The organism is Bradyrhizobium sp. DOA9, assembly GCF_000617845.2.
GTDB lineage: Bacteria > Pseudomonadota > Alphaproteobacteria > Rhizobiales > Xanthobacteraceae > Bradyrhizobium.
This window is the reverse complement of sequence record NZ_DF820425.1, coordinates 7,003,177-7,114,464: the sequence shown is the minus strand read 5'-3', so window position 1 is coordinate 7,114,464 and position 111,288 is coordinate 7,003,177. Positions and strand designations below refer to the sequence as shown.

Annotated in this window: 98 protein-coding genes (1 of these 98 only partly in view); 59 read left to right on the top strand and 39 right to left on the bottom strand. The window is 64.1% G+C overall.

Annotated elements, in window-relative coordinates; all coding sequences use genetic code 11:
- The coding region (locus tag BDOA9_RS37025) for an IS630 family transposase (protein ID WP_152033576.1) at positions 1-623 on the top strand (623 nt) is incomplete at its 5' end.
- Positions 624-649: 26 nt separating this feature from the next.
- Here the strand turns inward: BDOA9_RS37025 and BDOA9_RS39600 are convergent.
- Positions 650-1,837 (bottom strand): hypothetical protein, encoded by a 1,188-nt coding sequence (locus tag BDOA9_RS39600; RefSeq protein ID WP_025038288.1) that lies wholly within the window; start codon positions 1,835-1,837, stop codon positions 650-652.
- 369 nt (positions 1,838-2,206) lie between these two features.
- Between BDOA9_RS39600 and BDOA9_RS33330 the strand changes: the two genes are divergently transcribed.
- Positions 2,207-2,707: a hypothetical protein gene (locus BDOA9_RS33330; protein WP_025038287.1), complete on the top strand. Its 501-nt coding sequence runs from the start codon at positions 2,207-2,209 to the stop codon at positions 2,705-2,707.
- Positions 2,708-2,778: 71 nt separating this feature from the next.
- Positions 2,779-3,180, top strand: coding sequence for a hypothetical protein (locus BDOA9_RS33325; protein WP_025038286.1), 402 nt, complete (start codon positions 2,779-2,781; stop codon positions 3,178-3,180).
- A 56-nt stretch (positions 3,181-3,236) separates the two neighbouring features.
- Here BDOA9_RS33325 and BDOA9_RS33320 read toward each other — a convergent pair whose 3' ends face one another.
- Positions 3,237-3,650, bottom strand: coding sequence for a hypothetical protein (locus tag BDOA9_RS33320; RefSeq protein WP_340162403.1), 414 nt, complete (start codon positions 3,648-3,650; stop codon positions 3,237-3,239).
- 249 nt (positions 3,651-3,899) lie between these two features.
- Between BDOA9_RS33320 and BDOA9_RS33315 the strand changes: the two genes are divergently transcribed.
- A complete protein-coding gene (locus BDOA9_RS33315) occupies positions 3,900-7,724 on the top strand; it encodes a DUF5801 repeats-in-toxin domain-containing protein (protein ID WP_025038284.1) in 3,825 nt (1,274 codons plus the stop codon).
- Between the two features lie 60 nt (positions 7,725-7,784).
- On the opposite strand, the gene BDOA9_RS33310 is transcribed toward BDOA9_RS33315, so the two are convergent.
- The 5 genes from BDOA9_RS33310 to BDOA9_RS38355 all read right to left on the bottom strand — a co-directional run bounded on the left by BDOA9_RS33310 (position 7,785) and on the right by BDOA9_RS38355 (position 14,817).
- On the bottom strand, positions 7,785-8,816 hold the full coding sequence (locus BDOA9_RS33310) for a transglutaminase-like cysteine peptidase (RefSeq protein WP_042336848.1): 1,032 nt from the start codon (positions 8,814-8,816) through the stop codon (positions 7,785-7,787).
- 220 nt (positions 8,817-9,036) lie between these two features.
- A complete protein-coding gene (locus tag BDOA9_RS33305) occupies positions 9,037-10,284 on the bottom strand; it encodes an HlyD family type I secretion periplasmic adaptor subunit (RefSeq protein WP_025038282.1) in 1,248 nt (415 codons plus the stop codon).
- Positions 10,274-12,424, bottom strand: coding sequence for a type I secretion system permease/ATPase (locus tag BDOA9_RS33300; protein ID WP_152033710.1), 2,151 nt, complete (start codon positions 12,422-12,424; stop codon positions 10,274-10,276). The genes BDOA9_RS33305 and BDOA9_RS33300 overlap by 11 nt, the downstream gene beginning before the upstream one ends.
- A gap of 351 nt (positions 12,425-12,775) precedes the next feature.
- Entirely contained in the window at positions 12,776-14,473 is a 1,698-nt protein-coding gene (locus tag BDOA9_RS33295) for a TolC family outer membrane protein (protein WP_025038280.1), read from the bottom strand.
- Between the two features lie 80 nt (positions 14,474-14,553).
- Positions 14,554-14,817 carry a hypothetical protein gene (locus BDOA9_RS38355; protein WP_152033575.1) on the bottom strand — a complete coding sequence of 88 codons (264 nt, stop codon included), beginning with the start codon at positions 14,815-14,817 and terminating at the stop codon, positions 14,554-14,556.
- A 46-nt stretch (positions 14,818-14,863) separates the two neighbouring features.
- Between BDOA9_RS38355 and gmd the strand changes: the two genes are divergently transcribed.
- Positions 14,864-15,934 carry a GDP-mannose 4,6-dehydratase gene (gene gmd, locus BDOA9_RS33290; protein ID WP_025038279.1) on the top strand — a complete coding sequence of 357 codons (1,071 nt, stop codon included), beginning with the start codon at positions 14,864-14,866 and terminating at the stop codon, positions 15,932-15,934.
- The gene (gene fcl, locus BDOA9_RS33285) at positions 15,915-16,898 is read left to right on the top strand and encodes a GDP-L-fucose synthase (protein ID WP_025038278.1); all 984 of its coding nucleotides are present in this window, start codon (positions 15,915-15,917) and stop codon (positions 16,896-16,898) included. The genes gmd and fcl overlap by 20 nt, the downstream gene beginning before the upstream one ends.
- Here fcl and BDOA9_RS33280 read toward each other — a convergent pair.
- A complete protein-coding gene (locus tag BDOA9_RS33280) occupies positions 16,888-17,181 on the bottom strand; it encodes a hypothetical protein (protein WP_152033574.1) in 294 nt (97 codons plus the stop codon). The two genes, fcl and BDOA9_RS33280, sit on opposite strands and share 11 nt — an antisense overlap.
- Positions 17,182-17,996: 815 nt before the next feature.
- On the opposite strand from BDOA9_RS33280, the gene BDOA9_RS33275 reads away from it, so the two are divergent.
- The gene (locus BDOA9_RS33275; protein WP_025038276.1) at positions 17,997-18,275 is read left to right on the top strand and encodes a hypothetical protein; all 279 of its coding nucleotides are present in this window, start codon (positions 17,997-17,999) and stop codon (positions 18,273-18,275) included.
- Positions 18,276-18,342: 67 nt separating this feature from the next.
- Here BDOA9_RS33275 and BDOA9_RS33270 read toward each other — a convergent pair whose 3' ends face one another.
- Positions 18,343-19,080, bottom strand: coding sequence for a metallophosphoesterase family protein (locus BDOA9_RS33270; protein WP_025038275.1), 738 nt, complete (start codon positions 19,078-19,080; stop codon positions 18,343-18,345).
- Between the two features lie 617 nt (positions 19,081-19,697).
- On the opposite strand from BDOA9_RS33270, the gene BDOA9_RS33265 reads away from it, so the two are divergent.
- Entirely contained in the window at positions 19,698-21,128 is a 1,431-nt protein-coding gene (locus BDOA9_RS33265) for an undecaprenyl-phosphate glucose phosphotransferase (protein WP_025038274.1), read from the top strand.
- A 43-nt stretch (positions 21,129-21,171) separates the two neighbouring features.
- Here the strand turns inward: BDOA9_RS33265 and BDOA9_RS33260 are convergent, their stop codons facing one another.
- The 3 genes from BDOA9_RS33260 to BDOA9_RS33250 all read right to left on the bottom strand — a co-directional run bounded on the left by BDOA9_RS33260 (position 21,172) and on the right by BDOA9_RS33250 (position 24,948).
- Positions 21,172-21,459 (bottom strand): hypothetical protein, encoded by a 288-nt coding sequence (locus tag BDOA9_RS33260; RefSeq protein ID WP_025038273.1) that lies wholly within the window; start codon positions 21,457-21,459, stop codon positions 21,172-21,174.
- 509 nt (positions 21,460-21,968) lie between these two features.
- Positions 21,969-24,170: an AAA family ATPase gene (locus BDOA9_RS33255; RefSeq protein ID WP_025038272.1), complete on the bottom strand. Its 2,202-nt coding sequence runs from the start codon at positions 24,168-24,170 to the stop codon at positions 21,969-21,971.
- A 31-nt stretch (positions 24,171-24,201) separates the two neighbouring features.
- Positions 24,202-24,948 carry a hypothetical protein gene (locus tag BDOA9_RS33250; protein WP_244521571.1) on the bottom strand — a complete coding sequence of 249 codons (747 nt, stop codon included), beginning with the start codon at positions 24,946-24,948 and terminating at the stop codon, positions 24,202-24,204.
- A gap of 12 nt (positions 24,949-24,960) precedes the next feature.
- Here BDOA9_RS33250 and BDOA9_RS38350 point away from each other — a divergent pair, with 12 nt between their 5' ends.
- The 5 genes from BDOA9_RS38350 (at position 24,961) to BDOA9_RS33230 (ending at position 30,120) form a co-directional block, all read left to right on the top strand.
- Positions 24,961-25,239 carry a hypothetical protein gene (locus BDOA9_RS38350; RefSeq protein ID WP_152033573.1) on the top strand — a complete coding sequence of 93 codons (279 nt, stop codon included), beginning with the start codon at positions 24,961-24,963 and terminating at the stop codon, positions 25,237-25,239.
- A 123-nt stretch (positions 25,240-25,362) separates the two neighbouring features.
- On the top strand, positions 25,363-26,574 hold the full coding sequence (locus tag BDOA9_RS33245; protein ID WP_244521570.1) for an acyltransferase family protein: 1,212 nt from the start codon (positions 25,363-25,365) through the stop codon (positions 26,572-26,574).
- 7 nt (positions 26,575-26,581) lie between these two features.
- A complete protein-coding gene (locus BDOA9_RS39170) occupies positions 26,582-27,919 on the top strand; it encodes a hypothetical protein (RefSeq protein WP_025038269.1) in 1,338 nt (445 codons plus the stop codon).
- 6 nt (positions 27,920-27,925) lie between these two features.
- On the top strand, positions 27,926-29,035 hold the full coding sequence (locus BDOA9_RS33235) for an acyltransferase family protein (protein WP_244521569.1): 1,110 nt from the start codon (positions 27,926-27,928) through the stop codon (positions 29,033-29,035).
- The gene (locus BDOA9_RS33230; protein ID WP_025038267.1) at positions 29,032-30,120 is read left to right on the top strand and encodes an acyltransferase family protein; all 1,089 of its coding nucleotides are present in this window, start codon (positions 29,032-29,034) and stop codon (positions 30,118-30,120) included. Before BDOA9_RS33235 ends, BDOA9_RS33230 begins: the two co-directional genes overlap by 4 nt.
- A gap of 16 nt (positions 30,121-30,136) precedes the next feature.
- Here BDOA9_RS33230 and BDOA9_RS33225 read toward each other — a convergent pair whose 3' ends face one another.
- Positions 30,137-31,234, bottom strand: a complete 1,098-nt coding sequence (locus tag BDOA9_RS33225; protein WP_244521568.1) for a glycosyltransferase family 4 protein — start codon at positions 31,232-31,234, stop codon at positions 30,137-30,139.
- A 287-nt stretch (positions 31,235-31,521) separates the two neighbouring features.
- Between BDOA9_RS33225 and BDOA9_RS33220 the strand changes: the two genes are divergently transcribed.
- Positions 31,522-32,976 (top strand): lipopolysaccharide biosynthesis protein, encoded by a 1,455-nt coding sequence (locus tag BDOA9_RS33220; protein WP_025038265.1) that lies wholly within the window; start codon positions 31,522-31,524, stop codon positions 32,974-32,976.
- A gap of 19 nt (positions 32,977-32,995) precedes the next feature.
- Complete coding sequence (locus BDOA9_RS33215; RefSeq protein ID WP_244521567.1) at positions 32,996-34,357, top strand: polysaccharide pyruvyl transferase family protein; 1,362 nt, start codon at positions 32,996-32,998, stop codon at positions 34,355-34,357.
- Between the two features lie 55 nt (positions 34,358-34,412).
- On the opposite strand, the gene BDOA9_RS33210 is transcribed toward BDOA9_RS33215, so the two are convergent.
- From BDOA9_RS33210 to BDOA9_RS33180, 7 genes are all read right to left on the bottom strand, one after another.
- Positions 34,413-35,540, bottom strand: coding sequence for an acyltransferase family protein (locus tag BDOA9_RS33210; RefSeq protein WP_025038263.1), 1,128 nt, complete (start codon positions 35,538-35,540; stop codon positions 34,413-34,415).
- Positions 35,541-35,774: 234 nt separating this feature from the next.
- The gene (locus BDOA9_RS33205) at positions 35,775-39,683 is read right to left on the bottom strand and encodes a hypothetical protein (protein ID WP_025038262.1); all 3,909 of its coding nucleotides are present in this window, start codon (positions 39,681-39,683) and stop codon (positions 35,775-35,777) included.
- 458 nt (positions 39,684-40,141) lie between these two features.
- Positions 40,142-41,533 (bottom strand): hypothetical protein, encoded by a 1,392-nt coding sequence (locus tag BDOA9_RS33200; RefSeq protein WP_025038261.1) that lies wholly within the window; start codon positions 41,531-41,533, stop codon positions 40,142-40,144.
- A complete protein-coding gene (locus BDOA9_RS33195) occupies positions 41,530-42,798 on the bottom strand; it encodes a glycosyltransferase family 4 protein (RefSeq protein WP_025038260.1) in 1,269 nt (422 codons plus the stop codon). The genes BDOA9_RS33200 and BDOA9_RS33195 overlap by 4 nt, the downstream gene beginning before the upstream one ends.
- A gap of 31 nt (positions 42,799-42,829) precedes the next feature.
- Positions 42,830-44,167, bottom strand: coding sequence for a hypothetical protein (locus tag BDOA9_RS33190; protein ID WP_025038259.1), 1,338 nt, complete (start codon positions 44,165-44,167; stop codon positions 42,830-42,832).
- Positions 44,167-45,306, bottom strand: a complete 1,140-nt coding sequence (locus BDOA9_RS33185; RefSeq protein ID WP_025038258.1) for a glycosyltransferase — start codon at positions 45,304-45,306, stop codon at positions 44,167-44,169. The genes BDOA9_RS33190 and BDOA9_RS33185 overlap by 1 nt, the downstream gene beginning before the upstream one ends.
- A gap of 254 nt (positions 45,307-45,560) precedes the next feature.
- Positions 45,561-46,664, bottom strand: coding sequence for a glycosyltransferase family 4 protein (locus tag BDOA9_RS33180; protein ID WP_025038257.1), 1,104 nt, complete (start codon positions 46,662-46,664; stop codon positions 45,561-45,563).
- A gap of 180 nt (positions 46,665-46,844) precedes the next feature.
- Between BDOA9_RS33180 and BDOA9_RS33175 the strand changes: the two genes are divergently transcribed.
- A complete protein-coding gene (locus BDOA9_RS33175) occupies positions 46,845-47,732 on the top strand; it encodes an aldose 1-epimerase family protein (RefSeq protein WP_025038256.1) in 888 nt (295 codons plus the stop codon).
- 19 nt (positions 47,733-47,751) lie between these two features.
- On the opposite strand, the gene BDOA9_RS33170 is transcribed toward BDOA9_RS33175, so the two are convergent.
- Positions 47,752-48,600 carry an MBL fold metallo-hydrolase gene (locus BDOA9_RS33170; protein WP_025038255.1) on the bottom strand — a complete coding sequence of 283 codons (849 nt, stop codon included), beginning with the start codon at positions 48,598-48,600 and terminating at the stop codon, positions 47,752-47,754.
- Between the two features lie 5 nt (positions 48,601-48,605).
- Positions 48,606-49,607, bottom strand: a complete 1,002-nt coding sequence (locus BDOA9_RS33165; RefSeq protein ID WP_025038254.1) for a Bug family tripartite tricarboxylate transporter substrate binding protein — start codon at positions 49,605-49,607, stop codon at positions 48,606-48,608.
- 187 nt (positions 49,608-49,794) lie between these two features.
- On the opposite strand from BDOA9_RS33165, the gene BDOA9_RS33160 reads away from it, so the two are divergent.
- Positions 49,795-50,586: a response regulator transcription factor gene (locus tag BDOA9_RS33160; protein WP_025038253.1), complete on the top strand. Its 792-nt coding sequence runs from the start codon at positions 49,795-49,797 to the stop codon at positions 50,584-50,586.
- Positions 50,587-50,618: 32 nt separating this feature from the next.
- Here BDOA9_RS33160 and BDOA9_RS33155 read toward each other — a convergent pair whose 3' ends face one another.
- Positions 50,619-51,002 carry a c-type cytochrome gene (locus tag BDOA9_RS33155; protein WP_042336844.1) on the bottom strand — a complete coding sequence of 128 codons (384 nt, stop codon included), beginning with the start codon at positions 51,000-51,002 and terminating at the stop codon, positions 50,619-50,621.
- 268 nt (positions 51,003-51,270) lie between these two features.
- Here BDOA9_RS33155 and pgm point away from each other — a divergent pair, with 268 nt between their 5' ends.
- From pgm to BDOA9_RS33130, 5 genes are all read left to right on the top strand, one after another.
- Positions 51,271-52,917 carry a phosphoglucomutase (alpha-D-glucose-1,6-bisphosphate-dependent) gene (pgm, locus tag BDOA9_RS33150; RefSeq protein ID WP_025038251.1) on the top strand — a complete coding sequence of 549 codons (1,647 nt, stop codon included), beginning with the start codon at positions 51,271-51,273 and terminating at the stop codon, positions 52,915-52,917.
- A 185-nt stretch (positions 52,918-53,102) separates the two neighbouring features.
- On the top strand, positions 53,103-54,152 hold the full coding sequence (locus BDOA9_RS33145; protein ID WP_025038250.1) for an aromatic ring-hydroxylating dioxygenase subunit alpha: 1,050 nt from the start codon (positions 53,103-53,105) through the stop codon (positions 54,150-54,152).
- A 3-nt stretch (positions 54,153-54,155) separates the two neighbouring features.
- Positions 54,156-54,908 carry a GntR family transcriptional regulator gene (locus BDOA9_RS33140; RefSeq protein ID WP_025038249.1) on the top strand — a complete coding sequence of 251 codons (753 nt, stop codon included), beginning with the start codon at positions 54,156-54,158 and terminating at the stop codon, positions 54,906-54,908.
- Positions 54,909-54,919: 11 nt separating this feature from the next.
- Positions 54,920-55,900 carry a PDR/VanB family oxidoreductase gene (locus BDOA9_RS33135; protein WP_025038248.1) on the top strand — a complete coding sequence of 327 codons (981 nt, stop codon included), beginning with the start codon at positions 54,920-54,922 and terminating at the stop codon, positions 55,898-55,900.
- Between the two features lie 130 nt (positions 55,901-56,030).
- Positions 56,031-57,044: an IS5 family transposase gene (locus BDOA9_RS33130; RefSeq protein ID WP_025033211.1), complete on the top strand. Its 1,014-nt coding sequence runs from the start codon at positions 56,031-56,033 to the stop codon at positions 57,042-57,044.
- Positions 57,045-57,317: 273 nt separating this feature from the next.
- Here BDOA9_RS33130 and BDOA9_RS33125 read toward each other — a convergent pair whose 3' ends face one another.
- Entirely contained in the window at positions 57,318-59,279 is a 1,962-nt protein-coding gene (locus BDOA9_RS33125) for a putative bifunctional diguanylate cyclase/phosphodiesterase (RefSeq protein WP_025038247.1), read from the bottom strand.
- Positions 59,280-59,706: 427 nt separating this feature from the next.
- On the opposite strand from BDOA9_RS33125, the gene BDOA9_RS33120 reads away from it, so the two are divergent.
- Complete coding sequence (locus BDOA9_RS33120) at positions 59,707-60,717, top strand: hypothetical protein (protein WP_244521566.1); 1,011 nt, start codon at positions 59,707-59,709, stop codon at positions 60,715-60,717.
- A gap of 11 nt (positions 60,718-60,728) precedes the next feature.
- Here BDOA9_RS33120 and BDOA9_RS33115 read toward each other — a convergent pair whose 3' ends face one another.
- Positions 60,729-61,094 carry a nuclear transport factor 2 family protein gene (locus tag BDOA9_RS33115; protein WP_025038245.1) on the bottom strand — a complete coding sequence of 122 codons (366 nt, stop codon included), beginning with the start codon at positions 61,092-61,094 and terminating at the stop codon, positions 60,729-60,731.
- A gap of 300 nt (positions 61,095-61,394) precedes the next feature.
- Between BDOA9_RS33115 and BDOA9_RS33110 the strand changes: the two genes are divergently transcribed.
- The 3 genes from BDOA9_RS33110 (at position 61,395) to hemC (ending at position 64,848) form a co-directional block, all read left to right on the top strand.
- Complete coding sequence (locus BDOA9_RS33110) at positions 61,395-61,985, top strand: TetR/AcrR family transcriptional regulator (protein WP_025038244.1); 591 nt, start codon at positions 61,395-61,397, stop codon at positions 61,983-61,985.
- A gap of 231 nt (positions 61,986-62,216) precedes the next feature.
- Positions 62,217-63,842, top strand: a complete 1,626-nt coding sequence (locus BDOA9_RS33105; protein WP_025038243.1) for a GMC family oxidoreductase — start codon at positions 62,217-62,219, stop codon at positions 63,840-63,842.
- 25 nt (positions 63,843-63,867) lie between these two features.
- Positions 63,868-64,848 carry a hydroxymethylbilane synthase gene (gene hemC / locus BDOA9_RS33100; protein WP_025038242.1) on the top strand — a complete coding sequence of 327 codons (981 nt, stop codon included), beginning with the start codon at positions 63,868-63,870 and terminating at the stop codon, positions 64,846-64,848.
- Between the two features lie 169 nt (positions 64,849-65,017).
- Here hemC and hemE read toward each other — a convergent pair whose 3' ends face one another.
- Positions 65,018-66,052, bottom strand: coding sequence for a uroporphyrinogen decarboxylase (hemE, locus tag BDOA9_RS33095; protein WP_025038241.1), 1,035 nt, complete (start codon positions 66,050-66,052; stop codon positions 65,018-65,020).
- Between the two features lie 106 nt (positions 66,053-66,158).
- Between hemE and BDOA9_RS33090 the strand changes: the two genes are divergently transcribed.
- Together BDOA9_RS33090 and BDOA9_RS33085 are read left to right on the top strand one after the other, a co-directional pair.
- Positions 66,159-66,374 (top strand): hypothetical protein, encoded by a 216-nt coding sequence (locus BDOA9_RS33090; RefSeq protein ID WP_025038240.1) that lies wholly within the window; start codon positions 66,159-66,161, stop codon positions 66,372-66,374.
- A 176-nt stretch (positions 66,375-66,550) separates the two neighbouring features.
- Entirely contained in the window at positions 66,551-68,452 is a 1,902-nt protein-coding gene (locus tag BDOA9_RS33085; RefSeq protein ID WP_025038239.1) for a diguanylate cyclase, read from the top strand.
- Positions 68,453-68,458: 6 nt separating this feature from the next.
- Here BDOA9_RS33085 and BDOA9_RS33080 read toward each other — a convergent pair whose 3' ends face one another.
- On the bottom strand, positions 68,459-68,677 hold the full coding sequence (locus BDOA9_RS33080) for a SlyX family protein (protein WP_025038238.1): 219 nt from the start codon (positions 68,675-68,677) through the stop codon (positions 68,459-68,461).
- Complete coding sequence (trhO, locus tag BDOA9_RS33075; RefSeq protein ID WP_025038237.1) at positions 68,667-69,425, bottom strand: oxygen-dependent tRNA uridine(34) hydroxylase TrhO; 759 nt, start codon at positions 69,423-69,425, stop codon at positions 68,667-68,669. The genes BDOA9_RS33080 and trhO overlap by 11 nt, the downstream gene beginning before the upstream one ends.
- 198 nt (positions 69,426-69,623) lie before the next feature.
- Between trhO and ggt the strand changes: the two genes are divergently transcribed.
- The 5 genes from ggt (at position 69,624) to BDOA9_RS33050 (ending at position 75,834) form a co-directional block, all read left to right on the top strand.
- On the top strand, positions 69,624-71,210 hold the full coding sequence (gene ggt / locus BDOA9_RS33070) for a gamma-glutamyltransferase (protein WP_025038236.1): 1,587 nt from the start codon (positions 69,624-69,626) through the stop codon (positions 71,208-71,210).
- Positions 71,211-71,376: 166 nt separating this feature from the next.
- Complete coding sequence (locus BDOA9_RS33065) at positions 71,377-71,991, top strand: (2Fe-2S)-binding protein (RefSeq protein ID WP_025038235.1); 615 nt, start codon at positions 71,377-71,379, stop codon at positions 71,989-71,991.
- 4 nt (positions 71,992-71,995) lie between these two features.
- On the top strand, positions 71,996-73,012 hold the full coding sequence (locus tag BDOA9_RS33060) for an FAD binding domain-containing protein (protein WP_025038234.1): 1,017 nt from the start codon (positions 71,996-71,998) through the stop codon (positions 73,010-73,012).
- Positions 73,013-73,014: 2 nt separating this feature from the next.
- Positions 73,015-75,306 (top strand): xanthine dehydrogenase family protein molybdopterin-binding subunit, encoded by a 2,292-nt coding sequence (locus BDOA9_RS33055; protein WP_025038233.1) that lies wholly within the window; start codon positions 73,015-73,017, stop codon positions 75,304-75,306.
- Between the two features lie 63 nt (positions 75,307-75,369).
- The gene (locus BDOA9_RS33050) at positions 75,370-75,834 is read left to right on the top strand and encodes an FKBP-type peptidyl-prolyl cis-trans isomerase (RefSeq protein ID WP_025038232.1); all 465 of its coding nucleotides are present in this window, start codon (positions 75,370-75,372) and stop codon (positions 75,832-75,834) included.
- 56 nt (positions 75,835-75,890) lie between these two features.
- Here BDOA9_RS33050 and BDOA9_RS33045 read toward each other — a convergent pair whose 3' ends face one another.
- Complete coding sequence (locus BDOA9_RS33045; RefSeq protein WP_025038231.1) at positions 75,891-76,109, bottom strand: CsbD family protein; 219 nt, start codon at positions 76,107-76,109, stop codon at positions 75,891-75,893.
- 128 nt (positions 76,110-76,237) lie between these two features.
- Here BDOA9_RS33045 and BDOA9_RS33040 point away from each other — a divergent pair, with 128 nt between their 5' ends.
- The 3 genes from BDOA9_RS33040 to BDOA9_RS33030 all read left to right on the top strand — a co-directional run bounded on the left by BDOA9_RS33040 (position 76,238) and on the right by BDOA9_RS33030 (position 77,817).
- Positions 76,238-76,753 carry a cupin domain-containing protein gene (locus BDOA9_RS33040; RefSeq protein WP_025038230.1) on the top strand — a complete coding sequence of 172 codons (516 nt, stop codon included), beginning with the start codon at positions 76,238-76,240 and terminating at the stop codon, positions 76,751-76,753.
- Between the two features lie 111 nt (positions 76,754-76,864).
- The gene (locus BDOA9_RS33035) at positions 76,865-77,293 is read left to right on the top strand and encodes a VOC family protein (RefSeq protein WP_025038229.1); all 429 of its coding nucleotides are present in this window, start codon (positions 76,865-76,867) and stop codon (positions 77,291-77,293) included.
- A 35-nt stretch (positions 77,294-77,328) separates the two neighbouring features.
- Entirely contained in the window at positions 77,329-77,817 is a 489-nt protein-coding gene (locus BDOA9_RS33030; RefSeq protein ID WP_025038228.1) for a VOC family protein, read from the top strand.
- Between the two features lie 121 nt (positions 77,818-77,938).
- Here BDOA9_RS33030 and BDOA9_RS33025 read toward each other — a convergent pair whose 3' ends face one another.
- Together BDOA9_RS33025 and BDOA9_RS33020 are read right to left on the bottom strand one after the other, a co-directional pair.
- Entirely contained in the window at positions 77,939-78,985 is a 1,047-nt protein-coding gene (locus BDOA9_RS33025; RefSeq protein WP_025038227.1) for a hypothetical protein, read from the bottom strand.
- A 29-nt stretch (positions 78,986-79,014) separates the two neighbouring features.
- On the bottom strand, positions 79,015-79,716 hold the full coding sequence (locus BDOA9_RS33020) for a FecR family protein (RefSeq protein WP_025038226.1): 702 nt from the start codon (positions 79,714-79,716) through the stop codon (positions 79,015-79,017).
- A 200-nt stretch (positions 79,717-79,916) separates the two neighbouring features.
- Here BDOA9_RS33020 and BDOA9_RS33015 point away from each other — a divergent pair, with 200 nt between their 5' ends.
- A complete protein-coding gene (locus BDOA9_RS33015; protein WP_042336929.1) occupies positions 79,917-81,197 on the top strand; it encodes a phospholipid carrier-dependent glycosyltransferase in 1,281 nt (426 codons plus the stop codon).
- Positions 81,198-81,252: 55 nt separating this feature from the next.
- On the opposite strand, the gene BDOA9_RS33010 is transcribed toward BDOA9_RS33015, so the two are convergent.
- On the bottom strand, positions 81,253-81,894 hold the full coding sequence (locus tag BDOA9_RS33010; protein WP_025038225.1) for an OmpA family protein: 642 nt from the start codon (positions 81,892-81,894) through the stop codon (positions 81,253-81,255).
- A gap of 283 nt (positions 81,895-82,177) precedes the next feature.
- On the opposite strand from BDOA9_RS33010, the gene BDOA9_RS33005 reads away from it, so the two are divergent.
- Positions 82,178-82,426, top strand: a complete 249-nt coding sequence (locus BDOA9_RS33005) for a hypothetical protein (protein WP_025038224.1) — start codon at positions 82,178-82,180, stop codon at positions 82,424-82,426.
- Positions 82,427-82,538: 112 nt separating this feature from the next.
- Positions 82,539-83,699 (top strand): winged helix-turn-helix domain-containing protein, encoded by a 1,161-nt coding sequence (locus BDOA9_RS33000; protein WP_025038223.1) that lies wholly within the window; start codon positions 82,539-82,541, stop codon positions 83,697-83,699.
- An 18-nt stretch (positions 83,700-83,717) separates the two neighbouring features.
- Here the strand turns inward: BDOA9_RS33000 and BDOA9_RS32995 are convergent, their stop codons facing one another.
- Positions 83,718-84,722: a DUF1932 domain-containing protein gene (locus BDOA9_RS32995; RefSeq protein ID WP_244521565.1), complete on the bottom strand. Its 1,005-nt coding sequence runs from the start codon at positions 84,720-84,722 to the stop codon at positions 83,718-83,720.
- A 102-nt stretch (positions 84,723-84,824) separates the two neighbouring features.
- Between BDOA9_RS32995 and BDOA9_RS32990 the strand changes: the two genes are divergently transcribed.
- Positions 84,825-85,859, top strand: coding sequence for a LacI family DNA-binding transcriptional regulator (locus BDOA9_RS32990; protein ID WP_025038221.1), 1,035 nt, complete (start codon positions 84,825-84,827; stop codon positions 85,857-85,859).
- Here the strand turns inward: BDOA9_RS32990 and BDOA9_RS32985 are convergent.
- Positions 85,825-86,283, bottom strand: coding sequence for a ribosomal maturation YjgA family protein (locus BDOA9_RS32985; RefSeq protein ID WP_025038220.1), 459 nt, complete (start codon positions 86,281-86,283; stop codon positions 85,825-85,827). The two genes, BDOA9_RS32990 and BDOA9_RS32985, sit on opposite strands and share 35 nt — an antisense overlap.
- A 78-nt stretch (positions 86,284-86,361) precedes the next feature.
- Here BDOA9_RS32985 and BDOA9_RS32980 point away from each other — a divergent pair, with 78 nt between their 5' ends.
- Complete coding sequence (locus BDOA9_RS32980) at positions 86,362-87,702, top strand: MFS transporter (protein WP_025038219.1); 1,341 nt, start codon at positions 86,362-86,364, stop codon at positions 87,700-87,702.
- A gap of 50 nt (positions 87,703-87,752) precedes the next feature.
- Here the strand turns inward: BDOA9_RS32980 and BDOA9_RS32975 are convergent, their stop codons facing one another.
- Both BDOA9_RS32975 and BDOA9_RS32970 read right to left on the bottom strand, forming a co-directional pair.
- Positions 87,753-88,100, bottom strand: coding sequence for a type II toxin-antitoxin system PemK/MazF family toxin (locus tag BDOA9_RS32975; RefSeq protein WP_025038218.1), 348 nt, complete (start codon positions 88,098-88,100; stop codon positions 87,753-87,755).
- Positions 88,097-88,318: an antitoxin MazE family protein gene (locus BDOA9_RS32970; RefSeq protein WP_244521564.1), complete on the bottom strand. Its 222-nt coding sequence runs from the start codon at positions 88,316-88,318 to the stop codon at positions 88,097-88,099. Before BDOA9_RS32970 ends, BDOA9_RS32975 begins: the two co-directional genes overlap by 4 nt.
- 178 nt (positions 88,319-88,496) lie before the next feature.
- On the opposite strand from BDOA9_RS32970, the gene BDOA9_RS32965 reads away from it, so the two are divergent.
- From BDOA9_RS32965 to BDOA9_RS32925, 9 genes are all read left to right on the top strand, one after another.
- Positions 88,497-89,603: an efflux RND transporter periplasmic adaptor subunit gene (locus BDOA9_RS32965; RefSeq protein WP_025038217.1), complete on the top strand. Its 1,107-nt coding sequence runs from the start codon at positions 88,497-88,499 to the stop codon at positions 89,601-89,603.
- A gap of 180 nt (positions 89,604-89,783) precedes the next feature.
- Positions 89,784-92,921: an efflux RND transporter permease subunit gene (locus BDOA9_RS32960; protein WP_025038216.1), complete on the top strand. Its 3,138-nt coding sequence runs from the start codon at positions 89,784-89,786 to the stop codon at positions 92,919-92,921.
- Between the two features lie 33 nt (positions 92,922-92,954).
- Entirely contained in the window at positions 92,955-93,554 is a 600-nt protein-coding gene (locus BDOA9_RS32955; protein ID WP_025038215.1) for a TetR/AcrR family transcriptional regulator, read from the top strand.
- Between the two features lie 178 nt (positions 93,555-93,732).
- Positions 93,733-94,356: a flavin reductase family protein gene (locus BDOA9_RS32950; RefSeq protein ID WP_025038214.1), complete on the top strand. Its 624-nt coding sequence runs from the start codon at positions 93,733-93,735 to the stop codon at positions 94,354-94,356.
- Positions 94,357-94,572: 216 nt separating this feature from the next.
- The gene (locus BDOA9_RS32945) at positions 94,573-96,840 is read left to right on the top strand and encodes an acyl-CoA dehydrogenase (RefSeq protein WP_025038213.1); all 2,268 of its coding nucleotides are present in this window, start codon (positions 94,573-94,575) and stop codon (positions 96,838-96,840) included.
- Complete coding sequence (locus BDOA9_RS32940; protein WP_025038212.1) at positions 96,840-98,123, top strand: acetyl-CoA C-acetyltransferase; 1,284 nt, start codon at positions 96,840-96,842, stop codon at positions 98,121-98,123. Before BDOA9_RS32945 ends, BDOA9_RS32940 begins: the two co-directional genes overlap by 1 nt.
- A 2-nt stretch (positions 98,124-98,125) precedes the next feature.
- Positions 98,126-100,222: a 3-hydroxyacyl-CoA dehydrogenase NAD-binding domain-containing protein gene (locus BDOA9_RS32935; RefSeq protein ID WP_025038211.1), complete on the top strand. Its 2,097-nt coding sequence runs from the start codon at positions 98,126-98,128 to the stop codon at positions 100,220-100,222.
- A 7-nt stretch (positions 100,223-100,229) separates the two neighbouring features.
- A complete protein-coding gene (locus BDOA9_RS32930; RefSeq protein ID WP_025038210.1) occupies positions 100,230-100,637 on the top strand; it encodes an acyl-CoA thioesterase in 408 nt (135 codons plus the stop codon).
- A gap of 232 nt (positions 100,638-100,869) precedes the next feature.
- Complete coding sequence (locus tag BDOA9_RS32925) at positions 100,870-101,061, top strand: hypothetical protein (RefSeq protein WP_008568616.1); 192 nt, start codon at positions 100,870-100,872, stop codon at positions 101,059-101,061.
- Between the two features lie 221 nt (positions 101,062-101,282).
- On the opposite strand, the gene BDOA9_RS32920 is transcribed toward BDOA9_RS32925, so the two are convergent.
- Positions 101,283-101,735 carry a nuclear transport factor 2 family protein gene (locus BDOA9_RS32920; protein WP_025038209.1) on the bottom strand — a complete coding sequence of 151 codons (453 nt, stop codon included), beginning with the start codon at positions 101,733-101,735 and terminating at the stop codon, positions 101,283-101,285.
- 153 nt (positions 101,736-101,888) lie between these two features.
- Between BDOA9_RS32920 and BDOA9_RS32915 the strand changes: the two genes are divergently transcribed.
- Positions 101,889-102,575 (top strand): HAD family hydrolase, encoded by a 687-nt coding sequence (locus BDOA9_RS32915; RefSeq protein ID WP_025038208.1) that lies wholly within the window; start codon positions 101,889-101,891, stop codon positions 102,573-102,575.
- A 106-nt stretch (positions 102,576-102,681) separates the two neighbouring features.
- Complete coding sequence (locus BDOA9_RS32910) at positions 102,682-103,527, top strand: DeoR/GlpR family DNA-binding transcription regulator (RefSeq protein ID WP_025038207.1); 846 nt, start codon at positions 102,682-102,684, stop codon at positions 103,525-103,527.
- Between the two features lie 3 nt (positions 103,528-103,530).
- Here BDOA9_RS32910 and BDOA9_RS32905 read toward each other — a convergent pair whose 3' ends face one another.
- Together BDOA9_RS32905 and BDOA9_RS32900 are read right to left on the bottom strand one after the other, a co-directional pair.
- The gene (locus tag BDOA9_RS32905; RefSeq protein WP_025038206.1) at positions 103,531-103,947 is read right to left on the bottom strand and encodes a type II toxin-antitoxin system VapC family toxin; all 417 of its coding nucleotides are present in this window, start codon (positions 103,945-103,947) and stop codon (positions 103,531-103,533) included.
- The gene (locus BDOA9_RS32900) at positions 103,947-104,198 is read right to left on the bottom strand and encodes a type II toxin-antitoxin system Phd/YefM family antitoxin (RefSeq protein ID WP_025038205.1); all 252 of its coding nucleotides are present in this window, start codon (positions 104,196-104,198) and stop codon (positions 103,947-103,949) included. The genes BDOA9_RS32905 and BDOA9_RS32900 overlap by 1 nt, the downstream gene beginning before the upstream one ends.
- 285 nt (positions 104,199-104,483) lie before the next feature.
- Between BDOA9_RS32900 and glpD the strand changes: the two genes are divergently transcribed.
- The 7 genes from glpD to BDOA9_RS32865 form a co-directional block, all read left to right on the top strand.
- Positions 104,484-106,034 (top strand): glycerol-3-phosphate dehydrogenase, encoded by a 1,551-nt coding sequence (glpD, locus tag BDOA9_RS32895; protein ID WP_025038204.1) that lies wholly within the window; start codon positions 104,484-104,486, stop codon positions 106,032-106,034.
- Positions 106,031-107,170, top strand: coding sequence for an ABC transporter ATP-binding protein (locus BDOA9_RS32890; RefSeq protein ID WP_025038203.1), 1,140 nt, complete (start codon positions 106,031-106,033; stop codon positions 107,168-107,170). Before glpD ends, BDOA9_RS32890 begins: the two co-directional genes overlap by 4 nt.
- Positions 107,171-107,182: 12 nt before the next feature.
- Positions 107,183-108,268 (top strand): ABC transporter ATP-binding protein, encoded by a 1,086-nt coding sequence (locus tag BDOA9_RS32885; protein WP_025038202.1) that lies wholly within the window; start codon positions 107,183-107,185, stop codon positions 108,266-108,268.
- Entirely contained in the window at positions 108,268-109,257 is a 990-nt protein-coding gene (locus BDOA9_RS32880) for a carbohydrate ABC transporter permease (protein WP_025038201.1), read from the top strand. Before BDOA9_RS32885 ends, BDOA9_RS32880 begins: the two co-directional genes overlap by 1 nt.
- Complete coding sequence (locus tag BDOA9_RS32875; protein ID WP_025038200.1) at positions 109,257-110,063, top strand: carbohydrate ABC transporter permease; 807 nt, start codon at positions 109,257-109,259, stop codon at positions 110,061-110,063. Before BDOA9_RS32880 ends, BDOA9_RS32875 begins: the two co-directional genes overlap by 1 nt.
- A 10-nt stretch (positions 110,064-110,073) precedes the next feature.
- Positions 110,074-110,403: a DUF2160 domain-containing protein gene (locus tag BDOA9_RS32870; protein WP_025038199.1), complete on the top strand. Its 330-nt coding sequence runs from the start codon at positions 110,074-110,076 to the stop codon at positions 110,401-110,403.
- Between the two features lie 130 nt (positions 110,404-110,533).
- Positions 110,534-111,288 carry the start of an ABC transporter substrate-binding protein gene (locus BDOA9_RS32865; protein WP_025038198.1) on the top strand. 988 nt of this gene lie beyond the right edge of the window, so the window shows 755 of its 1,743 coding nt (coding positions 1-755); the start codon lies at positions 110,534-110,536; the stop codon falls past the right edge of the window.

Genomic DNA, 111,288 nt, shown 5'->3' with positions numbered 1-111,288 from the left:
TGCCGAGAAGCTCAGCTTCAAAAAAAAGCGTGGCGGCTGGCGAACGCGATCGACCCGACGTGGCGCGGCGGCGAGCTCAGTGGGCAAAGTATCAAGGTCAGGTCGAAGCTGAGCGGCTGGTCTTCATCGACGAGACCTGGACCAGGACCGATATGGCTCCGCTGCGCGGATGGGCACCGCGCGGGCACAGACTTCACGCCAGGGTTCCCCACGGCCGCTGGAAAACCATGACCTTCCTGGCGGCCCTGCGCCATGACCGGATCGATGCGCCATGGTTCATCGAGGGGCCGATCGATGGCGCGAGCTTTCGCGCCTATGTCGAGAAGGTTCTTTTGCCCGTCCTTCGACCCGGCGATATCGTCGTCTTGGATAACCTCGGCAGCCACAGGAGCAAGGCAGTTCGTCAGCTTATCCGTTCGGTCGGCGCCAAGCTCTTTTTCCTGCCAAAATACTCGCCCGACCTGAACCCGATCGAACAGGTCTTTGCAAAGCTCAAGCACCTGCTCCGCAAAGCTGCCGCGCGAACCGTCGAGGCCGTCTGCACCGCAATCGGCCACGCACTCGATGCCTTCACCTCAGAGGAATGCGCCAACTACCTCAAAAACTCAGGCTATCGAACTTAATGCCATCACGCTTTAGGGGGCGGCTTTCAGTTCGGTCCCAGGATGGCGTCGACCTGACGACTGTCACGCCTCACGACGAGGATGGCGCCGTTGCGAATCGTGAATCGCGCGCCCAGCAGTTTGGGCACCTTCTCCGTGACGGGGGATGGGAACGGGATGGTCGGCCATGCGACGGGATCCCCCACGCTCGGCAACGCCGTGGCAGGACCGCCGGCCGGGGCCGGCTTGATGTATTCGCGAATGAGCTGAACCTCCTCGCGGGACAGGCTGAGCGGCGCCTGCTGAGGAACGGCTGCCGTCCGTCGGTCGGCGTCCTCGCGCGCCTTTGCATCCTTTGCGTCCTTGGCCTCTCTGGCCTTCTCGGCCTGATCCATGCGGGCGAGCCGCTCCTTCAGCGGTGACAGCTCGCGCTGCAGCGAGGACACTTCCGTCTTCAGCGATCTGATCTGCGCCAGCGCGATGACCGCTCCGGCGCAGATGATGAGCGCCAGCAAGCTGACCAGCGCAACGAGTCCGCCGTTGAGGCCCGCATTCCGGCCGGTCGGTCGTGCTTGCGGCAGATCCTGCTCCAGGTGCCGGCGCCACAACAGGCCCAGGCGACGAAGCGTGCCGCGTACCGTGGGGCCGGCAGGATCTCGCGATGTGCGCTCTCGCGGAGCCGTTCGACCCTGGGGCGGCAGCTCGATCGGCGCGGGAGTGGATGACCTCGCCTGGCCATCCGGAGATCGAGCGGCGTCTGGCAAGGATCGTTGCGCCGTGACGGGCGACGGAGTCGGGAGCGGCCGCTCCTTGCCTTCTTCGCCGGATCGTTCGGCTGAACTTTCGTCCGCACCCCGCATCTCGAGATCGAAAATCCTCGATCTCACGTCCGGCCCGACAAGCCGGTCGATGAGCCCCAATGCCTCGGTGCGAGGCGGCTCGGAGGTGAGGGCAGGGTGAGCGCGATACTGCCTGATGACCTCAGCGACCTCACGACCCGCATCGGTGATCTGCAGCTCTTCGCCGTCGGATACGACGAGGCCCGCTTCGATCAGATCGATGCCCTCGAGGAGCTTGTCCACGACCGGGTCTTCACGTCCGTAAGCCGCAGCGCTGGCCCGGAGCTGGTCGTCGAGGCCGGTCAAGGCGATCCGCCCATCCGAACGGATCGCGAGGAGCGCAAGGATGGCCGATTTGCTGGCCTGCATGTCGATCACGCTGTCAGCCGGAATCATGGACGATATTCACCCGACAGTATGCCGTCAGCAATATGCTCAATCCGCCGGCGCTGTTACTGAAAAGCCTCAGCTTGCAAAATAGTGGGCCATCTTCCTGTTTTTCCCGGTTTGGCCCGCCCCTCCCGTACTCTTCCGTATCCGCGTGCGGTTGACCGGCCGCGAGTCGCCGTGACAACTTGCCGCTTGGGGTTTGCGGGGTGGCACAAGGCGATTCGACGACGGCTGATCGGGCGTGCGGTTGACGTTCGGGTTCGGAAGGCGGGCGCCGCCTTAACCCTTACTTAGCAACAATTCCCGAAACTTGGTTGGTCGATTTCGACGATAGGCAGCCATGGCGCCGCGTGGGCAGACAAGCGGGTATGAAGAATGACGACTGGCCGGTGCTCAATCCTGACGACCTATTTGCTTCGCGGTTTCTTTCTGGCGCTCCTCGTTCTCCCGTTCGGCGATCAAGCCAAGGCTGAGGGATTTGAAGGACCGACCTTCCGGAAGGGCCTTTGGCACTTCGTGCGAACGTTGGACATGGTCGCTCATCGCAAGACCAGGCAGAGGCTCCTCGAGCGGGAAATGACCGCTTGCGTCGATCCGACATTGTCGATGAAGGCGACGTTCTCTTCTCCCTCGGTTGGGAGGTGTGTATCCGCCAGACCCGAACGGCGGGACAACCAGTACACCTTTGCAAATCGGTGCGACTACATGGGGCCCGTCAGTACCGTAATCACGGTGCACAGCGACGAGGCCTACACCGAGAAGAACGAGGTGAATGAAGGCCAGATGCCGAGGGTCGAGTTGGTCGTGGCGCACCGGATCGGCGATTGCGACGGGGGCGCGGAACAGGGACCGGCAGCCAAGACGCTTGCGCACTGAATATCGCAAGCCCGAAGCGCAGAGCCAGCCCTGCCTGTCGGGCCTTGCGCCTTCCAGAAAGACGCGGAAAGATGATGCGTCTGGTGTACGAGGCGGCTTTGCGGTTCCTGATTGGCATTGCATGCTCGGCGAGTCTGTATGCGCTGACCGGCATGGCCGCAGCGCAAGGTCCGCCGCTGACAGGCCAGCAATCCAGCCAGCCGGATCAGGTCAAAGTCGAGGCATTGCAGGCGATCAGGCGTTCCGACGGTTACGGGATCGCCAGCTTCGTCCTGTTCAACGGCACCGATAGCAACATCGATTCGGTCGAGCTGACATGCTGGATAGAGAACGACAGGGAGCGCCGGACGACCGTTCTGGTGTGGGCGAACGAGCCGATTTCCGCGCAGACGAGCCAGCAATTCAGGAACGTCAACATCGGCATGGTCGGGCTGAACTCCCGAAGCGAGTGTGAAGTGACGCGGGTGAACTGAGGTCGGCCGAAGCGCCGGAGTTCGGTCCCGATCGGATCAGTCCGAAGAGCGACGGGTCAGATCTTCTGCTGGCTGCCTGGCCCAGCCACGTTCACCGTGATCTTCTGAATTTCGGTCCGGCCTTCCGAGTATTTGATCTCGATGGTCAGAGCATCGCTGCCCACGAAATCCGGCGGCGATTTGTAGAATGCGACGTAGGCGGGCACCTCGAGCGCCAGGCACGCCTTGTAGTTGGTCGCCTTGACCTTGCCTGTCTTGACGACGACCTTCCCGGAGGCCGGAGGGGTCGCCAGGCGGATTGTCGGCAAGGGGCCGGAGGTGCAATCGGGTTTGACGTTGATGTACAGCCCGATCTGCGTGTCCTTGTTCGGCACCGCCTTGAATGTCCGTTCGACGGTCTGGGGCGGTGCGTCCCGGTCTTGAGCCGCAGCGGCCTGCGTGCCGATCGGGCCCGCGAGCAGGGCGGCCACCAACAAACGTCTCATCCTGTGCTCCATCCGCCGTCTGCCGGATTGGGGCGACGTGCCAAATCGGGAAAAATCCGACCATTTCGCAGCACGTCACGGCCGTGTTGCCCTCTTTACCACATCCTGATCGAAAGTATTGATTAACCAAAGAGTTTTCTTGACCCTCCCCAAGGTTAACAATAGCCTAAAGTTAGACTTTGCGGCAAATTTGCCTGCTTTTTTACTTTCACGTTCTTTGGCGGAGTAATTTCCATGAACGAGCAGTTTCGGGTTGCCCAGGCTGGCGGCGCGGGGGCTTCAAGCAAGGCTTCGCCACCCCGCATCTTCAAGCTCACCAAGCCGTTCGCAGACCAGGCGGTGGTGCTGAACCTTGGCTACGACCAGAAGGTGCAGGTCGATTTCTCGGCCATTGCCAACGAGAAGATCACGCTCGTTCACATCGGCGAAAAGCTGATCATTCTTTTCGACAACCGTTCGACCGTCACCGTCGAGCCGTTCTTCGATTCCCGGCATGATCAGCTTGGCAATCTGACGATCGAGGTTGCGCCCGGCCGCGTGCTCACCGTCGCCGAGTTCGCCAGCGCGTTTCCGATCATCAACGATCCCACTGCCGCTTCGTCCGTTTTGCCGGCCGCAGGTGATACGCTCGGCCAGAACAATGCGCAGGGCAGCGGTGCGAATTTCAGCCCCTTCTCGATCGATCCCCTTCCTCCCATTCCCAGCAACAACCTGGCGCCTCAGGAAGAGCTGCCCGGATTCCAGATCCAGGTGCCGACCGGTTTCGTGCCGCAGACGCCGGTGCCTCCAGCGCCCACGATTGCGCTTGGCACGCTGCCTGGCCTGATTGTCGACGAGAGCTTCCTGACCGCCGCGACCAATGGCGTCGATGGCACCACGCCGAGCCTTGCAAGCACCACGGTGAGCGGACTGTTGCCCGTGACGCTCAACGTACCGGGTGGCGTTCAGTCGTTGACCTTCGCGCTGTCGGTGAGCTCACCGGGCGTGGATTCCGGTCTCATCGACTCGGCAACGGGTCAGCACGTTCTGCTGTCGGTCGGCGCCGGCGGTGTCGTGGAAGGTCGCACTGCCGGTGGCGGCGCCCTGGTGTTCACGGTCTCCGTGGATGCAGCGGGCAATGTGACACTGACGGAATTGCGCGCTGTGCACGAGCTGACGCCGGGCGATTCCAACGAAGGGATTTCGCTGCCGGCCGGGTTGGTGACCCTCACGGTAACGGTGACTGACAACAGCAACCAGAGCTCGAGCGCGAGCGTAGATGTCGGTCCGCATCTGACAATTTTGGACGACGGCCCGGTTGCGGCGATCGCGGCGACGGAAGTGACCGTGACGGTGGACGAGTCTGCGGGCGTGCAGGGCAACGAGGTTGCCGGCCCGCTGGTGTTTGCGGGCGTCGCGAACCCCGGGACGGACCTGCCGGCGGCGCAGTATGCGCAGAGCGTCGGTGCGGTGGTGAGCTCGGCCGGCTCTGCGGTTGGTGCGGACCAGGAGGGCGCGACGACGCTGTTCTCGCTGGCGATCGCCAATGCGAACTCCGGGCTGACGACGACGGACGGTCATGCGATCCAGCTGTTCCTGGAGAACGGGATCGTGGTCGGCCGCTACGACTCGAACGGGTCCGGGACGATCACGGCTGCGGACAATGCGGCGTTTGCGGTTGCGATCGATGCGAGCACGGGCGTGCTGAGCGTCGTGCAATATGTGTCGCTGCACCACAACTCGCCGGATACGCCGGCCGACATCAGCGAGGCGCTGAACCTCGGCAGCACGATCAATGCGGTCGTGACGGTGACGGACGGCGACGGCGACGTGGCGACGTCATCGACCGCGATCGGAAGCGCGGTGCGTCTCCTCGACGACGGCCCGTTTGCGGCGATCGCGGTGACGGAAGTGACCGTGACGGTGGACGAGTCTGCGGGCGTGCAGGGCAACGAGGTTGCCGGCCCGCTGGTGTTCGCGGGCGTCGCGAACCCCGGGACGGACCTGCCGGCGGCGCAGTATGCGCAGAGCGTCGGTGCGGTGGTGAGCTCGGCCGGCTCTGCGGTTGGTGCGGACCAGGAGGGCGCGACGACGCTGTTCTCGCTGGCGATCGCCAATGCGAACTCCGGGCTGACGACGACGGACGGTCATGCGATCCAGCTGTTCCTGGAGAACGGGATCGTGGTCGGCCGCTACGACTCGAACGGGTCCGGGACGATCACGGCTGCGGACAATGCGGCGTTTGCGGTTGCGATCGATGCGAGCACGGGCGTGCTGAGCGTCGTGCAATATGTGTCGCTGCACCACAACTCGCCGGATACGCCGGCCGACATCAGCGAGGCGCTGAACCTCGGCAGCACGATCAATGCGGTCGTGACGGTGACGGACGGCGACGGCGACGTGGCGACGTCATCGACCGCGATCGGAAGCGCGGTGCGTCTCCTCGATGACGGCCCGAAATTCATTTCATCGACGAATCTTATTTTCGCCAACTCGACAGGTGTCGGAACTGGAATCTATCAGTACAACATTGGTGCCGACAACTATACAGCCTACGATTTGACCCACTCGGACTTTGGACCGATCACACTCTCCGGCAGTGTCGCTGCGAATGCGATTACCAACAGTACTGTGACGTGGTCGTCTGAAACCGCATCAAGTGCCGTTTTCACGGTTGCTTTTGACTACCTGTCGGGTGGGGCGACCATACACGAAACGGGAACGTTGACCTTCGATAAGGTAGCTGGGACCTACACGGTCGTGCTGGATTCGCCGATCGAGAGCATTACGATCGTGACCACCAGTCAGCAGGGCGTGACGTTCCAGGGTTACAACGCCAATAGCAATACGCAGGACAACAGTGGTCCTGCGGCCTTCTCGGTCGCCCAACTCGATACAAATTTCTTCGTTCAGTTCTCGGGCTACCACGAAACAAATGGAGGCGGTGCCGTCAGCTTGTCGGCCGGCACGACTAACCCCGGCGACACGACTTACGCCAATGGAGAGCTTTTCTTTGCGGCGAGCACGGACGTAACGGTCTCGAGTACTGCGCTCGGTGTGTCGAGCAACACGTTGCAGTCCGGCGAGGTTCTGAACATCAACTTCTCGACGACGGATACTAAAGGTTTCATACCCACCAATGCGCAGGCAGCTGGCGCGGATGGAATTTTCCTGATTTTCGACAACGTTGGCAACTCGGAAGATTTGGTCATCAACCTGAAGCTTCGAGCCGCTGGCGTCGACGGAGTGTTTGGTACCGCGGACGATACGTTCACGACGAGAGCCATCGTCGTGGACAATACGGACATCTACAAGACCGGGAACGCGGCCCTTACAGCGTACGGTATCTCATTGGGCAACAAGCAAGGCGCAGTCATTATCGAGAGCAACGACTACAATGCTGCGAACGAGCACTATCAGATCATCGGTGCTCAGGTTCTGACTTCCACCGAGGGTATCAGTGGCACCGGGATCGACCTAAATCCCGCAACCGGCGCCGGAGGTGGAAGTACGACGACCGAATCGTTCGGAGCCGTCACGACCGACACGGACGTGTTCAAGATCACCACGGCTGGATTCATCACCACAACCACTACCACCCAGGACGCCAATCTCCAGTTCAACGTCACGAACGTGGATGGAGATGGAGATACGACGTCGACGCAGACGCTCAACGTTACTGTCGAAGGAAGCACCACATTTGTTGGAACCGCGTCGGCCGATGTCATCCAAGGTACGACTGGTAATGACACCATGAGCGGCAATGGCGGCAACGATATCTTCGTTCTGCAGGCCTCGGGTGGAGGCCATGACACGATCCTGGACTTCAACGCCGGCGACAGCATCGTGGTCGACGTCGCCAACCTCAACCTCAGCATCGCCAATGCGCAGGGTGTCACGTTCACCCAGGTGACGGATGCAACGCAGGCGGCGGCCTGGAATGGGAGCACGAACCAGTTCCTGTTCAACACCCAGCATAACGAGCTCTGGTACTCCGCGAACGGAACGGCGGCGGCTGCCGTCGATCTTGCGCAGATGAGCACGGGTGTGCCCGCACCGACTGCGATCCACGTCGCCTAGCGCGACCTGTACGAACCACAAACCGCCGGCGAGTGTCTCGCCGGCGGTTTTGTTATGGGCTCAAAGCAACAATGGCAGGGGCCCGAACGCTCCCGCGCCACCCACCTTCATGGACTCGCCGCCCAGCCATTGCGATTCCGTCGTTGTCGTCGCAGGCGTGGGCACTACTTCCGCCCCGCTCGGCTGCGCCTTCGCATAGGGCCTCGCGAACAGCTGCACCCCGTCATGATTGATGGCGAACAATGGCGTAAAATTCAGCTCGCCATTGTCTTCCCGCAGGTTCGACCAGCGATTGTCCAGGATCAGCCAGCGGCCGTCGAGACGCGCTGCCAGCACCGCATGGTCCTGCCGGACCGTGCGGTCGCGGACGAGGAGCAGGCGCATGTCGGCTTCGGGGAAACCGGCTTCACGCAGTGCGGCATATTTGGCGATCGCATAATCCTCGCAATCGCCTTTCGCGCTCGCCAAGGACGAAAGCGGCGTGCTCCAGCGGTCGAGCTCCCTGAACTGAACGACGTCGTTCACGTAGCGGATCGCGGTGTTGACGCCGAGATTGACCTCCTCCAGCTGCGCGCGTCCGGATTTGGCCTTGGTGGCGGCGATGAGCCGAAGAAACTGCGCTGCATGGGGTGGGCAGGAGACGGCGTCCGAGCGGCAGCGCTCGAGCACGATCTTCTCCTGGGCAAGGTCCGCTTCCACGCCGCGCCATTTGCGCCACAGCAGGCTTTCCGGTGCGCGGAACGTGGAGAGCCCGAACGGCTCGTTGCCGACGGACGGTCCGTCGGCGGGAGGTGTGCCGTCCGTCGCTGCGTCGGTGAGCGTCGTCGCGGGGGGCGTCAGGGTCGCCAGGCGAAGTGCATTGGGTCCCCGGCCGCGCTCGCGATCGAGCTTCGCAAGGACTGTGTTGATGGTGAAGAATGTCGCCGGAGCCTGCATGGCCTCGGGGGCGGGCAGGCTGACTTCGGCCGCGGATTCGTGCCGGGTCCCGACCTCTGCGGCGGACGCGGTCTGGGCCGCGACGCCATTGAGGGAAATCAGCATGCTTGCCGCAAACGCGACCGCGCGCTGCCGCCGTCCATGACGCGACTTCATTGACCATCCCCGTGTTCCGGGACGTCAGCCAGCGTCTTTGCGCGCTTGGTCCTTCATCCCGACCTGTTGTGGGACGGAGCATGCGCGGTCGGGCGCTTAAGGGGGGTTAAGCTGGAGGCAGAGGCGCGGACAATGAGCTGGCGCGCTAAACAGCGCCTATCGGGGGAAGCTAAATCCCGAAGCTGCGAATTAACGATTGATTAAGCACGGGCGTCGCCAGTCAGTGCTCGCGCAGGGCCTCGTCCCGCAGGGTACGGGCCGGCTTCAGGATGTAGTCCAGCACGCTCTTCTTGCCCGTCAGAATTTCCACCGTCGTGATCATGCCGGGAATGATGGGGAGCGGATTCTGCTCCGTGCCGAGGTGATTGGTGGCCGTGCGCACCATGACGCGATAGTAGGTCTCGGGGCGCTGAGCCGCCTCGCCCTTGTCGTCGAGGATGGTGTCCGCGCTGATCCGCTCGACCTTGCCATCCAGATGGCCGTAGACCGAGGAATCGTAGGCGGAGATCTTGACGACGGCATCCTGGCCCGGCCGGATGAAGGCGATATCCTGCGGTCTTATCTTGCCTTCGACGAGCAAGGTGTCGTCGAGCGGAACGATGTCCATGAGGTTCGCGCCGGGTTGAACCACCGCGCCGATCGTCGTGACGTTCAGCTTGTTGACGATGCCGCGAACCGGGGAGCGCAGATCGGTTCTGCGCACTCGGTCCTGAGCAGATTTGATGTTTTCGTCGAGGACGGCGAGATCGGTCCTCGATTTGGCGAGGTCCTCGTCCGCCTGAGCCCGAAAGGTCGATCCGATGTTCGCGATCTTCGACCTCGCTTCGGCGATCTGGCCCTTGGCCTCAGCCGATTGACGCTCCAGCCGAAGCATTTCGATCTCGGGGACGACCTTCTGGTCATAGAGCCTGCGCGTCAACGTCAACTCGCGATCAAGCAGCGCCGTCGTCTGGGTCAACCGGCCAATTTGCTGGTTGAGAACGTCAATGTCTTGGGCGACCTTTTGCGCGCGTGTCTTGAACACGCTCCTCTCGGTGGCGGCCGACGCCGGTGCGACTTCCTCGATCTGATCGGGAAAAACAAGCTCCGTGCGTCCCCTGGCTTCGGCATCCAGACGCGCCACGCGGGCAGCCACGGCGGCCCGACGCTCCCGTATCTCGCCGAACTCCGACGCAAACTTGGTGTCGTCGATTCGCATCAGGGATTGGCCCTGCTGCACCACTGCGCCTTCCTGGACGAGAAGTTCGCCGACGATCCCGCCTTCGAGCGACTGCACCACCTGGATTTGTCGCGACGGAACCACTTTGCCGTTGCCCCGCTTGACCTCTTCAAGCACCGCAAAATGCGCCCACACGATGAACGTGAGGAATAGACCGAGAAAAGCCCACAGCAGCATCCGCGACGTCTTGGGCGTCTTCAACCGGACCGCCGCGCGGATATCATTGGCGTAGGCAAAATCAGTTGACATTGGTTCTCTGCACAACTGGGGTGGTTTGCACGGGTTTCGGCGCTGCGGCCACCGGCTCGGCCGCGGGCGGCCTGCCCTGCAGCAGGCTCAACACTTTGTCGCGCGGTCCGTCTGCGACCAAGCGGCCGTTGTCGAACAACAACAGGCGATCAACCATTCCGAGCAGCGACAGACGGTGCGTCGAAATGATGATGGTCATCCCCTCTTCGAGCGCCTTCAGTCGCTCGAGAAACTCGCTTTCGCTTCGTACGTCGAAATGCGCGGTGGGCTCGTCCAGAAAAAGGATCCTGGGCTTGCGGATCAGCACGCGTGCCAGTCCAATGGCTTGCTTCTGCCCGCCTGACAGGCTGCGACCACCTTCGGAGATCGGCATGTCGTAACCCATCGGGTGTCCGGCGATGAAGCTTTCCACCCCGGCAAGGCGTGCTGCGGCCAGCACTTCCTCATCTGTCGCGGCCGGAAATCCCAGAGTGATGTTGTCGCGCAGCTTGCCAAAGAACAGGTCGGTATCTTGCATGGCAAAACCGATCCCGGAGCGCAGATCGGCCGGGTCGTATTGGCGGGAATCGACACCGTCGACCAGAATGCGGCCTTCCTGGGCCTCGTAGAAGTTGAGCAGCAGGCGCCCGACGGTGGTCTTGCCTGAGCCAACCCGGCCGATGATCCCAACCCGTTCGCCGCGACCGATTCTAAAGGTGACCTTGTCGAGCGCCTTGCCGGGAGCATTGGGATAAGTGAACGAGACATTCTCGAAGTCGACGGTGCCGTTTTCTATCCTTCGGGTGACATAGGCCCGTTCCGGAGAGCGCTCTCGTTCGAGTGTCATGATTCGGTCGATCGATTTGAGCGCCGCGAACGTCTGCGTGCCACGCGTAATCACCGATGCGATGCCCGCAATCGGCGAAAGGACCCGGCCAGCGAGCATGTTTGCCGCGACCAGCGCGCCAACCGTCAGGCTGCCGTTCATGATCAGAAAGACGCCAATCACGATCAGCAGCAGGCTGGTCAGCATCTGGATTGAATTGGCGGCGGTCAGCGCCAGCGACGACCAGAAGTGCACAGCTTCACCGGACCGGGCCGTCGCGGCCACCGAACGCTCCCAGGCGGTTTGCATGCGGGCCTCGCCGCCTGTTGCGCGGACGGTCTCCAGGCCCGCAAGGGACTCGACGAGCACACCGTGTCGTGCCGCCGATTCCGCCTGCAACCGCTTCATCGCGCGGTTGAGCGGGCGCTGCAGTCCAATGCCGATTCCGATCATCACGGGCAACATGAGCAGCGGCACCCAGGCCAGCGGGCCGGCGACCACGAACAGCACGCCGATGAAGAGCACCGCAAACAGCAAGTCGGTGGCTGAAACCACGCTTCCCGACGTGAAGAATTCGCGAACCGAGTCGAAATCGCGAAGCTGATTGGCAATGATGCCGACCGAAGATGGGCGCTGCGACATCTTCACGGCCATGACATGCTCGAAGATGTTGGCGGCAAGGACGACGTCGATGGTCTTGCCGGTCACATCGATCATCTTGCTCCTGACCATTCGCAGGATCAGGTCGAAGAGGATTGCCAAGCCCATGCCGATGGAAAGTGCGACGAGCGAGGGGATTGCCCCGTTCGGAATGACCCGGTCATAGACGCTCATCGTGAAGAGCGGCATGGCCAGCGCCAAGATGTTGATCAGCAGCGCCGACAGAGCGATGTGGCCATAATTGCGCCAATGAGCCCTTACGACCGACCAGAACCAGTGATGCCGGGGCAGGTCACCTGCCGCAATGGCCCGAGGGTCCGACTCGGCGGCAGCCCGAACGAGAAAGGCGTAGCCGGTATACCCGGCGGCAATCTCATTGAGGGAAACGAGTTTGGGGGCATAGGGGCGATCGGCAGGGTCGAGCACCCTCATGCGTTGATTGGCTTCGTCGAGGCTCAGCAATATCAGCGCCGTGCCGTTCTTCATGATGAGGACGGCTGGAAGCACGAGCGGCGGGATATCAAGCACGTCGCGCTGCACGGCTTCGCTTTCCAAGCCGGCGCGGCGCGCGGCACGCTCGAACAGCGAGACCGTCAGGCGGCCGTCCACGATCGGCAGTCCGCCGAGCAGCGCATCGCGGGTAACCGCCCGGCCATGGTGCGCCGCCAGGAACATCAGCGAGTCCGAAAGTGGATCGCTATTTCGTGCCTGAGAACCGACCGAGTGATCTGACGAGGCTGGTCCTTCGGGCGCGTGAGCAGGGCGCGCGTGCTTGGAAATCGGCTTCTCTGTCTGATCGAACAAGCTGATATGCCTTAAATAAAGCGGCGGAATACGCCCTAGCAAAACACAGCGATAGTACGACAATTTGCCGAGCAATTCATTCGCGCATTTTGACTTGGAAGATTAACGATTAATGGCGGCGGGCCTTGAATGATACCCGTGAGATAACGGTGGCCATCGGGACCAGCTGGCAAATGAAAAAGCCGCCCAAGGGCGGCTTTCCGACTCGATCGCTCTGGGGCGCTATTTCGGCCGAGGCGAAAATGCGGTGAGCAGCCAGTGGGGCTTCGCCGCCTCCGCGTATGCGGAGCGCTGGTCGCTTTCCAGCACGATCGGGCCGCCTTTTCGCTCTCGTTGCGCCAACCACTCCGATGCGCCGGGAACCCTGGCCGCCGATGCCGTCTTGGTGGCATCGCCCGACCAGCGGTCACTGAAAGCCTGGGACACGGGAGCCTGGGCTGCCGCAGACAGGCGGACAGGGGCTGCTGCAGGGGGCTGGACCGGGACATGAAGGGGTTCGGATCCAGTCTGGGGAAGCGTCCAACGGAAGTTCGGTGCGCTGTAGTTCGGCGTGCCAAACAGATTCAAATCAGTGGGCGCAGCGTCAACCGGGGGAGGCGCCTTGAGATACTCAATGAGCGTTCCCATGGCCGCCAGCAATTGATAATCGGCGAAAACGACCACCGCCCGTGCCGACGTCAGCGACACCGAGGCGTTGAAGAACTGGTTCTGCGCATTCAGGAGGTCGATCAGGGAGCGCTGACCCAGTTCATATTCCTTCTGGAAGGCCGCAATGGTCTTCCTGTCCGCCTGCAGCTGGTTGGTCAGAGCGGTAATGCGCGTCTGCGTCACGGTGCGGGCGTTCCACGCCTTGTCGATCGATTCATAGGCGTCGCGCTGCAGCCGGGCATGCCGCATAGTCGCCTCGGTGAAGCGTTCTGCCTTCTCGGTTCGATTCCATGCATCCTGGCCACCGCGGAAGATGTCCCAAGACATCACCACCTTGCCGCTGTAATCCTCATGCGTGACGGAGGGCGTCCCCGGATTGCTGACGTACGGAAACGAATTGTCGTAGTGGGTTGCCCTTCCTTCCAGATAGAATTTGGGGGCGAAAAGACCGTCCGTGCCCTTGAATGCATGCTTGGCGGCATCGACATCGGACTGGGCCGCGGTAATCGTCGAATTGAAGCGCAATGCAGCGGCGAGCGACTCGTCGCGGCTTCCCGGCATTCCGCGCAGAGGCCCAGGGAAACGCAAATTGTAGGGCTCGAGGCCCACGACCTTGCGGTACTTCGCGCGCGCATCTTCCAGGCTGCGGCGGAATTCCGCCAGCGCGGCACGGGCGTTTTCGACGCGCTCCCTGGATTGTTCGAGATCACCTTCGCCGGCGCGACCGCCGGAAAAGCGGGAGTTCACATTCGCGAAGATCTTGTCGTGGTTTGCAACGTTCTGCTCACCCAGACTCACCAGGCGCATGTAGCGTACGACGTCGACATAGGCCTCGGCGGCATCGAGCGCGATGAGTTCGGTTCGTTCCTTGACACGGGCGGCGGCGGCATTGACGCGAGCCGTCTGGCGCCACACTTCGTGAATCGAGGTGAATCCATCAAAGAGGAGCTGGCGGACGACGACCGATTCTTGGCTGCCATTTCGCCACGGCCCGGAGCCCGTCGTTGGAACGGCCAGGTTCGGAGCTACGAAACCTGGCGACTGGTCGAACTTCTCCGGTCCATAGCTGGCGTCGATGCGCACCTGAGGGAGCAGGGTGCTTTGCGTCTGCCGGAGCTCACTCTCCGTTGCACGACGGTTCGCCGACGCTTCTCCCACGCCCGGGTTCGTCTGCATCGCCTGCCGCAAGGCATCATTGATCGAAAATTGCTCCGCCAGGACGGGGCTTGCGGTCAAGAACAGACCTGCGAGGGCCAAATGTACCGGCTTCATAGTATCCCCAACCCAAATTGCCAGAAGTTCCCGTATAATGCCTGAAGCTAACAAGTCCTCTTGGATTCACATATGACATTTCAGTCACAGGTTGCCGGAAACGTGCCGGCAAAAAGCCATACGGCTTCCGAGGAATGAGGTAATTTGATACCATAAATAAATGGGCGGTTCGGCCGAACCGCAAGGATCGGCGAAATACCGCTCCAGCTTTCATGGCTGGAGCGGCGGGGAGCAAAATCGTCGGCCGCTTCGAGGGCATCAAGACGGATCGGATCGGCAGGGTTGACCTCCAGCCATCGCCATGGTCGAGAGATATCAGGAACTTCTTGAAGTGCGATCTGCATGAGCGCGCATCTCGGATGACGTGCTCAGGAGAGCAGCTATTTTGATATGACCAAGCAGATCGCTCTCATCACGGGTGTTACCGGCCAGGATGGTGCCTATCTGGCCGAGTATCTGCTTTCGCTCGGCTATATCGTGCACGGCATCAAGCGGCGCTCGTCGTCGTTCAACACGGCGCGCGTCGATCATCTGTATCAGGACCCCCATGTCGGCGAGGTTCCGTTCCTGATGCACTATGGCGACATGACGGATTCAACCAATCTGATCCGCCTGGTGCAGCAGATCCGGCCGACCGAGATCTACAATCTCGCCGCCCAAAGCCATGTGGCGGTCAGCTTCGAGAGCCCGGAATACACCGCCAACGCCGATGCGGTCGGCGTGCTTCGGCTGCTGGAAGCGATCCGCATTCTCGGCATGGAAAAGGAGACGCGGTTCTACCAGGCTTCCACGTCCGAGCTCTACGGCCTGGTGCAGGAGATCCCGCAAAAGGAAACTACGCCTTTCTATCCGCGCTCGCCCTACGGCGTCGCCAAGCTCTATGGCTACTGGATCACGGTGAACTACCGCGAAGCCTACGGCATGTTCGCTGCCAACGGCATCCTGTTCAACCATGAGAGCCCGATCCGCGGTGAGACGTTCGTGACCCGCAAGATCACCCGCGGCGTCGCGCGCATCGAGGTCGGTATCGAGGATACGCTCTATCTCGGCAATCTCTCGGCCAAGCGCGACTGGGGGCACGCGCGTGACTATGTCGAGGGCATGCACATGATCCTTCAAGCCGACAAGCCTGACGATTTCGTGCTCGCCACCGGCGAGACGCGCTCGGTACGGGAGATGGTCGAGCTGGCGTTCGCGCAGGTCGGCCGCCGCATCGAATGGCGGGGCGAGGGAGTCGAGGAGACCGGCGTCGACGCGGCGAGCGGCAAGATTGTCGTCAGGGTCGATCCGACCTACTTCCGACCGACCGAGGTCGATCTCCTCATCGGCGACGCCGGCAAGGCGCGTCAGGTGCTCGGCTGGAAGCCGAAGCGGAGTTTCGCCCAGCTCGTCGAGGAGATGATGGCGAGCGACCTTGCCGAGGCGAAACGGGATGCAGCCCATGGCAAGCGTGCCATTTGAGCTGAAGGGCAAAAGTGTTTACGTCGCCGGCCATCGCGGCATGGTCGGCAGTGCGCTCGTGCGCCGGCTCCAACGCGAGGACGTAAGGCTCGTCACAGTGGACAGGCGCGAGGTCGACCTCCGCAACCAGGCGGCCGTGTTCGGCTGGTTCGCGCAGATGCGGCCACAGGTGATCTTCCTCGCCGCCGCCAAGGTCGGCGGCATCGTCGCCAACGATACGCTGCGGGCCGAGTTCATCTACGACAACCTTGCGATCGCCGCGAACGTGATTCACGCCGCGCATCAAAATGGTGCGGAGAAGCTGATGTTTCTCGGCTCGTCCTGCATCTATCCGAAGCTGGCGCCCCAACCGCTCCGCGAAGACTACGTGCTCTCGGGGCCGCTGGAGCCGACCAACGAACCCTATGCGATCGCGAAGATCGCCGGCATCAAGATGGTGGAGGCCTATCGCAGGCAATACGGTTGCGATTTCATCAGCGTGATGCCGACCAATCTCTACGGTCCTGGCGACAATTATCACCCTGAAATGAGTCACGTGGTCGCCGCGTTGATCCGGCGCTTCCACGAGGCGAAGCTCTCGGGCGCGACGAACGTCGTGGTGTGGGGCACCGGCACGCCGCGGCGCGAGTTCCTCTATGTCGACGACATGGCGGATGCCTGTGTGCACTTGATGAAGACGTATTCCGGCGCCGAACTGGTCAACATCGGCACCGGCGAGGACATCACGATCGCCGACTTCGCGCGCGTCGTTGCCGATACGGTCGGATACAGCGGCGGGATCAGTTTCGACACTTCGCGTCCCGACGGTATGCCGCGCAAGCTGCTGGACGTCAGTCGTCTTGCAAGGCTCGGCTGGTGCGCGCAGACGACGCTCGAAGACGGGATACGGCAAGCCTATCAGGCATTCCTGTCGGTTGCCGAGATCAAGGCGACGGAAACGCGGAGGAACGTGTCTAAGGACTAGGCTGAGTCCGCGCCGAATGAGCGGCTGGAGGCTCGTCCGACTTCTTGCTCTCGCTCGCGAATGCGTAAGGAAGCACGAGAGCTGTGCAGACGTAGCCGAGTTGGATGGGAAGCGAAATGGCCAGCAACCACATGACCGCTTGCGTGGCTTCGTCCCCACTCAGAAGGGCGACGGTCACCACAACGACTGCCACGACAAGAATGACGGGAAGAAGGATGATGAAGCGGAATCGGATCCCCAGGATCATCCCGATCACCATTCCTCCAAGAGCCAGCAACGTCACAGAGTTACTCCATTGGACCGCGCCCTGTTCTACATCTCCGTGATCTAACAATGGTTTAAGTCTGACTGAAAATTTGTCGAAATCATTCGCGTCATTGCCGAAAGCTGTATCGAGCTTCTACGAAGCAGAGGACTTGTGCGCACCCGTTAGGCAGGGAGCGCCGCAAGCGCCGTTGACCATGGGTCTGCCGACGGGGGGCAACAGGCGCGGCCGGCTGAGCGAAGAGCCCTTAGCTTCTGGCACAGGAGTCATACGGTTGCTCCGGGGATCCCAGGCCCGACCCGGATCGTCGGATCGGCATCCCGCTTGGCGCCGTGCCTGCTCCGCGATGGTTCTGGAGACAATTGCAAATGAGCCCCGAGTGTTGGTCGGGCAGTGCAGTCGCTCGTCCGACGGAAGCGTTGGCGAGTCCTATTCCGGTATCGAGATCTGCGGCACAGCTTGATCGGCAAGATCTATTTTGTCGCGCGCTCAAGGGAGACCGGCCCTTGAACATTTTTTCAGCGCCGGTGAATCCTCGAGAACCATGATGTCGACACACTGCTCACTCTTGATAGGTGAGGCACGATCCAGGACGCTCCTATGACTGCAACGTTTGTCTCCGCTTCCATTTTTGGCGCTGGCCTCATTCTGGGATTCGCGCTGGGCGCGTGGCGCGTCCAACGGAGAGCTGTGAATTCGTCCAGCCGCACCTCCGGCCGGGCGCCGCGGCCCGCTCCGACCTCGACGTTCGGCCACGCCCGGCGAGCCTTCTAGGCATCGTTCCATTCGCTCTGGGCATCCAGCTTCACACGGAACCCATGGGACATGACGACATGAGTGAGCCCAAGAAGGATGCGCCGCGACGCTATATCGTGGACGGTGGCGGACAGCGCGTGCTGGTCGGTCTGACGATCTCGGAAACGATCGAGTTCGAGGCGCTGGACAAGCCGGACACCCGCCCCGGCGCCGACATGCTCGGCGAGGCGGCGCGTATCCGTCAGGCAAGGCATGGCGAACGTTGGATGGAGCTCTACGTCAAGCACGAGCGCGCCTGGAGTGACTGGATGGCCCAGACGCGTGCGCGGCCGGAGCAGCCGCCGTTGCTCAACTAGACATCGCGGACGTCCATTTCATCCTTCAGACCGTCTCGCGCGTCGGTGGCAACAGGCTGAAAACTCATCACAGCGCAAGCATGCGGCTTCCCTGGATGCTCATCAGGGTGAGGTTGCCGGTTGCATAGGCGCCGGTGTCGATATTGGCGCGGTTGGCCAGCAATTCGGCGCTGCGGACCGGCGTATGACCATGGACGATGTATTTGCCGAACTGCTCCTCGCTGCGCAGGAATTCCTCGCGAATCCAGAGCAGGTCGCGCTCGGTCTGCTCGGCCAGCGGAACGCCGGGACGAACGCCGGCGTGGACGAAAAAGAAGTCTCCGCAACTGAAGCTCAACCGCAGATTGTCCAGGAATTCCAGATGCTCGGTCGGCATCGCGCGAATCAAGTCGCGCAGGATCGATGCCGGCTCGTCGCGCTTGAGATTGGGCGGAGCAAGCCCGTAGGACATCAATGTCTGGGTCCCGCCGAAAGCAATCCAGTCCTCGAACAGTGAAGGATCTTCGAACACCCTCACCAGAAAGGCCTCGTGGTTGCCCTTGAGGAAGACCACATTCCCCCGCCGGCCCCGCTCGACCAGGATGTCGAGGGTGGAACGCGTATCCGGACCGCGATCGATGTAATCGCCCATGAAGACTTCGATGGCATGACGCGGCCGGCTGCGCGCGACGTCGGCGTCGATCACCCGCAGCATGGGCTGGAGCAAATGGGCGCAGCCGTGGATATCCGAGATCGCATAGATGCGGACGCCGTCCGGCAATCGCGGTTTGGGAAGCGACGGCTTGGATCGCGCGAAAGATTTCATGGCGCTCATCGATCGGGTGGTCGGAACATCCCCAAGTCGCCGGCACCGGGAAGCGTCCATCCAACGCGAACAAAGCAAGTTCCGTGGGGCCGCAGGCTCGTTGTCTGTCCCGATCACGCCAAAAGAAGGGCACGGCATTTTTTTGCCGACTTGTTCTTGATGCACTTCAGGAACGAACTTGGTCAACGCGAATTGCATCGCTGGCTCGGAATGTGCGGCAAGTTTGCATCGCTCGTCGCAGATTTTCTCGTACACCCGCAGATAGAAATTCCAAGGAAATTCTCGCGAGTAATCCGCTTGTTGCGCTCGGCAGCAGCAAAGCGGCGCCTCAAAGTTGAGCGGAGAGCGGCTCGCACAACGACGAGCGTGCATTGGATGCGGAACTTGATTCAAAATAGGGCACTCCGTCCGCTCATATGTCAGCACTGTGACGACATTTTCAGCGCGTCGAATTTCGCGACGTCTTTCAACTCGACGCATCATCCGTGCGTCGCAAAAGTTTTCGCGTGCAGCGCCACAATGTCGCTGCGATCGAACAACACTTTCCATGCGGGGGATTGACGGGTCTTCAGCATCACGATGAGCGTCAGACACTCTCTCGATACGCAGAGGTTCGAATGGCTGTTGCAACTTACGGTTCTGAAAGCGCGCATGCGCTGTCATCTGCACGCGGCAGTGCGCTTCAGAGGCCCTTTCAGATCGTCGTCATCGCTGCTGACTTTCTGTTGATCCTGCTGAGTTACGCGGCGGGGGCGTCGCTGTATGGTGCGGCGGTCGCGTCGCCGCCCGAGGGTGCATCGGTGGGCGCCGGATTGTTTGTCGGTGTGGCGTTCGTCGGCATCGCCTATTTCCGGGACGTCTATTCCACGCACCGCCTGCTCAATCTGGTTTGGCAGCTTCGAATGGCGGCGTTTATCTGGCTGACGTCGCTCACGATCCTCGCCGTTGCGGCCTTCCTGCTGAAATCGACCGACAATCTGTCGCGCGGCACCGTCATCGTCTTCGCCCTGATCGGTGGGCTCGGCTTGACCAGCCTGCGCTTCGGCTGGCAGGCCGTGTTCGGCACGAGCTTTGCGAGAAGCCGCTTGGTCGATCGCAAGGTGATCCTGCTCAGCCTGAAACCGCTCGACTTTACCTCGAGCCGCTTCAAGGATTTGCGCAGGAACGGCTTCGACGTCACGCGCCATTTCGTGCTCGGAGAGGACCGGGATGACGGCCAATGGGAGCGGCAGATTCGCGACGTGATCCGTCAGTCGCGCGCGGCCGACGTCGATGAATATCTGCTCGCGATCGACTGGAACGAATTGCCGATGTTGCGCAAGCTCGGGCCATACTTGCGCGCCGTCCCGCAGCCCATTCGCCTGCTGCCGGACGATTCCGTCGCCGACCTGGTGACCCGTCCCTTCCTGCCGGTCAGCGGAACCGTTGCGGTCGAGATCCAGCGGCCGCCGCTCACCATTCTCGAGCGGCTGCAGAAGCGCTGTCTCGACGTCGGCGTCGCTCTGTTCGCGCTCGTGCTGCTGACGCCGCTGCTGCTGACCGTTGCCGTGTTGATCAAGCTGGATTCGCCAGGAACGGTCATATTCCGGCAGTCGCGCCGCGGCTTCAACGGCAGGCCGTTCGAGATCTGGAAGTTTCGGACCATGACGGTCTCCGAGAACGGCGAGACGGTGACTCAGGCGACCAAGAGGGACGCTCGGGTGACCAAGATCGGCCGCTTCCTGCGCATGACCAGCATTGACGAGCTGCCGCAGCTCTGGAACGTGCTGCGTGGAGACATGTCGCTGGTGGGACCGCGCCCGCACGCGCTCGCCCACGACAATTACTACGACGAGCTCATCAGCAAGTATGTCTACCGCCATCACATGAAGCCGGGCCTGACGGGCTGGGCTCAGGTGAACGGATTCAGGGGCGAAACGCCGACGATCGATCTGATGGAAAAGCGGGTCGAGTACGACGTCTGGTACGTCAGCAACTGGAGCATCTGGCTCGACCTGAAGATCATGGTCCGCACGGCTTCGGCGGTGATGTTTCAGGAAGCCTATTAGGCGCTCGATCGCTCAACCTGCCCTGGAGCTTCGGCTCGCGGCCTCAAGTTCCATTTCGCGGGGGTCTGCCGAAGAGCCGCATGATCGCATCGCGCAATGCGAGGAGCGGCGGCACGAGCACGAAGAAGGCGCCCATCGCGACGGAGACGATGACGTGGCGGATCGAGAAGGGCTCGTCCTGCTCGATCCGGCGCTGGCTCGGGTCGATGGGGGCGGCAGAGAGCGTCGTCGCCATGGGCCGGCGGAGCGGCTTGCGTGGCGGAACCACGATCAACACGAACAGAATGTTGAGCAGAACCCAAACAGTTAAAATCGTCAGGATGATCAGCATCCGAGCCTACCGGAAAATAACTGCAAGTATGAGCCGAGATTAGTCTCGGCGAACCGAGAAAGAAAGATGCCTAAAGTTTCGGCATTTTCAGGCAGCAAGGCTCGATTGTCTCGCCTGTTTGCTGGAAGATGGCCCATAAGCGCACTCACTTGGGCGACTACCGTATCCGTCAATCCTTGCTTTTGGCTAGAGCAATAACTGCAAGTTGTGGATTCCGGGTGAATACGGACGCGCGAGCAGTTCCGCCGCGCCGAGCATGATCCGGAGAGGTGCTTTGGCGCGATCTCCGGTCTCGTGCGCCAAGGTGCACGCGATGCCGTTCGGGCGGCAATTCCGCCAGGCAAGAATTAAGGCCCGCTGCCAGATGACAGCGGGCCTCGAGGTCGCTTCAGTCGGCTGGACTTCGCTCTAGAGCATGATCCGGAAAAGCGTGAAGCGGTTTTCCAAGAAGATCATGCTCAAACAAAGAGCTAACGCGCGATGACGATTCAACCCCATCTCATCGCGCTTTAGGCGTGCTCGACGTAATAGCTGTTGTGGTGCTTGCCCTTGTAGGCCTCGATGCGCTTGAGCATCTTCGGATTGGCACGGTTGAGCACGGCACCGAGCAGCTTCTTCTGGAGGATCTCCGACCCGGAAACCGACTCCTGGAGCGCGCTTCGCGTCGTCTGCCCCCATTCGATGACGTAGACCATGGCGTCGATCAGGAGGCTGACGGCCTTGGAGTCCGCCACCGGCATCACCGGAGCGAGATCGATTACGATGTACTCGTAGTGCTCCCTCAGCACCTTGAGCAGCTCGGCCATCGCCTTCGACCCGATGACGTCGGCCGAATTCACCATGCGGGACGCCACGACGGAGGGGAGGAAGTCCAGTCCCGTCTCCTTGCTCCGCTGCACGTGGTAGCCGAGGCTCGCGGGGTCGTTGAGTGCCTCCACGAGCCCGCTCTTGGCGTTGGGCGCAAGCTCCCGCGTCAGCGAGCGCGTGTGCAGGTCGCCGTCGATCAGAACCGTGCGATGGCCCGTGAGCGCGATCAATTGCGCGAAATTCGCGGCGACCGTCGTCTTTCCCTCCTTGGGAAGGGAAGAGACGATGCCGATCACCTTGATCTCGCGGGTCAGGCGCGCAACGTCGATCGAAACCTTGATGTTGCGCAACGTCTCGGCGAACCGCGAGAACGGATGATCGACCACGTAGCGCGATATGTCGGATGCGCCGGTCTTCGCCGCCGGACCGATATCGGGCAGGACGCCGAGGCACTTCACGCCGAGCTCGTCCTCGACCTCGGCGGGGGTCCGCAGCACGTCGCTCAGCAGCTCGCGCGCAAAGGCGACGCCGAAGCCGAGACAGAGGCCGCCGACGAGGCCCCCCACCAGTGCGAGGACCGTGCGCGGCGAGCTCTTGCGATCCGGCTTGGTGGCGGTGCTGATCAGGCGCGCTTCGCTGAGCGGGAAGCTCTGATTCTGCGTCGCGCTCTGCAGCTTCTCGAGGAAGTTGTTGTAGAGATTGCGATAGGTGTCGGCGGCGCTTTCGAGATCGCGCAGCTTGACCTCGGCCTGGCCGGTGTGACCGGCCTGGGCGACGAGCTCCTTCACGTTCTTCTCGAGCGAGGCCTCGCGGCTCTTTGCGATCTCGTAGTCGCTCCGATAGGCGTCGCCGATCCGACGCAGCTCGTCGGCGATGTTCTTGCGCAGCTCCTCCATCTTGTTGGCGAGGTTGACCGTCGCAAGGTGGGTCTTGCCGTAGCGCCTGGACCAGTCGGCGTATTGGGCCTGGATGTCGAGATACTGGGCGCGCAGGCGGGTGATGACCGAGTTGTTGAGCGCGTCCGTCACCGTCGGCTGCGCGAGATCCTGGTCGGAGATCGCCTCGATGCGGTCGAGCCGCGCCTTGGCCTCGGCCGTGGCGGCCCGCGCTTGAACCAGCTGCGTATTCAGATCGGATAGTTGCTGCTCGGACATCAGGCCGCGGCTGGTTCCGACGATGTTGTTCTCGGCCTTGAAGGTCTGCACGGCGCGGTCGCTGGCCGACGCCTGCTCGCTCAGCTCGAGGCTGCGCTGCTGAAGCCACTCGGTGGCCCGCTTGGTGGATTGATATTTGGCTTCGAGCGCGCCGACCAGGTAGGCATTGGCGATGGCGTTGGCGATCTTGGCCGCCTTGTCGGGGGTCCGCGCGCGATAGTTCAGCGACAGCACATAGGTCGTCAGCACGCGCTCCGTCCGCAGGTTCTTCTGGACCTGCTGGACCACCGCATGTTCGATTCGTTCCTGGTTCGGCGGTTCACCAGAGCCGAACAGCGAGGTCACCTTGCCGATGATCAGGGAGAGAAGGCCCGGATTGGAGCCGTTGAACTCCGGATCCTCCGTCAGCTTCAGGCGACGGACGACGGAGAGGATCAGGTCGTCCGAGTTGATGACTTCGACCTGGCTGTCGACGTAACCGGTGTCGATCAGGGCGCTGCTGGCGTTGCTGTCCTTGTCGAGCACCTGCGCCTGACGCGTGTCCATCATGATGCGGGCATTCGCCGTATACATGGGTTGCGCCGTGACCAGATACAGCATTACCAGGGCCAGCGAAGCTCCGACACACGCCGCGACGATCGGCCACTGGCGGCGGAGCACATCGGCCACACGCTCGAAGCTGAGGACTGCCCCGCCGAATTCGATGCCGAATCGGTGCCCCGACTGGAAATGTTCTCTAGGCTGATACATGTGCTAATTCGCTGCCTTTGGGGATCATCGATCAGTTCGGAAGGGGGACAGGCTTGAAGGGATTGGCCAGCTTGGTCTTCCACTCGCCCTCGAGCAGGGCTCTGCCTCGGGGCGGCTGTGCCGGGCCCTTGCTTTGCGATTGCGCCTGGACGCCGGAATTGTCTTCGCCCGCGGCGGCATAACCGGACTGCACGTTGAGATCGCCGATCCGCTGAGCGAAATCCCTGATCTTCCGCGCCGCGTCCGGCTTCGTCGTCGTGCACCGTCCCTCGGCGATCCGCAACGCGGCGCCGATGGCCGAACGATCGCTCGCAGCCGATGCCGAAATGAGCGTCTGAACCGACGGCAGCAAGGACGGATTGGTCGCGATGAGCGTCGCGAGCCGAAACCGCAGCTTTTCCTTGTCGTTGCGCATTCGCTCCAGGAGCGAGGACGGCGATTTCACGAAAGTGTCGAGCTCCAGTTGCGAGGCACGGTCCGAGAATTCGACGCACTGGGCGCGGCAAGCAGCGGCGCTCGAGACGACCAGCGCTAAACCTATCAAGACAGCCGGTAGCCATCGCGGTTGTGCATGACGAAGTTTTAGTCCGCGGCCCATCCGTGTTCCTTGCTTCTGTTGCAATAGGAGAACAGGTGAAACTTGGCAGGTAACTGTGTCATCTTTTTGTGCGGCGCAAAAGCTGAAGCGCGATCGTCGACGACGCAAACGCTGCTCGACATTGCGGCGGTTGCAGAAGCACGATTTGCAATGCCTGCGAGATCGGCAGATCGCGCTCACGAATGTTGCAACTTGAAAACATATCGGGCACTCGCAGGCCGCCGCGTCGCAAAACCGACACAAGTCGCGATGCACGTCGTTGTTCCCTTGCATAGAAAGAAATTTTTGCCGTGGCCTTCACGCGCAGAGATCAATGTCGTGCGCGCCGGACTTCATCGCAACAGCGCCGAATTTCGCGCACACTTTCCACGCAAATACTCGCAATCATCACGGCTGATGAAATTTGCGCCCGAAGCACGCGGTGCCTCAAACAAAAAATGGCGTGAAGTTGGCGCTCGCATGTCCGAATGATCTGCGAGCATTGAAAGTATCGTCGATCGTCATGCATCGCGCGCGAGTCCTGGGATCGCGGAGATTGAACATGCGCGAGACCTGATACACACTGCTGCGGTGCAACAGCTATGGAATGTTGATGTGACGGAGTTGGTTCATCGTGAGAAGGCGCACGTCCTGCCGCTCGACAGCATTCGGGGAATCGCCGCGACATCCGTGGTGATTCACCACCTGCTGCTGATGCCGACGTTCCTCGCGGCGTTCCCGCACAATGCCTGGATCAATTGCTCGTTCTTCAGAAGCGCCTGGCTGCTGGTCGACTTGTTCTTTGTTCTCAGCGGGATCGTCATGTCGCTCAGCTACGTCGAGAGCGACTTCGGACGCTTCTCGCTGCGCGAATTCATGGTGCGGCGCCTGGCGCGGGTCTATCCGCTGCATATCGTCATGCTGGTCGCCAATCTGCTGTTTCGCCTCCTGCGCATCAGCCTGGTCATGGCAGGCGTCATCGTCGCCGCGCCGGCGGCCTTCGAGGTGAACAACGCCTATTCCTTCGTGCTCAACGTTTTTCTGCTGCACTCGGTGGGCTTCATCGACTATCTCAGCTGGAATGCGCCGAGCTGGAGCATCAGCGTCGAATTCTACACGTATCTGGTGTTCGGCCTGATCGTCCTGTTTGCCCAGCGCATGCGCTCGCTGTTGTGGTTCTACGTTCTCTGCGGCATGCTGGCGGTGGCAAGCCTCGTCGTCATCATCTTCGTGCTCGACAAGAGAAGCCTCGGGCTTCAGACCGATTTCGGCATTCTGCGCTGCTTCGTGAGCTTCTTCCTCGGCGTGCTGACGGTGCGGATCGTCGATCGCCTGCCGGCCAGGCCGGGCCCGGCGGTCCAGGGCCTGGTGCAGTTCGCCGCCATGATCGCCAGCGTTGTCCTGGTGAGCCTGGCGGAGACCAATCCTGCTGCGACCTTCCTCGCGCCGGTGACGTTTGCGATCTTCCTCGGCAGCCTGCTCGCCTTTCCCGATGCTACGCTGGTGCCGCGGATGCTGGTGGCGGGGCCGCTGGTCTGGCTCGGACGCCGCTCCTACTCGATCTACATGGTGCACGCGCTCGTGGTGCTGCTGGCCGAGTATTTCGTGCGGGCGGTCGGGACCGGGCGGATCGCCGCCCTCGATTCGGTCTGGGCGGGCCTGCCGGCCACGCTGAATCTCGTGGTCTCGCTTGCCGCCGTGCTCGTGGTTTCGCACTTCACCTATCGCTACATCGAGCTTCCCGGCGGCAGGTGGATGCGGAACGCTCTGGGCAGCCGGACCGACTTCTCCGCTTCTCCGGCGCCATCGGCGCGGCCGACCAACTGAGCCGGACATGACCGTCCTCGCGCTGAACCGGCCGAAAATCACGCTGATCAGCCTCAACATCGAGGCGATCGCCCTCGGTGTCTATCTGATCCGTGACGCCTTCGGCGGCATGATCCGCTACTACACCAGCATCTATCACCTGAATTCGCTGTGGTATCTGCCCGACTTCATTGCGGTCCTGTGCCTCGCCCAGTTCTTCGTGCATTGCGTCCTGCGCAATCGCAGCACCCTCGCCCTGCTGGTGCTCGTGCAGATCATGCTGTCGCTCGTGCTCGGCTATTTCATGCTGGGGACGATGAACGCAGCGATCTCCTCGTTCAAGATGATGTTGCCGGTCTTCGTCGGGTTCTGCTTCTGCGATTCGAGCCTGGGCTCATACCGCAAGCTGCTCTCGGTGATCGCCGTGACCTTCTACCTGTCCGTGATCGGCGTCTTCCTGACGAAATTCTATCTGATGCCCTGGGTCGGCTACAAATACGAGTCCTTCGGCGCCGTACGCGAGGCCGGCCGGCTGTGGTGGGCCTATGGCGGCGACGATCAGCGCCTCATGGGCTTTGCTGCCGACAATACCATGGCCGCCTTCTTCATCCTGGTGTCTTTCGCAATCACCTCCATTCGCAAGAGCACGACGTGGTGCCTCCTGTTCGGCTCCATCGCGATCTATGCCACCAAGCTGACCACGAGCAAGACCACCATGATCGTCCTCGTGCTCTATTTGCTCCTGCTCGTGTTCGTGCGGATGCTGCCGGAAAGGTCGCGCTTCCCCGCCATTCGGGGCATCGCGCAATGGTCTTTCGCTGCGATCTTCGTGCCGTTCTTCATGATCGTGTTCGCTTCCGGCACCGCGGCCGTGCCGCATTCAACCCTCTTCAGCATCGTCGATCGCATCAACAACAGCTGGCAAAAGCCGTTCATCTACATGAGTCAGCTCATGCCGGTCGGCCTCGTGACCGGCTGTGGCGCGGGCTGCTTCAACTATCCGCAGCAGCTGTTCTCGCCGCTCGCGCCGTTCTGGGTGCCGGTCGACAATTTCTACATAGGGACGTACCTGATGTTCGGTCTTCCCTTCGTCGCGTTCATGGTGATGGTGTTCCGGGCGACATTCGGTGCGACCGACGTGTACAAGCTGACGCTGCTCTTCGTCGTCAACCTGTTCACCATCACGGTCTTGAACTACGGCCCGGCCTCCGGCCTGCTGATCATCGCATTGAGCTTCAGCGAAGTGTTCTCGCGGCGTGCGACTTCGACACGGGGGATCGACGCCGTGCCAATCGTGATGCGGCCGCCAGTGCCGCCATTGGAAGGCTTCCGCCCGGATCTGCCGGCGGCGAGCGGAAGCAGGTGAGAACGAATGATGCATAAGCGGCTCGCATTCATCGACACGTTGCGCGGCATTGCCGTGCTGGCGGTCCTGGTCCAGCATGTCTTCGAGGTGATCGTCGAGAAGCATCCGACGGGCGCCTATTACTGGCCGATCCACGACGTGTTCGGCTATTACATGAACTTCGGCCGGTTCGGCGTCGTCCTGTTCTTCTTCGTCAGCGGCTTCGTCATTCCGTTCAGCTTCCCGGACAGCGCCACGCCCGTGCGGGATTTCACGATCAGCCGCTTCTTCCGGCTCTATCCGGCCTATTGGACTTCGCTCGTCGTCGGGCTGGTGGTGATGCAGCTCCTGGATTCAAGGACTTATCCGCTGGGGCAGGTCGCCGCCAACGTGACGATGTTGCAGACCTTCGTGAACGTCCCGAACCTCTGGGTGTTCTACTGGACGCTGGCGATCGAGCTGCTGTTCTATTTCGGATGCACAATTCTCTTTGCGATGGGGCTATTGAACCGGCGCTTCACGGCGGTGACCATCGTCGTTGCCGCTGCGCTGGTCGGAACCACCGCGGCACTCTTCGTCGAGAACAGGGCGGTCTCCTCGGTGATGGAGGTCGGGTTGAACCTGTCGGCGATGTTCCTGGGCAAGATCATCCGCGACACCGTCATTGGCGGCAAGCTGCGGTGGACCCACGTGGCCGTCTGCACGCTTCTGTATGCGATCTTCGCCGCCACCCTGTCCGACCGCCGGTTCGGCGGCGTGTATCACGAGAATTTCTTCTACAGCTATTCGATCGGATCGGCCTACATCTGCGCGGCGCTGGCCTTCATCGGCTTTGCCGTGTTCGGCGAGCGAATGGCCTGGCGCCCGATGGCGTTCGTCGGGGTGATCAGCTATTCGGTCTACCTGATGTCGCCGTTCGTGATCGTCGTCATCCATCGCCTCGCCTGGTTCGGCGACGGCCCGCTGGGATGGTCGATCTTCCTGGTCGTGATCCTGGCGTTGTCGATTCTCGTCAGCTGGATGACCTACGCCTTCATCGAGAAGCCCAGCATTTCCTTCGGGCAGAGGTTCCGCTCGGCGCGAAGAAAGCCGGTCGTTCTCGAGCCGGCCCTCAGCACCCCGGGTGCCGCAGAGTGATCAAGGCACCCCACCAGCCGGGAGCCGCCTATGACGGATCGTTCGTTCCTTCGGTCCAGGGCCTTCGCGCCATCGCGGCGCTGAGCGTGCTGATGGACCATTTCTACGACATGCCGAAGGCAGGCATGTACGACATCCCGAATCCCGGCTTCCTGCCGCCGATCTGGCCCTGGCTGCAATCGGTGATCAATGTCGGCGGGCACGGCGTCGAGCTGTTCTTCATGATCAGCGGATTCCTGATCCCGGCGAGCCTCGTGCGGCACGGTTCGCTGTCGCGGTTTTTCTTCGACCGCGTCCTGCGCATCATGCCGGTGTTCGTCGTCCTGCATCTTGCGCTGTTCGCGATCGGGCCGATCGTGGCCTACAAATTCTTCCGTGGGATCGATCTGACCGGCTATCTCGGGATCTTTGCCGCCAACCTTTTCTTCGTGCAGGACGCGCTCGGCCTGCCCATTGCTCAGCAGAATGCCTGGACATTGACCTATGAGTGGGCGTTCTACATCTGGTTTGCGCTGACATTCTCGATGTGGCGCGCCGGGGGCCGGCTGCTGGCGGCGCCCCTGATCCTGCTCGGCGTGGCTTGCCTGATGCGGTGGCCGATCACCGCGTTCTTCTGCATCGGCATGCTGTTCAGCGCGACCGGATTTCGCATTTCCATTCCCGGACGCCTTGGGCTGCTTGCAGGCCTTCTCTGCGGGGCCGCCCTGTATGCGAGCCTCGTGCTGTTTCACCCGTTCGTGGGGCTCATTCCCGGATTTCTGCTGTTCGGCATGGTGCTCGCCCCGGAATCAGGCCTCGGCAAGGCCCTGAGCACGCCGGCGCTGCAGTATATCGGCAAGATCAGCTACAGCCTCTATCTCGTGCATCCCTTCGTGCTCTTCCCCTTGCAGGTGATCGGCCTGAAGCTGGTCGCCGCCGGCGTCGACCGCTGGCTGCTATGGGCTGCCTTCATCGGGCTCGGGCTGGTGATGTCATTGGTCGCAAGCGCGATTACTTATGAACTGATCGAGGTGAGGTTGAGGCGATTGCTGGACGGCGCGATCCGCGGCATGTTCTTTCGGCCGCAGATCGAGCAATCGGTTTGAGAGATCGCGCTGACGCTCAGCTCACGGTACGCGCGGCGAGCCTCCGATAGGAGCCGAGGAGCTGCTCGGCAATACGATCCCAGTTCAGCAGGCCGGCCGCGGTCTGCCGTGCGCCCTCGGTCAATGTCGCGGCGAGAGTCTTCGAGGTCAGCACGCGTTCGAGTGCGTCGGCCAGTGCCGTGGCATCGCCGGGCGGCACCAGCAGCCCATTGACGCCGTCCGTCACGACATCGGGGATGCCGCCGGTGGCGCTGGCAACGACGGGCCGGGAATTGCCATAGGCGGAGGCAAGCACGCCGCTTTGCGTTGCGTCCTTGTAGGGCAGGGCAACGACGGTGGCGGATTGAAACAGTCGTCCGGTATCAGCGGGCGAGATATAGGCGTTGATGGTCTTGACCGTCGGCATCGCCGCCATTCGCGCGCCGAGCCGGGTCATCTCGGGGCCGCGGCCGGCGACGATCGCTTCATGCGCCACGCCGCGCTGGGCCAACATGTCGATCGCGTCGATGAAGACGTCGAGGCCCTTATAGGCCCACATCCGTCCAAAAAACAGGATGCGCGCGGCTTCCGGCGCGGCGAGAACGCCCTTGGCTGGCGGAACCATGAGCACGCCGTGCATGCTGGAGACCGTTTCGCCCTTGAAGCCGGGTGAAGCCCGGCGAAAATCGGCGATGCAGCTCTCGCCATGCGTCGTGACGACAGAAGCGGCCGCCCGCATGCGGTCGCGCCATGCATCCTCACGTGGCGATGTACCCGAGCCGCCTTCCGAATGCGGAATCGCATCGTGAACCGTCAGCACCAGGGGAATACCGAGCGGACGGAGCAGCTGGATCAGCTTGGAGGTGTAGATCTCCGGAACTTCGTGACAATGAATCACGTCCGGACGAAACGATATTATGTCGTAGAAGGAGGCGGGGATGCCGATCGCGCCGCCACGGCGCAGGCTGAGGTCGCGGATCCGCGTCTCGAAGGGCGCCGCCACGGCGATATCCGCAAGTTCCCATTGCTGATTGGCGTCCTTGCGGTTGAGCACCAGGCGAACGTCGCAATGGTGCGCCAATCCCGCTGCGAGACGATAGGAATATTCCGCAAAATGCGGTGCGTAGATGGCCACACGCAAGCGCCTGGAGCTGCGGAGAGAACGCCGGGGCGGATTCATCAAGGCATCCATTTTGCATCACTTCGCAAAGGTTGATCGGAGTGTAGTCCACGATTTGAACTCACTTCCACTCTAAATCGGAATCGTGACGGCACTCATCTGATTGCCATCACTCCGTCGTAATGTAGCGAGCATGCAGTGCTCCGCCGTGGTCGGAGATGGGCGACGTCGCGGCAGCATCGCATGCCACGCGTCTAGCCTACGATTGTGGTCGGATCTGTCGGAATTGGGTCGAATTGTTGATGAAGGTCACGGGCAAGCAGCATCAGGTCGTGATTGCCTTGTTCTGGTCGCTTGCCCAGAATTGGGGCGGCCGGGCGCTGTCGTTCGTGCTGTTCCTGGTGCTGGCCCGGCTGCTCAGCCCTTCGGATTTCGGCCTTGCCGCGCTCGTCGCCTTCATCCTGCTGCTCTTGAGCTCGATCGCCGAGTTCGGCTTCGGCGATGCGTTGATCCAGCGGCCAACGCTTGAACCTGCCGACGTGACGCTGCCGTTCTTCTGCTCCTTTGCAGCGTCGACGATCCTTGCGGTTCTGATTGCCGTCCTGGCGACGGATATCGAGCGCTGGTTCGACGTGAAGGGGCTCGCGCCGCTGCTCACCGCCGCCAGTCTCTCGCTTCCGATCGGCACCGCGACCCTGTTCCAGGAGGCGCTCTACAAGCGCCAGATGGATTTTCGCGTGCTCGCGGTCAGGACCATGGTCGCGACGGCCATCTCCGGCATCGTGGGCATCGGCTGCGCCTATGCCGGCTTCGGCGCTCTCAGCCTCGTGATCCAGGTGGTCGTCCAGAGCGCCATCAGCGGCTTGTGGCTCTGGAGCCAGCCGCGATGGCTGCCGATGCGTGCCTACGATACCAGGAGCTTTCGCGAGCTCTCCGGCTATAGCGTCCATGTCGTGTCGAACCGGCTGCTGGATTTCGCCATCGTTCGCACCATCGACATGATCATCCTGTCGCTCTACGGCGTCGCTGCCCTCGGCATCTACACGGTCGGGGCCCGGGTCTACATCATCCTGATGCAGCTGCTCACCCAGGCGGTGATGGACGTGGCCTTGAGCGCGTTGTCCAGGATCGCGCACGAGCGCGACCGGATCGCCGGCGCCTACCTGCGCAGCGTCAGTCTCGGAGCGCTGGTCGGATCGCCCGTGTTCGTGCTGCTTGCGGCCATCGCGCCGGAGGTGTCCCTGCTGCTGTTCGGCGCCAAGTGGAGCGGCAGCGAAGCGGTGATGCGGCCGCTGATGCTCGTCGGTGCGATCCAGACCGTGCAATTCGTCAACAGCGCCTATTTCGGCGCGCTGGGCAAGCCGAACTACGTCTTTGCGCTGAACATCATCAAGTTCTGCACGGTCGTGCCCGCGATGTTCCTGCTGCCCTCGCGCGACATCGGCCAGCTGGCGACGATCTTCGCGTTTGCGCAGCTCGTGGTGACCCCCGTGACCTTCGCGCTGGCGCTCCGGCTCCTGGGCCTGAGCTGGAGCCAGTTCCTGCGTCCGATTGCGGGCTGCCTGTGCGCCATCGTCCTCGCCTACGGCGCGGTCGTGCTGTGCCGCGCGGCGACGCCGGACATCAACCCGTATTTGCGGATGGGGCTGCTGTCGTCATGTTTCGGCGCGACCTATCTGATGAGCATCCTGCTGTTGTGGCGGAAGCAGCTCTTCTCCCTGATCGATTTTGTCGTGAAGCGCGGTGCGACCGCCTGAGGAAGACGAGGAGGACGACGTGAAGCAATTGATCCCCGTACCCGTGCGCAGGCAGCTTCGAGGCTGGCTCAACAGCGCGAAGAACACGCCCTTCGCGGTCGATCTGCTCGAATTGCGCAGATGGCAGATCGCCCGCAAGGACGTCGGCGTCAACGCCGCACCGCGCAACAATCCGCGCCGCCTCGTGGTGCTGCCCTCCGATCCCTGGAGCGTTCATCAGTCGCGCGGCGACGAGGCCATGATCGAGGCGGCCGCCGGAGAGATGACGCGGGCCTATCCGGACCTCGAGATCTACATCGTCACCGCCACCCCGGCGGCCAGCGCCGACGTCCGCGCCATGGGCTTCAAGCCGCTCGAGCTCTGGAAGCAGCCGTTTTCCTATGAGACGGTGGCGCAGGAGCTCTCGATCATCCGTCCCGATTTCGGCGTCATCCTGGGCGCCGACGTGCTCGACGGCTATTATTCACCGGTGGACGCCGCGCGCATGCTGCTCGTCGCCGACCTGATGGCGGCGTTCGGCGCCAAGGTCAGCGTGCTCGGCTTCAGCTTCAATTCCCGTCCCGCGAAAGCGCTGAGCGAGGTGTTCCGGCTGATCGATCCGGGCGTGGTCCTCAATCTGCGCGATGCGATATCGCTCCGGCGTTTCGATGACTTCGCCCGGAAGCGTGCCCGGCTCGTCGCCGATGCCGCGTTCATGCTGACGCCGCGAGCGGACACCGGCGCAGTGAAGGCAATCGCGGCCACGATCGCCCGGCAGCGCGCGCAGGGTCGCAAGGTCTTCGTCTTCAACATCCACCCGATGCTGTTCAAGAAGCCGGAGCCGGCCAAGCTGCGGAAGATGATAGAGCTCGCGGCAGCCGCCATGGAGCGTCTGTCGCGGCAGCACAGTGTGAGCTGGGTGCTGCTTGCACATGACTACCGACCCGAGATCGCCGACGACAATTGCCTGCGGCCGCTGGCCGGCCGGCTCGAGCCGACGCTCGGCGAGCGCGTGCACCATGTCGAGCAGACGCTGTCGGCGGGCGAGATCAAGGCCGTCGTCGGGCTGGTCGACGGGGTGATCACCGGCCGCATGCACCTCGCCATTGCGGCGCTCGGACAGGGAACGCCCGTCGCGGCGATCACCTATCAGGACAAGTTCCAGGGCCTGTTCGCGCATTTCGGCATCAGCGAGCAGCTGTTGCTGTCGCCGGCCCAGTTCCTCGACGGCGACAGGTTCGAGCAGTTCGTGGGGCACTTCCTCGGTGCCTACGAGGCCGCCGCCGACCGGGTCCGACAGGCGCTGCCTGATGTCATGGAGCTGTCGCGTGCCAACATCGCACCGTTACTCGGCGACAGCGCGATCCGCATGACGGCGGAGGCCGGCGGCAAGGTGGCCTGAACGCCTTACCAAAGCGCGATGCGATTGGGATGAAGCGTCATCGCGCTTTCAGGCGTCAGTTGACCGCCCGTTCGGTGGTGTCGAAGCGCAGGGCCGGTTCGGTCGTGGCCGCCTGAGTCTTGGGCGGAGACGCGACGCCGATGTCGGCCCAGCGATTGATCAGGCGCCGCGCAGGGTTCTCGAAATAGGCGTAGGTCCGGTCCGCGACAACGGTGAGGACCACGCAGCACGCCAGGGCGAACAGGCCGAACTGATCCGGGCGCAGCGCGAGCCAGGTCCACAGCGGCTTGAACACGGCGATGAGGATGGCGTCGTGCAGCATGTAGATGGCGTATGAGGTGTTGCCGAGCCGTCCGAGCAGCCGCGCGCCCGGAAATTCCTTGAAGGCGCTCTCGCCGACCGCCGTGAGCAGGATGGCGCAGGAGAACAGCAGAATGGCCAGATCCGGCTTGGCGAAGACGTTGAGCACGAGCACGGAGAGGGCGAACATGGCGATGCCGGCAAACACGACCGATTTCTGCCGGTAGGGTCCAGACTTCCGGAACAGGATGGCGAGCAGGATACCGTTCAGGAAGCTCGGCAACGCGCGGAGCATGCCGTAATCGTAATTGGCGCCGTACATCTGCGACCGTTCCTGCCAGATCGGCAGATGGCCGTGGGCAAGGACCAGATAGAGCGCCGCCACGATGACGCCGAGCACGACCGGCTGGACCTTGCGCGCAAGCAGCATCAGGAGCGGAAAGATCAGATAGCAGAAGAATTCGGCGCTGATCGACCATGACGGCGAGTTGAAGCTGAGATGGTCGGTGACGCCCCAGGCCTGGACCAGCAGGAGGTTGTAGAGGAAGTCCAGCGAGGTCGAGCGCGCCGTGCGCTCCATGCCGACGCCGATCAGCACCACGAAGACGAGCAGGCTCAGCAGGTGCAGCGGATAGATCCGCGCGATGCGCCGGATCATGAACCGGGAATAGGCCCCGACGCCACGTGCATCGGACGGGTAGGAATAGGAGATCACGAAACCGGACAGGATGAAGAACATGTCCACGAACAGGCCAAAGGACCCGTTCCAGGCCGGCGAGATGCCCGGGTCGATCATCTTGAGATGAAAGATGAAGACGCCGAGCGCGGCGACGAAGCGATAAAAGTCGAGGACGACGAAACGTCTTGCTTCACTGGCTTCCATCGGGCCTCGGAGTCCTTGCACGGGTCATCCGTCTTCTAGAGACGAATTGTGACGCAAGTTCGGGAAGCGCGACGCGTCGCGGTCATCCGTCCGGATTCATGCGGCCCATCCAGTTGCGGATGGCTGGCGGCTCTCTGCTCATCATTGAGGCAGGCGCCCGACAAACGAACAGGGGCCGGGACATGGTCCCGGCCCCCGCGATGTTGATGCCCGTTTGGGCAAACGCCGCCCTGCTCAGACGAACACGAAATCGTGGCTCGTCAGGTTCGAGACATAGACGTTCTTCAGCAGGATCGAGTCGGTGGCCGAGAACGTGATGATCGCGTTCGTGCCGGACTGCGTCATCTGCAGGTGGCTGTAGTCTTCGGCGAGGAGCTTCGAGATCTGGATCACGTCGTGGGTCGTGCCGTCGCCGGCCTGGAAGTTGAGGATCTGGTCCTGGCCGTGATCGTAGGCGATCGTGGTCGAATTCGGCGCGGCCGAGAACACGTCGTTGCCGGACCCGCCCTGGATCGTCACGCCGCTTGCGACGGCCGTGACGTTGTGGGTGCCGTCGGTCTTGGTCTGATCGATGAACTGGAGCGCCTTGGCGGTGTCGTAGCTCTCGTGCTGCGTCGTCCCGGCCTGTCCGTTGAAGTTGAACAGGAAGACGTCCTTCGAGCCGTCGGCGTTGTTGGCGATCTCCTGGGTCTTGTTGCCGGCGCTGTCGTAGATGTCGGTCAGCTTGCTGCCGTCGTCGTGGATGACCTGGGTATAGTCCAGCGTGCCGTCGGCATGGGTCCGGGTGAGCTCGACCAGCTTGCCCGAGGCATCCAAGTGCTGGTGCTGGGTGGTGTAGGACTGCCCGGTGACGTTGTAGTTCCAGTTGTCGGACGTGCCGTCGGCATTCTTGATGTAGGCGGCGGTCTTCACGCCGGCGCTGTAGACCGTCGTGGAGCTGTAGCCGTCGCTCTTGGTCGTGACCTCGCTGGTGATGACCCCGTTGGCATCGTACCAGTCCGACGTCTTGGTGCCGTCCGCGCTCTGCACCAGCGTGAAGGCCATGCTGTTGTCGGCGTGGGTGCGCACGATGTTGGTGAGGAAGCCGGTCGTATCGTAGGTATCGTGCTCGTTCGTGTAGGTCTGACCGACGATGTTGAACTGGTACACGTCCTTGGAGCCGTCGGCGTGGTACTCGGTTTGCAGCTTCTTGACGCCGGCCGCATCGTAGTTGGCGACCACGCTGCTGCCGTCGTCGTTGACGACCTGGGTGTAGTCGAGCGAGCCGTCGGCGTGCCAGCGCGTCACCTCGGTCGTCTTGCCGGTCGGATCGAGGTGCTGGTGCTGCGTCGCGTAGCTCTGGCCCGCGATGTTGTAGCTGTAATTGTCGTGGCTCATGTCGGCGTTGGTGATGTAGACCGCGGTCTTCACGCCGTTGGTGTACACCGTGTTCGAGCTGTAGCCGCTCGCCTTCTCCAGCACCTCGCTGGTGAGAACGCCGTTGGCGTCGTGCCAATCCGTCGTCTTGGTCCCGTCCTTGCCCTGCACCAGCTTGAACGCCATGCTGCCGTCGGCGTGCTTGCGGATCAGCGTCGTGAGGAAGCCGCTCGCATCGTAGACGTCGTGCTCGGTCGTGTAGTTCTGGCCGGTGATGTTGAACAGGAAGACGTCCTTGCTGCCGTCGGCGTGCAGGTCGGCTTCCTTGATCCGTATTCCCGCGGCATCGTAGTTGGTGATGACGCTGCTGCCGTCGGCGTTGATGACCTGCGTGAAGTCGAGCGTGCCGTCGGCATGCTCGCGCGTCACGGCCGTGATCTTGCCGGACGGATCGACGTGCTGGATCTGCGTGGTGTAGCTCTTGCCGGCGATGCCGAAGGCGTAATTGTCCTGGCTGCCGTCGGCATACTTGATATAGGCGTTGGTCTTCACGCCGTTGCTGTAGGTCGTCGTCGAAACGGTGCCGCTCGCCTTCTGCACGACCTCGCTGGTGAGGACGCCGGCGGCATCGTACCAATCGGTCGTCTTGGTGCCGTCGGTGGTCTGGACCAGCTTGAAGGCGAGACTGCCGTCGCCGTGCAGGCGCGTCAGGCCGGTGAGGAACCCGTTCGCGTCGTAGTCGTAGTGCTCGGTCGTGTAGTTCTGGCCCGTGATGTTGTAGGTCCAGACGTCCTTGCTGCGGTCGGCATGATAGGCGGTCTCCACCAGCTTGACCCCGGTGGCGCTGTAGGTGGTGATCACGCTGCTGCCGTCGCTGTTGTAGACCTGGGTCGAATCCAGCGAGCCGTCGGCATGGCTGCGGATCACCGACGTGACCTTCCCCGAGGCGTCGAGATGCTGCACCTGGGTGGTGAAGCTCTTGCCCGTGATGTTGTAGGTGTAGTTGTCCTGCGAGCGGTCCGCGTTCTTGACGTAGGCGGCGGTCTTCACCCCGTTCGTGTAGAGCGTGGTGGAGTAATAGCCGTCGGCCTTCTGGACGACTTCGCTCAGCAGGTTTCCGGCCGTGTTGTAGGTGTCCGTGGTCCGCGTTGCGTCGGTATCGATATGAACGAATTTCGTCTTCACGCCGCCGGTGTAGCTGATCAGGTCCTTCGAACCGTCGGTGTAAGCTACCGTAGTCGAGGTCGGCTGCCCGCTCGAATTGAGGCCGGTGTCGGATTTCGAGAGCAGCTTTCCGGACGAATCGTAAGTCTTGGTGTTGGTCCAGGTCGCCGCCGAGTTCGTCACCGAGAACGAATATCCGCCCTGGATCTTCGACAGCGCGTTGCCGTAATGGGCGATCATGTAGTCCATGGTCGCCTTCGAGGCGACCTCGAGGACGTGGGAGTCGCTCAGCGTGATGGTCTGCAGCGCCGTCGATTCGCTCAGATCCGACAATTGCGGCACGATCTCTGCAGCCGTGCCGCTGACGCTGGTCCTCGTGTCCGGCGCGGGCGGCGTGGTCGGGGGCGCGTCGATCTCGATGATCAGGGGGTGATCGCTGACCGGAATGGTGATGCTGCTGACGTCGGTGTAGCTGGCGATCGCCGTGGTTCCGGTCAGCGTGTCGTATACCTTCACGGTATGGTGGACGGCGCCGAGGTTCACCGTGACCGTCTGGGCCGCGTTGGTCAGCTCGGTATCGGTGGAATCGTTCCAGAGCTTCGGTTCCGCCCAGACCACGAGCTCGTAGGCGCCGTTGCTCTTGCCCAGCACCATGCTGTTGCCCGTCGCCGGCATGTTGCTAAGCGTGTAGTTCAGCGGATCAGTCGGCTGCTGGCCGCCCGTGCCGTCATCGGCCAGGATGGTCGTGAGGTTGTGAATCGCCGTCGCGGCGAGCTTGGGGGTTCCGTCGGAGTTGAACAGGCCGAAATTGGCTTCGGGATTGGTGTTGCCTGCGGACGAGTCGCGGTCGAACAGCTCGTAGAGGTAAGTCGCGCTCACGCCGGCCTTGTAGGCATCAACCAGGGTGTTGAGGACCGACTTGGCCTGCACCGTCTCGTTGACGCCGAGATATTGGGTGTTGGCCTGCGTGGTGTAGCCGGTCTCCGTGATGACGACGGGCTTTCCCGGTGCCGCAGTCATGACGGCGCTCAGCGTCGCCGAGATGGAGCTGCCGGTGGTCAGGCTGGTGCTGACATAGGCGTGGGCGTTGGCATAGTCGACCGAGCCAGACATGTTGCCGAGCTCGCTGTAACCTTGCGGATCGTTGTAGGCCAATGACAGATTGTAGACGGGGATGCTGGCGAGCGTGGCGTTGGAATTGACGGCCTGATAGAGCGCGCTCTGGAACTGAGCCGCGGCCGAAAGGCTGGAGCTGCCATTGTAGCTGAAGGGCTGGTGATTGGCCTCGTTGAGACCCTCGATGGCGCTGATGCTGCCAGCGTAGGTCGTCGCGAACTTCTCGAGCGAGGCGATGTATTTCTCAAGTCCGACCGTTCCCGTCTGAGGCAGCGCGGACGACACCAGGAAGTCGAACTTGTAGCCGGCGGCGGCGAGACCCTCGACCACCGGTTGCGCGGCCGGGCTGGTGCCCATCGCGTCGCGGAGATGGGTGACGCCGATATATTCGAGGCTATCGGCCATCAGCGCGAGATTGTTGTAGCCGGTCCACCCGAAGCCGGCATGCGTGTTGACGCCGATGGAGTTGATGAAGCCGCTGGCAGACAGGATGGTTTGATCGGACATTGCACACTCGAATTTCAACGCGAACGAAATTGCTCGCAGGGATTGCGTTCAACCTTCTCTGTCGAGTGTGAATTTCAGATAAAAATCGAAGCTACAAATCGCGAGTGAAACGCGGTTCCTTTTGCAGGAACAGATCGACCCGTGTTGCAGCAGAATGCTTGATGCGATGCCCGTGCAGCGTGGCGTCAGGAAGGCGCTTTCAAGATTTTCGCGATCTGCGTTGCTGAATATATGCGCATGAGACGCGAGATCGCCGGATTGCACAGCGAGCCGGCAGCGATGCCGATTTCATGGGCGAGCAAATTAATTGATTTGATCGCGATGGTTGTGTACGTATTTTCACGGAGATGCCGGGCTTCGCGTGAAAGGCCGAGGGTTCCACGCCGGGACGGGATCGCCTTGTGTGGCGCGCGGGTTTACCCATCCACTGGCCGGAAAGGCGCGATGCGTGCGGCGAACTAATTGCGGCGGGCCAGCATCAGAAAGTCTCCGCGCCATCCGACGATCGCGGTTGCGATCGCGGCGATCATGATCTTTCCGGCGAGCCATGTTGCAGGCTCGGTCGGCATTGCGCCGAGCGATCCGATCAGGACCGCGGCCGCCAGCGCCTGCACGACCAGCGACCAGCGCGGGAACGCCTCGAACCGCAGCGTCGGGCCGAGCGCGATCAGGATCGTCGCGAGCGTGGCGAGGCAAGCGAGGCCCACCGCCTGTCGCGGCGACAGGCCGGCCCACGCCGCGACCAGCGCGACGGCGGCGACCATCGCGAGCTGGCCGGCCGCAACGACCACGAGCCTGGTTGCGAGCTTCTCCAGGTGCGGGACGACAGCGACGGTCGCCTGGAGGTGCGTGTGCAGGAAATAGAAGACGGCGACGACGGGTGCCGTCGTCAGGAAGCCATCGAGGCTCTCCCGGGGAACCAGGATACGGGCTGCATCGGGAATGAAGCCGACCAGGCCGCCGAGCAGCACGAGGGTCGTGCAGACCATGAACTCGAACATGCGCCGCGCCGATTGAACCGACTTCATGACGGTTCCGTGTTCGAAGTCCTTCACCACATCGGGATAGCTCACGGTGTGGATCGCTGCATTGAGGACCCAGAACGGGCGTTGCAGCAGGTCGAGCGCGATCGAAAATCCGGCTCCGGCTCCCGTCGCGCCCAGCCGTCCGATGATGATGAAGCGGAGCAGCACCGGTACCGACAGATGGATGACGGACGCACCTGCCGCGAGCATGCCGTAGCGGGAGAAATCCTTCCAGTCGGCGAGCACAGTCCGCAGCGGAACGCGCTCCAGGGGTGTGCGATAGGCCACCAGCCCGGCGAGCAGGCCCAGCGCGTGGCCTGCGCTGACGCCGAGCAGCGCCGCTTCGGCCGTTCCCCAAATCGCTGCTCCCGCGGCGGCCCCGGTCAGGAGAGCGGTGGCGCGAAACGCCAGAAGGGAGGACGCGACGCCCAGCCGGTCGGACAGACGGACCGACAGGAAATAGAGATCGGTCAGGCCCTGAAGCACGGAGATGCCGAGGCCGAGCGCGATGATCCCGGCCGGGAGCACGCTGGCCAGAGAGGCGCAGCTGCCGACCACGACGAGCGCGCCCGCGCTCGACAGGCCTGCGGCAAAGAGCGACCACCTGAGCCGCGCCGCCTCGTTCTCCCCGGCTGCCGCCAGAAAACGCAATCCGGCGAGCTGCAGCCACTCGAACATCAGGACGCAGAGCAATTGGCTCGAGGCCAGCGCCAGCGAGAAATTGGTGTAGTCGGCGGCGGGCAACAGATGGCTGATCGCGAAGATCAGGACGATCGCCGCGGCACTCTGGTAGAGGTAGCCCGCCATCGCGAAGAGGCGTGTCATCTCGGAATGAGGCGCTCCTTGCCGACGGCCCGCGGCGCTTCGGTCGTTGCCGCGCGCACGCGCGACATTCGCTGCTCGCGCAATTGCTCGTACAGATTCTTGTAGGATGACAGCACGTCGGCAAATACCCATTTGTTGGTATCCGCGATCAGGCGCCGGCTGATCTCGTCGATCTTGTGCGGATCGGAGGCGACTGCGAGCATGCTGTCGGCCAGGGATTGCGGATCGGCTCCCGTCAGCCAGCCCGTCACGCCGTGCTCGATCACCTCGGGCATGCCGCCGAAGCGCGTTCCGAGCAGCGGCCTGCCGGCCGCCTTGGCATCCGCGACGACGAGTGGACCGGGGTCGTGCCAGATCGATGGCGCGACCACCACGTCGACCTGCCGGTAGAAATCGTCCGGCACCACGAAGCCCATGAACTCGATGCGCGCATGCGGCGCGAGCGCCCTGAGGCGGCGTTGCTCCTCCTCGCTGACCCGCCCTGCGATCATCATCCGGATGCGGTCGGGTGGCAGCTTGGCGAGAGCATGCATCAAATTGTCGATGCCCTTCTCCTCGGTGAGCCGGCCGATGAACCCGAACGTCACTTCGGTGGTGCAGACCGGGCGGGGATAAGGCTCGCGCGGCGGCTCGGTCGAGGCGTTGCGGATCACGGTGCGGATCGGCGTCTCCGCGAACATGCCCATGTCGGTGTGGATGGACAGCACGCGCTCGCTCACGCCGACCACGGCGCTCAGCCAATGCGTGGCCCGCTTGCGATGAAAGGTCAGGATCCCGCAGCTCGTGCAGGTGTGCTCGCAGGAGCGTCCCTTGTCGAAGCGCGAGCAGCGCGGACAGGTCAGATAATAGTCGTGAAGCGTATGGAGCACCGGCACGCCGAGCTGGGCGGCAACGCGCCAGATCGCGGTGGTGAGACCCGACAGATTGTTGGAGTGCAGCACGTCCGGCTTGAAGGCCCGGATGCGTTCGGCGATCAGCGGCGCCTGCATCTGCCAGTCGTCGACCGCATGCCAGATGCTGCGCAGGACCGCGTTCTTCTGCTCCGTGAAGGGCCGATAGATGTTCTGGACCGGCGCGGAATAGACGTCGATGCCGTTGCAGCTTTCGCGCTCCTGCCCGCGGGACGATGCGGCCCGGATCACCTCGACCTCGTCTCCGCGCTGCACCAGGCCTTCGGCGAAGCGCCGCGCGAAGATCTCTGCACCGCCGACGATCTTGGAGGCCTCGGGCGTCGGATAAAGCGTGGACGTCAAAAGAACTTTCATCACTGAACCTCATGTCCTGCAAAAATCGCGCTTACCGCGCCGGCCTTATTTCCAGGGCGGGCATGGCAGCGTTGCTCGATGCGATGAGAACCGGCGTCGTCGAAACCGGAATCCAGGCTCCGGACACAGGTCTTGCGGCCGGTTCGCACGGCATCGCAAACGTTGCGCCGTCCTGATCGCCCTTGATCCGGACCTCGTAACGCCGGTCGGGAGTCTCGGACCAGACCGCAACTCTGGCGCCGGACGTCGTCGTTGCGTTGATCGACACGACGCCGCTGGCGAGCTCGCGTCGCTCGGCACTCAGGCTGGAGCGGATGAACGCCCAGGCGCCCTGGACCGCGCAGGCGACCGGCTTCGGCGAATTGTCGAAACGGTAGAGCCCGAAATTGTGCTCCAGCTCCGATGGATTCTGGCCGCTGTCCTTGAGCTCGTAGAGCCACATGCCCTTGAGCCAGCGCGCCGCGGTCGCCGCCCACAGGATGAGCTGCGCACTATTGTCGGCCTGGGCCTGCTCGCTGACGCCGCATTTGTTGCTGGCCGTGGTCCAGCCGGTCTCGGTGACATAGACCGGGAAGTCGGGGTTTCCGCTCGCCTGGCCGACGAGCCGGTGAAACGCCGTGAGCCGCTCGATGATCTCGGCCGAGGTCCGTTTGCTCGGACCCATGCAGAAATTGTAGAGATGGATCGAAGCGCCGTCGGCATACTGCAGAATGCCGGTCCGCAGCATCTTCTCCGTCCATGTCCAGCCCAGATCGTCGCCGAGGGCGCCGACCAGGAACGGCGCATTCGGCGCGGCCCGCTTGACCGCAGGTCGCGCGACTTGGGCCAGCGCCAGATAATTTTCCGGCGAGAACGCGGCATCTTTCTTTGCCGCCAGATTCCACTCGTTCCAGAGCTCGAACAGGGGGTGCTGCGCCGCGACGGATTGCGCCGCCGCCGCCGCATAGTCGGCGAACCGCTGCCGCGCCTCATCGGTCGTCGGCGGCGAGGAATTCGGAACGAGATGGTGGCCAAAGGCGAGGATCAGCAGCGGACGCGCAATGCCGGACCTGACCTGCGCCTCGAGCCGGCCCAGCCTGGGCGTGAAGCCCATCCGGCGTCCCCCCGTTTCGAAATCGGACCAGGGGAAATCGTCGCGGAAGGCGTTGAGGCCGAGCTGCTTGATCTGGGCGATGTTCTCCGCAGGCACGTATCCCCGCGCGCTCACCGGCCCGCCCAGCCCCTGATGGGTGCCGACACCGAGCAGGAATCGCGCGTCGAGCGGTTGCGTGTGCTGGGCGCAGGCAGCGGCCGGCAGGAGAATCGATGCGATGAGGCTCGCCAGGCGGATGCTGCCGCGAACCACGGTACGTGAGAGCCGTGGAGCCATCAGAAATTCTTGGAGAGATCCGACTGCAACCTCGCCTTGGCTGCGTCGGGCGTCTGGTCGTCCTGAAGCAGCTCGACATAGACCTGTTGCAATTGCGCATGCGTCTTCTCGACGTCATAGAGCTGCTTGAAGCGGTCGTAGCCGCGCTGCCCCAGCACCTTGAGGTCGAGATCGAGCGCTCGCCGGAAGCCGTCGACCAGCGGCTGCACCGCGACGGGCTCGCAAAGCAGGCCGGTGACGCCGTCGACGACGATCTCGGGCAAGGCGCCGCTGCGGAATGCCAGGATCGGCTTGGCCGCGCGCATCGCTTCCAGCGCAACGAGGCCGAAGGCTTCCCATCGTGACGGGATCACGACGAGGTCGGCGGCTTCGAGCTGGGTCTCGATGGCCGGCCGGTCCAGCCAGCCCAGCAGCGACACGTTGGACGGCACCGCCGGGCCTTCATACTTGTTGACGACGGAGGCGCCGATCATGCGGATGTCGACGACGTCCTCGAGCGCGCGCGCCGCTTCGATCAGGAGATCGAAGCCCTTCTGCCGATCCAGCCGTCCGATGAACAGCACCTTGACCTTCTTGGAGGGCCAGTCCGCAGCGATGGGCTGCGGCGTGCGGCTCTTCGAGATGCCGTTGTGGACCAGCGTGAGGCGTTCGGCAGGAATTCCCGCGCGCACCGCCTCGCTATACTCGTCGCCCGAGATGCAGATGATTCGGTCCGACGCGCGCGCAAGCAGGTGCTCCGCGGCCTTCGTCAGCAGATGGCTGAAGCGGCCGGTCTCGCGCGAGAACGCCCAGCCGTGCGGACAATAGACGACGCGCGGCCCACCCGAGCGGGCTGCCAGCGCGGGCCGGAGCACGAGCCCGGCAAAGGAGGAATGCAGGTGCACCACGTCGGGTCTGAAGGCATCCAGCGCTTGCATGCTTGCACGTAGCATTTGGAACAGGCCGGCGATGCCGCGGCCGGATCGCTCGAATGTCGTAATCTGGTTGTCATCGATCGCGCGGAGGTCGCCGCGATGATCGGACGGCACGACATAATGCACGTTCTCGGCACCGAAGCTGGCCTGCTGCTGAGGATGCAACTCGTTCAGATAGCTCGCGATCCCGCCACGGATCGTTTCGGCGATGTGCAGCACTTTCATCGTTTGCCTCGCGTAGGGCCGCGTTGGAGAGCCGGACATCGTCTATCCCTGTTCTACGTTCGCTAGTGCGAAACACAGTTCCTCGAATACGTAGCGATATTGGGGCAGCGATGTGGTGATGTTGGGCCAAGGCGCTCGTGCTCGCGATCGTCGCAAGAACGAAGGAGGAGTGTCAGGGAACCGTGCGAAGAGCTGCGTGCTGCAAATCGTTTGTGCAACAACCGCTGCGCGCGATAGGCGAACCGCGTCGCGTTTCACGCAGCGCTGGCGACATTCGCAGGCGCTGCGAGGTGATCGAGCAGCGCCTTCGCCGATTTCTTCCACGAATAGAAGGCAAGGCGATCCTGTTGCCGCCGGCGTTCCTGATCCGAGATCGCGCCGATTGCCAGTCTTTCGAGCATGAGTTGCTTCAGCGCTTCGGCATCATTGGCGTCAAAATACGCAGCCGCGTCGCCGCACGTCTCCACGACTGCCTCGGCCGTCGAGGCGATCACCGGGCAACCGAAGATCATGGCTTCGAGCGGCGGCACGCCGAATCCCTCGTAGAGCGAGGGAAACACGAAGGCCGATGCGTGCGCATAGAGCGCGGCGATCTCGCTGTCGGTCAGACGGCCGGCCAGCAGCAGGGCGGAAGCCCCTTCGCCCGAATTATCCTGAAAGACCTTGCTGTTATCGCCGCCGACGATGACCAGGGGAACGTCGGCCCGGCCGAGCAGCTGGATCGCACGGATCGCGACGGACAGATTCTTGTTCTTGGTTTTCGAGCCCACGAAGAGGAAGAACTTCTGCGGCCGAACGCCAAGTCGGGCCAGAATGCCGGGATCTTGCTTCGTGGCCGCAAAGTGTTCGGCGCTGTTGGGGAAGATCGGAATGCGCGATGCCCTGAGATTCAGCACGTCCGCAAGCTCCTTGCGCGAAAATCCCGACACCGTCGCGATGCTCGCGTGCCGGGCGAGCATCCGGCCCATCGTGCGATGGACGGTCAGATAGCGCCAGTTGAAGAAGTCGGGCCTGCGAAAGACCTGGGCGTCGTGAATCACGACGACGTGGTCGCGATGGAGGACCGGCCCGGAATTGGCCAGGCTGATCAAGCGGCCTCCGGCGGCGGCGCGGGCGAGATCAATTTGATCCCACGCGTGCCCTTGCAACCGGCCGACGGCGCGAATCTTGATCCGGTCGAGATGAAGTTCCTCGCTTGTATCCGCAGGCTTCAACAATTGCCACTCGGCGTTGCGCAGCGACACGGGAATCTGCTCCGACGCGAGCAGTACGTCGATCGCCTTGACCATTTCAGCGGCATAACGCTGCACGCCCGTGAGCTTTTGCGACAGAAAGCGGCCGTTGATGAAGAATTTCAATTGCGGACCACGATGGTTCATGGAGTCCCGGCCGGGTTCGCGGGGAGCTCGCGGTGGAGGAGCCACACGTGAGCAATTCTTAGGTACGGAAATATGACGCAGCTCGGCATGGCTCGGAGGCGCCGTCTGCATGGCCGGCGTCGCCTTGCTGCATGGGAGGCCGCGGTGTAGAGGTCGGCGATGACCGACGACACCCACTCCTTTCGCAGCGGATCGCTCACCGCGACCGTCAAGGCGCACGGCGCCGAGCTCTGCTCGCTCAGGAGCGGCGACGCCGAATTCCTTTGGCAGGCGGGGCCGGAATGGCCGCGTCACGCGCCGCTGCTGTTTCCGATCGTGGGGCGCCTTGCCAATGACGAATTGCGGCACGAGGGCAAGACGTATCGGATGACACAGCACGGCTTCGCCCGCGACAGCCGCTTCGCGTGGGCAGAACGCGGCGAGAGTCGCTGCACCCTGGTGCTTGAGGACAATGAGACGACGCGCGCGCTCTATCCGTTCCCGTTCCGGCTGACGGCGGCCTACGCGATCGATGAGTCCGGCCTCGATCTGACGCTCACGATCGCCAACACCGGCAAGGAGACGTTGCCGGCGTCGATCGGCGGTCATCCCGCGTTCAATTGGCCGCTGCAGCCCGGCGTCGCCAAGGAGAGCCATGCGCTGACCTTCGCGACGGCGGAGCCGGCTCCGATCCGCCGTCTCGAGGCTGGATTGCTGCGGCCGGAGGCGGAGCCGAGCCCGGTCAAGGGCACGTCGCTATCCTTGACGGACTCCCTCTTCGTCGACGACGCCATCATCTTCGACCGCATCGAGAGCGGTTCGGTCCGCTACGCCGCGGCGCGCGGTGCATCGACCGGTCCATGGCTGAAGATGTCCTGGCGCGGATTTCGCGAGCTCGGCGTCTGGTCGAAACCGTCAGGCGCGCCGTTCCTCTGCATCGAGCCCTGGCGTGGCTACGCCAGTCCCTCGGGCTTTCAAGGCGAGTTCACCGACAAGCCGGGACTGATGCACATCGCAGCCGGCGCCGAGGAGCAATTGTCGTTCCGCATCGAGGTCGGATCGTCCTGAGGCCGGCGCGCATCGCTACTCAAACCTCGATGCGCGTGAGATCCTTGCCGAGCACGACCGGTCCTGCATAGTCCCGTCTGACGTCATCGAGCAATGCGGTCAGCATGGCATCGTCGGTGCGCGGACGGTGATGGGTCAGCGCGAGCTTCTTGACGCCGGCTTTGGCCGCGATCTTCCCGACGGTGTCGCCGCAGGCGAGCGTGTGTTTCGCAAGCCGGCGGAAGTGCTCGTTGTTGATCTCGGGCGTTGCGAGAAAGCAGACCTGGACCAGCAGGTCGGCGCCTTCGGCCAGGCGCTCCAACCCCTCGCAAGGGACCGTGTCCCCGGAAATCGCAATGACCTTGCCCTCGGCCTCGAAGCGATAGCCGAGACACATCCAGCGCGCCAGGAAGGCCGGCGACATGTCGAGGCCGTCGCCATGCGAGACCAGCTCTGCGCTGATCTTCCAGCGGCCGGTGTCGAGCACGGGACCTGGAACGATGTCCGTCGCGGCCACAGGCTTCCAGCCGCCGAAGGTCGGCTCGCCCTGGTCGCGCCAGGCAATGTCCTTGTCGTAGACCTGCGTGACCAGCGTGTTGACGAGCCGTTCGGTGTCCGGCGGGCCATAGATGCGCAACTCGTCCTTGCGCCCGTGCATCCACGAATTCAGCATCACGTCGTAGAGGTCGCCGATGTGGTCGAAATGATGATGGGTGAGAAACACCGTGTTGATGGCGCCGAGCGGCACGCCCGCCTTGTGAAGCTGCACCATGACGCCGCGGCCGGCGTCGAACAGGATGTTCTCCTCGCCGAGCCTGATCAGCGTGGTCGTCGCCATGCGACGCGGGTCCGGGCGTGGGCCGCCGGTGCCGAGCAGGATGACTTCCATCGCGCCTACTCCAGCGTGAAGCCTGTCGACCTGATCACGCCGCCCCAGCGGTCGTAATCGGCCTTGATGATAGCGGAGAACTCCGCGCGCGTATCGGCGACGACGCCGACATCGAGCGCGGACAGCAACCGGCGCACGGCGGGATCAGCCAGCACGCTGCGCAGATTGCCGTTGAGCTTGTCGAGGATCGGCTCGGGCGTCTTGCCTGCTGCGAAGAATCCGTACCAGAAGTCGGCGGATTCGATGGCGCCGAGACCAAGCTTGAGCTCGGCGAAAGTCGGCACGTCGGGCAGGCGCGGCGAGCGGCTCGCGCCGGTGATCGCAAGCAGCCGGATCGTGCCGGCCTTGTACTGCTCCATAAGGCTGGCGGTCGTGTCGAACGTCGCCTGGATCGTGCCGCCCAGCAGATCGGTGAGGGCAGGCGCCGAGCCGCGATACGGCACGTGGGCCATTTCGATGCCGGCAGCCTGGTTCAGCATGACGCCGAGGAAGTGCGAGGGCGTGCCCGCGCCGAGCGAGCCGAAATTCATCCGCTCCTTGTTGGCGCGCGCGTAGGCGAGGAAGTCCGCGAGACTGGCCGTGGGCAGCTTCGTGTTGACGGCCAGCGCGAACTGGAACGTGCAGAACCTGCTGATGGGCGCGAGATCGACCAGCGGATCGAACGGCAAGGACTTGAAGATGAACGGGTAGAACGCGGTCGCGACGATCGGCGCAGACAACAATGTCGAACCGTCCGGCTCGGACCGGACCACCGCTTCGGCGGCGATGCGGCCTGCCGCGCCCGGCTTGTTCTCGACGATGGCGGGTTGCCCGGTCTGCTCCCGCAGCTTGTCGGCGATGATGCGACTCATCGCATCGAGCCCGCCGCCTGCCGGAAAGCCGACGACGATCTTCGTGGTCCTTTCCGAGGTCTGTGCGCCGGCCCGGGTGGCGAGCGCGGCGGCGGCTCCGCCGACGGTCCAGAGAATTGCGCGCCGCGTTGCGCGTTGCGTGCCGATGGTCATCATGCCCCCGAGATCGTGTCGGGCCGTACAGTAGAGTCCGGGGTGGCGGCGAAGCAAGCCGCGCGATGATGCGCGGGGTGAGAATTGTCGGCCAGTTCATACTTTATGCGCCAAATCCATGACTAAGATTGTTTACGCGGCACAACGCGCCTAGTGTTGCGGCAGGCAATTTCGGGGGCTCGAACAGGCTGTGAATGTCCGATCACATGACAGCGCGTCGCGCGGCGACTTGAATTCGCAGGTCGGATCGCAGGTCCACGGGACGGCCAGGACCGGGATGGTTTCCGGCCGCGAGCGGCTGATCGTCGTCGAGGACGATCCGGTGACGCGGACCATGCTGGTCGACTATTTCAGCGACAACGATTTCGACGTGGTCGGCGCCGGCTCCTGCACGGAGTGCCGCCGGGCGCTGCGCGGGCGCACCGATCTCGTCTTCCTCGACGTGCAACTGCCCGACGGCGACGGCTTCGAGCTCGCCAAGGAGGTCCAGGCCACCAGCAACGCGGGCATCATCTTCGTGACGCGGCGCGACACCGACGTCGACCGCATTCTCGGCCTCGAGGTCGCCGGCGACCATTACGTCACCAAGCCGATCAATCTGCGCGATCTGCTCGCGCGTGCGCGCAGCGTGCTGCGGCGGCGCTCGATCGACCGCAAGGCGGCGCGCAGCCACAATTCGATCGCCTTCGGCGATTGGATCATCGACCTGACCCGGCGCGAATTGCTAGGCAACGACGGCAAGCCGGTGGCGCTGACGCGCGCCGAATTCGACCTGCTCGCGGCGCTGGTCGGCGCCGACGGCAGGCCGCTCAGCCGCGACTATCTGATCGAGGTCGTCAGCAACCGCCAGGCCGACGTCGATATCCGCACCGTCGATGCGCTGGTGGCGCGGCTGCGCCGCAAGCTGGTCGGCAGCGGCACGCCCGTGATCGCGACCGTCACCGGCGTCGGCTACAGGCTTGCGCTCAGCGAGCGGCTGTAGAGCTGGCGCGCGCCGGCGACCGCCGCGACAGATCACTTCAGCGTCTGAAGAAACGCGATGACGTTGGCCCGGTCTGCGGGGTTCGGCAGCCCCTTGAAGAACATCCTGACGCCGTGGATGTCGCCGCGGGGATCGGCGAGGTAGGTGTCCAGCGCCGCCGCCGTCCAGGGCTCCTTGTTGGCCTTCATGGCATCGGAATAGGCGAAGTCGGGAACGGTCGCCGGCTTGCGGCCCGCGACATTCCAGAGGCTTGGGCCGACCTTGTTCACCCCGATGACCGCCGCGTGGCAATTCTCGCAGGTTCGCTCGAAGATGGCCTTGCCGGCGGCCGGATCGCCATCGGCGGCGGAGGCGGGCGGCGCGCTCAAGCACGCCGGCAGGGCCAGCAAGAGCGTGAAGATCAGACGTCCGGTCATCTTGAATCTACTCCCCGCCGGGCCAGGGATGCCCGGCCTTCTTGACCAATCGGCAAACAGCGTGCCCCACGCCGCGCGGCGACGTCTTTGTCCTGCATCAACCGAAATCCGGCACCAAAGTACGATAGCGCCATGGATCATCCGGTGCGGATCGGCGTTCATTCATGACCGGAGCGTGACATTGCCCCGGTCCGGCAATCGGCTTGGCGGCGGGCTGGCCGATGGTATGGTGCTCCAGGCAATCGTTGCAGGTCATAGGGGAATTGCAGTGGCAGAAGTCGATCCCGCGGCGGGCAAGCAGGCCTCGCCGGACGTGCTCACCAATGTTCCGCGGCTGGTGACGGCCTATTTCGCCGGCAAGCCGGATGCGTCCGATCCGGCACAGCGCGTGGCGTTCGGCACGTCGGGCCATCGCGGCAGCTCGTTCAAGAACACCTTCAACGAAGGCCACATCCTCGCGACCACGCAGGCGATTTGCGACTACCGCAAGGAGAAGGGCCTGACCGGCCCGCTCTTCATCGGCATCGACACCCATGCGCTGGCCGAGCCGGCGCTGACAAGCGCCGTCGAGGTGTTCGCCGCCAACGGCGTCGAGGTCATGATCGACAAGGACGGCGGCTACACGCCGACGCCCGTCATCTCGCACGCGATCCTGACCTACAACAAGGGCCGCAGCAGCGGCCTCGCCGACGGCGTCGTCATCACCCCCTCGCACAATCCCCCCGAGGACGGCGGCTACAAATACAATCCGCCCCATGGCGGCCCGGCCGATACGGACGTGACCGCGGCCGTCGAGAAGCGCGCCAACGCCTATCTCGCAGGCGATCTCGAGGACGTGAAGCGCATCGACTATGCCAGGGCGCGCAAGGCCGCCAATGTCCACGCCTACGACTTCGTCACGCCTTACGTCGCCGATCTCGGCAATGTCGTCGATCTCGACCTCGTCAAATCCGCCGGAATCAAGATCGGCATCGATCCGCTCGGCGGCGCCGCGGTGCATTACTGGCATCCGATCATCGAGCGCTACGGCCTCAACGCCGATGTCGTGAACGAGGCGATCGACCCGACTTTTCGCTTCATGACGGTGGACTGGGACGGCAAGATCCGCATGGACTGCTCCTCGCCTTACGCGATGGCGAGCCTGATTGCCATGCGCGACCGCTTCGACGTCGCCTTTGCCAACGACACCGACGCCGATCGCCACGGCATCGTCACCCGCACCGGCGGCCTGATGAATCCGAACCATTATCTGGCGACCGCGATCTCCTATCTGTTCGCGCATCGTCCTGACTGGGGCAAGGATGCCGCGATCGGCAAGACCGTGGTGTCGAGCTCGATCATCGACCGCGTCGCGAACAAACTCGGCCGCAAGCTGGTGGAGACGCCGGTCGGCTTCAAATGGTTCGTCGACGGCCTCCTCACCGGCGGCTTCGGTTTCGGCGGCGAGGAGAGTGCAGGGGCCTCGTTCCTGCGCCGCGACGGCACGGTGTGGACCACCGACAAGGACGGCATCATCCTCGGCCTGCTCGCTGCCGAGATCATGGCCAGGACCGGCCGCGACCCCAGCCAGATCTTCAATGAGCTCACCGCCGAGTTCGGCATGCCGCATTACGCGCGCATCGATGTCGCCGCCACCGGGCCGCAAAAGAACATCCTGAAATCCGTGACGCCGGAGCAGCTCGGCCTCAAGGCCCTCGCCGGCGATCCGGTTCGCGCGACGCTGAGCAAGGCCCCCGGCAACGGCCAGCCCTTCGGCGGCATCAAGGTCGAAACCGATTTCGGCTGGTTCGCCGCGCGCCCCTCAGGCACCGAGGACGTCTACAAGATCTACGCCGAAAGCTTCCGCAGCCCCGAGCACCTGAAGCGGATTCAGGAGGAAGCGCAGACAGGGTTGGCGAAGGTGTTCGCGGCGTAGGGAGTTCCGAGAGGCCGCCGCTTTCTGACCCCGCGGGAGCACCTTCCAGGGGCCGCATACCGCTCGGCATTTATGTATACAGATACAAGCATAATGGTATTATTGTAGCGCATTTCAGACCTTGAACAATTCTGCTCGCCCGCTATTGTATACATAACGTATTCATAAGCCGTGGGAGTGAGACAATGACAAAACCCTTCCCCATGAACGCCTGGTACGCCGCGGCGTGGGATGCCGACGTCAGGGCGGCGCTGTTGCCGCGGACGATCTGCGGCAAGCATGTCGTGATGTATCGCAAGGCCGACGGCTCGGTCGCCGCGCTGGAGGATGCCTGCTGGCATCGCCTGGTGCCGCTGTCCAAGGGCCGGCTCGAAGGCGACACCGTCGTCTGCGGCTATCACGGCTTGAAGTTCAACGCGCAGGGGCGCTGCACCTTCATGCCTTCGCAGGAGACCATCAACCCGTCGGCCTGCGTGCGTGCCTATCCCGTGGTCGAGCGTCACCGCTACATCTGGCTCTGGATGGGCGATCCCGCGCTGGCCGATCCCGCGCTCGTCCCCGACATGCACTGGAATCATGACCCCGCCTGGGCCGGCGACGGCAAGACCATCCACGTCAATTGCGACTACCGCCTCGTGCTCGACAACCTCATGGACCTCACCCACGAGACCTTCGTGCACGGCTCCTCGATCGGCAACGACGCCGTCGCCGAAGCGCCGTTCGACGTCACCCATGGCGACAAGACGGTCACGGTGACGCGCTGGATGCGCGGCATCGAGGCGCCGCCGTTCTGGGCGAAACAACTCGGCAAGCCCGGCCTCGTCGACCGCTGGCAGATCATCCGTTTCGAAGCCCCGTGCACCATCGCCATCGACGTCGGCGTCGCCCCCGCCGGCACCGGTGCGCCGGAAGGCGACCGCTCGCAGGGCGTCAACGGCTTCGTGCTCAACACCATCACGCCGGAAACCGAGAAGACCTGCCATTATTTCTGGTCCTTCGTCCGCAACTATCGTCTCGGTGAGCAGCGCCTCACCACCGAGATCCGCGAGGGCGTCTCCGGCATCTTCCGCGAGGACGAGCTGATCCTGGAAGCGCAGCAGCGCGCGATGGACGAGAACCCCGACCGCATCTTCTACAACCTCAACATCGACGCCGGCGCGATGTGGTCGCGCAAGCTGATCGACCGGATGGTGGCGAAGGAAAACGCCCCAAAGCACCTTCAGGCCGCGGAGTAGAGCATGGCCGAGCGTGAGGTCGACCGCTCCATCTCGCAGACCGTGAAGGCGCAGCTCGCGTTGCGCGACCAGATCCTGTCGGGCGCGTTGCGCCCGGGCGAGCGCATCTCCGAGCTTCAGGCGGTGGAGACGACAGGCGCCTCGCGCACCCCGGTGCGCATGGCGCTGGTGCGGCTGGAGGAGGAGGGCCTTCTGGAGGCGATCCCCTCCGGCGGCTTCATGGTGAAGGCGTTTTCCGAGCGCGACATCTCCGATTCCATCGAGCTGCGCGGCACGCTGGAAGGGCTGGCGGCGCGCTTTGCCGCCGAGCGCGGCGTCTCCGCGCGCGAGCTCGAGCCGCTCAAGGAGTGCCTGGCGGCAATCGACGAGCTGCTGCGGCAGGTGCCGATCTCGGTCGATGCTTTCTCGTCCTACGTCACGCTGAACGCGCGCTTCCATGCCCAGCTCACGGAGCTGTCGCGCAGCCCGCCGCTGATCCGGCAGATCGACCGCGCCTCGGCGCTGCCGTTTGCATCCCCAAGCGGCTTCGTGATGGCGCAATCGGCGTTGCCGGAGGCGCAGCAGATCCTGATCATCGCCCAGGAGCATCATCGCGTCGTGATCGACGCCATCGAGAACCGCGAAGGCGCCCGCGCCGAGGCCGTCATGCGCGAGCATGCCCGGCTCGCGGTGCGAAACCTGAGGCTCGCGCTGCGCAACCGGACCCATCTCGACCTCTTGCCGGCGCTTGCGCTGATCAAGACCACAACCGATTGAGGGCAGTCACCATGCGCTTCATCGAGACCTGGACCCCCGCAACGCTCGTCGCGACCCGCGATCTCACCCCGAACGTCCGCGAATTCCTGATCAGGCCGGATCAGTTCGAGGCCGCGGCCTATCCGGTCGGCAGCCACATCAACGTCAGCGTCGCCATCGACGGCCTGCCGGAGACGCGGTCCTATTCGCTGGTCGGCGAGGCCTCCCTGCAAGGCTTCAAGATCGCGGTGCGCCGTGCGGAGGATTCCCGCGGCGGCTCGCGCTACATGTGGTCCTTGCAGCCGGGCGCGCGGCTCGACATCACCCAGCCGGCCTCGCTGCTCGCGGTCGATTGGAGCCGCGACAATTATTGCCTGATCGCCGGCGGCATCGGCATCACCCCGATCCTCGGCGCCGCGCAGGCGCTGGCCCGGCGCGGGGCGAGCGTCACCCTGCATTATGCCGTGCGCTCGCGCGGCGAGGCCGCCTATCTCGACGATCTCGCCGCGATGCTCGGCGATCGGCTCATCGTTCATGCCAGCGACGAAGACCGGCGGCTCGATCTTGACGCGCTGTTCGCCTCGTTGCCGCGAGGTTCGCTGGCCCTGTTCTGCGGCCCGATGCGGATGCTGGACGCGGCGCGCCATGCCTGGATCGGCGCCGGCCATCCGCTCCCCGATCTCCGCTACGAGACCTTCGGCTCCAGCGGCACGCTGCCGACCGAGACGTTCCGGGTTCGGCTGAAGGACTCCGGCGTCGAGCTCGAGATCCCGCGCGAGCGCTCGATGCTGGACGTGCTCAATGCCAGCGGCTTCGAGGTGATATCCGATTGCAAGCGCGGCGAATGCGGCCTCTGTGCCATCGACGTGGTCGACGTCGAAGGCGAGATCGACCATCGCGACGTCTTCTTCAGCGACCACCAGAAGCAGGCCAACCAGAAGATCTGCGCCTGCGTCTCCCGCGCGCGCGGCACCATCACGGTCGATACGCTGCTGCGCGCGGATGCGGTCTGAGGCGACCGAGCCGCGGAGCCTGTTGAGAGGATTGGACAGCGGCCGCGGTCTCCACCTCTCCCGCTTGCGAGAGCTTTGCATAAGAGGAGGATTTGCGATTCTCTAGGGCCTGTGGTGGAGGCGGATTCGGATGGCATATCGAGAGGTTGGGCAACCGAGCTTCGCGGACGCGCTGGTATCGCGGCGGGGGAAGGGTAATGCGGTGCTGAAGCGGATTGGCGAACTGGTCGACTGGGCGGCTGTGGAAAGAGTGCTGGGTGGTCTTCCGGAGCCGGAGCGCGGCCCTCCGCCCTATCCGCGACTGGTGCTGTTCAAGGCGCTGCTGCTGCAGCAATGGTATGGGCTTTCCGATCCGGCGCTCGAGGAAGCGCTCGACGACCGGGCCTCGTTCCGCGCCTTCTGCGGCTTTGTGCTGAGCGACGAGACGCCTGACCACACGACGATCTGGCGATTCCGCGAGGCTTTGCAGCGAGCCGGTCTGGACGAGAAGCTGTTCGCCGAGATCCTGCATCAGATCGACGCACGCGGGCTGGTGCTGCGCCGGGGCACATTGATCGATGCGAGCCTGATCTCGGCAGCAGTAAAGCCGCCGAAGCCGCCAGAGGACCCGCAGCCGCCCGGCCCGGACGGCCGTGAACCGAGCAAGCTGGTCAACAGCAAGCGCGATCCAGATGCACGCTGGACCAAGAAGGGCGGCAAGCGGTACTTCGGCTACAAAGCCCATATCGGCATGGATCAGAGTTCGGCCATCGTCCGCCGCAGCAAGCTGACCGACGCTGCGGTCAACGACACAGTGCCCGCCGACGAACTGGTCTGTGGTGATGAGAAGGCGGTCTATGCCGATCAAGCCTATGACAAGCACGAGCGCCGCAGCGGGCTCGCCGCGCGGGGAATCAAGCCGAGGCTGATGTTCCGGCCCAACAAGCATCATCCGCTCACCGAGCGGCAGAAGCGCTTCAACGATGCCGTGGGAAAGCGCCGCGCACCGGTCGAGCAGGTCTTCGCGCGCCTCAAGGGCAGCTATCGCTGGGCGCGCGCTCGCTATCTGGGTTTGGCGCGCAATCAGACACATCTGCGCCTGATCTGCCTCGCCATGAACCTCAAACGATGGGCGGTGCTGTGCCCGATAGGAGCCGCAGCGTGACCACCACCCGCCGCTACCCCGCGGCCACGAAAACCAGACGCCCCACCCCTCTGGGGCTACGTGAGGCCGTTCAAAAAAAGCTCCAGATCGAACTTCACTCCAGCACAACTCATTACGCAAAGCTCTCGCTTGCGGGAGAGGTCGCGCCGAAGGCGCGGGTGAGGGCTCTCTCCTCTGGGGGAGTCCCTACGTGGAAACACCCTCTCCCCAACCCTCTCCCGCAAGCGGGCGAGGGGGCTCACCGCCGCTGGGTCGGCACTTCGGACCAATCACCTACGCCGCGTAAATCGCCCGATACTTCTTCGTCTCCAGCAGCGCCATCACCCCGTCCGCGGCCACCGGCCGGCTGATCAGATAACCCTGCACCTCGTCGCAACTGATCTGCCTGAGATATTCGAGCTGGCCCGCGGTCTCGACGCCCTCTGCCACCACGCCGATCCGCAGATCGCGCGCGAGCGAGATCACCGATTTCACGATCGCGGCGCAATCCGGCTGCACCAGCATGTCGCGGATGAAGGATTGGTCGATCTTGATGCGGCTGAACGGCACCTTGCGCAGGTAGGTCAGCGAGGAGAAGCCGGTTCCGAAATCGTCGAGCGCCACGGTGACGCCGAGCTGCAGCAGCGCGGTCAGGACCGTCGCGGCCGAACCGTATTTCGACAGCAGCATCGATTCCGTGATCTCGATCTCGAGCCGATGCGGGGCGATCCGGGCGTCGGCGAGCGCCTGCACGATGGTCTGGAGGATGGCCGTGTTGTGAAACTGCGCGGCCGAGAAATTCACGGCGACCCTGATCTCTTCCGGCCACTCCGCAACCGTCGCGCAGGCGCTGCGGATGACCCATTCGCCGATCTCGTGGATCAGCCCGGTCTCCTCCGCGACGGGTATGAATTCGCTCGGCGGCACCAGCCCGCGCGTGGGATGCTGCCAGCGCAGCAGCGCCTCGAAGCCGGTGATGCGGTTGCTGCCGAGGTCGAGGAACGGCTGGAACACCAGGAACAGCTCGTTGCGCGCGATCGCGCCTGCGAGGTCCGCTTGCAGCGCCTTGCGGTCGCGGGACGACCTGTCGTCGGCTTCCTCGAAGAAGCAGACCGTCCCGGGTCCGGCCTTCTTGGCACGGTAGAGCGCGGCATCGGCATTCTTCATGAGGTCGAGCGGCGTGCTGCCGTCGCGCGGGGCCAGCACGATGCCGACGCTGGTTGCGCCGACGATCTGGCGGCCCTCGATCTGGAACGGCTCGGCGAAGGCGGCGACGAAGCGTTCGGCGATCTGGAGCGCATCCTCCGGCCGCGTCAGATTGGCCATCACCAGCGCGAACTCGTCGCCGCCGATGCGCGCGACGTGCTCGGCGGCGCGCGTGCAGCGTTGCAGGCGGTTTGCGACCTGGACCAGGAATTCGTCGCCGGCGGGATGACCGAACTGGTCGTTGACCTCCTTGAAGCGGTCGAGATCGAGCAGGAGCACCGCGAAGTCCTCGCCCGACAGCGCCAGCCGCTTGAGTGCGGCATCGAGCGATTCATTGAAGGCGACGCGGTTGGGCAGGTGGGTCAGGGGATCCAGCCGCACCGTGCGCTCGGCCTCGATCTGCCGTATCACGCGCCGGGCGAACGAGAACGAATTGACGAACACGCTGCGCAGCAGGACGCTGCCGTAGACCACGACGAGAAAAGCGATGAGGAGAAAGGCGAGATCGCCGCTCCGGCCGAGGCAGATCGCGATGCCGACGAAGATCGGCGCCGTGAAGGCGATGGCCGCGATCGGGATCGTGGCGAAGGCCAGCGCGCCGCCGGCCAGCATGCCCGAGCACAGGCAGGTGATGACGAGCTGTCCGCCGGTCGAGGCGTCGGCGAAGAAGGCAACCGGGACGATGCCCCAGGCGGCGCCGAGGATGAAGGCGTTGCGCACCAGCCGGTGCATGGCACGACGCGAGACGAATTGCGGCTTGGTGATGCGGCGCGAAGCGCGCGATTGCAGGCCGAATCCGATTGCGGCGGCGGCGACGGCGCCCGCCCAGATCAGGGCAAGGGTTCTGTCCGGCGACGGCCACAGCGCGATCGCGAGCACGATGGCGTTGCAGGCGTTGGCCAGCATGATGCCGACCGAATAGCCCAGCACCAGCGACATCTGCTCGGCGCGGATATGGCCGGCCATGGCCTCGTCGGTTGCGGGACCGCCAAAGGCCGACAGATCGCCGGCGAACAGCCGCGCGATAGAGTTGGTCGTTTGAGTCCGCATTCCAGAGCCTAGCAGCGTGGGCCGTTTGTCCAATGCGATCTGGAGAATTCGCCGCAAACCTTTGACGAACTATGAATTATCCCGCTTGCCGCGCTGGCTGCGACCACTTCTGCGTGTTCGTCACGGAATATCGATAACAAATCGATACAAATGCGGGAGGGCGGAGCAAGCAATCGTATCCGAGGCAATCACAACAGATCCGTCATGCCCGAGCTTGTCCCGGGCATCCACGTTCCTCGTGCCGTGCAAGAGATCGTCATGGCCGGGACATGCCCGGCCATGACGACGTGATGGCTCAATGCCCTAAACGCCTACCCGGACAATCACCGCCCCAACCGCTTCGGCTCGTAATAGAACCGCGCCTCGATCAGCTGATCGCCGCACCTGGGCGGATCGAGACGCCCCCCTCGATCGCGTGATACGCTCCGTGGACCGACAGGCCACGGTGGGCCGCGTCGGCGCTGGATCCATTCGAAATCCCGAGGGCCTGTCCATGAGCGAGCCTTCAGCCGACGTGTCGGCAACGGTCGAATACACGATGGACAAATGGCGGATGGACCGCCTTCCCTGGGCCATGTGGGCTTGCGTCGCCGGCCTTGCGATCGCGCTTCATGCCGAGAGCCGCGGCCAGAATGGAGCGGTTCTGGCCACGGTCTATTTGGCCCTGCTGGGTCTGGCGTTCGCAGGCTATGCGCTGACGACCCTGATTGGACGGTCCGGCCTGCCACTGCTTGTTGAACTGTTGGTCGGTGTCCTTGTCCTGATCATCGTCTCCGGCGTGATCGGTGTGATCAGCGTGTTGGTCGGCGGGCCAAGCGGCCGCTCCAGCTATGTCGGCACCATGCCCAGTCTCTATTGGAGCCATCTCGTGAATCCATCGCTGAATGTTTTCGGCTGGATGTTGCTCTATCTGGGCTGCGGATGGATCGCGTTTTCAGCTTACCGGCACTTCTATTCGGATCGGGCGGTCGTCTCCATGTCTGCCGCGGGCATCCACTTTCACAGGCCCTGGCTAAAGGGTCTCTTCATTCCCTGGCAGGAGGTGCGGGGGGTGGGCCATCTCGTCGTTCCCGGCATCTCGGGGGTGCCGTATGTCAGTCCATACGCTGCGGCCGTCACGGTCGATCAGGATTTCTATGAGCAGCATATCGCCCCCAAGCGCAGCTTCCTCTCGCCACCCGGGGCCGAGGCCATGTTCCAGCCGAAAGGCGAGTCGATGCAGGTGGTGCTGAGCAGCGCCGACATGGCGGTCAAACCGGAAGATTTTCTCGGGCCTGCCGAGGCGCGGTGGAAGGCTTTTCGGGATCAACCGGCGTCGCCATCCCATCGCGGCGGCACCGTCTTCTACGGACGCTGGTCGATCGATGGCTCGCGGTGGCAGGCCGTTCAGTTTCTTGCGCCTCTCGTCGGTCTGGCCCTGGTCATGCTGTACCGATAGGGCAATCCTGCTCAGCGTCCGAGTTGCTTCGGATCGTAGAAGAAGCGCTCCTCGATGATCTCATTGCCGCGCCAGGTCTGCCACGCGATCTCCTCCAATGTCCGCGTCGCGCCGTCGGCGCCTGTGAAGGAGAATTTCCAGCGGCTGGCGACAATGTCGCCATCGATCAGGCTCGGGCCGAGGCGCACGGCCGTGACCTCCTTGAACGCCGCCAGCACGCCGCGTTCCTTGTCCGCGAGCTTGTCGCGCCCGGACACGGGCTCGGCGAGGTTCTCGTAGGTCGCGGTATCAGGGGTGTAGTAGTCGAGGATCGCGCCGACGAAGTCGCCATCCTCCAGCCGCTTCGCAAAGGCTTCGACGATCTCTCGGCTCGGCATGGCGACCTCACATTTAAAACCGACTGATAGTCGGTAATTACCGACCCATGGTCGAAAAGTCAACTGGTGGCATCCCGCGAACTGGACTAAAGCGGGATAGGTTGCATCGATGCGAGCCAAGACCTCGGAACACCTCTCCCGTAGGGAGAGGTCGGATCGCATCGCAAGATGCGATCCGGGTGAGGGGTTAAGGTCCCACTGCATGCTGCAGCCCCTCACCCGGATTGCTCGGGCGCGCAATGCGCGCCACGGCAATCCGACCTCTCCCCGTCGGGGAGAGGTGGACGCAAGACGAGACCCATGGCCAAACAGGCGGAGCGGCGGGCGGCGACATCGGAGGCGATCCTCAACGCGGCGCGGCGCCTGTTCGGGACGCACGGCTTTGCCGCCACCACCATGGACGATATTGCCGAAGCCGCTTCGGTCGCCAAGGGCGCGGTCTATCATCACTTCAAGACCAAGGAGGCGGTGTTCGAGGCCGTGTTCGACCAGGTCTCACGCGATCTCGTGGCCGAGATCGACCGCGCGGCACGCACTGAAAAGGACGTGCTCACCGCCATGGTCGCCGGCACCCAGCATTATTTTGCCGCGACCGCCAAGGGCCCGACCGGCCGGATCATCCTGCGCGATGGCCCGGCCGTGCTCGGTTGGGAACGCTGGCGCGAGATCGACGCGCAGCATTTTGGCGGCAAGATGCCGCGCGCTCTCTCCGCCGCGATGGAGGCCGGCCTGATCGCACGGCAGCCGGTCGAGCCGCTTGCGCGGCTGCTGCTCGGCGCGGTGACGGAGGCCGCGGTCGCCTGCGCCGGCCGCGCCGATATCGCAAGGGCTGGCGCGGAATATGCCCGTGCGTTCAAGTCGCTGGTCGAGGCGCTGCGCGTCGCCGCATGATTGTGCTAATGCGGACTGACTGACGTGGGCGGTATCGACGCGGTCCTCAGATCACCTCTCCCGTAGGGAGAGGTCGGATCGCATCGAAGATGCGATCCGGGTGAGGGGTTACGGTCTCGCTTGCCGTTGCGGCCCCTCACCCGGATTGCTACGCAATCCGACCTCTCCCCGCTGGGGAGAGGTGAAGTGACGAACCGGAAACGCCCACGCCAACAAGAAGAACAGTAGCGCATGAACGCAACTTCCTCGCTCGCACCCACCGATCCCGAATTCGACTACATCATCGTCGGCGCCGGCTCCGCCGGCTGCGTGCTCGCCAATAGGCTCTCGGCGAACGGCAAGCACAGCGTGCTGCTGCTCGAGGCCGGCCCGAAGGATTCCAACATCTGGATCCACGTCCCGCTCGGCTACGGCAAGCTGTTCAAGGAGAAGAGCGTCAACTGGATGTACCAGACCGAGCCGGAGCCCGAGCTGAAGGGCCGCCAGGTGTTCCAGCCGCGCGGCAAGACGCTGGGCGGATCGAGCTCGATCAACGGCCTGCTCTATGTCCGCGGCCAGCATGAGGACTATGACCGCTGGCGCCAGCTCGGCAACACCGGTTGGGGCTATGACGACGTGCTGCCTTATTTCAAGAAGGCCGAGAACCAGTCGCGCGGCGCCGATCAGTATCACGGCACGGGCGGGCCGCTGCCGGTGTCCAACATGATCGTGACCGATCCGTTGTCGAAAGCCTTCATCGATGCCGCGGTCGAGACCGGTCTGCCGTACAACCCCGACTTCAACGGCGCGACGCAGGAAGGCGTCGGCCTGTTTCAGACCACGACGCGCAACGGCCGGCGCGCCTCGACGTCGGTCGCCTATCTCGGGCCTGCCAAGTCCCGCAGCAATCTGAAGATCGAGACCTCCGCACACGCTCAGCGCATCCTGTTCGAAGGACGCCGCGCCGTCGGCATCGAATACCGGCAAGGCGCAGCCTTGCGCCGAGCGCGTGCACGGCGGGAAGTCGTCGTGTCGAGCGGCGCCTACAACTCGCCGCAGCTGCTTCAGCTCTCAGGCGTCGGGCCCGGCGATCTCCTGCGCAAGCATGGCATCGAGGTGGTGCTCGATGCTGCCGGCGTGGGCCATGATCTACAGGATCACATGCAGGTCCGCATCGTGATGCGCTGCTCGCAGCAGATCACGCTGAACGACACCGTCAACCATCCGCTGCGGCGCACGATGGCCGGTGCGCGTTACGCCCTGTTCCGCAAGGGATGGCTGACGATTGCTGCTGGCACAGCGGGTGCCTTCTTCAAGACCAGTCCGCGCCTGGCCTCGCCCGACATCCAGGTCCACTTCCTGCCGTTCTCGACCGACAAGATGGGCGAGAAGCTGCACGACTTCTCCGGATTCACCGCCTCGGTGTGCCAGCTTCGTCCCGAGAGCCGCGGCACCTTGCGCATCAAGAGCGCCGACCCCTCAGTGCCGCCGGAAATCCGCATCAACTACATGTCGACCGAGACCGACCGCACCACCAACGTCGAAGGCATCAAGATCCTGCGCAAGATATTGAACGCGCCGGCGCTGAAGCCGTTCGTGATCGACGAGTACGATCCCGGGTCGAAGGTATCGACGGATGCCGAGATCCTGGATTATTGCCGCGAGCGCGGCAGCACCATCTACCATCCGACCTCGACCTGTCGTATGGGCAACGACGCGCTCGCGGTGGTCGATCAGCGGCTGAAAGTGAGGGGGTTAGAGGCCTTGCGCGTCGTCGACGGCTCGATCATGCCCGATCTGGTGTCGGGGAACACCAATGCGCCGATCATCATGATCGCCGAAAAGGCCTCCGACATGATATTGGAGGATGCGCGGTAAGCTCGCGCTATGAAAGGATCTGGACTTGGCTACGCGACTGAAGATCGGCACACGCAAGAGCGCCATGGCGCTGGCGCAGACGGAAGAGATTGCGCGCCGCCTCACCGCCGCCGTGCCAGGTCTCGACGTCGAGATCGTCAAGTTCGACACCACGGGCGATCTCGACCAGACCAGCAAGCTGCTGCCGCATGGCGGCAAGGGCGGCGCCTTCGTGGCGCAGATCCGCGCTGCCGTGCTGTCGGGTGAGCTGCAGGCGGCGATGCATTCGCTCAAGGACATGCCGGGCAACGAGGACACGCCCGGCCTCGTCATCGGTGCCACGCTGTCGCGCGATCCGCCCGGTGACGCGTTGGTGCTTCGAAATGGCGTGACGCTGGAAGCGTTGCGCCAGTCGCGCGGCAAGGGGTTCAAGATCGGCACCAACGCCGTGCGTCGGGCGGCCTATGCGCGGCGCCTGTTTCCGGAGGTGGAGGTGATCCACTTCCGCGGCGCAGCTGACACGCGCGTGCGAAAGCTCGACAACGGCGAGAAACAGCGCCTGCCGGATGGTGGCGCTGTGGGGCCTGCGGATGCGCTGATCATGGCGCGCTCGGGTCTTGATCGCGTCGGTCTTGCCCATCGCATCGCCTACGAATTCACAGCAGTGGAGATGTTGCCGGCGGCAGGGCAGGGCATCGTCGCGGTCGAATGCGCCGCGCAGGACTGGCAGACGCGACAGATCCTGTCGTCGATCGACGACGCCTCTGCGCACGCTTCCGCCGACGCCGAGCGCGAGGTGCTGTGGGTCCTCAACGGCCACTGCAATTCGCCGGTGGCGGGCTTCTCGACCATCGCGGGCGACCAGATGTCGCTCACCGCCTCCGTGCTCGACCTCTCCGGAAACACCATCATCGAAGCCTCGCATACCGGGCCCGCCAATCGCCCGCGCGAGCTCGGCCGCGCGGTGGGATTGGACCTGCTGACGAAGGGTGCGGCGGAGATCATCGAGCGCAGCCGGCCGCGCTGAAGCATGCCGAAATCGCGATCTGCAATGATGTCATTTTGCGCCTGTTTTGCCCGACAAGTCAAAACGCACAGGCGATTCATGCCAGTCCAAGGTTTTCAATGACTTGGCTACTGTGCATGGGGTTGTTTTTCGCACTTTTTGTTTTGCCGCGCCCGAAGCGGCGAAACCCTCAGCCCCGCACACGCCTGATCATCTGCTCGACATGGGCGATCGGCGTCTCGGGCTGGATGCCGTGGCCGAGATTGAAGATGAAGCGCCCTTGCGCAAAATTGGCCAGCACGTTGTCGACCGCGCGGTCGAGCGCGGTGCCGCCCGTGATCAGCACCAGCGGATCGAGATTGCCCTGCACCGCGACCTTGCTCTGCACCCGCTCGCGGATGAAGGCCGGCTCCGCGGTCCAGTCGATGCTAACGGCGTTGACGCCGGTTGCCGCGACGTAAGCAGGCAGCAGCGCGCCGGCGCCGCGCGGGAAGCCGATGATCTTCGCGTCGGGCACCTTGGCCCTTACGCCCTCCACGATGCGCCGCGTCGGCTCGACCGACCAGCGCGCGAACTCGGTCGGCGGCAGCACGCCGGCCCAGGTGTCGAAGATCTGCAACGCGTCGGCGCCGGCGGCGAGCTGCGCCAGCAGATACTGAATTGAGTTCTCGACCAGCACGTCGATGATCTCTGAAAAAGCTTCCGGATGCCGGTAGGCCATCATCCGGGCCGGCGCCTGGTCCGGCGTGCCGTGGCCCGCGACCATGTAGGTCGCCACCGTCCACGGCGCGCCGCAGAAGCCGATCAGTGCGACCTTGGGATCGAGCGTGCCGCGCACGATTCTGAGCGCCTCGAACACCGGCGCGAGCTTGCCGAAATCGGCGCGCGTCGCCAGCGTCGCCACCTTGGCCGGATCGTCCAGCGGTTCGAGCCGCGGACCTTCGCCGGCCTCGAACCGCACCTCACGTCCGAGCGCATAGGGGATGACGAGGATGTCGGAGAAGATGATCGCCGCGTCGAAGCCGAACCTGCGGATCGGCTGCAGCGTCACCTCGGCGGCGAGCTCCGGGTTGAAGCAGAGATCGAGGAAGCCGCCCGCCTTGGCGCGCACCTCGCGATATTCCGGCAAATAGCGGCCGGCCTGGCGCATCATCCACAGAGGCGGGACGGTCTGGCGTTGGCCGGAGAGAACGTCGAGGAAGGGTTTCGTCGAAGACTGGGGCACGAATGGTCCTGAAGCAGGTTGTGCCTCCTGATACACCGCCGCGGCCCTCAGCGGAACAGGGGAACCTGGACGATCGGGCCGCGTTGACCAGCCAATGGAGGAGATCATGGCTGAGACATTCAACCCCGCGCCGCACGACAAGCACGCCGAAGACCTGCGCGAGGCGCTCGCTGCCGATCGGCAATCCAAGCTCGACGACGGGCTGAGGGACACGTTCCCGGCTTCCGATCCCGTGAGCGCGGCGCAGCCGACGCCCTCGAAGGCCGATGCCGACGCCGAGCATCCCTCGCTCTGGGCCAGGGTTAAGGCCATCTTCAGCTAGCGGCGTCGGGCGCGCCGGATTCCGATAGGCCCGCTAATGCCTTGTTAGCGATGCGCCGATCGCCGCGTCCGTAGGACTACTGGAAAGGGCGGAGACCGCCGCGTATTCCGGTAGGGATTTCAGGATTAAATAACAGAAGCGGCAGAGGTTTCCGAACGATCGGAGGACCCTGCCGCATGAGTGCTACCCAACGAGCCGGATGGAGCCGCCTGCCGCTGCGCGCGGCGGCTTTCGTCGCGCTGACCTGCGCGACCATCCTCGGCGTCAGCGGTTGGCGTGAATGGGCGGCACGCGATGCGGTGCTCAAGGGCGCCGAGGCGGAGATGGCGAACGTTGCGCGTTCGCTGACCCAGCATGCCGAGGACAGCCTCGATCTCCTGGATTCCGGCGTCGTCGGCGTGGTCAGCCGGTTGGAGATGGACGGTACCGCGCCAGAGACGATCGCGAAGCTGCGCACCTTGCTGGACGCGCGCAAGAAGGCGATCGCGCGCATTCACAGCCTCGCCATCATCGACGATCAGGGCAACTGGCTGACCTCACCCGGTACGATCGGCACGACCTTCAGCGACGATGCCTTCTTCCGACATCACCAGCTTTCGCCGAAGCGCGAGGCCCATGTCGGCCGTCCCGTGAAGAGCCTGCTGGACGGCGAATGGGTCGTCACCCTGTCACGCCGCTTCAGCAAGCAGGACGGCGGCTTCGGCGGCGTGGTGCTCGCGACCATCAGCTCGAAATATCTGTCGCATTTCTACGAGCAGTTCGAGATCGGCCGCAACAGCTCCGTGGCGCTGACGCATGGCGACGGCTTGATCCTCGCGCGCAATCCCGGCAACGAGACGTTCGTCGGGCGCAGCGTCGCCGACAGGCCGTTGTTCCGCGAGCCGAGCCTGCAACGGCCTAGCGGCGCCCATCATTTCAGCTCGCCGCTGGACGGTGCCGAACGCGTCAGCTTCTTCAATCGCAGCAGCCGATTCCCGCTCCTCCTGCTCGCCACCGTCGACAAGGAAGAGCTGCTCGCGCCTTGGCGCGCGGCGGCAATCTCCCGCATGCTCCATGTGCTCGCACTGGTGATGCTGATCGCGGTCATCGGCGGCGTGCTGGTGCGGCAGTTGCAGCGCGGCCAGCGCATGGCCGTCGCGCTGGCCGAGACGGAGGCGCATTTCCGCCTGCTCGCCGAAGGCTCCAGCGACATGGTGACCCGCATCGGCCTCGATGAGCGGCTGCGCTATGTCTCGCCCTCGTCGGTCAGCGTTCTCGGCTGGCGTCCCAATCAGCTGATCGGTTCGCCGGCCCTCGCGGGTGTCAATCCGGAGGATCTGCCGGAGGTCCAGGCGACCGTCGACGCCATGAAGCGCGGCGAGAAGGAGGAGGCGCGTCTCGTCTACCGCAACCGGCACCGGCAGAACGGCGAGATCTGGCTCGAATCGACCATGCGGGTGACGCGCAAGGATGATGGCCGCGTCGACGGCGTGGTCGCGATCTCCCGCGACGTCACCGAGCACAAGAAGCTGAAAACCAGGCTCGAGACGCTGGCGATCGAAGACAGCCTCACCGGCCTTGCCAATCGCCGCCGCTTCGACGAGTGCCTGAAGGAGGAATGGGCGCGCGCCTATCGCGACCGCTCCAGCCTTGCTCTGCTGATGATCGACGTGGATCACTTCAAGGCCTACAACGATCAATACGGCCATCCCGCGGGCGATGCGTGCCTGCGCCTGATTGCAAAGATCATCGCCGCCGAAGCGCAGCGCGCCGGCGATCTGGCGGCGCGCTATGGCGGTGAGGAATTCGTCATGCTTCTGCCGAACATCGACGCCGCCGGCTGCGCACGGGTCGGCGAACGGATCCGCACTGCCATTCACGAGGCCGGCCTCGCGCATGGGAGCAATTCCGCGGCTGGATGCGTCACTGCCTCACTCGGCGGCGCAGCCTGCCGGCCGGCGTTCGAACGAACCGCGGGGGTCGCTGCGCTGGTCGAAGCTGCCGACCAAGCGCTCTATGCCGCCAAGGCCGCGGGCCGCGACCGCGTGGTGATGTCGGGCGAGGTCATGGACCTGCTGCCCAAGGCGTCCGGCCAGTAACACCGCTCAATAATGCGGCGGACGCTCGTTGGCAGGCCCCGGCGCATTTGCCTCGGCCTCCTGCAGCCGAGCACTGAGCTCGGTGATCTGCCGCGTCAGCCTGTCGATCTGCTTCCATTGCGCGGTGATGGTCTGGTTCAACGTCTCGATCGTGTCGTCCTGATAGGCGAGACGCGTCTCCAGCGTGTCGATGCGCTCGCTCAGCGTCTTGATCTCATTCGTCACGCGTCACGTCCTTGTTTCGCTCGCGCAAGCCGTGGCCGAGCGCCACGCGCTCGTCGAACACGAAGCATTCGCCGCGCCAGCGGCTCTCCGCCTCCGGCACCTCTTCCAGATATCTCAGGATGCCGCCCTTGAGGTGAAAGACCTCGGCAAAGCCGCGCGCGAGCAGATGCGCGCTCGCCTTCTCGCAGCGGATGCCGCCGGTGCAGAACATCGCGATCCTGCGGTGCCGTGCCGGATCGAGCCGCTCGCCGGCAAAGTCCTTGAACTGGCCGAAGCTCGTGATACCGGGATCGACCGCGCCCTCGAACGTCCCCATCGCGACCTCGAATGCGTTGCGGGTGTCGAGCACGAGCGTGTCGGGTGCGGCGATCAGCGCGTTCCATTCGCGCCAATCGACATAGGTGCCGACCTGGCGCGTCGGATCGGCGGCCGCATCGCCCAGCGTGACGATCTCCTTCTTCAGCCGCACCTTCAGCCGTCCGAACGGCATCGCCTCCGCGGCGGAGAATTTCAATTCGAGATTGTCGAGCCTGCCGCCGAACATGTCGCCGTGTGCGAGCTCGTGAGCGAAGGCGTCGATCGCCTCAGGCGCACCGGCGACCGTGCCGTTGATGCCCTCCTGCGCCAGCAACACGCTGCCCTTCAGCCCAAGGCCGGCGCAGCAGGCGCGCAGCGGCTCCCGCAGCTCGCGGTAATCGGGGAGGGCGACGAATTGATAGAAGGCGCAGACCTTGTAAGCCGTGTTCATGGCCGCTCGTTTAGCAGGCGGCCGGCGCCCGGAAAACCCGCATCGCGAAAGCCGGGCAAAAGGTCTATACGCCCAGCGGATGGCTGCCATTTTCCTGGTATGCCAGCATTGCCCCGTTGGGCTTGAATGTGTCATGTAGACGCGCGGTTTCGAGATGGCGCGCCAATCGCGCCGACGGCCAAGAGAGCAAGACATTCGATGAGAAACTTCCATTTCCCCGGCAGGTCCACGGTCCATGCCACCAACGCGATGGTGGCAACCTCGCATCCGCAGGCCTCGCTCGCCGCGATCGAGGTGCTGCGTGAGGGCGGCACGGCAGTGGACGCGGCGGTCGCCGGCTCGGCCCTGCTCGGCGTGATCGAACCGCAATCGACCGGGATCGGCGGCGACTGTTTTGCGCTGATCCAGCCGCGCGGCGAGGGCAGGATCGTCGCCTATAACGGCTCCGGCCGCGCGCCGAAGGCGGCGAATGCCGACTGGTATCTCGAGCGCAAGATCAATTCCGTGCCGCTGACCTCGGCGCATGCGGTCTCGATCCCCGGTGTGATCGACGCCTTCGCGACCGTCTTGCGCGATCACGGCAAGTTCGGTTTCGACCGGCTGCTCCAGCCCGCGATCAAGGCGGCCGAGGAAGGCTATGTCGTTGCGCCGCGCATCGCCTTCGACTGGAAGAACCAGTTCGAGAAGCTGAAGAACGGCACCAACACCGTGAGCTATTTGTTGCCGGGCGGCCGGCCGCCGGTCGCCGGCGACGTCATCCGCCAGGCCGAGCTCGGCAAGACGCTGCGCGCCATCGCCAAGGACGGCCGCGACGCCTTCTACAAGGGCGAGATCGCCGAGGACATGGTCGAGACTCTCAGGGGCATCGGCGGCCTGCACACGCTCGACGATTTCGCCGCGCACACGACCGAAGTGACCACGCCGATCGGCACCATGTACAAGGGCTACGACGTCTGGCAGTGCCCGCCGAACGGCCCGGGCGTCACGGCGCTCTTGATGCTCAACATCCTGTCGCGCTTCGACCTGACCAAGTATGCACCCGTCAGCGTCGAGCGCTTCCACCTCGAAGCGGAAGCCGCGCGCATCGCCTATATGAACCGCGAGATGCATGTCGCCTCGCCCGAGCACATGAAGATCAACGTCGCCGAGATGCTCGAGAAGGGCTTTGCCGACGAGCACATCGGCAAGATCCGCATGGACGGCATGCTCGACCTGCCGAACGTCGCGCCGCCGATGAATCCCTCGACCATCTACATCACGGTCGTGGACAAGGACCGCAACGTCTGCTCGTTCATCAACTCGGTTGCGCATTCCTTTGGCTCTGCGATCGTCTCGAACAAGACCGGTGTCCTGTTCCAGAATCGCGCCGGCGGCTTCCGCATCCAGCCGGGCCATCCCAACTGCATCGAAGGCGGCAAGCGCCCGCTGCACACGATCATGCCGGGCCTGCTCACCAAGGGCGGCCGTTCCACGATGTCGTATGCGGTGATGGGCGGCCAGTACCAGCCGACCGGCCAGACTCACCTCCTGACCAACATCCTCGACTACGGCTGCGACGTGCAGGAGGCGATCGACATGCCGCGCGGCCTGCACTACGAGGGCCAGTATCAGCTCGAGGACAGCGTTCCGGCGGCCGTCGTCGAGGGCCTGAAGAAGCTCGGTCACAAGACCACCAGCGTGGTCGGCCCGCTCGGCGGCGCCCAGGCGATCTGGATCGACTGGGACAAGGGCACGCTGACCGGCGGCTCCGATCCGCGCAAGGACGGCTGCGCGCTGGGCTATTGATCGCCCGCGCAGTTCCCCACGCGAGATCAGGAAAAGTTGACGAAGGGCGGCGCGGCATTTGCTGCGCCGCCTTCTCTCATCCGGAACTGCACTCATTGCTCCAGGTTAAGGGGCGATGAGCGGTGCAGGCGTGCGCTGCTTTGCAGATCAGCGGCGGAGGCCTGCCATGCCCGACAAACCAGGTTCCAGATCATCCGGATTCGACCGACGCGCCTTCATGGCCGGTGCGGCTGGCAGCGCGCTGATCCCGATCGCAGCGCGCGCGGCGTCGGAGGACGCGCGGGCGCCGGCGGCGCAGGATCCGTCGCTTCCCGTCGAGGTCACGCTGAACGTCAACGGCAAGGACAAGCGTCTGAGCATCGATGCGCGCACCACGGTGCTTGATGCCTTGCGCGAACATCTCAAGCTCACCGGCAGCAAGAAGGGCTGTGACCACGGCCAGTGCGGCGCCTGCTCGGTGCTCATCGACGATCGCCGCGTGCTATCGTGCCTGACGCTGGCGCTTGCCGCCGAGGGGCAGGAGATCACGACCATCGAGGGCCTCGCCACCGATGACCACCTGCATCCGATGCAGCAGGCCTTCATCGACAACGATGCGTTCCAGTGCGGCTATTGCACGCCCGGTCAGATCATGTCGGCGATCGCTTGCGTGAAGGAGGGCCATGCCGGCAGCGAGGCCGACATCCGCGAATACATGAGCGGCAATATCTGCCGCTGCGCCGCCTATCCCAACATCGTCGCTGCCGTGAAGCAGGCTGCGCCCGAGATCATGAAAGGCTAGGCGTATGCGACCGTTTTTGTACCAGAGAGCATCGGACCCCGACATGGCCGTGCAGGCGCTCGGCGCCGCTGCGGCCGCTAACGAATCGCTGACGAAGGCGGCGGCGCAGCCGCTTGCCGGCGGCACCACGCTGATCGATCTGATGAAGCTCGACGTGATGCGGCCCACCGCGATCGTCGACATCAATCCGCTGGCCCGTGCCTGGTCTGCGATCGCGCCCGGCGGCGACGGCTTGCGCCTTGGCGCGCTGGCGAGGATGTCCGACGTGGCCGCCAACACCGAGATCCAGCGCAGCTATCCGGTGATCGCGGATTCGCTGAAGCTCGCAGCCAGCGCTCAGCTGCGCAACATGGCAACGCTCGGCGGAAATGTGATGCAGCGGACGCGCTGCAACTACTTCCGCGATGTCTCCTATGAGAACTGCAACAAGCGCAATCCCGGCTCGGGCTGCGCCGCAATGGATGGCGTCAACCGCATGCATGCGGTGCTCGGGACCTCCGACCAGTGCATCGCGACCTATCCCGGTGATTTCGCGCAGGCGCTGATCGCGCTCGATGCGATGGTCGAGATCACCGGCAAGGCCGGTACGCGCAGCATGCCGTTCGCGCAGCTTCACAAGGCGCCGGGCACTACGCCTGACATCGAGACCGCGCTTCAGCCCGGCGAGTTGATCTCGGCGTTCTCGATTCAGGGCCGCTGGCCGCGCTCGGTGTATCTGAAGACCCGCGATCGGCAATCCTACGAATTCGCGCTGTCGTCAGCTGCGATCGCGCTCGACGTTCAGGACGGCACGATCCGGGACGCGCGCGTCGCGCTCGGCGGTGTCGCCACCGTGCCGTGGCGGGCGCGTGAGGCCGAGGCGCTGTTGAAGGGACAGAGGTTCGATGACGGGCTCGCGCAGCGTGTTGGCGAGGCCGCCTTCGCAGACGCCCGCGGCCGCCGGCACAACAGCTTCAAGATCGCGCTCGGCAAGCGTGTCGTGGCACGTGCGCTTCAGCAGGCCGCAATGATGGAGATCTGATCATGACCGCTGCAGCTCCCGGACCCAAGACGAATATGGGGCAGCCCGTGCCGCGCTATGATGCGGCCGCAAAGGTCACGGGGCGGGCGACCTACGCCTCCGACATGCCGCTGGACAATCCGGCCTATGCGTTCCTGGTCACCAGCGCCATCGCCAAGGGCCGCATCGATCGCTTCGACCTCGACGATGCCAGGCGCGTCCGCGGCGTGATCGAGATCGTCACGCACGAGAACGCCCCGAAGCTGAAGGAGTCGAAGCTGTTCAGCAATGGCGGCTATGCCGGCACCACGATCCAGCCGCTGAAATCGGCCGAGATCGCCCATGACGGCCAAATCATCGCCGTGGTGGTCGCGGAGAGTTACGAGGCCGCGCGCGAGGCGGCCAACCGCGTCAAGGTCAGCTATAGCGCTGCTGCGCCCAGCGCAACCTTCGATTCGCCGGGGACGACGACAGCCGCCGCGAAAGGACAAAGTTCGCAGTTCAAGGAAGACCCGAAGGTCGGTGATTTCGCCAAGGCGTTCGATGCGGCCGAGGTCAAGCTCGTTGCCTCCTACGAGACGCCGACGCAGCATCACAATCCGATGGAGCTGTTCACGACTAGCTGCGCCTGGATGGGCGATAATCTCGTCATCTACGAGGGCAGCCAGTATGTCTATGGCCTGAAGAATGGCGTGGCCGAGCAGCTCGGCATCGACGCCGACAAGGTGCGCGTGGTCAATCCCTATGTCGGTGGCGGGTTTGGTTCGCGCGGCTCGATGACGCCGCGCACTGCCATCATCGCCGCCATTGCCAAGCACGTGAACCGGCCCATCAAGCTGGTCCCGACCCGCGACCAGGGCTTTACCATCACGACCCATCGCGCCGAGACCCGCCACGAAATCAAGCTTGGCGCGAGCCGCGACGGCAAGCTGGTGGCACTGAGGCACGAGGGGGCCGAAGTCTCCTCGCGCTCCGATGCCTATTGCGTCGGCGGCACCAAGACGACGACGCGGCTCTATGCCTGTCCGAACGTCGACAGCCTGGTCTCGATCGTGCGTGCCGATCGCAATACGCCCGGCTTCATGCGTTCGCCTCCGGAGGTGCCGTATCTGTTCGCGCTGGAGAGCGCGCTGGACGAGCTTGCCGTCAAATTGAACATGGATCCGGTCGAGCTACGCCGTATCAACGACGCCACCAGGGATCCGATCGATGGCAAGCCCTACACGTCGCGATCGCTCATGGCGTGCTTCGACGAGGCTGCCAAGGCGTTCGGCTGGTCGCAGCGCTCGCCCCAGTCGAAATCGATGTCGGACGGCGACTGGCTGATCGGCTACGGCTGCGCCGCCACGTGCTATCCGACGCTGATGGCGCCGTCAGCCGCGCGCGTGCGGCTGCACCGTGACGGCCGCACCCGCGTCGAGATCGCCGGCCATGAGATCGGGACCGGCGCCTACACCGTGATAGCCCAGACTGCTGCCGAGCGGCTCGGCGTGCCCCTGGAGAAGGTTGCGGTCTTCATGGGCGACAGCGACCTGCCGCCCGCCCCGGTTGCCGGCGGCTCCAATTCCACAGCCAGCACCTGCTCGGCCGTGATGATGGTGTGCGATCAGATCAGGCAGCGCCTGCTCAAGGCCGTGATGCCGAGCGACAGCCTCGCCGACAAGGCGAAGGAGACGGTCGGCATCAGCCCGGCACCGTCGACCCAGGCGGGGAAGGGCGATCGTCCGCTCGAGATCGAGAAGGCGTTCGATGCGCTCGGCGTCGGCGTGGTCGAAGAATATGGCGAGTGGAAGCCGGACGGCGCGCCGATGGATTCCTTCCGCGCCATGCACAATGGGCAGGTCCGGCTGGTCGGCGGCCATCAAATGAAGGACCAGATCGCCTATGCCTTCGGCGCCGAGTTCGTCGAGGTCCGCATCAATCGCTTCACGCACGAGATCCGCTGCCCCCGCCTGGTCGGCGCGTTCGCGGCAGGCAGGATCATGAATCCGCGCACCGCGCGCAGCCAGCTCATGGGTGGCCTGATCTGGGGCATGTCCTCGGCACTGCTCGAGGCCACCGAGATCGACGAGCGCAATGCGCGCTACGTCAACGACAATCTTGCCGATTACCTCGTCCCCGTGAATGCCGATGTGCCCGGCGTCGAGGTGATCATGCTGTCCGAACAGGACGATCACATCAACCCGGTGGGCGCAAAGGGCCTCGGCGAGCTTGGCAATGTCGGCACCAACGCGGCGATCTGCAACGCGATCTATCACGCCACCGGCCAGCGCATCCGCAAGCTGCCGGTCCGGCTGGAGAATATCGAGCTCTAAAGGGGGGTGGAAACGGCGACGGCGTTGGGTTAGACACCTCCCGCCTCAAACGGAAGGTGTTTTATGCAGCGTTTCCAGCGCGCGCTCCTCGCCCTGATGTCGGCACTCGCGATCACATTGATCGCCAGCGTGTCGCATTTCGTTTCCACCACGGCCTCGGCCCAGACCGCAGGAAAGACCATGACCACAGCTTCAGGCTTGCAGATCATCGATTCCACCGTCGGCACCGGCGCCTCGCCGCAGCCCGGCCAGATCTGCGTAATGCACTATACCGGCTGGCTTTATGAGAACGGCCAGAAGGGCAAGAAATTCGATAGCTCGGTCGATCGCAAGGAGCCGTTCGAGTTCCCGATCGGCAAGGGCCGTGTCATCGCCGGCTGGGACGAAGGCGTCGCCTCGATGAAGGTCGGCGGCAAGCGCACGCTGATCATCCCGCCGCAGCTCGGCTACGGTGCCCGCGGTGCCGGCGGCGTGATCCCGCCGAACGCGACGCTGATGTTCGACGTGGAATTGCTCGCAGTGAAGTGACGGCACAGCAAAAAGACCGGCCTCGCGGCCGGTCTTTCATGTCGATCTGACGCGTGTCACTCCGTTGCGCGCTTTGCGGATGCGGCGGCGCGATCGATCGCATCCTTTGCGGCGTCCTTGGCATCGCCCATGGCCTGCTGGCCCTTGCCCTTCACTTCCTGCACCACGCCTTCGCCCTTCATGCGCTCGGATCCGGTGGCTTCACCGACGCCCTGCTTGGCCTTGCCGATCGCCTCGTTGGCGGTGCCCTTGATCTTGTCGGTCGTGCTGCCCATGAAAATCTCCTTTCGATTGGCTTGGAATGACAACGCTGGGCGGCTACGAGGGTTCCGATTTTGCTATGGCTGACGGGCGCCGCTTTGGGTTAGTTTGCCGCGCACGGAACCAACAGAAAGCAAGTCCAATGACCGGCCATGACCATTCGCATTCCCACCATGACCATGGTCATGATCACGATCGCTGGAAACATGACGGCGTTCGCGTCATTCCCGGCAATCAGCTCGATACCAACGTGCCGTCGACGGCGGGCATGGACCGTGCGGCCGCGATCAATTTCGCACGCGTCGGCGCGCAGAAACTGTGGGCGGGCACCGTCAGCATCAAGCCGGACGCCAAGACCGGCGCGCATCACCACGGCCATCTCGAAAGCGTCATCTATGTCGTGAAGGGCAAGGCGCGGATGCGCTGGGGCGAGAGCCTGCAGTTCACCGCAGAAGCCGGCCCGGGTGACTTCATCTTCGTCCCGCCTTACGTGCCCCATCAGGAAATCAACGCCAGCCCGGACGAGGTGCTGGAATGCGTGCTGGTGCGCAGCGACGGCGAGGCGGTGGCGATCAACCTCGACATCGAGCCGGTCGAGAAACCCGAGACCGTGCTGTGGATCGACCCGGTGCACCGCGATCCCAACGAGAAGAAGTAAGACGGGGACGGCGGGACAGTGTCCTGCGGGGTCTAAGAAAAATATCGGAAGCGGTGTCGGATGGCGGCCTGGCCGTCCGTCCTTGGGCAGAACCCCGCCAAGGAGCTTCCGATGCCCAAGATGATCTTCGTCAACCTGCCGGTGACTGACCTCGAGCGCGCGACCGCGTTCTATGAGGCGGTCGGCGCGGTCAAGAACCCGCAATTCAGCGACGAGACCGCGAGCTGCATGGTCTTTTCCGAGACCATTTTCGCCATGCTGCTGACCCACGACAAATTCCGCCAATTCACGCCGAAGCCGATCGCGGACGCCAGGACCTCGAACCAGGTGCTGTTTTGCCTGTCGGCGGACAGCCGCGGCGATGTCGACGATATCGTCGCCAGGGCCGCAGCTGCAGGCGGGGTGGCCGATCCCGGTCCCAAGGACGAATACAGCTTCATGTACGGCCGCAGCTTCGAGGATCCGGATGGCCACATGTGGGGCGTGAACTGGATGGATCTTTCGGCCGCCCCGCTGCAGCCCGACCTGGCGAACGCCTGAGCCGACACCAATAGACCTCAAGAGGAGCATTCATCATGTCCAAGCTCGTGCCCTGCATGTGGTTCGACGGCGATGCCGAGGACGCTGCAAAATTCTACGTCTCGCTGGTCCCGAATTCGGCGATCACGCACGTTCAGCGCAACGTCGCGGACGGCCCGTCCGGCAAGGAAGGCTCCGTGCTCGTCGTCGAGTTCACCGTGGCCGGACAGAAGCTGGTCGCGCTCAATGGCGGCATGAAGATGGAATACACCCACGCGATCTCGCTGATGATCCATTGCGACGACCAGGCAGAGGTCGACAGCGTCTGGAACGCGTTCCTCGCCCATGGCGGCAAGGCGGAGCAGTGCGGCTGGCTGAGGGATCGCTGGGGCGTGGCCTGGCAGGTGGTGCCGAAGGTGATGTTCGAGTTCCTGTCGAGCCCGGACAAGGCGGCGGCCGCACGTGCGATGCAGGCGATGATGAAGATGGTGAAGCTTGACGTCGAGGTGCTGCGGCGCGCGTTCGAGGGCAAGTCGGCGGCGTGACCGCGACGAAGGTGCCGTCGGGTGGGCAAAGGCGCGTAGCGCCGTGCCCACCATCTGTTTCCGTTTGAGAGAGGCGGTGGGCACGCTGCGCTATGCCCACCCTACGGTACCGTGCTCGCCGCTAATAATTAATCCGCAGCCCCACGCCGCCATGGATCGTGTTGCCGACCGGCTGCGGGCCGAGCGTGCCGTTGGCGAAGAGGTCCACGATCCAGCCCTTCTGGACGCGGAAGCCGAGGCGGCCGCCATATTCGAACCAGCCCTGGTTGCCCATGGTCGGCACCACCGTGCCCTGGCCGGTCACGGTGGCGACGATGCCGCTGTGGCTGGCGAAGGACTGCACCCAGCCGCCATTGATGTTGGTCTCGATGTTGCTGCCGAACAGATGCGTCCACTGGCCGCCGATCTTGACGAGGCTGGTGCGGTCGGTGCCATCAGCGATGCTGGCGTCGAACGGATTGAACGCCACGGTACTGTCGCTATAGCCGGAGACGCGTTGCCAGAGCTGCCAGACCTCGATCGAGGCCGCGACTTCGTCGCGCGGCGAGAGGCGGCTGATCCAGCCGGCGCGACCGTAAACGGCGTAGTTGGACGCGTTGGTCGAGCTCGTCACGCTCACCGGGCCGAGGCTGGTGTCGTAGCTTCGCGTGTAGCGCGCCTTCTCCCACGGCGTCAGGATCGCGCCGACGTCGAAGAACGGGCGCGACGAGCCCCAGTCGGTGAAGTCGTAGCGCAGTGCGAAGGCGCCGATCGGTGCGCTCGTGATCTTGTAGCCGCCCTCGTTGTAATGCGTGTAGGCGATGCCGGCGAGCAGCGACAGATTGTTGGTCAGCTCCTTGCGGCCGTGGATGCCGGCCGAGAACGAGCCGGCCGAGCCGAACGCGCTGATGCAGTCGCCGCAATTGATCTGCTCGTTGACGCCGAGCAGCACCGTCCCGAGCACCCGGTTGGTGATCATCTGGTTGAAGCGCTGGTTGGCAAGGCCGCCGATCGAATTGCCGCTCGAGTCCGCACCGGTCGGTGTCGGGCTCGGCGACGGATACGGGCTGGGCGAGGGAGAAGGAGACGGCGAGGGGCTTGGCGAGGGCGACGGCGACTGAGCTGCGGCTGAACCGATGCCGAGCGCGGCCGAGCAGAATGCAAAGGCGACGAGGAACGCCGCCCGCATCGCAAACTGTCTTGTCCGGTTCAACATCGTCACCGCCCGCACAGCATGGCGTCGTCTTCGACGGCAGGCGTGATGGTCGGCGAGGCGCCGGCGTACTGGTTGACCGCGCACAGCCCGGCGCTCGCGGCGCAATTGGCGGCGAAGGTCCAGGGCGGCGTGTTGGTCTTGGTGATGCTCACCTTGCCGCCGGTCGAGGTGATGATGGCGGTGTCGCCGGGCTGGGTGAGTTGCACGCACTGGCCGCTCTTCGTGCAGACGCTGGCCGCGCCGTCCTGAAGCACGACGACGGAGCGCCCGCGCTGCGAGAGAATGTCGAGCGTGGTGCCGCGCACGCCGATGGTGGCGAGCGGCGTCGTGATCTTGTAGGCGGCCTTGTCGGAGTGTCCGGTGACGAAGCGGAAGGCGCCGGTGGTCATGCGGATCGCGACGTCACGATAGCTGTGCTCGTCGTTGAACACGGTGCGGTCGAGCTTCAGCGTGGCGCTCGGGCCGAGCGACAGGTTGGTGCTGTCGGCCATCACGAAGCGCGCCGCGCTGTCGGCGCCGGTCCGCACGGTCTCGTCGCGCAGCATGCTGTCGCCGACATTGATCGGCGTCGTGGTCGCGGCGACCCGCACCACTTCGTTCTGAATGACGACAGCCTGGCCGACGCGCGACTGCGCTTCGGCGCCGGATGCCGCGCAGATTGCGGCCGTAAGCAGTGTGGGTAAAAGCCAAAAGCGCAAATTCATTTCGCAACCGATCGATGTGTCCCTGATCGTACCGGATCGCGCGCGCTTCTGATGTGGCGGAATTATCACAAGCGGCGCCGGACGTGCGTCATGCTTGGTGACAGTTGCGGCAGAATGCGTTCAATGACGAGAAGCAGTTTATTTTTCTCCGCGGTGCAGCCGATTTGTCACGCAAGACAGCTCCACAAAAGACGCTCGAATTGCCTGCGGTTCCGAAGGTGTCGCGGAGCGCAGCGATTGCTGTCGCGATTTTCCTGATCGCGCATCTGGCGCTGCTGATCGGCGTCACCACGCCGGACAAATTCGTCTTCGACGAGGTGCATTACGTGCCGGCGGCGCGCCAGATGCTGGCGCCCGCGATGTCGCAGCCGATGCTCAATCCGATGCATCCGCCGCTCGCCAAGGAGCTGATCGCGGCATCGATCGCAACGTTCGGCGACAACGCGCTGGGCTGGCGCTATCCTGCGACCTTGTTCGGCGCGCTCGCGATCGCCGCGATCTATCTGTGCGGACTCGCGCTGTTCGGCGCGCAGTCGCCGGCGATCGCCGCCGCACTGATCGCGGCCTTCAACCAGATGCTGTACGTGCAGGCGCGCATCGCGATGCTCGATATCTTCGCGCTCGGCTTCGGCCTGCTCGCCACCGCCGCCTTCATGCATGGGTTTCGCAGAGAGCGGCCGCAAGCGCTGTTCGCGGTGGCGGGCAGCCTGTTCGGCCTTGCGGCCGCGTGCAAATGGAGTGGCCTGTTCCCGCTCGGCGTCTGCATCGTCATTGTTGCATTGATCCGCCTGATGCAGGGCTGGCACACGCTGTTCGCCGATGCGAGGCCGGACGACTGGTATCGGCCGGAACTTTGGCCCGGCCTGAAGCTGCATCATGTCGCGCTCTGCTTCGCCGTCCTGCCGGGCATGACTTATCTTGCGGCCTTCGTTCCGCTCTACGGATTGTCGCTGCCGGACTTGATCGAGGCGCAGCGGCGGATCTTTGCCGACAACACCACGACGGCGATCGCCGGCCACACCTATATGAGCGCATGGCCGTCCTGGCCGCTGCTCGCGCGCCCGGTCTGGTTCCTGTTCGACAAGACCGCGGAGGACCACGTCGCCGCGATCGTCTTCCTTGGCAATCCCCTCGTGCTGTGGGCGTCACTGCCCGCACTCGCCATCGTGCTGCGCGATTTCATCGTGGCGCGGCGCTGGGATGCATTCCTGATCGCGGCATTCTACTTCGGTCCCTGGCTCGCCTGGGCATTGCTGCCGCGCACGCTGGGCTTCATCTATTACTACCTGCCGGCTGCGACCGCGGCGTCCCTGGCACTGGTCTATGTGCTGCGCCGCGAGGGGCTGCCGCGCTGGCTGTTGTGGGCCTTTGTCGGCGTCGCGGCGGCCGGCTTTGCGGTGATGCTGCCGATTTCCGCGGCCTTCGTCGGCACCACGATGGGGAGCTTCAACCGGCTGATGCTGTTCCAAAGCTGGATATGACTTCGCCGCCCGCCGGGCTGCGGCAGGCGGCGTGTCTTAACCCAGGAGCCGAGAGCTACTTCGCCGCGGTCTTGGTGTCCATGTTCACGACTTGGACCCGGCGGTTGATGGCGTCAGCGCCGTTGGCGGCATCCTTCAGCTTGGTCTCGCCGTAGCCGACGGTGACCAGATCGTTGCCGTTGAGGCCGTAATTCTGCATCAGGTACTTCTTGATGGTGTCGGCGCGCCGTTCGGAGAGACCTTGATTGTAATCTTCGCCACCGGTCGCGTCGGTGTGGCCGGCGACGACGAAGGTCGAACCCTTCAGCGCCGGATCGGACAAGGCCTTGCCGAGCGCCTGCACCGAGGCCATCGAGGTCTTGGCGATGTCGGCCGAGTTGTAGTCGAACTGGATCTCCAGATCGATCTTCGGCTTGGTCGCTGCCAACTCGGCGATCTGCTCGCGCTCGCCCGTCGACAGCGACCGGGTCGAGCGGTTGCGCACCGTGTTCAGGAAGCTCGCTTCCTTGGCCTGCACGGCGGTGTCGGTCTGCGGGCCGACGGACAGGCCGCGGGTCGCCGGCTTCGGCTTCAGCGCATCGACGATCTGGTCGGCGGAGAAGTTCTTGTCGCCAGCCAGCGCAAGGCTCGCCGTCATCGAAAGAACGGCTGTCAGGGTGATCGCCGTCAGTCCAAAAGACTTATTGAAATGGGTCATCGTGGTATCCTCGTTGTAACGCCTGATGGCGATTTGATGCTGCGAGCCTAGGGCAGGTTCAACGGCTCTTATGTGATTTTGGTCACATTCAAAGCGGCGCGGCCGTCTGCGAGCCGGAGGTTGCCACCGGCAGCGTCGGGGAGCGCCCAAAAGCCGCACGCTGAAAGGGGGGTACCACTGCGGCGCAGCAACGAAATTGTCTTTTCCCTGCAAACTTGTGGCTGAAGAATGGCTGTCGCGTGGGCCGGCATCAAGCCGGCTTCCTACTCGAGGAGAGAACTTGATGAAGACCCTGTTGCTCGCGACGGCATTCGCCGCACTTGCTCTGTCCCCCGCATCTGCCGCCAAGATGGCGTGCACCAGTGCAAACATGGCAAAGCTCGTTGCCGGCATGGGCGGCGAAGACACGCCCGCCAAGATGGCGGCGAGGAAGTCGATGGCCGCGGCCAATTCCGACATGAGCAAGGGCAACATGCGCGGAGCGTGCAAGCACTATATGAGCGCCGAAAAGTCGATGGCGATGAAGAAGTAGGCTTCCGCCTGATCCCACAGGTCATGGCCGCGCTGGCAGCAGATGGCAGCGCGGCTTTTTCGTGTCCCTGCTTCTTTGCCTCGCGGCGAATCCCGCTACATTGCACGCTGCAATGCCCCGCACGTCCAAACCGCTTCCGCTCTCGACGACACAGGCCCGGCAGATCTGGCTGCATGCCCAGCGGCTGACCGACCGCGCTCCGTTCGGCGAAGGCGCACAGGCCGTCTCGGCCGCTGTCGCCCATCTCGGCTATGTGCAGATCGACACCATCAACGTCATCGAGCGTTGCCATCACCACATCCTGTTCAGCCGGATCCCGTCCTACCGCCGCGCCGATCTGCGCCATGCCCAGAGCATCGACAAGACCGTGTTCGAGTACTGGACCCACGCGCTCTCCTACGTGCCGGCGAACGACTTCCGCTTCTTCCTGCCGGCGATGCGCGAGCACCGCCGCGAGGGGCACAAATGGTTCGCCGCGGTGAAGCCGGCCGACACGCGCAAGGTGATGCGGCTGCTGCGCGCCGGTCCGCTGACGATCCGCGACATCGACGACGACGTGCTCGTCGAGAAGGAGCATCTGTGGCAGAGCCGCAAGCCCTCGAAGCGGGCGCTGCAGCTCGCCTTCTATACCGGCGCCGTCACCATCAGCGAGCGCCAGGGCATGCTCAAGACCTATGAGCTGACGACGCGCCATTTCGGCTGGGACAGGCTGCCGAAGGCGGCGGCGGCAAGCGAGATCACGGCCTATCTGCTCGACCGCGCGCTGCGTTCGCAGGGCGTGGTCAGCCTCGATTCGATCTGCCATCTCGATGCGCCGAGCAAGAAGCCAATCGCGCGCCTGATCGCCTCGCGCGTCCGCCGCGGCGAGCTCGTGCCCGTCGCGATCGAGGGCGCCGGCAAGCAGGAGCACTGGGCTTCGCCTGCAGCGCTCGAGCCGCATGAGGTCTCGCCCGAACTCGTCCACATCCTCTCGCCATTCGATCCCCTGATCATCCAGCGCAAGCGCACCAACCTCATCTTCGGCTACAACCACCTGTTCGAGGCCTATGTGCCGAAAGCCAAGCGCAAGCTCGGCTATTTCGCGCTGCCCGTGCTGGTCGGCGACGAGATCGTCGCCGCGCTCGATCTCAAGACCGATCGGCAGAACAAGAAGCTGTTGATGCAGAAATGGACCTGGGTCGGGCAGGGCAGGAAGACGGCGGGACGCAAGGAGCTGAAACGCGTGATCGAAGAGGAGCTCGACCGCTTCGAGCGGTTTCAGCTGGCGGAGTGAGCCTCGTCGTCGTCCGGTCTACGGCCTGTCTTCGAGCCCCGCCGAGGCTCCGGACACGACATGAGCGTATCGGTCCAGCACCTCGTCGGCCGAGTAGCCGGAGCGTTCCAAAAATTCCTCCCGCAGGCCCAGGCGCGCGGAGACCTTCAAGCGCGCCGCAGTGGCCGTCGTCATGACGGGATCAAAGCCCAATTCGCGCAGGCCCGCTGCCACGCCGTCCATTTCCACGGCACGGCGTTCGGCATGCAGCACGTCTGAGCGGACGCACATGTCCAGGAACTTGCTGAACGTGGTGGCATCCATCGAGGCGCATAGCCCGCGCATGGTTTCGTCGCGCACGCCGGCGAGCGTCGCGGCGGTCAGCGCCTCGACCAGCAGCGCTTCCATGCCTTTGGTCACCACGCTCCGCAGCATCTTCACCGCGGCCGCCGTTCCGGCGTCTGCACCGGCCACCTCGATGCGGAAGCCCAATGGCCCGAAAGTCTCCGCGAATCGCGCCGCGCCGCTGCCGGATGTGTAGAGCGGGACCGCAGCGCCGTAGAGGTCGACCGATCCCATCAGATTCGCGTCCGCGAACAGGCCGCCGCGCGCCTCCACGGCTGCGGCGACTTGCTTTTTTGTGCGCGGGGTCGCCGCGTTGATGTCAACCACGAGAGAGCCGGGACGAATGATCCTGGAAATCGCCTCACCTGTCTCAGCCGCGACGGCAACGACGACGGCGGAAAAGATCACGTCCGCGTCCGACAGGTCCTCGAGCCGGTCGACCAGCATGACGCCACAACTGGCCGCCATCGCACGAAAGGCCGCGGAGTAGGGCGGCGCGTTGGTCTTGCCCTGACAGAACGCGACCATCGGTGCATCGGTCTGCGCCGCAAGATGCGATGCAAAGCATCGCGCGGCCTCGCCAAATCCGACAAAGGCGATCCTGGGCTGCGGCATCACTGGGGTCTCCTGGCGCGGCGTTTCACCGCCGACGGCCATTGTGCCGGGTTCTGCTGCGGAGTCAATGAACCGGTTCATCATAATTCTGATCTTGAGGACCGGGATGCTGCTGATTGGCTAATTTCAGTGCAAACCAGTGTGGTCCTGCCTTGCTCAAGGAGGTGAACCGGTTCATAAGGTGGCATGCCGTCGCACGCGCCACGATCGCAAACCGTGAAGGTCAAGGACGTCGCCCGGGAGGCTGGTGTCGCGGTCGGCACGGTATCCCGTGTGCTCAACGATCATCCCGCGGTGACCAGGGAGCTGCGCGAGCGCGTCGAAAGGGCGATGGCGCAGCTCGGCTACGAGGTCGATGTCACGGCCCAGAGCATGCGCGCGGGCCGGTCGCGGCTGGTGGCCTGCGCCATCCGTGATTTCGACATCCCGCGCTTTGCCCTGTTCATCAAGGAGGCCGAGGCGGTCCTGCGCGAAGCCGGGTACACCTTGCTGCTGGCGAGCACGACCAACCGGCCCGAAATCGAGATCGCCTTGCTGCGTGGCTTCCGCAGGCGCCGCGTGGACGGCGTGATGATGACGCTGAGCGACGAGCAGCACCGGGACGTCCGCGAGGCGCTATCGGAGGCGCCGATGCCGGTGCTGCTCATCGACCGCGATCGCATCGAGGCGCTCGATCGCGTCACCGCCGATCATCGCGCGGGCGCCCGTCTGGCGATCAGCCATCTGCTCGGTCTCGGGCACCGGCGGATCGCCATGCTGGTCGGCGACCTCAAGGCCTTTCCGTCGCGAAGCCGCCTCGAGGGCTTTCGTGCGGCGTACGCGGAGGCGGGCATCGCGCCGGATCCGAGGCTGTTGCGAGACGATGTGCTTTCGAGTGAGGACGCCTATCGGGCGACGGCCTCGCTCATGAGCCTTGCGGAGCCTCCGACGGCGCTCTTCGTCGCTGCGATGGACACGCTCAGTGGCTGCCTGCGCGCGCTGCGGACGATGGGCGTTGCCGTTGGGGACGGGATTTCGGTCGTGGCCGGCAGCGATTCCGACCTCGCCGAATTGTACACGCCGCCGATCACGGCGATCGCGTGGGATCTGTCAGCCATGGGCCGCCACGCTGCGACCATGCTGCTGGAGCGGATGCGCGGCGACGAGATCGAGCGCGGCCGTGGTCTCACCGTGCCGACGGAACTGATCATTCGCGGGTCGAGCCGGCCGTTTGCGGGTTGAGCGTGCGCAATGGTGCGGCGCAGCCGTCGAGCCAGACGCCGACGACAATACCGATGAGATAAGCGACCAAATTCCATAGCGAAAAGATGCGCCCGAGCAGCAGCGCGCCGGCGGTGGTCAGCCGGAACGCATCGAGCCATGGCGTGTGCACCAGCCGGGAGAATTCCACGACGACCGCGATCACAGCCGCGATCGCCGCAATCTGCGTCCGCGTGAGTCGCGGCAGCACGGCTCCGGCCAGCAGAAACACCATCGTGGCCCACAGCAGCGAGCCGCCATACTTCACGACGAAGGCTGGAAACCCGAGCGGGAATCCGTACCAGCGCAGTGACAGCCCGCAGACGATCACCGCGAGGGCGAGGCCGGCGCGGATCAGCGAGATCCGCATCGGCGCCACAGGTTGATCCGGCTGCGCTCCGTGCATTGCTCGCTCCATTGACTCTTTGCCCGCGATGCTCAAAACCGCCTCACGCCCAAGAAAAGCAACAACCCGGGGGAAGCCATGAGCCAGACCACCTATGCCGGTTCCGCCGGCGGTGCCGAGAGCGCCAGCAAGAGCGACATCGAAACCTCGACCATCCGCGCCATTTCCTGGCGCCTGATTCCGTTCCTGGTGCTGGCCTACTTCTTCTCCTATCTCGACCGCGTCAATCTCGGCTTCGCCGCGCTGACCATGAACGCCGACCTGAAATTCACGCCGCTGATCTTCTCCTGGGGCGCCGGCATCTTCTTCATCGGCTATTTCATCTTCGAGGTGCCGAGCAACCTGGCGCTGGAGAAATTCGGCGCCAGCCGCTGGATCGCCCGCATCATGGTGACCTGGGGCATCATCTCCGCCCTAATGGCGCTCGTCAGCGGCGTCACGAGCTTCTACGTCCTGCGCTTCCTGCTCGGCGTCGCCGAGGCCGGCTTCTTCCCGGGCATTATCCTCTATCTCACCTATTGGTATCCGGCCGAATATCGCGCCCGCTTCCTCGCCGCGTTTGCCATCGCCGTGCCGGTCTCGACCGTGATCGGCGCGCCGATCTCGGGCCTGTTGCTCGGGCTCGATGGCATGATGGGGCTGAAAGGCTGGCAGTGGCTGTTCATCATCGAGGGCATCCCGTCGGTGCTGCTCGGCATCGTCACCTGGTTCTACCTCACCGACAAGCCGGAGAAGGCGGACTGGCTCTCGGCCGAGCAGAAGGCCTGGCTGAAGGCGAAGCTCGATTCGGAAGTAGCGGCCAAGCAGGCGGTGAAGCATTTCTCGCTCGGGGAGGCGCTGTCTTCACCGAAGGTGATCGCGCTCAGCCTGATCTATTTCGGCTTCGTCGGCGCGCTCTATGGCATGCAGTTCTGGCTGCCGCAGATCGTCAAGGCGTTCGGCCTCACCAACGCCCAGACCGGCTTCGTCACCGCGATCCCGTATCTGTTCGGCACCATCGCTATGATCCTGTGGGCGCGGCATTCGGATGCGAGCCGCGAGCGCGTCATGCATGTCGGCGCGCCGCTGCTGCTCACCGCGGTCGCCCTCGCCGTGTCCTCCCATCTGACTGATCCGACTCTCACGATGGCGGCGCTGACGATCGCCGCGATGGGCGTGTTCTGCTGCTTCGGCGTGTTCTGGACGCTGCCGACCGCCTGGCTCTCCGGCACTGCGGCCGCAGGCGCGATCGCCTTGATCAACTCGATCGGCAACCTCGCCGGCTTCGGCGGGCCCTACCTGATCGGCTGGGTCAAGGAAGCGACGGGGCAGACCTCGACCGGTCTACTCGTCCTTGCCGTGTTGCCTCTGATCGCGGGCATTCTCGTTTTTTTCGGCGGCCACGACAGCAAGCACGAATTCGCCGGCCAGGGGCGATAGCGCGGTCCTGGTGTCGCCGGGAGGGAGTGCAATGAAATCCGGGCAACGGGCTAATCGGTACTTCTTTGCGGACCAGCCAATCCAAGAAAAACGAGCATCGCGCGGTTGAGACGCAAGAGGTCTTCGTCGTCGAGGCGTCCCACCAACTTTCCGATCTTGGACCTGGGCACAGTCGTGATCTTGTCGACCATCAGGCGGGACAGAACCCTTAGACCATTGTTTTCCGTCGGGTCGACCGCCAAGCGAAACAGAGGTGCTTCAGTATCGTTGGTCGTGAAGGCGCAAACCGTGACGGAGTTCGCCGCGTCGAAGCTGTCATCCTGGACGATGACCGCAGGTCGCGGCTTTCCCGCGTAGTCTTTGCCTCCAGCGAGTGTCCAGATCTCGCCGCGCTTCATTCTTCGTTCAACATGGAAACGGAGTCGATGAAGGCTTGATCGTCATATTCCTGAGTACTCTTCGCGACGGCGAGCGATTGACGATGGGCTTCCGCCTTGAAGGATGCCGAACGCACATCCGGCACCCAAATCTGGATCGGTCGCAGTCCCTGCGCCCGCAATCGATCGCGGTGAGCTTGGACCTTCAGACGAGACGGCTTGGGCTTCGAAGTGCTCACGCGCATTTTTCCTTGGTTACATGTAACCTAACAGGAGACCCCGCAAATTTCCAGCGGTGCGTAGAGGCTGCTCCTTACCACCCCTTAACGATCACGCATTCCTGATGACTGACGATTATTGACTTTTATCAGTGAACAGTCAACATTCCTCTCAATCGAGATGCAGGAGTGTCCTACGATGTTCGTCCGGTCGATTTTGTCGAGCTATTCCAAGCTTTTGGCAGGAGCCGCGCTCGCCCTGATGGCCGTTTCGCTGGCAGGGTGCAATGACACCGTCGCCGAGAAGGCCGAGCCGCCGCGGCCGGTTCTGGTGGCAACCGCCCATTACGCTTCCGAGACCCCGGAGCGCAGCTTCGTCGGCACCATCCGTCCCAGGATCGAGAGCGATCTCGGCTTCCGCGTCGCCGGCAAGGTTGCCAAGCGCCTCGTCGAAGTCGGCCAGACGGTCGAAGTCGGCCAGCCGCTTGCGACCCTCGACGAGGTCGACCTGAAGCTCCAGGCCGAGCAGGCCGTTGCCGAGCAGACCGCCGCAACCGGCGTGCTGGCCCAGGCCGCCGCTGCCGAGCAGCGCGCCAAGGATCTGAAGGCCAAGGGCTGGACCACCGATGCGCAGCTGGATTCGAGTCGCGCCGCTGCGGACGAGGCCCGTGCACGCCTAAACCGGGCCGAGCGCTCGGTCGAGCTGACCAAGAATTCCCTTTCCTACGCGACGCTTGTTGCCGACGCCCGTGGCGTCGTCACCGCAACGCTGATCGAGCCCGGCCAGGTGGTCTCCGCGGGCCAGGCTTCGATCCGTGTCGCCCGCTTTGCCGAGAAGGAAGCGGTCGTCGCGATCCCTGAGACGCTGGTTGGACGCGCCAAGTCGGGCGTCGCCAGCGTCACTCTTTGGTCCGAGCCGAACAAGAAGTACGCGGCCAAGCTGCGCGAGATCGCACCGGCGGCCGATCCGGCTACGCGCACTTATCTGGCAAAGTTCTCGCTGCCCGAAGCCGACGACAAGGTCGCGCTCGGCATGACGGCGACGCTGACGCTGTCGGATGCCGCCAGCGAGCGCGTCGCGCGGCTGCCGCTGTCGGCTCTGTTCAACGAAGGCGGCAAGCCGTCCTTCTACGTCGTCGACGACAACGGCTCCGTCGCGCTGAAGCCGGTGACGGTGAAGTCCTACGAGAGCAAGGACGTCGTCATCACCGGCGGCGTGGAAGAGGGCGCCAAGATCGTCGCCCTCGGCGTGCAGAAGCTCGATCCCGGTCAGCGGGTGCGGATCGTGTCGTCACTGTCGTTCTAGGAAATTCTTACGAGTTTCGTCGTGTGAGGTGAGTTTCGGCCCTTGTCCCTAAGCAGAGGCTGAAGCGGCGAAGCGATCCAGAACCTGCCCAGCCCCCTGGATTGCTTCGCTGCCTCGCGACGACGGTTTAAGCAGAGCGGCTGTCGTTGTTTGCAACTGGATCGTCTTTCGGAGAGTGCGATGAAGCGCTTCAACCTTTCGGCCTGGGCCGTCAGCCATCCGACGCTGGTGCTCTTCCTGATGATCATCCTCGGCGTCGCCGGCTTCTTCTCCTATGAGAAGCTCGGTCGCGCGGAGGACCCGTTCTTCACGGTCAAGACGGTGAACGTTTCCGTCATGTGGCCGGGTGCGACGTCGCAGGAGATGCAGGCGCAGGTCGCCGATCCCATCGAGAAGAAGATCCAGGAGCTGCCCTATTTCGAGAAGGTGCAGACCTATTCCAAGCCCGGCTTCGCGGCACTCCAGGTCACCTTCCGCGACAACACGCCGCCGAAGGACGTGCCCTACCTTTTCTATCTCCTGCGCAAGAAGCTGGTCGACGTGCAGGGCCAGCTGCCGTCCGGCATTCTCGGGCCCGTCGTCAACGACGAGTTCTCCGACGTCGATTCCATCCTCTACATGATGACCGGCGACGGCGCCGATTATGCCCAGCTCAAGAAGGTCTCCGAAGGATTCCGCCAGCGCCTGCTGAAGGTGCCCGGCGTCACCAAGGTCGACGTCTACGGCAACCAGGATGAGCGCATCTTCGTCGAGTTCAGCCATGCCAAGCTTGCCACGCTCGGCATCACGCCGCAGGCCCTGTTCGATTCGCTCGCCAAGCAGAACAACGTGACGCCGGCCGGCACGGTCGAGACCTCCTCGCAGCGCGTGCCGCTGCGCGTCACCGGCGCGCTCGACGGTGCCAAGGCCGTCGCCGAAACGCCGGTCGAGAGCAACGGCCGGGTGTTCCGTCTCGGCGACATCGCCACCGTCACCCACGGCTATGTCGATCCGCCGAGCTTCGTCGTGCGCCAGGAGGGCAAGCCCGCCATCGGCATCGGTGTCGTCACCGCCAAGGGCGCCAACATCCTCGAGCTCGGCAAGGAGGTCGAGAAGGCGACGGCCGACTTCATGAAGGCGGTGCCGCAGGGCGTCGACGTCAAGCTGATCGCCGACCAGCCCAAGGTGGTCGAGCACGCCGTCGGCGAGTTCGTGCATTCCTTCATGGAAGCGCTCGTCATCGTCCTGTTCGTCTCGTTCCTGGCGCTCGGCTGGCGCACCGGCATCGTGGTCGCGCTGTCGGTGCCCCTAGTGCTCGGCATCGTCTTCATTGTCATGAACACGATGTCGCTCGACCTGCACCGCATCACGCTCGGCGCGCTGATCATCGCGCTCGGGCTCTTGGTCGATGATGCCATCATCGCGGTCGAGATGATGGTGGTGAAGATGGAGCAGGGTTGGGATCGCATGCGTGCGGCGTCCTTTGCCTGGGAATCCACTGCGTTTCCGATGCTCACGGGAACGCTGGTCACGGCCGCTGGCTTCCTCCCCATCGGCTTTGCCAATTCAGCGGTCGGCGAATATGCCGGCAGCATCTTCTGGATCGTGGCGATCGCGCTGGTCGCCTCCTGGTTCGTGGCGGTGATCTTCACGCCCTATATCGGCGTCAAGCTGCTGCCTGAGATGAAGGCGCATCACAATCATGATCCGCATGCGGTCTACGAGACCCGCATGTACCGCGGCTTGCGCGCCATCGTGACATGGTGCGTCAACCATCGCATCACCGTGGTGGCCGCGACCGTCGGCGTCTTCGTCGCCTCGATCGTCGGCTTCGGCCATGTCCAGCAGCAGTTCTTTCCGCTCTCGGAGCGGCCCGAGCTGTTCCTGCAGCTGCGCCTGCCGGAAGGCACCGCCTTCAACGTCACCGAGAAGGCGGTGAAGAAGGCCGAGACGCTGCTCAAGGACGACAAGGACATCGAGACCTATACTGCCTATGTCGGCCAGGGCTCGCCGCGCTTCTGGCTCGGCCTCAATCCGCAGCTTCCGAACGAGGCCTTTGCCGAGATCGTCATCGTCGCCAAGGGCGTCGAGGCGCGCGAGCGCATCAAGGCCAAGATCGAGACCGCGGCCGCCGAGGGCTTCCTGACCGAGGCACGCGTGCGCGTCGACCGCTTCAATTTCGGTCCGCCGGTGGGCTTTCCCGTCCAGTTCCGCGTGATCGGCCCCGACGCCAACAAGGTGCGTGAGATCGCCTATCAGGTCCGCGACGTCATGCGGGAGAACAAGAGCGTCAAGGACGTGCAGCTCGACTGGAACGAGCAGTCGCCCTACCTCAAGCTCGTCGTCGACCAGGATCGCGCCCGCGCCATGGGCCTGACCCCGCAGGACGTCTCGCAGGCGCTGGCGATGCTGATCTCGGGCTCGCAGGTCACCACCGTGCGCGACGGCATCGAGAAGGTCGGCGTGGTTGCCCGCGCGATCCCGTCCGAACGCCTCGACCTCGGCGGCGTCGGCGACCTCACCATCACCTCGAAGAACGGCGTCGCCGTGCCGCTGCAGCAGATTGCCAAGATCGAGTACGCCCACGAGGAGCCGATCATGTGGCGGCGCAACCGCGACATGGCGATCACCGTGCGCTCCGACGTCGTCGACGGCGTGCAGGCGCCCGACGTGACCAACCAGATCACGCCGAAGCTGAAGCCGATCAAGGATCATCTCGAGCCGGCCTACCGCATCGAGGCGGGCGGCGCGTTCGAGGAATCCGCCAAGGGCAATGCCTCGATCTTCATCCTCTTCCCGGTGATGGTCATGGTGATGCTGACGCTGCTGATGATCCAGCTGCAGAGCTTCTCGCGCCTGATCCTGGTGTTCCTGACCGCGCCGCTCGGCATCGTCGGTGCCTCGCTCGGGCTCAACGTCGCCAATGCCCCGTTCGGCTTCGTGGCGCTGCTCGGCCTGATCGCGCTCGCCGGCATGATCATGCGCAACACGGTCATCCTGGTCGACCAGATCGAGACCGACGTCAGCCACGGCCTGACCCGGCGCGAGGCGATCGTCGAGGCGACCGTCCGCCGCGCCCGGCCGGTGGTGCTGACGGCGCTCGCCGCGATCCTCGCCATGATACCGTTGTCGCGCTCGGCCTTCTGGGGCCCGATGGCGATCACCATCATGGGCGGCCTGTTCGTCGCGACCTTCCTGACGCTGCTGTACCTGCCGGGCCTGTACGCCCTCTGGTTCCGCAAGAGCCTGGACGAGGCAGGCACGCCCGAACAGCCTGCCGCGCCGCAGCATGGGAGCGATGACCCGCACGCAATTCCGCTTGCCGAAGCGGCTGAATAGATGAGAAGACTGCTGACCAGCGAGTCCTGACTGATGGCCCTTGTTTCGGAACATATCGAAGTCGACACCCGGGATCGCATCCTCGAGGTGGCCGAGCGGCTGTTCCGCCAGATCGGCTACCAGAAGACGACCGTCGGCGACATCGCCAAGGAGCTCAGGATGAGCCCCGCCAACGTGTATCGCTTCTTCGAATCGAAGAAGGCGATCCATCAGGCGGTGGCCCGCTCGCTGATGGGCGAGGTCGAGCTGGAGGCGCAGCGGATCGTGGCAAAGCCCGGTCCGGTGAAGGAGCGCTTCCGCGAGTTGCTCACCACCATCCATCGTATGAACACCGAGCGCTATGTTGGCGACAACAAGCTGCACGAGATGGTCGCGATCGCGATGGAGGAGGACTGGGACGTCTGCGTTGCCCATATGGAGTGCATCGCCGGCGTCATCGGCCAGATGATCGCGCAAGGCGTCGCCTCCGGCGAGTTCGAGGCGCCGGACCTGCAGCAGGCTGCGCTGTGCTCATGCACCGCGATGATCCGCTTCTTCCACCCCCAGATGATCGCCCAGTGCGCCACCAAGCCGGGCCCGACCATCGACCAGATGATCGATTTCGTCATCGCCGGTCTGTCGCCGCGCCACTGACGGGCGGGGGCGTTTCCTCCTATAAGCAGGCCTACCGCCTCCTGGCCAACCGGCTGGTGGTGGACTGGGACGGATCAACATACTCCGTCATTGCGAGCGCAGCGAAGCAATCCAGAATCCCTCCGCGGAGACAGTCTGGATTGCTTCGCTGCGCTCGCAATGACGAAAAGGAAGCAGCGTGACCGATAAAGACCTGTACTTCTACGAGCCCTCCAAGGGCCACGGCCTCAAGCACGATCCCTTCAACGCCATCATCGCGCCGCGGCCGATCGGCTGGATCTCCTCGCGCGACGCCAGGGGCCACGTCAATCTCGCGCCCTACAGCTTCTTCAATGCGTTCTGCTACGTGCCGCCGATCATCGGCTTCTCCTCGACCAACTGGAAGGACACGGTCGAGAACATGCAGCAGACCGGCGAGTTCGTCTGGAATCTCACCACGATGGATCTCGCCAAGCACATGAACGCGACCGCCGCGCATGTCGCCCCCGAGGTCGACGAGTTCGAGGTCGCGGGCCTCACTGCCGTGCCCGGCAAGCTCGTCAATGTCCCGCGCGTCGGCGAGAGCCCGGTCGCCTTCGAGTGCAAGGTGTCCGACATCGTCCGCCTCAAGGGCGCCGACGGCAGGGAGGCCGATGCCTGGCTGACGCTCGGCGAGGTCGTCGCCGTCCACATCGACAAGGCCCTGATCAAGGACGGCGTCTACCAGACCGCCGCCGCCCGCCCCATCGTCCGCGCCGGCCGTCGCGGCGATTATTTCGAGATCAAGCCGGAAAACATGTTCGAGATGGTCCGGCCGGATTAGGCCACTCCGTCATTCCGGGGCGCGCCGTTAGGCGCGAGCCCGGAATGACGCTGAGAGACACTGCCCCAAATCTCCTCCCGGAACTGCACCCACGCCCCAGCCGTTATCGCCTCGGGCGGCTGCCCGGCCGCGTCAATGTTGCAGGCGAGATGTTCGCCTCCGCCAGCCGATTTCCGCTAAAATGACCTGTCTCCGCGCCGATGCATGAGGTCTGCCATGAGCTTCCGCCGCGACACCATCACAAAGCCGATCTTCTCGTGGGCGCGCGGCGTGCTGCCGGCGATGTCCGACACCGAGCGCGAGGCGCTGGAGGCGGGTGACGTCTGGTGGGATGCCGATCTCTTCACCGGCAACCCCGACTGGTCGAAGCTGCTGAAGGTCCCGCAGGCGACGCTGACGGAAGAGGAACGGGCGTTCCTGAGCGGCCCCGTCGACGAGCTCTGCGCCATGCTCGACGAGTGGAAGATTTTCTGGGAAACGCGCGACCTGCCGCAGGACGTCTGGCACTTCGTCAAGCGCGAAAAATTCTTCGGCATGATCATTCCGAAGGAGTTCGGCGGCCTCGGCTTCTCGGCCTACGCGCATTCGGAAGTGGTGCGCAAGATCTCGACCCGCTCGATTGCGGCCGCGGTCACCGTGATGGTGCCGAACTCGCTCGGCCCCGGCGAGCTCCTGATGCGCTTCGGCACCAAGGAGCAGCAGCAGCGCTGGCTGCCGCGGCTCGCCGACGGGCGCGAGATTCCCTGCTTCGGCCTCACCAGCCCGGAAGCCGGCTCGGATGCCGCCTCGATGGTCGACACCGGCATTATCTGCAAGGGCGAATTCGAGGGTCGCGAGGTCGTCGGCCTCCGTCTCAACTGGCACAAGCGCTACATCACGCTCGGTCCGGTCGCGACGCTGCTCGGCCTTGCCTTCAAGGCCTATGATCCCGATCATCTCGTCGGGAGCCAGGAAGAGCTCGGCATCACCGTGGCGCTGATCCCGACCAATTTGCCCGGCGTCGAGATCGGTCAGCGCCATCTGCCCTCGATGCAGGTCTTTCAGAACGGTCCGAATTGGGGCCGCGACGTCTTCATCCCGCTCGACTACGTCATCGGCGGCAAGGAGCGCCTCGGGCAGGGCTGGAAGATGCTGATGACCGCGCTCGCCGCCGGCCGCGGCATCTCGCTGCCGTCACTGTCGGCCGCCGGGGCCGCCTATGCGGCGCGCACCACCGGCGCCTATGCCCGCATCCGCGAGCAGTTCGGCATCTCCATCTCCAAGTTCGAAGGCGTCGAGGAGCCGCTCGCCCGGATCGTCGCCACCGCCTACCAGCTCGATGCCGCACGCCGGCTGACCTGCGCAGCGCTGAATGCCGGCGTCCATCCCGCCGTCATCTCGGGCATCATGAAGCTGCATGCGACCGAGCGGATGCGCACCGCGATCGACGACGCCATGGACATCCATGGCGGCAAGGCCGTGATCGACGGTCCGCAAAATTATCTCGGCAATCTCCACCGCGCCGTGCCGGTCGGCATCACGGTGGAGGGCGCCAACATTCTGAGCCGCAATCTCATCGTGTTCGGGCAGGGCGCCATCCGCGCCCATCCCTATCTGCTCGACGAGATGAATGCGCTCGCCGACACCGATCGCGAGCGCGGCCTCACCGCGTTCGACAAGGCGTTCTGGAAACATGTCGGCCACAGCTTCCGCACCCTGTTTCGCGCCATCGGCCGCAGCTGGACCCTTGGTGCCTTTGCAATGGCGCCCGATGCGGGCGATGCCACGCCCTTCTATCGCCAGCTCTCGCGCTACTCCGCGGCCTTCGCGCTCTGTGCCGACATGGCGCTGCTGACGCTCGGCGGCGCGCTCAAGCGCAAAGAGATGCTGTCGGCCCGCTTCGGCGACATCCTGTCCGAGCTCTATCTGCTCTCGGCCGCGCTGAAGCGCTGGCACGACGAGGGGCGGCAGAAGGAGGATTTTGCCGCGCTGGAATGGTGCATGGCGACGGGCTTCAAGACCATCGAGAACCGGCTTGCCGAAATCCTGGCCAACCTGCCGAACCGCTTCGTTGCCGGCTTCCTCAAGCTCGTGGTCCAGCCGTTGGGCGCTCGGGTGCTCGGCCCGTCCGATCGAATCGTGCACCAATGTGCTGCCATCGTGCTCGAGCCGTCGGCGGCCCGCGAGCGCCTCACGCCGGATCTGGCCCATGTCGACGACGACGGCGGCTTTGCCCGGCTCGAGCGCGCGTTCAAGCTGGTCGCGGCGACGGATGCGATCGCCAGGCGCATGCGCGCTGCGCAGTTGCGCGACTGGAAGGAGGCCGTCAGCAAGGGCGTGGTGACCCAGGCCGAGGGCGAGCAACTCGCCGCTGCCCGCGAAGCCGTCACAAAAGTGATCGAGGTCGACGATTTCGCGCCCGAGGCGCTGTCGCCGATTTACAGGAAAACCGTCAATGTGCATCAGTTCTTCCAGGAACTCGGTGAGCAGAGGGCGGCGAGCTGATGGCACGACCGGTATTCATCGTCGACGGCAGCCGGACGCCGTTCCTGAAGGCGCGCTCGGGGCCCGGGCCGTTCACGCCGGTCGATCTCGCCGTGCAATGCGGCCGCCCGCTGCTGGCGCGCCAGCCGTTTGCGCCCGATAGCTTCGACCAGGTCATTCTCGGTTGCGTCAACGTGATCGCGGACGAGATGAATCCGGCCCGCGTCGCCGCGCTCCGGCTCGGCATGGGCGAGGACATGGTCGCCTTCACCGTGCAGATCAATTGCGGCTCGGGCATGCAGTCGATCGACACCGCCTACCGCTATATCCGCGAAGGCCATGCCGACATGATCTTGGCTGGAGGCACCGAGGCGCTCAGCCACGCGCCGCTGGTCTGGCCGAACTCCGGCGTGCGCTGGTTCGCCGGCCTTGCCACCGCCAAGGGTGTGGCCGCGAAGCTCGCCTCGGCGCTCAAGCTGAGGCCTCGCGATCTCAAGCCGATCATCGGCCTCGAGCGCGGTCTGACCGATCCCGTCACCGAGCTGAACATGGGCCAGACCGCGGAGGTCGTCGGCCATCTCTTCGGCATCACGCGCGCGCAGTCGGATGCCTACGCCGCCGAAAGCCATCGCCGGCTCGCGCATGCGCAAAGCGCGGGTTATCTGAAGGGCGAGGTCGAGACTGCGTTCTCCCGCGACGGCAAGTTCTTCGACCACGACGACGGCGTTCGTCCGGACTCCACCGCCGAGACACTGGCAAAACTCCGGCCGGTGTTCGAGCGCCCCTGGGGCCAGGTCACCGCCGGCAATTCCTCGCAGATCACCGACGGTGCGTCCTGGGTGATCCTCGCCTCCGACGCTGCCGTTGCAAGGCACAAGCTGACGCCGAAAGCTGCGATCGTCGACAGCCATTGGGCCGCGCTCGATCCCGGCATCATGGGGCTCGGCCCGGTGATGTCGGTGACGCCGCTGCTGAAGCGCAACGACCTCACCCTCAAGGACGTCGAGACCTGGGAGCTGAACGAGGCCTTCGCGACGCAAGTGCTCGGCTGTCTCGCCGCCTGGAACGACGACAAATTCTGCCGCGAGATTCTCGGCCTCGATGGTGCCGCCGGCGAGATCGACCGTGAAAAGCTCAACGTCGATGGCGGCGCGATTTCGCTCGGCCACCCCGTCGGCAGCTCCGGCAATCGCATCGTGCTGCATCTCGTCAACGCGATGAAGCGGCTCGGCACGCGGCGCGGAATTGCCACCGAATGCATCGGCGGCGGGCTCGGCGGCGCCATGCTGATCGAGGCGGTGTGACCATGGATTCCAGGATCATGACCGCGCTCGGCGATCGCGTGCTGGCACTCGGGCCGCAGCCGGCGCAAGACAGTCTCTACAAGCACTTCAAGCCGACGCGCGATGCCGATGGCGTCGCCTGGCTGCTGTTCGACCGCGCTGACGCCAGCGCCAACACGCTCTCCTCCGACGTGATGGAGGAGTTCGACGCGGTGCTCGCGGCGATCGAGACCGAGCGCCCCGCCGGTCTCGTCATCCGCTCGGCCAAGCCGTCCGGCTTCATCGCCGGCGCCGACGTCAATGAATTCCGCGGGGCCAGCGATGCCGGCATGGTGGAGACCCGCATCCGCGCCGCGCATGCGGTGGTCGATCATCTGGAAGCGCTCAAGCTGCCGACGGTCGCGGTCATTCACGGCTTCTGCCTCGGCGGCGGGCTCGAGGTCGCGCTGGCCTGCCAGGCGCGCATCGCCGTCGAGGGCGCGCGTTTCGGCTTCCCGGAGGTGATGCTCGGCCTGCATCCGGGTCTCGGCGGCACCGCCCGGTTCACCGCTTTGGTCAATCCGACCCAGTCGATGGCGCTGATGTTGACCGGCCGCACCATTGACGCCCGCCGCGCCAAGGCGCTCGGCCTCGTCGACGCCGTGACGCAGGAGCGGCATGTCCAGGGCGCGGTGAGGGATGCGCTGTTCGGCCGCCTGAAGCGGGCCAAGCCGGGTCTGCTGACGCGCGCCGCCAATCTCGGGCCGGTGCGCGGCCTGCTGGCCAAGCGCATGCGCGCGGAGGCCGCGAAGGCTGCATCGCGCGAGCACTATCCAGCGCCCTTTGCGCTGATCGATCTCTGGGAAGCGCATGGCGGCAGCAAATCCGCGATGCTGAAGGCCGAGCAGGCCTCGTTCGCCAAGCTGATGGTGACGCCGACCGCGCAGAATCTGATCCGCGTGTTCTTCCTGCGCGAGCTGATGAAGAAGGCGGCAGGCTCCGGCAGCACGGTGAAACATGTCCACGTCATCGGCGCCGGCGCCATGGGCGGCGACATCGCGGCATGGGTAGCCGGGCAGGGCTTGCGCGTCTCGCTCGCCGACATGAAGGCGGAGCCGATCGCGGGCGCGGTGAAGCGCGCGGCCGAGCTCTACGGCAAGATCATCCGCAAGCCCACCGACGTGCGCGACGCGCTCGATCGCCTGATTCCGGATATGGACGGCGAGGGCGTTCGCAATGCCGACCTCGTCATCGAGGCGGTGCCGGAGAAGCTGGAGCTGAAGCAGAAGGTCTATGCCGGCATCGAGCCGCGCATGAAGCCCAGCGCGATCCTCGCGACCAATACGTCGAGCATTCCGCTGCAGGACCTGCGCACCACGCTGGCGCGGCCGGACCGGCTGGTCGGCCTGCATTTCTTCAATCCGGTGTCGCGGCTGCAGCTGGTCGAGGTCGTCAGTCACGACGGCAACGATGCGCAAGTGCTGAAAGAGGCGCTCGCCTTCGTCGGCGCCATCGACCGCCTGCCGTTGTCTGTGCAGAGCTCGCCCGGCTTCCTCGTCAACCGTGCGCTGACGCTGTACATGCTGGAAGCCATGGTGATGCTGGACGAGAAGATCGACCAGCGCCTGATCGACGCCGCGGCCGAGCAGTTCGGCATGCCGATGGGGCCGATCGAGCTGGCCGATCAGGTCGGCCTCGACATCTGCCTCGACGTCGGCGACATGCTGCGCACCAAGTTCGGCGATCTCCTGCCGCCGCCGCCGGCCTGGCTACGCGAGAAGGTCGCCAGGGGCGAGCTCGGCCGCAAGACCGGGAAGGGCTTTTACAGCTGGAAGGACGGCAAGGCGCAGAAAGCGCCGTTGCCGGAGACCGGGCCGCGCGTCACCGACCAGATGATCGACCGCCTGGTGCTGCCGATGTCCAATGTCTGCGTCGCGGCGCTTCGCGAGGGCATCGTCGACGATGCCGATGCGGTCGATGGCGCCATGATCTTCGGCACCGGTTATGCGCCGTTCCGCGGCGGTCCGCTCAATTATGCGCGCACGCGCGGTGTCGAAAACATTGTATCCACCCTGCGCGCGCTGGCGGAACGATTCGGCGCGCGTTTCGCGCCCGATCCGGGCTGGGACAATTTCAAGTGAGAGCCATATGAGCGAACAAGCGACCGGGCCGAGCGGCGATCTCTGCATCCGCACGCTGGCGATGCCGGCCGACACCAATGCCAACGGCGACATCTTCGGCGGCTGGCTGCTCAGCCAGATGGACGTCGGCGGCGGCGTGTTCGCCTCGAAGGTCGCGCGGTCGCGCACCGTGACCGTCGCGATCGAGGCGATGAATTTTCGCAAGGCGGTCTATGTCGGCGATCTCGTCTCGGTCTATGCCAATCTCGTGCGCGTCGGGCGCACCTCGCTGACCGTGCATCTCGAGGCCTGGGCATTGCGGCGCAAGGAGCTGCATCCGTTCCTCGTCACCGACGGTCATTTCACCTACGTCTCGATCGACGACCACGGCCGACCCCAGGCGATCCAGCGCAACGATCCGCCGATCGCGACGTAATCGCGCGTGACGCTCTGCCCCATCTTGTGATGGCGCTTGTAGCGCCGCAGAACGCGGCACGAGTCACCCGCGTCGCGGCTTCGCCAAGAACCAGTCAAGAACCAGTCATAAAACGGATGAGGTCCCGGCGTACTCAGATGCACGTCGATTCGGGGTGGAAATCGGCTGATTTGCCTGAGGAACTTTCAGGCAGGAATCCGGTTGTTTGCCCGCACTGAGGAATCCACGGACCATGCCGGACAGCTACATCATCGAAGTCAACTCGCAGACCGCAGGTATCGTCGTTCGTTCCCAGGGAGGCTATTGTTTCTTCGCGTCATCCCACCGCTTCAACCGCCTCGAAGGCCAGCTCTTCCGCAACGCCCGCGAAGCCGAGCGCGCCGCGCGCAAGCTGATCAACGGCGATGTGAAGGAGGCGGCGTAGTCCTTTCTTCCTTCTCCCCTTGCGGGAGAAGGTGGCATAGGCCGCCTCCGGCGGCCGTGCCTTAAGAGAACGCCGAAGCAAAGCTTCGGCTATGGCGCCGGATGAGGGGCTCTATCGGCGCGTTCACAAGCTAGAGATTACTTGGCAGAGGCAACCCCTCACCCGTCTCGCCGCTGCGAAGCGGGCCACCCTCTCCCGCAGGGGGAGAGGGTTAACACGCGTCACAACTTCGTCGCCGCCCGCGACAACAGCTTCCACTCGTCGCCTTGCTTCTGCCAGTTCATCAGGATGTGAAGGTTGGTCGATACTTTTTTCCCATCGGCCGCCATCTCCTGCTCGCCCAGCCAGTGGAAACGCACGATCGCTGCGGGGCCGACGACCTTGATGGTGGGTTCCTTGTACTCGATCGACAGGAACTTGGACTTGCCGTCGGTCGCGTTGGCGATGAAGGTCGCCTTGTCCTCGACCTTGCCGCTGGAATGGCTGTAGCTCAGCTCCTCCGCGCACAGCGCGCCGAGCGCCTTGGGATCGGCCGCGATCTGGGCGAGGCGGAAGGCCTCGACCCTCTTCGCCACGGCGTCCTCGTCGGCCGAGGCGGCGAGGGCCGGCGTCGCGAACGCAAGCGCGGAGACGGCCAGAGTCGAGAGAGCCAGATCGCGTCGGTTGATCGTCATCGTTTCCTCCTTTTTGATCTTGCAACCAGTGTTGCAGTGACGCGCGGCGTTGTCGAGTGTCAGCTGTCTTCATGTGGATGCGTCGTTGCGCGATCGAGGCTGTATTGATACGCCTTCCGCATCGATGCGTCGGCCATTTGGGAAAGTACGGAAATGATCGAGACCAGACACGATGGAACGGGCCGGGCGTTGTTGTTCGACATCGACGGCACGCTTGCCGACACCGACCCGTTGCACCTGAAGGCTTTCAACCAGGTGCTTGGCCCGCACGGACATGTCTTCGATCACGCACGTTTCTCCCGCGAGCTGCAGGGCTTCGCCAATGTCGCCATCGGCGATCGCTTTCTGCCGCACGAGGCGCCGGAGCGGCGCGCCCTGATTCTCGAAGAGAAGGAGGAGGTCTTCCGCACGCTGGTGGCCGGGCAGATCGCACCGCTGCCGGGCCTGATGGCGCTGCTCGACCGCGCCGATGGCGCCGGCATTCCCATGGTCGCAGTGACCAACGCGCCGCGTCTCAACGCCGAGCTGCTGCTCTCCGGCCTCGGCATCACGCATCGTTTCAAGGCGCTCGTGATCGGCGCCGAGCTGCCGCACGGCAAGCCGCATCCGCTGCCCTATCAGAAAGGGCTGCGTTTCGTCGGCGCGAGGCCGGAAACCTCGATCGCATTCGAGGATTCCCGCACCGGCGTGCAGTCTGCGACGGCCGCCGGCATTCCGACCGTGGGTATCCGCACCAGCCTCAGCCATGCTGACCTGGTTGGAGCAGGCGCGGTCGCCTCCGCGAGCGCCTTCGACGACCCGACGCTGCTCGCGCGCCTTGCGAGCGTCATGGCGTGGTGACAAATGGCGTGGTGAGGACCTTCACCCGTTAACCGTGATCGTCGTGCGCATTGACCGCAGGCGCGAACCGCCCCACCATGCACCATTCTGATGTGAGGCCGTTGCCGTGACCGGACTGACCCATCGCCAAGCCGAAATCCTCAACATCGCGCGGGCCTCCGGCCGTGTCATGGTCGAGGAGCTCGCGCGCCGCTTCGAGGTGTCCGCGCAGACCATCCGCAAGGATCTCAACGATCTCTGCGAGCGGAGATCGCTGACCCGCATCCATGGCGGCGCCATCATCGCCTCGGGCGTCGAAAATCTCGCCTATGAGGCGCGCCGCTTCGTCGCCGCCGACGAGAAGAAGGCCATTGGCGCCGCCGCCGCATCGCTGATCCCGAACGGCTGCTCGCTCTTCATCAACATCGGCACTACGACGGAAGAGGTCGCGAGCGCGCTGACCTCGCACGAGGACCTCCTCGTCATCACCAACAACCTCAATGTCGCCATGCTGCTCTACCGCCATCCGCGCATCGAGGTGGTGGTCGCCGGCGGCACGGTGCGGCGCGCCGACGGCGCGGTGGTCGGCTCGACCGCGACGCAGCTGATCGGCCAGTTCAAGGTCGACTACGCCATCATCGGCGCGTCCGCGATCGACGAGGAGGGCGCGCTGCTCGACTTCGACTATCGCGAGGTGCAGGTGGCGCAGGCCATCATCGCCAACGCCCGCAGCGTCATGCTGGTCGCCGATTCTACCAAGCTGCGCCGCAGCGCGCCGGTGCGCATTGCCCACATCACCCAGATCCAGACCTTCGTCACCGACCAGGAACTCCCCGAGCGCCTCGCCACCATCTGCCACAGCAAGGGCATCGAGGTGGTCGAGGCGATGCCGAAGGGCGCCGATATCGACGATGCGCCGGCCGACACCCAGGATGCCGCGCCGGAAGCTGCGCCAGTGGTGCGGCTGAGATAGGGACTAAGCGTCGTCCCACGGGTTGAGCAGCGGAACGCCTGTCGGCTCGAAATCCTCCATGTTGCGCGTCACGACCGTCAAGCCGTGAACGAGCGCGGTCGCCGCAATGAGGGCGTCGCGTTCGGCCCGTGGGTTGGGAACGTGAAGTTGGGCACAATGCTGGGCCACGGCAGTATCGATCGGCAGTATTCGCCCCTTGAAGCGGGCCAGGATGTGATGGTCGATCCAGGCGCGCAGGACAGCGCCTTGCGCCGCGTCCCCGCGCTCGATCAGGCGTGCGCCCAGCTCGATTTCGAGGATCGAGATGGCGGAGATGAAGAAGCTTGCCGCGGGCACTGTGTTGGCCCAGGCGAGGACGTTGCGATCCGCTCGATCCGGTCGCCTCAGCTCGGAAACGACATTGGTATCCAGCAGAAACATCAGTCGAGATCGGCGGGCCTGGAGATGCCGCCCTCAATGCGAGGCGGATCGAAATCGAAGTCCGCGTCCGCCTGCGCCAGAGCTTCCGCAAGGCTCATGTGCCCGCCGGTCAGGCGCAAATAATCCTCGATGGTCAGCAGGACATGGGCCGGGCGACCGCGGTCCGTAATGAAGACGGGTCCCTGCGAGGCCGCTTTTTTGGCGCCGCTCGTGTCCTGGTTGAATTCGCGGCTGGTCAGGGTGGTTACCATCGTTTCTGCGCCCTCGACGTCGCAATCCCTTGGTAGTGAGAATGATATGTAGATATGTTGCTACATTCAAGGTCTCCGGCGCGTCACAAGCTTGTCCTGTGCTGAGCAATCGCGCCGTTTGCCTCCAAACCGGACCGTTCTCCCGCCGATTTCTCCGCCGTATTGCCCACCAAAAAAGTTCCTCTTTCGCTTCCTTTCGCCTCTCTTTCATCTTGCTTTCGTTTTTCGGTGTGATCTAATCAAAAACGAAAGTAGCCGCTCGAACGAACGGGCGGTCGCCGGGGGATGCGTCTGTTGGAGCGTATTTTCGATCTCGCCATCATTGGAGGCGGTGTTAACGGCTGCGGCATCGCGCGCGACGCGGTGGGCCGCGGCAACACGGTTTTCCTGTGCGAAATGAACGATCTGGCGAGCGGGACATCGTCCTGGTCGACCAAGCTCGTGCATGGCGGCCTGCGCTATCTCGAATATTACGAGTTCCGGCTGGTCCGCGAGGCGCTGATCGAGCGCGAGATCCTGTGGGGCATCGCGCCCCACATCATCCGACCCCTGCGTTTCGTTTTGCCGCATCACGCCGGCCTGCGCCCGGCCTGGCTGCTGCGCCTCGGCCTCTTCCTCTATGATCACATCGGCGGCCGTCACCTGCTGCCGGCGACCCGCTCGGTCGATCTCAAGCGCGATGAGGTCGGCAAGCCGCTGATCCCGAATCGCTACAGCCGCGCCTTCGAATATTCGGACTGCTTCGTCGATGACGCCCGGCTCGTCGTGCTCAACGCGCGCGACGCCGCCGACAAGGGCGCCGAGATCCGCACCCGCACCCGCGCCACCGAGATTCGCCAGTCGGACGGCCTCTGGACCGTCAGCATGGTCGACACGCTGACGGGTGCGCGCTCGCAGATCCGGGCCAAGGCGCTGATCAATGCCGGCGGGCCCTGGGTCGAGGACGTGCTCGGCCGCGGGGCCGGCGTCAATGCGAAAGCCAAGGTGCGCCTGGTGCAGGGCTCGCACATCGTCGTGAAGAAGCTCTACGACCACGACCGCGCCTACATGTTCCAGAATGCCGACGGCCGCATCATCTTCGTGATCCCGTACCAGGACGACTTCACGCTGATCGGTACCACCGATCGCGACTATGACGGCGATCCCGCCAAGGTGAAGGCGACGACCGAAGAGATCGAATATCTCTGCAAGGCGGCGAGCGAATATCTGGCCAAGCCCGTCGCGCCCGATGACGTGGTCTGGACCTATTCCGGCGTGCGTCCGCTCTATGACGACGGCGCCAGCGAGGCCAAGGCCGCGACGCGCGACTACGTGTTCGAGCTCGACACGCCCGGCGGCGTGCCGCTGTTGTCGATCTATGGCGGCAAGATCACGACCTATCGCAGGCTCGCCGAGGAGGCCTTGGAGCGCCTTGCGCCCTTCTTACGCAGTGCGAAAGCGCGCGAGGGCTGGACCGGCAAATGGCCGCTGCCGGGCGGCGACATGAACGTATCGGACATCGACGGCCTGATCGCCGAGCTGCAGCGCGGCTATCCCTTCCTCAGCCATGAGCATGCGCGGCGCCTGTCGCGCGCCTATGGCACCCGTGCCATCAAGCTGCTCGGCGATGCGAAATCGGCCGCCGACCTCGGCCAGGCCTTTGGCGCCACGCTGACCGAGCGCGAGGTGCGCTATCTCATGGCCAATGAATGGGCCGTCACCGCCGAGGACGTGGTCTGGCGCCGTTCCAAGCTCGGCCTGCGACTATCTGCCGACGAGATCGCGGCCCTCGACGACTGGATCAGGAGCCACGCCGTGGCGCAAAGTCCCCTGCTGGAAGCGGGAGGACGCTCATGACCGTGACACTCGATCACGTGACCCGGACCGTGGAAGGCGTGCCACACATCCGCGACGTCTCGCTGACGCTCGAAAGTGGAACCCTCAACGTGCTGCTCGGGCCGACGCTGTCAGGCAAGACCTCGATCATGCGGTTGCTCGCCGGCCTCGACAAGCCGACCACGGGCAAGGTGTTCGTCAACGGCAAAGACGTCACCGGCGCCGACGTGCGCCAGCGCTCGGTCGCCATGGTCTATCAGCAATTCATCAACTACCCCTCGCTCACGGTCTACGAGAACATCGCTTCGCCCCTGCGCGTGCAGGGCAAGCCGCGCGACGAGATCGAGGCGCGCGTCGCCGAGGCGGCAAAGCTGCTGCGACTCGAGCCGTTCCTGAAGCGCACGCCGCTCCAGCTCTCCGGCGGCCAGCAGCAGCGCACCGCGATCGCGCGCGCGCTGGTCAAGGGCGCCGACCTCGTCCTGCTCGACGAGCCACTCGCCAATCTCGACTACAAACTGCGCGAGGAGCTGCGGGCGGAGCTGCCGCGCATCTTCGAGGCCTCGGGCGCGATCTTCGTCTATGCCACCACCGAGCCGACCGAGGCGCTGCTGCTCGGCGGCAACACGGTGTGCATGTGGGAGGGCCAGGCGCTGCAGATGGGCGAGACCACCAACGTCTACCGCCGGCCGCAGACGCTTCGCGTCGCCCAGGTGTTTTCGGATCCGCCGCTCAACCTTGTCGGCATCGAGAAGAAGAATGGGCACGTCGCATATGCCGGCGGCACGTCCTCGCCGGCCTCGGGCCTCTATGCCTCGCTCGCCGACGGCACTTATCGTGTCGGCTTCCGCGCCCATCAGCTCGGGCTTGCCAACGGCGAGGCCGATCGCCATGCCTTCCACGCCACAGTCACGGTGACCGAGATCACCGGTTCGGAGAGCTTCGTGCATCTGACCCGCGACGGATCGAACTGGGTGGCGGTGCTGCACGGCGTGCACGAGTTCGAGCCCGGCCAGACGCTGGATGCCGTGCTCGATCCCAATGATGTTTTCGTCTTCGACGCGGCGGACCGGCTGGTCGCCGCGCCGGGCATAGCGTTTTCAAGCGAAGTGCGTAGCGGTTCGCGTGAAGAAAACGCGTCAAACAGACAAAGCTCTTGAGGGAGATGCGCCATGGCCCGCATTGACCTAGTCGATCTCGCCCATTCCTACGGCGGCAACGATGCGCCGCAGGAGAGCTTTGCGCTCAAGCCGGTGACCATGACCTGGCGGCAGGGCGGCGCCTATGCGCTGCTTGGCCCGTCCGGCTGCGGCAAGACCACGCTGCTCAACGTCATCTCCGGCATCATCACGCCGTCGCGCGGAAAAATTCTGTTCGACGGCAAGGACATCACACCGCTGTCAACCCAGAAGCGCAACATCGCGCAGGTGTTCCAGTTTCCGGTGATCTACGACACCATGACGGTGGGGGAGAACCTGGCTTTTCCGCTGAAGAACCGCGGCGTGCCGAAGGCCGACATCGACAGGCGCGTCGCCGAGATCGGCCGCCTGCTCGACCTCGAGCCCTATTTGAACCGCAAGGCCACGCGCCTCACCGCCGACGCCAAGCAGAAGATCTCGCTCGGCCGCGGTCTCGTGCGCAACGACGTTGCCGCCGTGCTGTTCGACGAGCCGCTGACGGTGATCGATCCCGAGCTGAAATGGCAGCTCCGCTCCAAGCTGAAGGCGCTGCATCGCGATCTCGATCTCACGATGATCTACGTCACCCACGACCAGACCGAGGCGCTGACCTTCGCCGACACCGTGGTCGTCATGCATGACGGCCGCGTGGTGCAGAGCGGCACGCCGGCCGAGCTGTTCGACAAGCCGGCGCATACCTTCGTCGGTTATTTCATCGGCTCGCCCGGCATGAACATCCTGCCGGCCGAGGTGAGGGGGCGCGAGGCCAGGATCGACGGCCACGTCATCGCGCTGAACCGCAGCTACGACAACCTGCCTGCGGGGGCCAAGATCGAGATCGGCGTCCGTCCTGAGTTCGTCGAGGTGGTCGCGCCCGCGCCCGGCCTGCTCACCGCCAGGATCGAGCGCATCGACGATCTCGGCCGCATCCGCTTCGCGCGCGTGCGCGTCGGCGACGCCAAGCTCGCCGCGCGCGCCCCCGGCGGCTTCGCCAGCTCGGACGGCAATGCCGGGCTGAAATTCGATCCGTCGCACGTCCACGTCTATGCCGACAGCCTTCTGGTGGAGGGAGCCGCCTGATGGACAAGACCGTCAACCAAAAAGCCTGGTTCCTGGTGCTGCCGGTGTTCCTGGTCGTCGCCTTCTCGGCGGTGCTGCCGCTGATGACGGTGGTGAACTATTCGATGCAGGACACCTTCGGCAACAACCAGTTCTTCTGGAACGGCGTCGGCTGGTTCAAGGAGCTGCTCGATCCCTCCACCGATCTCGGCGGCCGCTTCCTCGCCTCGCTCGGCCGCAACCTGTTCTTCTCGCTCGTCATCCTCGCCATCGAGGTGCCGCTCGGCATCGTCGTCGCCTTGTCGATGCCGCGCGAGGGCTGGACCGTCGCGGCCTGCCTCGTGATTCTCGCGCTGCCGCTGCTGATCCCCTGGAACGTGGTCGGCACCATCTGGCAGATCTTCGGGCGTCCCGACATCGGCCTGCTCGGCTACGTCCTCAACGCCATCGGCTTCGATTACAACTACGTCTCAAACGACGTGGACGCCTGGGTCACAGTCATCGTGATGGACGTCTGGCATTGGACCAGCCTCGTCGCGCTGCTGTGCTACGCCGGCCTGAAGTCGATTCCCGAAGCCTATTACCAGGCCGCGCAGATCGACGGTGCCTCGCGCTGGGCCGTGTTCAAGGCGATCCAGCTGCCGAAGATGAACCGCGTGCTGTTGATCGCGGTGCTGCTGCGCTTCATGGACAGCTTCATGATCTACACCGAGCCGTTCGTCGTCACCGGCGGCGGGCCGGGCAATTCGACGACCTTCGTGTCGATCGAGCTGGTCAAGATCGCGCTCGGCCAGTTCGACCTCGGCAAGGCCGCCGCGCTGTCGCTGGTCTACAACCTCATCATCCTGATCGTCTGCTGGATCTTCTACACCGTCATGACCAATGCCGGCGTCGAACGCAAAGTCCAGGCGGAAGCCGAGCCGGCGGCGGAGCCCAAGCCTTCGGAGCCCAAGCCCGCGGCCGCGCTCAAGCCCGTGCCCGCACTCAAGCCTAGGGAAGGAGTGGCCTGATGCATTCGATTCCCGGCCGCCGCCTCATCATGGGGCTGTTCCTGATCTTCCTGCTGCTGCCCATCTACTGGCTCGTCAACATGAGCTTCAAGACCAACAGCGAGATCGTCTCGACGATGACGCTTTGGCCGCACACCCCGACGCTGCAGCACTACCAGCGCATCTTCACCGACGAGAGCTGGTATTCCGGCTACATCAATTCGCTGGAATACGTCGTCCTCAACACCATCATCTCGATCGCCGTGGCGCTGCCGGCGGCTTACGCCTTCTCGCGCTACCGTTTCCTCGGCGACAAGCATCTGTTCTTCTGGCTGCTGTCGAACCGCATGGCGCCGGCGGCGGTCTATGCGCTGCCGTTCTTCAATCTCTATTCGGCGATCGGGCTGTTCGACACCCCCTGGGCGGTCGCGCTCGCGCACTGCATCTTCAACGTTCCGCTGGCGGTGTGGATCCTCGAAGGCTTCGTCTCCGGCGTGCCGCGCGAGATCGACGAGACCGCGTTCCTCGACGGCTATTCCTTCCCGCGCTTCTTCATCAAGATCCTGGTGCCGCTGATCGCGAGCGGCATCGGCGTCGCCGCCTTCTTCTGCTTCATGTTCTCCTGGGTCGAGCTCTTGCTGGCGCGCACGCTGACCTCGGTGCACGCAAAGCCCATTGCCGCGATCATGACGCGCACGGTTTCGGCCGCCGGCATGGACTGGGGCCTGCTGGCCGCCGCCGGCGTGCTCACCATCATTCCGGGCGCGCTCGTGATCTGGTTCGTCCGCAACTACATCGCGCGCGGTTTCGCGCTCGGCCGCGTGTAAGGAGGCAACCATGGAGTCAATCGCATGGATGGCCTGGACGCTGCCGACCGCGATCTTCTTCGTCGCGCTCGCCTGCACGCTTCTGGTGATGACCTGGCTCGCCGCGGTCTATCCCGAGGCCGAGCGCGTCGGCGTGCTGCGCATCCCGACCACGCGCGGCGACCGCCTGTTCATCTCGCTGATCGCGGCCGCCGTCATCCACCTTGCCTGGATCGGCCTCGTCGGCACCGACGCGATCGCCACGCTGCCTATCGGCGAGGAGGGGTTTGAAATCTCGAGCCTGTGGCTCGCATCAGGAATTTCGCTGGTCACGGCCGCGCTCATTTTCCGCACGGTCTGAAGCTTGCGAAGGGACGGCCAGATCCGGGACCAACCCGGGCCTGTATAAAAGTTTGTCGCTGCAACGGAGGAACAACATGCGACAGTTTAGGAGAAGGAAAGGTCCATTGACCAAGAATAGCTTTCTGACCATGTCCAGCGCCGCTGCGATCATCGCAGTGTCGTTCGCCGTCTCGGCGCCGGTTCGCGCCGCCGACGAGGCCGTGATCCAGAAATGGATTGCGGAATTCACGCCTTCGACGCTGTCGAAGGAAGACCAGAAGAAGGAGCTGGAGTGGTTCGCCAAGGCCGCCGAGCCGTTCAAGGGCATGGAGATCAACGTCGTCTCCGAGACGATCACGACTCATGAATATGAGGCGCAGACGCTCGCCAAGGCGTTCTCCGAGCTCACCGGCATCAAGCTCAAGCACGATCTCATCCAGGAAGGTGACGTCGTCGAGAAGCTCCAGACCCAGATGCAGTCGGGCAAGAACGTCTATGACGGCTGGATCAACGATTCCGACCTGATCGGCACGCATTTCCGCTACGGCCAGACCATTGCGCTGTCGGACTACATGACCGGCGAGGGCAAGGACGTCACCAACCCCATGCTCGACGTCAACGACTTCATCGGCAAGTCGTTCGGCACCGGGCCGGACGGCAAGCTCTACCAGCTGCCCGACCAGCAGTTCGCGAACCTCTACTGGTTCCGCTACGACTGGTTCACCAATCCCGACTACAAGGCCAAGTTCAAGGCCAAGTATGGCTACGAGCTCGGCGTGCCCGTGAACTGGTCCGCCTATGAGGACATCGCCGAGTTCTTCACCAACGACATCAAGGAGATCAACGGCGTCAAGGTCTACGGCCATATGGACTATGGCAAGAAGGACCCCTCGCTCGGATGGCG

Bases quoted from the DNA above. Each gene is read 5' to 3' on its own strand.
- BDOA9_RS39600 (WP_025038288.1), bottom strand. From the start codon at position 1,837: ATGATTCCGGCTGACAGCGTGATCGACATGCAGGCCAGCAAATCGGCC.
- BDOA9_RS33330 (WP_025038287.1), top strand. From the start codon at position 2,207: ATGACGACTGGCCGGTGCTCAATCCTGACGACCTATTTGCTTCGCGGT.
- BDOA9_RS33325 (WP_025038286.1), top strand. From the start codon at position 2,779: ATGATGCGTCTGGTGTACGAGGCGGCTTTGCGGTTCCTGATTGGCATT.
- BDOA9_RS33315 (WP_025038284.1), top strand. From the start codon at position 3,900: ATGAACGAGCAGTTTCGGGTTGCCCAGGCTGGCGGCGCGGGGGCTTCA.
- BDOA9_RS33310 (WP_042336848.1), bottom strand. From the start codon at position 8,816: ATGAAGTCGCGTCATGGACGGCGGCAGCGCGCGGTCGCGTTTGCGGCA.
- BDOA9_RS33305 (WP_025038282.1), bottom strand. From the start codon at position 10,284: ATGTCAACTGATTTTGCCTACGCCAATGATATCCGCGCGGCGGTCCGG.
- BDOA9_RS33300 (WP_152033710.1), bottom strand. From the start codon at position 12,424: ATGTTCCTGGCGGCGCACCATGGCCGGGCGGTTACCCGCGATGCGCTG.
- BDOA9_RS33295 (WP_025038280.1), bottom strand. From the start codon at position 14,473: ATGAAGCCGGTACATTTGGCCCTCGCAGGTCTGTTCTTGACCGCAAGC.
- BDOA9_RS38355 (WP_152033575.1), bottom strand. From the start codon at position 14,817: ATGCAGATCGCACTTCAAGAAGTTCCTGATATCTCTCGACCATGGCGA.
- gmd (WP_025038279.1), top strand. From the start codon at position 14,864: ATGACCAAGCAGATCGCTCTCATCACGGGTGTTACCGGCCAGGATGGT.
- fcl (WP_025038278.1), top strand. From the start codon at position 15,915: ATGGCAAGCGTGCCATTTGAGCTGAAGGGCAAAAGTGTTTACGTCGCC.
- BDOA9_RS33275 (WP_025038276.1), top strand. From the start codon at position 17,997: ATGAGTGAGCCCAAGAAGGATGCGCCGCGACGCTATATCGTGGACGGT.
- BDOA9_RS33270 (WP_025038275.1), bottom strand. From the start codon at position 19,080: ATGAAATCTTTCGCGCGATCCAAGCCGTCGCTTCCCAAACCGCGATTG.
- BDOA9_RS33265 (WP_025038274.1), top strand. From the start codon at position 19,698: ATGGCTGTTGCAACTTACGGTTCTGAAAGCGCGCATGCGCTGTCATCT.
- BDOA9_RS33260 (WP_025038273.1), bottom strand. From the start codon at position 21,459: ATGCTGATCATCCTGACGATTTTAACTGTTTGGGTTCTGCTCAACATT.
- BDOA9_RS33255 (WP_025038272.1), bottom strand. From the start codon at position 24,170: ATGTATCAGCCTAGAGAACATTTCCAGTCGGGGCACCGATTCGGCATC.
- BDOA9_RS39170 (WP_025038269.1), top strand. From the start codon at position 26,582: ATGACCGTCCTCGCGCTGAACCGGCCGAAAATCACGCTGATCAGCCTC.
- BDOA9_RS33235 (WP_244521569.1), top strand. From the start codon at position 27,926: ATGATGCATAAGCGGCTCGCATTCATCGACACGTTGCGCGGCATTGCC.
- BDOA9_RS33220 (WP_025038265.1), top strand. From the start codon at position 31,522: ATGAAGGTCACGGGCAAGCAGCATCAGGTCGTGATTGCCTTGTTCTGG.
- BDOA9_RS33210 (WP_025038263.1), bottom strand. From the start codon at position 35,540: ATGGAAGCCAGTGAAGCAAGACGTTTCGTCGTCCTCGACTTTTATCGC.
- BDOA9_RS33205 (WP_025038262.1), bottom strand. From the start codon at position 39,683: ATGTCCGATCAAACCATCCTGTCTGCCAGCGGCTTCATCAACTCCATC.
- BDOA9_RS33200 (WP_025038261.1), bottom strand. From the start codon at position 41,533: ATGACACGCCTCTTCGCGATGGCGGGCTACCTCTACCAGAGTGCCGCG.
- BDOA9_RS33195 (WP_025038260.1), bottom strand. From the start codon at position 42,798: ATGAAAGTTCTTTTGACGTCCACGCTTTATCCGACGCCCGAGGCCTCC.
- BDOA9_RS33190 (WP_025038259.1), bottom strand. From the start codon at position 44,167: ATGGCTCCACGGCTCTCACGTACCGTGGTTCGCGGCAGCATCCGCCTG.
- BDOA9_RS33185 (WP_025038258.1), bottom strand. From the start codon at position 45,306: ATGAAAGTGCTGCACATCGCCGAAACGATCCGTGGCGGGATCGCGAGC.
- BDOA9_RS33175 (WP_025038256.1), top strand. From the start codon at position 46,845: ATGACCGACGACACCCACTCCTTTCGCAGCGGATCGCTCACCGCGACC.
- BDOA9_RS33170 (WP_025038255.1), bottom strand. From the start codon at position 48,600: ATGGAAGTCATCCTGCTCGGCACCGGCGGCCCACGCCCGGACCCGCGT.
- BDOA9_RS33165 (WP_025038254.1), bottom strand. From the start codon at position 49,607: ATGATGACCATCGGCACGCAACGCGCAACGCGGCGCGCAATTCTCTGG.
- BDOA9_RS33155 (WP_042336844.1), bottom strand. From the start codon at position 51,002: ATGACCGGACGTCTGATCTTCACGCTCTTGCTGGCCCTGCCGGCGTGC.
- BDOA9_RS33145 (WP_025038250.1), top strand. From the start codon at position 53,103: ATGACAAAACCCTTCCCCATGAACGCCTGGTACGCCGCGGCGTGGGAT.
- BDOA9_RS33140 (WP_025038249.1), top strand. From the start codon at position 54,156: ATGGCCGAGCGTGAGGTCGACCGCTCCATCTCGCAGACCGTGAAGGCG.
- BDOA9_RS33135 (WP_025038248.1), top strand. From the start codon at position 54,920: ATGCGCTTCATCGAGACCTGGACCCCCGCAACGCTCGTCGCGACCCGC.
- BDOA9_RS33130 (WP_025033211.1), top strand. From the start codon at position 56,031: ATGGCATATCGAGAGGTTGGGCAACCGAGCTTCGCGGACGCGCTGGTA.
- BDOA9_RS33125 (WP_025038247.1), bottom strand. From the start codon at position 59,279: ATGCGGACTCAAACGACCAACTCTATCGCGCGGCTGTTCGCCGGCGAT.
- BDOA9_RS33115 (WP_025038245.1), bottom strand. From the start codon at position 61,094: ATGCCGAGCCGAGAGATCGTCGAAGCCTTTGCGAAGCGGCTGGAGGAT.
- BDOA9_RS33110 (WP_025038244.1), top strand. From the start codon at position 61,395: ATGGCCAAACAGGCGGAGCGGCGGGCGGCGACATCGGAGGCGATCCTC.
- BDOA9_RS33105 (WP_025038243.1), top strand. From the start codon at position 62,217: ATGAACGCAACTTCCTCGCTCGCACCCACCGATCCCGAATTCGACTAC.
- BDOA9_RS33090 (WP_025038240.1), top strand. From the start codon at position 66,159: ATGGCTGAGACATTCAACCCCGCGCCGCACGACAAGCACGCCGAAGAC.
- BDOA9_RS33085 (WP_025038239.1), top strand. From the start codon at position 66,551: ATGAGTGCTACCCAACGAGCCGGATGGAGCCGCCTGCCGCTGCGCGCG.
- trhO (WP_025038237.1), bottom strand. From the start codon at position 69,425: ATGAACACGGCTTACAAGGTCTGCGCCTTCTATCAATTCGTCGCCCTC.
- ggt (WP_025038236.1), top strand. From the start codon at position 69,624: ATGAGAAACTTCCATTTCCCCGGCAGGTCCACGGTCCATGCCACCAAC.
- BDOA9_RS33065 (WP_025038235.1), top strand. From the start codon at position 71,377: ATGCCCGACAAACCAGGTTCCAGATCATCCGGATTCGACCGACGCGCC.
- BDOA9_RS33060 (WP_025038234.1), top strand. From the start codon at position 71,996: ATGCGACCGTTTTTGTACCAGAGAGCATCGGACCCCGACATGGCCGTG.
- BDOA9_RS33055 (WP_025038233.1), top strand. From the start codon at position 73,015: ATGACCGCTGCAGCTCCCGGACCCAAGACGAATATGGGGCAGCCCGTG.
- BDOA9_RS33050 (WP_025038232.1), top strand. From the start codon at position 75,370: ATGCAGCGTTTCCAGCGCGCGCTCCTCGCCCTGATGTCGGCACTCGCG.
- BDOA9_RS33045 (WP_025038231.1), bottom strand. From the start codon at position 76,109: ATGGGCAGCACGACCGACAAGATCAAGGGCACCGCCAACGAGGCGATC.
- BDOA9_RS33040 (WP_025038230.1), top strand. From the start codon at position 76,238: ATGACCGGCCATGACCATTCGCATTCCCACCATGACCATGGTCATGAT.
- BDOA9_RS33035 (WP_025038229.1), top strand. From the start codon at position 76,865: ATGCCCAAGATGATCTTCGTCAACCTGCCGGTGACTGACCTCGAGCGC.
- BDOA9_RS33030 (WP_025038228.1), top strand. From the start codon at position 77,329: ATGTCCAAGCTCGTGCCCTGCATGTGGTTCGACGGCGATGCCGAGGAC.
- BDOA9_RS33025 (WP_025038227.1), bottom strand. From the start codon at position 78,985: ATGCGGGCGGCGTTCCTCGTCGCCTTTGCATTCTGCTCGGCCGCGCTC.
- BDOA9_RS33020 (WP_025038226.1), bottom strand. From the start codon at position 79,716: ATGAATTTGCGCTTTTGGCTTTTACCCACACTGCTTACGGCCGCAATC.
- BDOA9_RS33010 (WP_025038225.1), bottom strand. From the start codon at position 81,894: ATGACCCATTTCAATAAGTCTTTTGGACTGACGGCGATCACCCTGACA.
- BDOA9_RS33005 (WP_025038224.1), top strand. From the start codon at position 82,178: ATGAAGACCCTGTTGCTCGCGACGGCATTCGCCGCACTTGCTCTGTCC.
- BDOA9_RS33000 (WP_025038223.1), top strand. From the start codon at position 82,539: ATGCCCCGCACGTCCAAACCGCTTCCGCTCTCGACGACACAGGCCCGG.
- BDOA9_RS32995 (WP_244521565.1), bottom strand. From the start codon at position 84,722: ATGATGAACCGGTTCATTGACTCCGCAGCAGAACCCGGCACAATGGCC.
- BDOA9_RS32990 (WP_025038221.1), top strand. From the start codon at position 84,825: ATGCCGTCGCACGCGCCACGATCGCAAACCGTGAAGGTCAAGGACGTC.
- BDOA9_RS32985 (WP_025038220.1), bottom strand. From the start codon at position 86,283: ATGCACGGAGCGCAGCCGGATCAACCTGTGGCGCCGATGCGGATCTCG.
- BDOA9_RS32980 (WP_025038219.1), top strand. From the start codon at position 86,362: ATGAGCCAGACCACCTATGCCGGTTCCGCCGGCGGTGCCGAGAGCGCC.
- BDOA9_RS32975 (WP_025038218.1), bottom strand. From the start codon at position 88,100: ATGAAGCGCGGCGAGATCTGGACACTCGCTGGAGGCAAAGACTACGCG.
- BDOA9_RS32965 (WP_025038217.1), top strand. From the start codon at position 88,497: ATGTTCGTCCGGTCGATTTTGTCGAGCTATTCCAAGCTTTTGGCAGGA.
- BDOA9_RS32960 (WP_025038216.1), top strand. From the start codon at position 89,784: ATGAAGCGCTTCAACCTTTCGGCCTGGGCCGTCAGCCATCCGACGCTG.
- BDOA9_RS32955 (WP_025038215.1), top strand. From the start codon at position 92,955: ATGGCCCTTGTTTCGGAACATATCGAAGTCGACACCCGGGATCGCATC.
- BDOA9_RS32945 (WP_025038213.1), top strand. From the start codon at position 94,573: ATGAGCTTCCGCCGCGACACCATCACAAAGCCGATCTTCTCGTGGGCG.
- BDOA9_RS32940 (WP_025038212.1), top strand. From the start codon at position 96,840: ATGGCACGACCGGTATTCATCGTCGACGGCAGCCGGACGCCGTTCCTG.
- BDOA9_RS32935 (WP_025038211.1), top strand. From the start codon at position 98,126: ATGGATTCCAGGATCATGACCGCGCTCGGCGATCGCGTGCTGGCACTC.
- BDOA9_RS32930 (WP_025038210.1), top strand. From the start codon at position 100,230: ATGAGCGAACAAGCGACCGGGCCGAGCGGCGATCTCTGCATCCGCACG.
- BDOA9_RS32925 (WP_008568616.1), top strand. From the start codon at position 100,870: ATGCCGGACAGCTACATCATCGAAGTCAACTCGCAGACCGCAGGTATC.
- BDOA9_RS32920 (WP_025038209.1), bottom strand. From the start codon at position 101,735: ATGACGATCAACCGACGCGATCTGGCTCTCTCGACTCTGGCCGTCTCC.
- BDOA9_RS32915 (WP_025038208.1), top strand. From the start codon at position 101,889: ATGATCGAGACCAGACACGATGGAACGGGCCGGGCGTTGTTGTTCGAC.
- BDOA9_RS32905 (WP_025038206.1), bottom strand. From the start codon at position 103,947: ATGTTTCTGCTGGATACCAATGTCGTTTCCGAGCTGAGGCGACCGGAT.
- BDOA9_RS32900 (WP_025038205.1), bottom strand. From the start codon at position 104,198: ATGGTAACCACCCTGACCAGCCGCGAATTCAACCAGGACACGAGCGGC.
- glpD (WP_025038204.1), top strand. From the start codon at position 104,484: ATGCGTCTGTTGGAGCGTATTTTCGATCTCGCCATCATTGGAGGCGGT.
- BDOA9_RS32890 (WP_025038203.1), top strand. From the start codon at position 106,031: ATGACCGTGACACTCGATCACGTGACCCGGACCGTGGAAGGCGTGCCA.
- BDOA9_RS32885 (WP_025038202.1), top strand. From the start codon at position 107,183: ATGGCCCGCATTGACCTAGTCGATCTCGCCCATTCCTACGGCGGCAAC.
- BDOA9_RS32880 (WP_025038201.1), top strand. From the start codon at position 108,268: ATGGACAAGACCGTCAACCAAAAAGCCTGGTTCCTGGTGCTGCCGGTG.
- BDOA9_RS32875 (WP_025038200.1), top strand. From the start codon at position 109,257: ATGCATTCGATTCCCGGCCGCCGCCTCATCATGGGGCTGTTCCTGATC.
- BDOA9_RS32870 (WP_025038199.1), top strand. From the start codon at position 110,074: ATGGAGTCAATCGCATGGATGGCCTGGACGCTGCCGACCGCGATCTTC.